Source organism: Vibrio gallicus (assembly GCF_024346875.1).
Lineage (GTDB): Bacteria > Pseudomonadota > Gammaproteobacteria > Enterobacterales > Vibrionaceae > Vibrio > Vibrio gallicus.
The window spans coordinates 865,073-980,415 of record NZ_AP024871.1 but is presented as its reverse complement, the minus strand read 5'-3'; the positions used below and the strand labels follow the sequence as shown (position 1 = coordinate 980,415).

At 44.6% G+C, this 115,343-nt stretch carries 80 protein-coding genes (2 of these 80 running past the window's edge); 43 read left to right on the top strand and 37 right to left on the bottom strand.

Features of this window, described 5'->3' with window-relative positions:
- The 3 genes from OCU28_RS04480 to OCU28_RS04470 all read left to right on the top strand — a co-directional run.
- Positions 1-1,005 carry the 3' portion of a DUF3360 domain-containing protein gene (locus tag OCU28_RS04480; protein WP_261817143.1) on the top strand. Its footprint begins 531 nt before the window's first position, so only the last 1,005 of its 1,536 coding nucleotides appear in the window; its start codon lies off the left edge, out of view; the stop codon is at positions 1,003-1,005.
- A gap of 313 nt (positions 1,006-1,318) precedes the next feature.
- Positions 1,319-3,595 carry a formate C-acetyltransferase gene (pflB, locus tag OCU28_RS04475; RefSeq protein WP_261817142.1) on the top strand — a complete coding sequence of 759 codons (2,277 nt, stop codon included), beginning with the start codon at positions 1,319-1,321 and terminating at the stop codon, positions 3,593-3,595.
- Positions 3,596-3,717: 122 nt separating this feature from the next.
- A complete protein-coding gene (locus OCU28_RS04470; RefSeq protein WP_261817141.1) occupies positions 3,718-4,719 on the top strand; it encodes a lipid A deacylase LpxR family protein in 1,002 nt (333 codons plus the stop codon).
- A gap of 53 nt (positions 4,720-4,772) precedes the next feature.
- Here the strand turns inward: OCU28_RS04470 and dbpA are convergent, their stop codons facing one another.
- On the bottom strand, positions 4,773-6,152 hold the full coding sequence (gene dbpA / locus OCU28_RS04465) for an ATP-dependent RNA helicase DbpA (protein ID WP_261817140.1): 1,380 nt from the start codon (positions 6,150-6,152) through the stop codon (positions 4,773-4,775).
- 271 nt (positions 6,153-6,423) lie between these two features.
- Here dbpA and pflA point away from each other — a divergent pair, with 271 nt between their 5' ends.
- Positions 6,424-7,158 (top strand): pyruvate formate lyase 1-activating protein, encoded by a 735-nt coding sequence (gene pflA / locus OCU28_RS04460; RefSeq protein WP_261817139.1) that lies wholly within the window; start codon positions 6,424-6,426, stop codon positions 7,156-7,158.
- A 70-nt stretch (positions 7,159-7,228) separates the two neighbouring features.
- Positions 7,229-7,729, top strand: coding sequence for a YfbU family protein (locus OCU28_RS04455; protein WP_261817138.1), 501 nt, complete (start codon positions 7,229-7,231; stop codon positions 7,727-7,729).
- A 77-nt stretch (positions 7,730-7,806) separates the two neighbouring features.
- Here the strand turns inward: OCU28_RS04455 and OCU28_RS04450 are convergent, their stop codons facing one another.
- Positions 7,807-8,514: a MipA/OmpV family protein gene (locus tag OCU28_RS04450; RefSeq protein ID WP_390623808.1), complete on the bottom strand. Its 708-nt coding sequence runs from the start codon at positions 8,512-8,514 to the stop codon at positions 7,807-7,809.
- Between the two features lie 238 nt (positions 8,515-8,752).
- Here OCU28_RS04450 and OCU28_RS04445 point away from each other — a divergent pair, with 238 nt between their 5' ends.
- The 17 genes from OCU28_RS04445 (at position 8,753) to hypD (ending at position 27,800) form a co-directional block, all read left to right on the top strand.
- Entirely contained in the window at positions 8,753-10,687 is a 1,935-nt protein-coding gene (locus OCU28_RS04445) for a PrkA family serine protein kinase (RefSeq protein WP_261817136.1), read from the top strand.
- Between the two features lie 107 nt (positions 10,688-10,794).
- Positions 10,795-12,066: a YeaH/YhbH family protein gene (locus OCU28_RS04440; protein WP_261817135.1), complete on the top strand. Its 1,272-nt coding sequence runs from the start codon at positions 10,795-10,797 to the stop codon at positions 12,064-12,066.
- A gap of 10 nt (positions 12,067-12,076) precedes the next feature.
- Positions 12,077-13,603, top strand: a complete 1,527-nt coding sequence (locus OCU28_RS04435; RefSeq protein WP_261817134.1) for a SpoVR family protein — start codon at positions 12,077-12,079, stop codon at positions 13,601-13,603.
- Between the two features lie 200 nt (positions 13,604-13,803).
- Positions 13,804-14,307, top strand: coding sequence for a hypothetical protein (locus OCU28_RS04430; RefSeq protein ID WP_261817133.1), 504 nt, complete (start codon positions 13,804-13,806; stop codon positions 14,305-14,307).
- 149 nt (positions 14,308-14,456) lie between these two features.
- The gene (gene hypE, locus OCU28_RS04425; protein ID WP_261817132.1) at positions 14,457-15,473 is read left to right on the top strand and encodes a hydrogenase expression/formation protein HypE; all 1,017 of its coding nucleotides are present in this window, start codon (positions 14,457-14,459) and stop codon (positions 15,471-15,473) included.
- Between the two features lie 199 nt (positions 15,474-15,672).
- Positions 15,673-16,818 carry a hydrogenase small subunit gene (locus OCU28_RS04420; protein ID WP_261817131.1) on the top strand — a complete coding sequence of 382 codons (1,146 nt, stop codon included), beginning with the start codon at positions 15,673-15,675 and terminating at the stop codon, positions 16,816-16,818.
- Entirely contained in the window at positions 16,818-18,521 is a 1,704-nt protein-coding gene (locus OCU28_RS04415) for a nickel-dependent hydrogenase large subunit (RefSeq protein WP_261817130.1), read from the top strand. Before OCU28_RS04420 ends, OCU28_RS04415 begins: the two co-directional genes overlap by 1 nt.
- 13 nt (positions 18,522-18,534) lie before the next feature.
- Positions 18,535-19,239 (top strand): Ni/Fe-hydrogenase, b-type cytochrome subunit, encoded by a 705-nt coding sequence (cybH, locus tag OCU28_RS04410; RefSeq protein ID WP_261817129.1) that lies wholly within the window; start codon positions 18,535-18,537, stop codon positions 19,237-19,239.
- A complete protein-coding gene (locus OCU28_RS04405; protein WP_261817128.1) occupies positions 19,236-19,760 on the top strand; it encodes a HyaD/HybD family hydrogenase maturation endopeptidase in 525 nt (174 codons plus the stop codon). The genes cybH and OCU28_RS04405 overlap by 4 nt, the downstream gene beginning before the upstream one ends.
- A gap of 32 nt (positions 19,761-19,792) precedes the next feature.
- Positions 19,793-21,526, top strand: coding sequence for a hypothetical protein (locus OCU28_RS04400; RefSeq protein WP_261817127.1), 1,734 nt, complete (start codon positions 19,793-19,795; stop codon positions 21,524-21,526).
- A 15-nt stretch (positions 21,527-21,541) separates the two neighbouring features.
- Entirely contained in the window at positions 21,542-21,784 is a 243-nt protein-coding gene (locus OCU28_RS04395) for a HypC/HybG/HupF family hydrogenase formation chaperone (RefSeq protein ID WP_261817126.1), read from the top strand.
- 2 nt (positions 21,785-21,786) lie between these two features.
- Positions 21,787-24,150 (top strand): carbamoyltransferase HypF, encoded by a 2,364-nt coding sequence (gene hypF, locus OCU28_RS04390; RefSeq protein WP_261817125.1) that lies wholly within the window; start codon positions 21,787-21,789, stop codon positions 24,148-24,150.
- Positions 24,150-25,073 carry a hypothetical protein gene (locus tag OCU28_RS04385; RefSeq protein ID WP_261817124.1) on the top strand — a complete coding sequence of 308 codons (924 nt, stop codon included), beginning with the start codon at positions 24,150-24,152 and terminating at the stop codon, positions 25,071-25,073. The genes hypF and OCU28_RS04385 overlap by 1 nt, the downstream gene beginning before the upstream one ends.
- Before the next feature lie 3 nt (positions 25,074-25,076).
- Positions 25,077-25,412, top strand: a complete 336-nt coding sequence (gene hypA, locus OCU28_RS04380; protein WP_261817123.1) for a hydrogenase maturation nickel metallochaperone HypA — start codon at positions 25,077-25,079, stop codon at positions 25,410-25,412.
- Between the two features lies 1 nt (position 25,413).
- Positions 25,414-26,445, top strand: coding sequence for a hydrogenase nickel incorporation protein HypB (hypB, locus tag OCU28_RS04375; RefSeq protein WP_261817122.1), 1,032 nt, complete (start codon positions 25,414-25,416; stop codon positions 26,443-26,445).
- 1 nt (position 26,446) lies between these two features.
- A complete protein-coding gene (locus tag OCU28_RS04370) occupies positions 26,447-26,695 on the top strand; it encodes a HypC/HybG/HupF family hydrogenase formation chaperone (RefSeq protein WP_261817121.1) in 249 nt (82 codons plus the stop codon).
- Positions 26,682-27,800 (top strand): hydrogenase formation protein HypD, encoded by a 1,119-nt coding sequence (gene hypD, locus OCU28_RS04365; RefSeq protein ID WP_261817120.1) that lies wholly within the window; start codon positions 26,682-26,684, stop codon positions 27,798-27,800. Before OCU28_RS04370 ends, hypD begins: the two co-directional genes overlap by 14 nt.
- Before the next feature lie 82 nt (positions 27,801-27,882).
- On the opposite strand, the gene OCU28_RS04360 is transcribed toward hypD, so the two are convergent.
- Positions 27,883-28,449 carry a HupE/UreJ family protein gene (locus tag OCU28_RS04360; protein ID WP_261817119.1) on the bottom strand — a complete coding sequence of 189 codons (567 nt, stop codon included), beginning with the start codon at positions 28,447-28,449 and terminating at the stop codon, positions 27,883-27,885.
- 147 nt (positions 28,450-28,596) lie between these two features.
- Between OCU28_RS04360 and OCU28_RS04355 the strand changes: the two genes are divergently transcribed.
- On the top strand, positions 28,597-29,256 hold the full coding sequence (locus OCU28_RS04355; RefSeq protein ID WP_261817118.1) for a nitroreductase family protein: 660 nt from the start codon (positions 28,597-28,599) through the stop codon (positions 29,254-29,256).
- 57 nt (positions 29,257-29,313) lie between these two features.
- Here OCU28_RS04355 and kdsB read toward each other — a convergent pair whose 3' ends face one another.
- The 5 genes from kdsB to OCU28_RS04330 are packed head-to-tail and all read right to left on the bottom strand — an operon-like array spanning position 29,314 to position 35,269.
- Positions 29,314-30,069, bottom strand: a complete 756-nt coding sequence (gene kdsB, locus OCU28_RS04350) for a 3-deoxy-manno-octulosonate cytidylyltransferase (protein ID WP_261817117.1) — start codon at positions 30,067-30,069, stop codon at positions 29,314-29,316.
- A 2-nt stretch (positions 30,070-30,071) separates the two neighbouring features.
- Positions 30,072-30,251 (bottom strand): Trm112 family protein, encoded by a 180-nt coding sequence (locus tag OCU28_RS04345; RefSeq protein ID WP_261817116.1) that lies wholly within the window; start codon positions 30,249-30,251, stop codon positions 30,072-30,074.
- Positions 30,241-31,239 (bottom strand): tetraacyldisaccharide 4'-kinase, encoded by a 999-nt coding sequence (gene lpxK, locus OCU28_RS04340; RefSeq protein WP_261817115.1) that lies wholly within the window; start codon positions 31,237-31,239, stop codon positions 30,241-30,243. The genes OCU28_RS04345 and lpxK overlap by 11 nt, the downstream gene beginning before the upstream one ends.
- Before the next feature lie 5 nt (positions 31,240-31,244).
- Positions 31,245-32,993 carry a lipid A ABC transporter ATP-binding protein/permease MsbA gene (gene msbA, locus OCU28_RS04335; protein WP_261817114.1) on the bottom strand — a complete coding sequence of 583 codons (1,749 nt, stop codon included), beginning with the start codon at positions 32,991-32,993 and terminating at the stop codon, positions 31,245-31,247.
- A gap of 32 nt (positions 32,994-33,025) precedes the next feature.
- Positions 33,026-35,269, bottom strand: a complete 2,244-nt coding sequence (locus OCU28_RS04330) for a DNA internalization-related competence protein ComEC/Rec2 (protein ID WP_261817113.1) — start codon at positions 35,267-35,269, stop codon at positions 33,026-33,028.
- Between the two features lie 8 nt (positions 35,270-35,277).
- Between OCU28_RS04330 and OCU28_RS04325 the strand changes: the two genes are divergently transcribed.
- Positions 35,278-35,802: a DUF2062 domain-containing protein gene (locus OCU28_RS04325; RefSeq protein ID WP_261817112.1), complete on the top strand. Its 525-nt coding sequence runs from the start codon at positions 35,278-35,280 to the stop codon at positions 35,800-35,802.
- Between the two features lie 66 nt (positions 35,803-35,868).
- On the opposite strand, the gene lolE is transcribed toward OCU28_RS04325, so the two are convergent.
- The 3 genes from lolE to lolC are packed head-to-tail and all read right to left on the bottom strand — an operon-like array spanning position 35,869 to position 39,003.
- Positions 35,869-37,113, bottom strand: coding sequence for a lipoprotein-releasing ABC transporter permease subunit LolE (lolE, locus tag OCU28_RS04320; protein ID WP_261817111.1), 1,245 nt, complete (start codon positions 37,111-37,113; stop codon positions 35,869-35,871).
- Complete coding sequence (lolD, locus tag OCU28_RS04315; RefSeq protein WP_261817110.1) at positions 37,110-37,802, bottom strand: lipoprotein-releasing ABC transporter ATP-binding protein LolD; 693 nt, start codon at positions 37,800-37,802, stop codon at positions 37,110-37,112. The genes lolE and lolD overlap by 4 nt, the downstream gene beginning before the upstream one ends.
- Positions 37,795-39,003, bottom strand: coding sequence for a lipoprotein-releasing ABC transporter permease subunit LolC (gene lolC, locus OCU28_RS04310; RefSeq protein WP_261817109.1), 1,209 nt, complete (start codon positions 39,001-39,003; stop codon positions 37,795-37,797). The genes lolD and lolC overlap by 8 nt, the downstream gene beginning before the upstream one ends.
- Positions 39,004-39,297: 294 nt before the next feature.
- On the opposite strand from lolC, the gene mfd reads away from it, so the two are divergent.
- The 3 genes from mfd to OCU28_RS04295 all read left to right on the top strand — a co-directional run bounded on the left by mfd (position 39,298) and on the right by OCU28_RS04295 (position 44,870).
- Positions 39,298-42,753 (top strand): transcription-repair coupling factor, encoded by a 3,456-nt coding sequence (mfd, locus tag OCU28_RS04305; protein WP_261817108.1) that lies wholly within the window; start codon positions 39,298-39,300, stop codon positions 42,751-42,753.
- A gap of 75 nt (positions 42,754-42,828) precedes the next feature.
- Positions 42,829-43,620 carry a peptidoglycan binding protein CsiV gene (locus OCU28_RS04300; protein ID WP_261817107.1) on the top strand — a complete coding sequence of 264 codons (792 nt, stop codon included), beginning with the start codon at positions 42,829-42,831 and terminating at the stop codon, positions 43,618-43,620.
- A gap of 284 nt (positions 43,621-43,904) precedes the next feature.
- Positions 43,905-44,870, top strand: a complete 966-nt coding sequence (locus tag OCU28_RS04295; RefSeq protein ID WP_261817106.1) for an ATP-grasp domain-containing protein — start codon at positions 43,905-43,907, stop codon at positions 44,868-44,870.
- Between the two features lie 232 nt (positions 44,871-45,102).
- Here OCU28_RS04295 and OCU28_RS04290 read toward each other — a convergent pair whose 3' ends face one another.
- The 6 genes from OCU28_RS04290 to hinT all read right to left on the bottom strand — a co-directional run bounded on the left by OCU28_RS04290 (position 45,103) and on the right by hinT (position 50,180).
- On the bottom strand, positions 45,103-46,392 hold the full coding sequence (locus tag OCU28_RS04290; protein WP_261817105.1) for an NAD(P)/FAD-dependent oxidoreductase: 1,290 nt from the start codon (positions 46,390-46,392) through the stop codon (positions 45,103-45,105).
- Between the two features lie 294 nt (positions 46,393-46,686).
- Positions 46,687-47,226, bottom strand: coding sequence for an alpha/beta hydrolase YcfP (gene ycfP, locus OCU28_RS04285; RefSeq protein ID WP_261817104.1), 540 nt, complete (start codon positions 47,224-47,226; stop codon positions 46,687-46,689).
- A 214-nt stretch (positions 47,227-47,440) separates the two neighbouring features.
- Complete coding sequence (gene lpoB / locus OCU28_RS04280; protein ID WP_261817427.1) at positions 47,441-48,031, bottom strand: penicillin-binding protein activator LpoB; 591 nt, start codon at positions 48,029-48,031, stop codon at positions 47,441-47,443.
- A gap of 9 nt (positions 48,032-48,040) precedes the next feature.
- Positions 48,041-48,430: a YcfL family protein gene (locus OCU28_RS04275; protein ID WP_261817103.1), complete on the bottom strand. Its 390-nt coding sequence runs from the start codon at positions 48,428-48,430 to the stop codon at positions 48,041-48,043.
- Complete coding sequence (locus OCU28_RS04270) at positions 48,430-49,830, bottom strand: COG3014 family protein (RefSeq protein WP_261817102.1); 1,401 nt, start codon at positions 49,828-49,830, stop codon at positions 48,430-48,432. The genes OCU28_RS04275 and OCU28_RS04270 overlap by 1 nt, the downstream gene beginning before the upstream one ends.
- Complete coding sequence (hinT, locus tag OCU28_RS04265; RefSeq protein WP_261817101.1) at positions 49,830-50,180, bottom strand: purine nucleoside phosphoramidase; 351 nt, start codon at positions 50,178-50,180, stop codon at positions 49,830-49,832. Before hinT ends, OCU28_RS04270 begins: the two co-directional genes overlap by 1 nt.
- A gap of 310 nt (positions 50,181-50,490) precedes the next feature.
- On the opposite strand from hinT, the gene OCU28_RS04260 reads away from it, so the two are divergent.
- Complete coding sequence (locus OCU28_RS04260) at positions 50,491-51,657, top strand: DUF1887 family protein (RefSeq protein ID WP_261817100.1); 1,167 nt, start codon at positions 50,491-50,493, stop codon at positions 51,655-51,657.
- A 60-nt stretch (positions 51,658-51,717) separates the two neighbouring features.
- Here the strand turns inward: OCU28_RS04260 and udp are convergent, their stop codons facing one another.
- Both udp and OCU28_RS04250 read right to left on the bottom strand, forming a co-directional pair.
- Positions 51,718-52,488: a uridine phosphorylase gene (gene udp / locus OCU28_RS04255; RefSeq protein WP_261817099.1), complete on the bottom strand. Its 771-nt coding sequence runs from the start codon at positions 52,486-52,488 to the stop codon at positions 51,718-51,720.
- Positions 52,489-52,661: 173 nt separating this feature from the next.
- Positions 52,662-53,078: a CBS domain-containing protein gene (locus OCU28_RS04250; protein ID WP_261817098.1), complete on the bottom strand. Its 417-nt coding sequence runs from the start codon at positions 53,076-53,078 to the stop codon at positions 52,662-52,664.
- A gap of 214 nt (positions 53,079-53,292) precedes the next feature.
- Here OCU28_RS04250 and OCU28_RS04245 point away from each other — a divergent pair, with 214 nt between their 5' ends.
- From OCU28_RS04245 to OCU28_RS04235, 3 genes are all read left to right on the top strand, one after another.
- Complete coding sequence (locus tag OCU28_RS04245) at positions 53,293-54,414, top strand: HlyD family secretion protein (RefSeq protein WP_261817097.1); 1,122 nt, start codon at positions 53,293-53,295, stop codon at positions 54,412-54,414.
- A complete protein-coding gene (locus OCU28_RS04240; RefSeq protein WP_261817096.1) occupies positions 54,404-55,459 on the top strand; it encodes a DUF2955 domain-containing protein in 1,056 nt (351 codons plus the stop codon). Before OCU28_RS04245 ends, OCU28_RS04240 begins: the two co-directional genes overlap by 11 nt.
- Before the next feature lie 129 nt (positions 55,460-55,588).
- Positions 55,589-56,542 (top strand): transposase, encoded by a 954-nt coding sequence (locus tag OCU28_RS04235; protein WP_261817095.1) that lies wholly within the window; start codon positions 55,589-55,591, stop codon positions 56,540-56,542.
- Between the two features lie 136 nt (positions 56,543-56,678).
- Here the strand turns inward: OCU28_RS04235 and OCU28_RS04230 are convergent, their stop codons facing one another.
- Positions 56,679-58,109, bottom strand: coding sequence for a M48 family metalloprotease (locus OCU28_RS04230; protein WP_261817094.1), 1,431 nt, complete (start codon positions 58,107-58,109; stop codon positions 56,679-56,681).
- Between the two features lie 203 nt (positions 58,110-58,312).
- Between OCU28_RS04230 and OCU28_RS04225 the strand changes: the two genes are divergently transcribed.
- Positions 58,313-59,203 (top strand): 1,4-dihydroxy-2-naphthoyl-CoA synthase, encoded by an 891-nt coding sequence (locus OCU28_RS04225; RefSeq protein WP_261817093.1) that lies wholly within the window; start codon positions 58,313-58,315, stop codon positions 59,201-59,203.
- A gap of 214 nt (positions 59,204-59,417) precedes the next feature.
- Positions 59,418-60,602 carry a multidrug effflux MFS transporter gene (locus tag OCU28_RS04220; RefSeq protein WP_261817092.1) on the top strand — a complete coding sequence of 395 codons (1,185 nt, stop codon included), beginning with the start codon at positions 59,418-59,420 and terminating at the stop codon, positions 60,600-60,602.
- 101 nt (positions 60,603-60,703) lie between these two features.
- Here OCU28_RS04220 and OCU28_RS04215 read toward each other — a convergent pair whose 3' ends face one another.
- Positions 60,704-61,588: a LysR substrate-binding domain-containing protein gene (locus OCU28_RS04215; RefSeq protein WP_261817091.1), complete on the bottom strand. Its 885-nt coding sequence runs from the start codon at positions 61,586-61,588 to the stop codon at positions 60,704-60,706.
- A gap of 186 nt (positions 61,589-61,774) precedes the next feature.
- Here OCU28_RS04215 and metE point away from each other — a divergent pair, with 186 nt between their 5' ends.
- From metE to OCU28_RS04195, 4 genes are all read left to right on the top strand, one after another.
- The gene (gene metE / locus OCU28_RS04210) at positions 61,775-64,039 is read left to right on the top strand and encodes a 5-methyltetrahydropteroyltriglutamate--homocysteine S-methyltransferase (RefSeq protein WP_261817090.1); all 2,265 of its coding nucleotides are present in this window, start codon (positions 61,775-61,777) and stop codon (positions 64,037-64,039) included.
- A gap of 270 nt (positions 64,040-64,309) precedes the next feature.
- Positions 64,310-64,828 (top strand): TadE/TadG family type IV pilus assembly protein, encoded by a 519-nt coding sequence (locus OCU28_RS04205; protein WP_261817089.1) that lies wholly within the window; start codon positions 64,310-64,312, stop codon positions 64,826-64,828.
- 10 nt (positions 64,829-64,838) lie between these two features.
- Positions 64,839-65,429, top strand: coding sequence for a TadE/TadG family type IV pilus assembly protein (locus OCU28_RS04200; protein WP_261817088.1), 591 nt, complete (start codon positions 64,839-64,841; stop codon positions 65,427-65,429).
- Positions 65,430-65,439: 10 nt separating this feature from the next.
- Positions 65,440-66,810 carry a vWA domain-containing protein gene (locus tag OCU28_RS04195; RefSeq protein ID WP_261817087.1) on the top strand — a complete coding sequence of 457 codons (1,371 nt, stop codon included), beginning with the start codon at positions 65,440-65,442 and terminating at the stop codon, positions 66,808-66,810.
- 28 nt (positions 66,811-66,838) lie between these two features.
- Here OCU28_RS04195 and OCU28_RS04190 read toward each other — a convergent pair whose 3' ends face one another.
- The 10 genes from OCU28_RS04190 to OCU28_RS04145 all read right to left on the bottom strand — a co-directional run bounded on the left by OCU28_RS04190 (position 66,839) and on the right by OCU28_RS04145 (position 102,503).
- A complete protein-coding gene (locus OCU28_RS04190; protein WP_261817086.1) occupies positions 66,839-66,976 on the bottom strand; it encodes a hypothetical protein in 138 nt (45 codons plus the stop codon).
- 127 nt (positions 66,977-67,103) lie between these two features.
- Positions 67,104-68,321, bottom strand: a complete 1,218-nt coding sequence (locus tag OCU28_RS04185) for a DEAD/DEAH box helicase (protein ID WP_261817085.1) — start codon at positions 68,319-68,321, stop codon at positions 67,104-67,106.
- A gap of 203 nt (positions 68,322-68,524) precedes the next feature.
- Positions 68,525-69,151, bottom strand: coding sequence for an FABP family protein (locus OCU28_RS04180; protein WP_261817084.1), 627 nt, complete (start codon positions 69,149-69,151; stop codon positions 68,525-68,527).
- A gap of 345 nt (positions 69,152-69,496) precedes the next feature.
- Positions 69,497-70,252: an efflux RND transporter periplasmic adaptor subunit gene (locus tag OCU28_RS04175; protein WP_261817083.1), complete on the bottom strand. Its 756-nt coding sequence runs from the start codon at positions 70,250-70,252 to the stop codon at positions 69,497-69,499.
- Between the two features lie 4 nt (positions 70,253-70,256).
- Entirely contained in the window at positions 70,257-72,254 is a 1,998-nt protein-coding gene (locus OCU28_RS04170; protein WP_261817082.1) for a preprotein translocase subunit SecA, read from the bottom strand.
- Positions 72,247-74,388, bottom strand: a complete 2,142-nt coding sequence (locus OCU28_RS04165; protein WP_261817081.1) for an efflux RND transporter periplasmic adaptor subunit — start codon at positions 74,386-74,388, stop codon at positions 72,247-72,249. The genes OCU28_RS04170 and OCU28_RS04165 overlap by 8 nt, the downstream gene beginning before the upstream one ends.
- Positions 74,389-74,392: 4 nt before the next feature.
- The gene (locus OCU28_RS04160) at positions 74,393-76,231 is read right to left on the bottom strand and encodes an HlyD family efflux transporter periplasmic adaptor subunit (protein ID WP_261817080.1); all 1,839 of its coding nucleotides are present in this window, start codon (positions 76,229-76,231) and stop codon (positions 74,393-74,395) included.
- A 130-nt stretch (positions 76,232-76,361) separates the two neighbouring features.
- Entirely contained in the window at positions 76,362-100,097 is a 23,736-nt protein-coding gene (locus tag OCU28_RS04155; protein ID WP_261817079.1) for an LEPR-XLL domain-containing protein, read from the bottom strand.
- A 146-nt stretch (positions 100,098-100,243) separates the two neighbouring features.
- The gene (locus OCU28_RS04150) at positions 100,244-100,996 is read right to left on the bottom strand and encodes a SapC family protein (protein ID WP_261817078.1); all 753 of its coding nucleotides are present in this window, start codon (positions 100,994-100,996) and stop codon (positions 100,244-100,246) included.
- A gap of 112 nt (positions 100,997-101,108) precedes the next feature.
- A complete protein-coding gene (locus OCU28_RS04145) occupies positions 101,109-102,503 on the bottom strand; it encodes a TolC family outer membrane protein (protein ID WP_261817077.1) in 1,395 nt (464 codons plus the stop codon).
- A gap of 389 nt (positions 102,504-102,892) precedes the next feature.
- Here OCU28_RS04145 and OCU28_RS04140 point away from each other — a divergent pair, with 389 nt between their 5' ends.
- Both OCU28_RS04140 and OCU28_RS04135 read left to right on the top strand, forming a co-directional pair.
- Positions 102,893-103,195 (top strand): PTS fructose transporter subunit IIB, encoded by a 303-nt coding sequence (locus OCU28_RS04140; RefSeq protein WP_261817076.1) that lies wholly within the window; start codon positions 102,893-102,895, stop codon positions 103,193-103,195.
- A 15-nt stretch (positions 103,196-103,210) separates the two neighbouring features.
- A complete protein-coding gene (locus OCU28_RS04135; protein WP_261817075.1) occupies positions 103,211-103,993 on the top strand; it encodes a PTS sugar transporter subunit IIA in 783 nt (260 codons plus the stop codon).
- Here OCU28_RS04135 and OCU28_RS04130 read toward each other — a convergent pair.
- Positions 103,985-104,845, bottom strand: coding sequence for a helix-turn-helix transcriptional regulator (locus OCU28_RS04130; RefSeq protein ID WP_261817074.1), 861 nt, complete (start codon positions 104,843-104,845; stop codon positions 103,985-103,987). The genes OCU28_RS04135 and OCU28_RS04130 overlap by 9 nt on opposite strands.
- Positions 104,846-105,101: 256 nt before the next feature.
- On the opposite strand from OCU28_RS04130, the gene OCU28_RS04125 reads away from it, so the two are divergent.
- Complete coding sequence (locus OCU28_RS04125; protein WP_261817073.1) at positions 105,102-106,997, top strand: PTS fructose transporter subunit IIABC; 1,896 nt, start codon at positions 105,102-105,104, stop codon at positions 106,995-106,997.
- Between the two features lie 71 nt (positions 106,998-107,068).
- Positions 107,069-108,268, top strand: coding sequence for a mannose-6-phosphate isomerase, class I (gene manA, locus OCU28_RS04120; RefSeq protein ID WP_261817072.1), 1,200 nt, complete (start codon positions 107,069-107,071; stop codon positions 108,266-108,268).
- Between the two features lie 86 nt (positions 108,269-108,354).
- Here the strand turns inward: manA and OCU28_RS04115 are convergent, their stop codons facing one another.
- The gene (locus OCU28_RS04115) at positions 108,355-110,802 is read right to left on the bottom strand and encodes a molybdopterin guanine dinucleotide-containing S/N-oxide reductase (protein ID WP_261817071.1); all 2,448 of its coding nucleotides are present in this window, start codon (positions 110,800-110,802) and stop codon (positions 108,355-108,357) included.
- A 38-nt stretch (positions 110,803-110,840) separates the two neighbouring features.
- On the bottom strand, positions 110,841-111,935 hold the full coding sequence (locus tag OCU28_RS04110; protein ID WP_261817070.1) for a NapC/NirT family cytochrome c: 1,095 nt from the start codon (positions 111,933-111,935) through the stop codon (positions 110,841-110,843).
- Positions 111,936-112,351: 416 nt separating this feature from the next.
- Here OCU28_RS04110 and OCU28_RS04105 point away from each other — a divergent pair, with 416 nt between their 5' ends.
- Complete coding sequence (locus OCU28_RS04105; protein WP_261817069.1) at positions 112,352-112,888, top strand: DUF3332 domain-containing protein; 537 nt, start codon at positions 112,352-112,354, stop codon at positions 112,886-112,888.
- A gap of 62 nt (positions 112,889-112,950) precedes the next feature.
- Here the strand turns inward: OCU28_RS04105 and OCU28_RS04100 are convergent, their stop codons facing one another.
- From OCU28_RS04100 to OCU28_RS04090, 3 genes are all read right to left on the bottom strand, one after another.
- Positions 112,951-113,169, bottom strand: coding sequence for a VF530 family protein (locus OCU28_RS04100; protein ID WP_261817068.1), 219 nt, complete (start codon positions 113,167-113,169; stop codon positions 112,951-112,953).
- 107 nt (positions 113,170-113,276) lie between these two features.
- Positions 113,277-114,002, bottom strand: a complete 726-nt coding sequence (locus OCU28_RS04095) for an SDR family NAD(P)-dependent oxidoreductase (protein ID WP_261817067.1) — start codon at positions 114,000-114,002, stop codon at positions 113,277-113,279.
- Between the two features lie 103 nt (positions 114,003-114,105).
- The gene (locus OCU28_RS04090; protein ID WP_261817066.1) at positions 114,106-114,768 is read right to left on the bottom strand and encodes a CatB-related O-acetyltransferase; all 663 of its coding nucleotides are present in this window, start codon (positions 114,766-114,768) and stop codon (positions 114,106-114,108) included.
- Between the two features lie 246 nt (positions 114,769-115,014).
- Here OCU28_RS04090 and pflB (OCU28_RS04085) point away from each other — a divergent pair, with 246 nt between their 5' ends.
- Positions 115,015-115,343, top strand: the start of a protein-coding gene (gene pflB, locus OCU28_RS04085; protein ID WP_261817065.1) for a formate C-acetyltransferase. It continues 1,969 nt past the right edge of the window; 329 of the gene's 2,298 nt are visible here — the first part of the coding sequence; the start codon lies at positions 115,015-115,017; its stop codon lies beyond the right edge, outside the window.

Below are 115,343 nucleotides of genomic sequence, written 5' to 3'. Positions count from 1 at the left end.
GAGGGGACCGCTGGTGGATTGCTTATCTTCCTTGGGTTTACCGGGACAATGAGCCAGATTGGTTCTATACAGTCTTGGGCAAGCGGTCTACAAAGTGCTGACGTTGTTGCCGGCAGTATGGGTTATGTTGGCCTCGTTGTATTAGGTCTTAACATTGCCATATATGCCTACCTTGCGAAAATAGGGATGCGTTGGTTAGCGATCCCAGTTTGTGCCATTGCAGGGCTGTTAATTGCTCTAGCCTTAGGTGCTGGATTCGACCTTTCCTTTGAAACCCAAATGGGAATTCCAAATCTAAACCCTGTATATTGGTGGGGAAGCACAGAGCAAGGTTGGCAACTTGGCCTACCTAACCTGTCACAGTTTATTGCATCACTTCCTTTTGCAATTCTTGCCGTAGCCATGTGGTCTCCTGATTTCCTAGGTCACCGTATATTCCAAGAACTCAACTATCCAAAGAAAACTGAAAAAGTTTTGATGGATGTTGATGACACCATGACCATGTGTTCTATCCGCCAGATGGTTGGTACTGCGGTTGGTGGTGGTAACATCACTTCTTCTTGGGGTACTTACATGATTCCCGCGGCGATTGCGAAGCGCCCTATTCCAGGTGGCGCGATTCTGCTTGGCGTCCTTTGTATCATCGTTGCGATTTTAGGCTTCCCTATGGATATCGCAGTATGGCCTCCAGTAATGCGTATCGCACTGCTAGTAGGTGTATTCCTTCCTCTATTAGAGGCTGGTATGCAGATGGTAAAAGAAACTAAGGACTCACAAGCTGCCGGTATCTGTATCTTTGCGGCAGTTGTTGCCAACCCAGTTCTCGCGTGGGCATTAACCATGTTCTTAGATAATAATGGCCTTATTGGCGATAAAGAGCGCGCAGCACGCCTCTCTTTTGTCGATAAAATCGTTATTCCTGTTGGGGTGTTCGTTATATGTCTAGTCGCTATGTTAGCGGTCGGCATGCTTGAGCCTCAATATGGCATCAAAGCTTTCTTATAAAGGTTGCAGGGTAGTGTGAATGCACTACCCTTTTCTTAGCAAGAGACAAAATTATGGGTGGTGTGAAATATCTAGATTCAGTTTTGACTACATAGTTTGCAAAAAAATGCTTTTATTGATTTAGTTTAATATTTATAATTATTTTTGAGTTAGGGCGGAAGGCACTACGTAGTAACAATACGAATGAGTTATCAGGATTTGTAATTTACTCATATTGTTATTAATTATTAGTGTGCGGTGTCAATCTGACACTCTTACATCATTGGATATAAGAAAATGCACGTTTTTTTTCTACTAAAAAGGTAGGTACATCATGGCAGAGCAATTTGCTAAAGCTTGGGAAAATTTTGCTGCGGGCGAGTGGCAAAATGAAGTAAACGTTCGTGATTTCATTCAGAAAAACTACACGCCATATGAAGGCGATGAGTCTTTCCTAGTAACTGAAGGTACTGAAGCAACTGACGCGCTTTGGGCTAAAGTTATGGTAGGTATCAAACAAGAGAACAGCACCCACGCCCCTGTTGATTTCGATACTTCAGTTATCTCTACCATCACATCTCATGCTGCTGGTTACATCGAAAAAGACCTTGAAACTATCGTTGGTCTTCAAACTGATGCGCCACTTAAGCGTGCAATCATTCCTAACGGTGGTATCCGTATGGTTGAGGGTTCTGCTAAAGCTTACGGTCGCGTACTTGATCCTGAAGTTAAGAAAATCTACACAGAATACCGTAAAACGCACAATGCTGGCGTATTCGATATCTACACTCCAGAAATCCTAAAATGTCGTAAATCTGGCGTTCTAACAGGTCTTCCTGATGCATATGGCCGTGGTCGTATCATTGGTGACTACCGTCGTATCGCTCTTTACGGGATTGACTTCCTAATTAAAGACAAACTAGCTCAATTCACTTCTCTACAAGAAAGATTTGAAAACGGCGAAGACCTACACATGACTATGCAACTTCGTGAAGAAATTGCAGAGCAACATCGTGCTCTAGGTCAAATCAAAGCTATGGCAGCTTCTTACGGCTTAGACATTTCTAAACCTGCAGAAACTGCTCAAGAAGCTATCCAATGGACTTACTTCGGTTACCTAGCTGCTGTTAAATCTCAAAACGGCGCGGCTATGTCACTTGGTCGTACTTCTTCTTTCCTTGATATCTTCATCGAACGTGATATTGCTGCTGGCAAAATCACTGAAGTTCAAGCTCAAGAAATGATTGACCACTTCGTAATGAAGCTACGTATGGTTCGTTTCCTACGTACTCCTGAATACGATGAACTATTCTCTGGTGACCCAATCTGGGCTACAGAGTCAATGGGTGGTATGGGTCTTGACGGACGTACACTAGTTACTCGTTCTAACTTCCGTTTCCTAAACAGCCTATACACTATGGGTCCTTCTCCAGAGCCGAACATCACTGTTCTTTGGTCTGAAGCACTACCTGAAGGTTTCAAAAAGTTCTGTGCTAAAGTATCTATCGATACTTCTTCTATCCAGTACGAAAATGATGACCTAATGCGTCCTGACCTTGAGTCTGATGACTACGCTATCGCTTGTTGTGTATCTCCAATGGTTGTTGGTAAGCAAATGCAGTTCTTCGGAGCTCGTGCTAACCTTGCTAAAACTATGCTTTACACTATCAACGGTGGTGTGGATGAGAAACTTAAGATCCAAGTTGGCCCTAACATGCCTAAGATCGAAGACGCAGTTCTAGACTACGACGATCTAATGCAACGTATGGATCACTTCATGGATTGGCTAGCTAAGCAATACGTAACTGCTCTAAACAGCATCCACTTCATGCACGACAAATACAGCTATGAAGCGTCTCTAATGGCTCTTCATGACCGTGACGTTAAGCGTACAATGGCTTGTGGTATTGCTGGTCTATCTGTTGCAGCTGACTCACTATCTGCAATCAAATACGCAACTGTTAAACCAGTTCGCGACGAAAATGGCATCGCTGTCGATTTCGAAATCGAGGGTGACTATCCTAAGTTCGGTAACAACGACCCACGTGTTGATGATATTGCTTGTGACCTTGTTTCTACATTCATGAACAAGATCCGTAAACTTAACACGTATCGTAATGCTATCCCTACTCAGTCTATCCTTACTATCACTTCAAACGTGGTTTATGGTAAGAAAACGGGTAACACTCCTGACGGTCGTCGTGCTGGTGCTCCATTTGCTCCAGGTGCAAACCCAATGCACGGACGTGATGAGAAAGGTGCTGTAGCGTCTCTAACTTCAGTTGGTAAACTACCATTTGCTGATGCACAAGACGGTATCTCTTATACTTTCTCTATCGTACCTAACGCTCTAGGTAAAGACGAAGATAGCCAACGTGCTAACCTTGCTGGTCTTATGGATGGTTACTTCCACCATGAAACTTCAGTAGAAGGTGGTCAACACCTTAACGTTAACGTTCTAAACCGTGAAACTCTTGAAGATGCAGTTAAGCATCCTGAGAACTACCCACAGCTAACTATCCGTGTATCGGGTTACGCAGTGCGTTTTAACTCTCTAACTCAAGAGCAACAACAAGACGTTATCGCTCGTACTTTCACTGAGTCTCTATAAGTCAAAATTTGACCTAGACTGAAAGTTACAAATTAAACCCCGCACTAGCGGGGTTTTTTTTTACCTTTATGTGGCATACTCAAGTCAATGGATTAAGACATGAAGTATGAGCATGGAGCAATATGTCACCTTACCCACAACCGCTAGCGCGCCCCCTTTTTATCCTCTCCCTTTTATTTACAGCGCCTACATTCGCCCAAAATAGCTCTATCTATTTCGGGATAGATAACGACAGCATAGTTACTACGGATCAAGACTATACCAATGGTGTATTTATAAGCTACACCAACGATTTTGATATCAGCCACGACAGTATATTCAACGCCTTACCAGGTACAGATTTTGATGCTTCACCCAATGGCGATACCCTACATCGGTTTAATATTGAACTTGGACAGAAGATGTGGACGCCAAAGGATATAGAGAATCCCGATCCCGTACCAGGCGAGCGCCCCTATGCTGGCCTTCTCTACCTATCATCGACTCTATATGCCATCAAACCTGACAGTATCAATTCTTATAGCCTAATGTTTGGCACTATGGGACCGAACTCCTACGCCGAGCAAGGACAGAAATTTGTACACAGTATTATTAAATCGGATGATCCCCAAGGTTGGGACAACCAAATAAGCAATCAGGTGGTTTTGAATTTAAACTATCAACGAAACGATAAGTGGTATGAAAGCTCTGTAAGTGGCAGCACAACTCATGAACTAAGTACTCAGGGTAGAATCATGGCAGGGAATTTCAGAAGTGAGTTAGCAGGAGGCGCAATGTGGCGTTGGGGGAGCAACTTGGGCTCCAGTTTTGGCAGTGCTAAGGTTAATAACGAATCCTCCATCGACCCAGGTTTGATCATTCGCAGCAAAAGCGGATGGTATCTGTACAGTGGTCTCGAAGGGCGATTTAGATTCAATGATATAACTATCGAGGGTGACAGGCCAGATGACGGAATTACCGCCTCTGAGGTCGAGCACCTACAAGCGACCGTTACCGCCGGTGTGTTGGGGTATTACCGAGGTTGGGGGGCGAGCCTCGCTGTTTCAACCAAAACCCGTGATTACCGAGAAGATCCGCGCTCGTTTCATACCAACGGCTCTCTTGCCCTATTTTGGTTATTCTAAAAAAAATCCCGGTAGTGTGTAGCTACCGGGATTAAATATCTTATATTCGTCTTTTACTTCATCAAGCGCGCTCTAAAATTGCGCCCTTTCATCTTACCGTTTTCAAGTTTTTTAAGGGCGGCAGAGGCAATGGAGCGATCGACTGCCACATATGAGCGCATATCGAATAGGTTGATTTTGCCCACCAATTTACCATCAACACCGTTTTGTCCAGTAAGCGCTCCTAAGATATCCCCTGCACGTACTTTTTGCTTTTTACCACCAGCAATATCAATCGTAACCATTTTAGGTCTAAGTGGTGATTTGTCTTGGGCTTGTGGCAATGGCTCTGCATCAATCGCAATATCCATATACTCATCAATCATAGCGACGCGATAATGTTCTTTGTCGCTAAACAAGCTGCAAGCCACGCCTTTACTGCCAGCTCGCCCAGTGCGACCGATACGGTGAACGTGGACTTCTGGGTCACGTGAAAGCTGATAGTTAATTACTGCATCTAGGTTTTCAACATCAAGGCCACGCGCTGCAACATCGGTTGCCACTAAGATAGAGACACTTTTATTAGAGAACTGCACTAAGGTTTGATTTCGGTCTCGTTGTTCTAGGTCACCATGGATATCAATCACGCTAAAGCCGCGATAATGAAGCTCATCCGCCACATCTTTTACTTCACGCTTGGTATTGCAAAAAATAACCGCTGACTCCGGTTGATGCACCAAAAGCAGAGTCTCCAGTGCATTCATACGATCATCATCATTACCGACTTTGTGGAAGTGCTGTACAATGCTGCTTTTATCATGAGTAGACGCCACCTTCACATGCTGTGGGTTTTGCATGATACGCGCGGCAACCTCTTTGATCTTATCTGGGAAAGTCGCACTAAACAGCAAGGTTTGACGCTCAGAAGGCGCTTCACTAATGATGGCGTCCAACGCGTCTTGGAACCCCATATCTAGCATACGGTCTGCTTCATCCAGCACTAAGGTGTTTAGCTCACTGAGGTTAATACGACCTCTTTCAAGGTGATCTAAGATACGCCCCGGCGTGCCTACTAAAATATGTGAACCATGTTCAAGAGAGCCTATCTGCGGCCCCATTGGCATGCCACCACACAAGGTTAATACCTTAATATTATGGATAGCACGTGCCAGCTTACGGATCTCTTTAGCCACCTGATCAGCCAACTCTCGCGTTGGACACAACACCAGAGATTGAACTCGAAAGCGCTTAACATTCAAATTGCTAAGCAGTGACAAACCAAATGCGGCTGTTTTACCAGAGCCGGTCTTGCCCTGACCTATCACATCCTTACCTTCCAGCATCATAGGTAAACTTTGTGCTTGAATAGGCGTCATTTGTGCATACCCTAAGGTTGCAAGGTTGTCTAGTAAAGGCTGAGACAGTGATAGTTGCTTAAATTGAGAATCGCTCAAGAGAAGTCCTTGTGTTGGGAAACCGATAACGGGGCGACAAAATTATAGATTAATCGCACCAATTGCAAATTAATCTGACTAAATCATCAACAGTTCCTAATTATGAAGCAATTTGCAGGATATTTCCTACTTAAAATCTGGCTATAAAAACCCAAGAATATAAAGCGCTTAACCTAGGTTTCGCCTCTTATTTGTAATACACTGAAGCTATCCAAATCGCAAAGTCTGATCCAAGGCCTGCGACAAACGTTTAATCAGTTTGAGAGCTAATATGAAAGGTAAAATCCATTCCTTTGAATCATGCGGTACCGTTGACGGGCCAGGAATTCGTTTTATTGTATTCTTACAAGGCTGCTTAATGCGTTGCATGTATTGCCACAATAGAGACACATGGGATCCACACGGCGGAAAAGAAGTCACGGTAGATGAGCTGGTTAAAGAAGCACAATCATACCGTCACTTTATGAATGCTTCCGGTGGTGGTATCACCTGCTCAGGTGGTGAGGCTCTAATGCAACCAGAATTCGTTCGTGACTTTTTCCGCGCCGCACAAGCTGAAGGCATTCATACCTGCCTTGATACCAATGGCTATGTACGTCGCCATACTGAAGTCATTGACGAAATTCTTGAGGCTACTGACCTTGTGATGCTCGATCTAAAACATATGAAAGACGAGATTCATCACGACTTCATCGGAGTTTCAAACCGTCGCACCCTAGACTTTGCTCGTTATCTACAAAAAATCGGTCAAAAAACCTGGATTCGTCACGTTATAGTTCCAGGCTATACCGATGATGAAGAAGAGATTCATATGCTAGGTGAGTTCATTAAAGATATGGACAACATCGAGAAAGTTGAGCTACTTCCTTACCATAGATTAGGTGAGCACAAATGGGAAGCTATGGGCTTTGATTACCCACTACACGACGTTGAACCACCATCAAAAGAAACTATGGATAAGATCGCTGGAATTCTTAGCCAATACAACAACAATGTAAAATATTAAGGCATTAAGCCTATAGATTTAGCCTTCACTTTTTGAAGGCTTTTTATTGTGACTCGAGGGAAATACTACTATGGAAATGACTAACGCACAGCGTTTGATCCTTTCAAACCAATACTATCTAATGTCAAAACTCTCTCCAGAGGATAAAGACAAATATGAGCGTCTACAAAAAATCGTTGAACGCGGCTATGGCTTACAAATGCGAGAGCTGGACAAAGATTTTGGTCATATAAGCGAATCCGATTGTCGTGAAATTATCGACATTATGGAGATGTATCATGCGATGCAAGAGTCTTACAAGATGCTTGATGCGAACAATCAAAGCCAAGTCGATAAGCGTCGTCTGATGTTTTTGGGCTTTGATATTGCAACCGAAGCACATATTGTTAACTACGTTCGCTTTATTACCGACACTGAAGGGCTTTACCCTCAATTTGATAAAGCAGACCATCACTTTAACAGCCAAGTGCCAATGCTTGATAAATATCGTCGCATGCTTACTACGTGGCGCAACTGTCCTCGCCAGTATCATTTGTCTGCCAGTGAAATCACTCAGGTATTCAACGCCTAACCATCTCTGCTAATATTAGAATTCACACCCCAGTAATTTACACCATTACTGGGGTGTTTTTTATCCAGAAACTTTATCTAAAAAGCGTATACCACGCCAATGTTTGCCGCAGTCGAGTGGGTACTACCAAGTAATGGACTGTGTTCTAGATCCCCTTGTAATTGGGTATAGCGCACCCCAGCTACGAAGCGAATATTATCGGTTATGCTATACAGACCTCTCAAGCCAACAAACACTTGAGTGTCTCCCGCTGGGGCAAAGCTATCGACGTTTAGACGGTCTGCCTCACTATCCGAGATACCATATAGGTAATTGTTAAGCTTCGAAGAGTTCCACGCCAAACCCAGCGCAGGGGTTAGCATCCATCGCTCTCCTCGAAACGGGATGCGATATACGGTTTCTGCGTATGCGCCATCACTACGGCCAAGCATGTCACCAGCAAGTGTTAACTCAAACATACCTAAGGAACGGTTCATATACTGGTATGACACCCCACCCAATGCAGTACTTTTTCTTTTGTCCACTTGCCTAACAAAGGCATCGTCAGAGTCTGATGGTTTTAAGGTTCGCGGGTCATAGGCTAATTTGAACACAATGTTATGTGGCGAGCGTTGCTTCCAAATTCGATAACCAGCTGAGAATCCGCGAAAATAAACATGCTCTCCCTCATAACCTATAACAGGGATTACGACTCGATTTGACGGTGTTCCTTTATACACAGCAGGTGAATATGATGCACCGACACCTACAGACCAACCAGCGGATGCACCACCCGAGACCAACATGGTGCTCACTGCAATACTTGTTAACAATTTCACCCAACATCCCTTTCGTTCTACGCGCATCCAATAGCGCCTATTGTTATTGCTGATTATATACATAATTTGGGTCTAACAAGGTAGTTAGTTTGAGAAAAAAGTTATTATATTTCAAGCAAATCTGTGCATTTCTGACTAGGATTATATTAGGGGGAGAACGCTATCTTTCATCTGGTCTTGTAACATTTTAAAGGGGATTTTTGTTATGAGTATTTTCGACCATTTCCAATCTAGATACGAGGCTTCCAAGGAAGAAGAGTTATCTATTCAGGAGTTTCTATCACTGTGTAGAGAAGACAAAACCGCATACGCTAACTCTGCGGAGCGTCTTCTTCATGCTATTGGGGAACCGACACTTATCGACACGGCTCAAGACCCACATCTAAGCCGTATTTTTTCAAATCGCGTTATCGCAAGGTATGACACATTCAAAGATTTCTATGGCATGGAAGAAGCGATAGAACAGATAGTATCCTATCTCAAACACGCCGCCCAAGGTCTAGAAGAGAAAAAACAAATTCTATATCTTCTAGGTCCAGTTGGCGGTGGTAAATCATCTATTGCAGAAAAGCTGAAAGCTTTAATGCAACAAATGCCTATCTATATTCTGAGTGCCAACGGTGAGCGAAGCCCGGTGAATGATCACCCATTTTGCTTATTCGACCCAAGCGAAGATGCAGAACTACTGCGCAGTGAGTATGGCATAGAGTCACGCTACTTACGCTCCATCATGTCCCCTTGGGCTGCAAAACGTCTGCATGAATTTGGTGGTGACATCACCAAATTTAAGGTGGTCAAGGTTCGCCCTTCTATCTTGGATCAAGTGGGCATTGCAAAAACCGAACCTGGTGATGAAAACAACCAGGACATTTCAACGTTAGTCGGCAAAGTCGATATTCGTAAACTTGAGCACTACTCACAAGACGATCCTGACGCATATAGCTACTCCGGTGCATTATGTAAAGCCAACCAAGGGCTTATGGAATTCGTTGAGATGTTTAAGGCGCCGATTAAGGTATTGCACCCGCTTTTAACTGCGACTCAAGAAGGCAACTTCAACGGTACTGAAGGGTTATCTGCGCTGCCATTTGACGGTATGATTCTCGCTCACTCCAACGAATCCGAGTGGCAGACCTTTAGAAACAACAAGAACAATGAGGCGTTTTTAGACCGCGTATACATAGTAAAAGTACCGTATTGTTTACGTGTTTCTGAAGAGGTCAAAATCTACAAGAAGCTACTTGAAAACAGTGAGCTTTGTAACGCCCCTTGTGCTCCTAGCACCCTGGACATGCTAGCGCAGTTCTCTATCTTGTCGCGTTTAAAAGATCCAGAAAACTCATCTTTGTATAGCAAGATGCGAGTCTATGATGGCGAAACCCTCAAAGACACAGACCCAAAAGCCAAGAGCCATCAAGAATACAAAGACTTCGCTGGCGTTGATGAAGGCATGTCTGGGCTTTCTACCCGTTTCTCATTTAAGATCCTTTCGCGGGTATTTAACTTTGACCAAACTGAGGTAGCAGCAAACCCTGTACACCTATTCTATGTGATCGAACAGCAGGTAGAGCGCGAGCAATTCCCGCAAGAAACCGCTGAGCGCTATCTAGAGTTCTTAAAAGGCTATTTAGTACCTCGCTATGTCGAGTTTATCGGTAAAGAAGTACAAACCGCCTATCTTGAGTCTTATTCTGAATATGGGCAGAACATCTTCGACCGCTATGTCACCTATGCCGATTTCTGGATCCAAGACCAAGAGTATCGCGATCCTGAAACCGGACAACTGTTTGATCGCTCATCGCTCAACAATGAGCTAGAAAAAATCGAGAAAACAGCTGGTATTAGTAACCCGAAAGATTTCCGAAATGAAATCGTAAACTTTGTACTACGCGCTCGCGCCAATAATAGCGGGCAAAATCCAAATTGGACCAGCTATGAGAAACTGCGCACAGTGATTGAGAAGAAGATGTTCTCAAATACTGAAGAGTTACTGCCTGTCATCTCATTTAATGCGAAAACATCCACCGAAGACCAACGTAAACACGATGATTTCGTGGCTCGTATGATGGAAAAAGGCTATACCGAGAAACAGGTTCGCTTACTTTCTGAATGGTATTTACGCGTGCGTAAATCCTCATAAAGCCAGTTAGATATCGGTAAGACAGTGCCCTTTAAAGTAAAGGGCACTCACCTAACCCATATTATCGAACAGGGAGTTCCCACTGTTTATCGAATTAGAGGTGGTACATGGCTCAGTTTATTGACAGAAGACTGAACGGTAAGAATAAGAGTACGGTTAATCGACAACGCTTTATTCGCCGACATAAACAAAAAATCAAAGAAGCGGTTTCCGATGCCGTAAATCGTCGTTCTATTACTGATACTGAGAACGGTGAAGATATTACGATCCCAAAACAAGACATCTCCGAACCGATGTTTCATCAAGGGCAAGGGGGAGATCGGGGTCGTGTACATCCTGGAAATGACCAATTTACTCGCGGTGATCGTGTCGAAAGACCGCCTAGTGGTAAAGGCGGTAGCGGTTCCGGAGAGGGCGATGCAAGTCCTGACGGTGAAGGTGAAGACGACTTCATGTTTCAGATAAGCAAAGAAGAGTATCTGGATATCCTATTTGAAGACCTAGCTCTACCCAATCTACAAAAAAAGCAGGTAAATCGAATCACAGAGTGGAAGACCCATCGCTCTGGTTATCAATCTGCGGGTATTCCTGCCAATATATCGGTAGTTCGCTCCTTGCAACAATCTTTGGCAAGACGAACCGCGCTAACCGCAGGTAAAAAACGTCGATTACGGGATCTTGAAAGCGAGCTTGACTCTCTAAAAATCCAAGAGCCGGCACAACCCTTTCAAGAAAAAGAAATAAAGCAGCAGATCGATGAACTGCGTAGCAAGATCAAAAACATCCCTTTTATTGATACCTTCGATCTGAGATTCAAGAATTACGAAAAACGCCCTATACCTTCCAGCCAAGCAGTCATGTTCTGTTTGATGGATGTGTCAGGCTCTATGGACCAAGCAACCAAGGATATTGCTAAGCGTTTCTACGTACTGCTATACCTATTTTTGAACCGTACCTACGAAAACGTTGAGGTGGTATTTATCCGTCACCATACTCAAGCCAAAGAAGTCGACGAACACGAGTTCTTTTATTCACAAGAGACTGGCGGAACTATAGTTTCCAGCGCTCTCAATCTAATGAATGATATCGTCAAACAGCGTTACCCTACCGCACAATGGAACATCTATGCGGCGCAAGCGTCAGATGGCGATAACTGGGCTGATGACTCACCACGTTGTAGTGCGCTTTTAAAGGACGCTTTATTGCCGCAATGTCAGTTCTATTCCTATATAGAAATAACCCGTCGTAGCCATCAAACCTTATGGCATGAGTACGAAAAAGTCAGTTCACAATTCGACAATTTTGCATTGAAGAACATTCGTACTCAAGACGACATCTTTCCTGTATTTAGAGAACTGTTTAAAAAAGAGATCGCTTAAGGAAGGTATTATGACCAAGGATGTTAAAACTAAACCGCTCTGCGATGGGCCCGATTGGACATTTGGGTTACTTGAGGAGTACCACCAGCAGATTAAGCGTGTCGCACAGCACTACAAACTAGATACCTATCCCAACCAAATAGAAGTGATTACCGCCGAACAGATGATGGATGCCTACTCCAGTATCGGTATGCCTATCAACTACAATCATTGGTCATTTGGTAAGAAATTCATTCAAACTGAGCAGAACTACAAGCACGGTCAGATGGGTCTTGCCTACGAGATAGTGATCAATTCTAATCCTTGTATCGCCTATCTAATGGAAGAAAATACCGTCACCATGCAGGCACTCGTTATTGCGCATGCAAGTTACGGACACAACTCATTTTTCAAAGGCAATTATCTGTTCAAAACCTGGACCGACGCCGGTTCAATTATCGACTACCTACTGTTTGCCAAAAATTATATCTCCAACTGCGAAGAGAAGTACGGCGTTGAAGAGGTAGAAAAACTACTCGATTCGTGTCACGCGTTGATGAATTATGGGGTAGACAGATATAAGCGCCCTGAAAAAATCTCCATTGCCGAAGAGACACATAGGCAAGAAGAGCGCGAAAAATATCTGCAATCACAGGTCAACGAATTATGGCGAACCGTACCTAAGAGTGTGCGTGAAGAGCATCAAGAACAGATCCGATTCCCCAATGAACCTCAGGAAAACATCCTCTATTTCATAGAAAAGCATGCCCCGCTATTAGAGTCATGGCAGCGCGAAACCGTGCGTATCGTACGCAAGGTAAGCCAATATTTTTATCCGCAAAAACAGACCCAAGTAATGAATGAAGGCTGGGCCACATTTTGGCACTACACCATTTTAAACCATCTATATGATGAGGGCTTAGTCACTGATCGCTTCATGCTTGAGTTTTTACACAGCCACACCAGTGTTGTAGCACAACCTGCTTACAATAGTCCCTACTTCAACGGCATCAACCCCTACGCTCTAGGTTTTGCTATGTTCCAAGACATACGTAGAATTTGTGAGCATCCCACCGATGAAGACCGAGAATGGTTTCCTGATTTAGCCGGTAGTGACTGGCTTGAATCGGTACATTTTGCAATGCAAAACTTCAAGGATGAGAGCTTTATTAGCCAATATCTGTCGCCTAAGTTAATTCGTGATTTTCGATTATTTTCCATTCGCGATGACGATAGAAAGAATTATATCGAAGTGGACGCTATTCATGATGAAGTCGGCTACCAACAAATACGAGAATCCCTCGCGGCGCAATACAACCTAAGCAACCTAGAGCCCAATATTCAGGTGTGGAACGTTGATGTCAAAGGGAATCGTTCACTCACTTTGCAACATGTGCCTCATCAGCGAATTCCACTGGCCGATAATCACGAAGATGTTCTAAAGCACCTATATAGGTTATGGGGTTTTGATGTAATTTTGGAAGAGGTGAAGGAATCAGGGCACCGAGATATTCTTGCGACTTGCCCTGTTCGAAACAACTATAGTCAGCACATCTAATAACCTTCGTGAAGCAACTTTGCCCTAATAACCCGACATCCGGTTATTAGGGCATTTTTTTATATCTAAGCTTTCACCTAAAATATCCCTTGTCGCAGGTGTTATCCTCAAATGACATAGCTAAATAGCATTTCGACAATAGCCCCTTGAGTCGAAAAGGTCTCAAAGGCAACCGCTCTCTATGAGCTATCGGGTGAAAGATGAAACTTCTCGCAGACAAGACTGGCGAACAATTTTTGCAGATCCTAGAGCAAAACAATGATGATGTCATAGTGCAATTTATTTCCAATGAAGGTATGGAGAAGGGTGTCCCTTTCAAAGACACGCTTAAGGGATTGTCTCTTGCGGGTTGGAGCCTACGTACTACCTCGACCGTTATTGGTTTATCACGATTTAAGCAAGGTATCTGCCAAGACGCCCATGTCAGCTTTGCTTTGCATCAACTCTTTCCACTCGGGCGCATGGTTCAACTCCCCAACGGGGATAAAGTCAAGGTTGCCAGCTATGCAAATACCCACAGTGATGGCTATTACATGTATGTAAAAGCCAGTAATAGCCAACACATTCAACGGCTAAAAATTACCCCTGATTGGGTATTGTTGCCAGACGAAAAACTCCTCAGACTCCCCTACTTTCCAAAACCTCGTACAGAGAAGGAATGGCATAAAATCAACGAATTTGACCGTTGGGCCGGCGGATTTTAATACATAACCGCGTGCATTAAAAAAGTCGCTTTTGGTTAAATTGTCAGCATTCCATTAAATGAATCTATAATTACATTTACAGTTGTTGCGCCCACCCGCGTAATTTGATTTTATCGCGCATTCGCTCAAAAAAGTGTTCACTAAATACTATGTCTCAGTTAATAACCTTAGAACACGGAAGTGGTGGTCAAAAGATGCAGTCTCTTATCAAAGAGATGTTTCTACACCACTTTAATAATGAACAGCTAAATAACCTAGAAGATCAGGCTCGTATCCCGTTAGATGCATTAGCGCAACAAGGCGACCGCCTTGCATTTGCCACTGACAGTTTTGTGATTGACCCAATTTTTTTCCCAGGTGGCAATATTGGGAAACTCGCAGTCTGCGGCACGGTCAATGACCTTGCTGTAGGTGGCGCAATTCCTAAGTACCTTAGCGTCGGTTTTGTTCTTGAAGAAGGTTTACCTATGACCGACCTTGAGCAAATCGTAATCGCTATGGCGCAAACGGCAAAAGAGGCAGGGGTTAGCATAGTCACGGGTGACACCAAAGTTGTCGCTAGAGGGGCATGTGACAAGATTTTTATTAATACTGCTGGTATTGGCGTCATACCGAGCCAATGCAATGTCGCTACGACTGAGATCCAAAACGGTGACAAGATTATCGTCACCGGTACCTTAGGCGATCACGCCGTCGCTATTTTACAAGCACGTAATGAATTAGCCTTATCTGGCTCAATTGTGAGCGACTGCGCACCATTGAATTTATTAACCCAACCGCTATTGCAACACCCAGGTGTACACGCGATGCGCGATGCCACTCGTGGTGGAGTAGCTGCGGTATGTAATGAGATAGCAGACCAATCCAAGCTTGGAATGATCATCAACGAAGCCTCCTTGCCTCTTCATCCAGAAGTGACTGCGGTTTCGGAAATACTCGGCCTTGACCCGCTGTTAATGGCCAACGAAGGGAAAGCGGTAATTTTTGTAGACGCTAAGCAGGCTGAGTCTCTGCTGGCGACTATCAAAAGCCTCCCCTTTGGACAAGACGCAACCATAATCGGTAACGTTGTTAACTCTGTTGATGGTGTCTTTATCGAGAGTTTATATGGCGCACAAAAAAAACTATTTATGCCCACCGGTGAACAGCTTCCTCGCATATGTTAGCCGTGTAGCACTAATTGGAGAATCACAACAATGAAAAAATTACTTGCTGTCGTAGCATGTTTACCAATGACGGCCTTTGCACATAACACCGGCTTTATTCATAGCCATGTTAACGGTCCGCTCAGCGCATCATCAATTGCATTAGCATTAGTGCTTTTTTGCGTTTTATATAAAAAACTATAATTGTCGGAGCAACACCATGTTCAATTATCAAGCATTGATGGACATCTGTAAAAACAGATTAGATAAGCTATCTGCTATGCCAGCGATGAAGACGACCCCTTTGGTAGAAAACATCGACCAATCGGGCATTAATCGTCGTGAATTTATGAAATGGTCATCGATGACTGCCGCCGCGCTTGCATTGCCTATGGAATTTGCTCCTATGGTCGCCAAAGCAGCGGAACTCTCTGACCGTATTCCTTTGGTATGGCTGCACCTCGCTGAATGTACAGGGTGTTCTGAGTCTCTGGTTCGCGCCGATACCCCTACCCTAGATACGCTGATCTTTGACCACTTATCTCTTGAATACCATGAGACATTAATGGCAGCTGCCGGCTGGCAAGCTGAAGAAAACCTTGAGCATGCACTAAGTGCTTACCACGGCCAGTACCTACTGGCTGTTGAAGGTGCAGTACCTACGGCAAATAATGGCACATTTTTAACCGTCGGAGCCAAAGGCAAAACTGGGATGAAAATCCTAGAAGAAGCTGCAGACGGCGCGGCGGCTATTGTTGCAGTTGGTACCTGTGCTTCTTTTGGTGGCGTACAAGCTGCCGCTCCCAACCCAACGGGCGCTAAAGGTATTCACAAGGTAATTGATAAACCAGTGGTGAACCTTGGGGGTTGTCCTCCAAGTGAGCGAAATATCGTTGGCACACTGATGTACTTCATTATGTTTGGCAAACTGCCACCTCTTGATATCTACAACCGCCCACGTTGGGCATACGGTGCACGAGTTCACGACAACTGTGAGCGTCGTGGTCACTTTGATGCTGGTGAATTTGTAGAAGAGTTTGGTGATGAAGGCGCTAAACAAGGCTACTGCTTATTTAAGGTTGGCTGTAAGGGTCCTTATACCTACAACAACTGTCCAACTCAGCGTTTCAACGGTGGCACCAGTTGGCCTGTTCTCGCAGGGCATGGTTGTATTGGCTGCTCTGAACCAAACTTTTGGGATGCAATGTCGGAATTTGAAAAACCTCTAGGACGTCGAGACTTTACATCAAGCCTTGATAAGACCTCAGATTATATTGGTACCGCTGTATTAGGTATTGCTGCTGTGGGCATCACTGTCCATGCTGTAGCAAGTATTTTTGGTAAAAAACTGGACGAGGAAGCGTAATGAGCAAGCGTGTCGTTATAGATCCGATCACTCGTATCGAAGGTCACCTACGCATTGAAGTAGAAGTTGATGAAAACAATGTGGTACAGAAGGCCTACTCTTCTTCGTCATTATGGCGTGGTATTGAAGTTATCCTAAAAGACCGCTCGGTATTTGACGTTGGCTTATTAGTACAGCGTATTTGTGGGGTGTGCACCTATTCGCACTATCGTTGTGGTACTGAAGCGGTAGAGAAAGCATTGGGGGTAGAGATCCCTAAAAATGCCAAGTTCATTCGCAGCTTGATCCATGCATCTTTAAATATTCACGACCATATCGTCCACTTTTACCACCTGCATGCCCTGGATTGGGTAGATGTCGTTGCCGCTCTTTCAGCAAGCCCTGAAAAAGCCGCTCAGGTTGCATTGCAGTATACTGATGTACCTATTGCCGCTGGCGCGGGTGATTTACGAGCCGCTCAACAAAAAGTTCAAAAACTGGTTGATACCGGTAAGCTTGGTCCATTTGCCAATGCGTATTGGGGAAACAAAACCTACAGATTCACCCCAGAGCAGAACTTAATTGCCTTGTCTCACTACCTAAAGGCTCTAGATGTTCAGCGTATCGCCGCGGAGCTAATGGCTATCTTTGGCGGTAAGAGCCCACACCCTCAATCATTGGTTGTCGGCGGGATTACCTCAGTTAGAGACATGCTAAACCCGGCACGTTTACAAGAGTGGAAGACTAAGCTAGCAACGGTACAAGACTTTATCGAACGCGCTTACTACCCTGATATCTTGATGGCAGCCGAAGCGTACAAAGCCGAGCCTTCAGTACTGGGCAAGGTCGGTGTTCCAAACTTCTTAACTACCCAAGAATTCTTCACTAAAGGCGAGACTCACTTGCTGCACAGCGGTGTAATTAAGAACGGCGACATCAGTCAGGTATTCGACCTTGACCCTAGCCTTATTAAGGAAGACGTGACCCACTCTTGGTACAAAGGTGATGAACCACTGCACCCATTTGATGGTCAAACTGAACCGGAATATACCGGGATGAAGGATCGCGAAACCGTATACGGTAAGCTACCGACCCTAGACCAAGACGGTAAATACAGCTGGGTTAAATCACCTCGCTATGATGGTCAACCGTTTGAGGTAGGACCGTTAGCATCTATGGTGGTGAACTACGCTAAAGGCAATCAAGTTGTTGTCGATGAAGTAAATGACTTCTTAAAAACAACCGGATTACCGGTAGAAGCACTATTTACCACCTTAGGCCGTACGGCGGCACGTATGCTGCAAACACGTATCGTAACCAACGCAGCATTCGAAACCTTACAAGCGCTAATCGATAATATTTTAGTCGATGACGAAACCTATCGTAAACCTGATATGAGCAAGGTTCCAAGCGAAAGTGAGGGCTACTCTATGATTGAGGCGCCACGCGGTATGCTCAGTCACTGGATCCGTGTTAAAGACGGAAAGGTTGCCAATTATCAAGCGGTTGTTCCATCGACATGGAACTCAGGCCCTGTTGATGCAAATGGCAATATTGGTCCATACGAAGCGGATTTAATTGGCTTGAAACTTGAAGATCCTAAGAAACCTTTAGAGGTTATTCGTGTCATTCACTCGTTTGACCCATGTATGGCATGTGCTGTACACGTTATGGATTTCGAAGGCAATGAACTCAGCCAGTTTGAAGTGAAACCCGCGGTATAATTAGGATATTCATATGGCTAACAACAAAGCACGTTACGCTCGTGAAGTAACCTTTAGTGCTGCAATTCGAATCTGCCACTGGTTAAGACTGGTGGCTATCGGAATGCTGGCTATTACTGGTTTCTACATCTCATGGCCGTTTTTGGTATCAATGGGAACGAGTGACCATCTAGTCCAGGGCTGGGTTCGTTTTACACATCAAATATTTGGCTTCCTTTTGGTTGCCATTACTATGATTAGAACCTATTTATTCTTCTTTAGTAGAAGCGATATTGAGCGCCGTTCATTTAAAGATATTTTCAAGATCAAGGCTTGGATATCGGTAATGAAGGCTTATACATATCAAGGGCCAAAGGAAAAAAATGGCGCTTACAATGTATTGCAGTTTATGACCTATTTCTTTTTGACTTTGGTCATTATGCTGATGTGTGCAACCGGACTTATCTTATATGCAAACGTATATCACGATAACCTTGGTGGCGCTATCTTGCCTATCGCAAACTGGGTTGTAGGTATGCTTGAGGATGTTGGTGGATTAGCCTTCATTCGCACCCTGCATCACGAAGTCACCTGGGTTTTCTTGGTGTTTATCATTGTTCATATTTATATGGTGATCTTCACTGCGGTTCGTTTTAAGGTGAGCTCAGTTGACCCTATGATTTCAGGGTTAGATTACTATCACCCCGATCATCACGATCACGGGGATTTCAATAAGTGAGCAATCTCTTAATCTTAGGGATTGGTAACATTCTTTACGCCGATGAAGGTATCGGCGTAAGGTTTGCAAAACTGATCGAACAAAAATATCAGCTCAATAGCAGCCTATATAACATCGATATTATTGATGGAGGCACCCTTGCCCATGGGCTTATTCCTTTGCTAAGTAGATATGAACAGGTCGTGGTCATCGATACGATTAACTCATCAGAAAAGGAGACCGGTAAGGTTTACTTCTTTGATTTTGATGCGGTTCCAAGCCATATTGACTTTCAAGGTAGTGCCCACGAAGTTGAAATGTTAGCTACCCTAAATATGATGGATATCGTCGGCGATCGCCCTAAAACTTACGTACTTGGCGTCAGCCCCACTGTACTTGAATCTATGAGTTTTGAATTATCGGACCAAGTCCAAGCCGCAGTTCCAATCATGGAGCAGGCGCTTGTTACACACTTGCAGCAGCAGCAAGTTGAGGTAATAAAACTCAACGACCTATCCATTACAGATATCCCTGCGCTATAAGCCCATTTTATCTTGACCGCAAAAGGTTTGGCATGATTATTCGATTCAGCTTTTTTACCACTAAACAGATTGATTTGTACGCTAGGCGATGCAACGAATTACTGCAACGCAAGTTAGTGCATGCCATTTATCATGATAGTAATGGCTATCATGTTGAAGCCAATGGCGACCAAGATGAGATCACCGAACTGGCTAATATTATAGGGCAAAGCTTTCCGTTGTCTTGCTCTATAACCGGCACAGACATCAGCGCAGTGCCGTCATTCAAAGGTAGCAGTAAATTACTGACCACTAGTGAGTCTGTGGATTACGTGCACTATTGTGAGCAGTGTAAAGATGATTTTACTCACCTCTGCCCTGTGTGTGAAAGCGCGATAATTAACGCTATCACAGTCAATGAACAGGCCGTAATACCTTCAGATACCCAGCAGCTATTGCAATCGACTGAGGTCTTGGTTGAGCAAAAACCACTGACGCTTCAATCTCTCTACGGCAGTCACATTGTCAATGAAACTTGGCTTCCACTTACAGATATTGAACCGCACCAACAACGTATGGTTTTTACTAGCATTGAAGCATTGCAAAACGCCTGCTTTGTCACCGAGCGCGATCTGCAACTATTACTCAGTATTGAAAAGCCGAGTCTACGCTTAGCCATTAAGCCCGACTTCAAACAAAAATATCAATTACCGCTTGATACTTACATCGTTTCATTACCGGCACACAAACTGGCGTACACAATTGCAACCTATTGTGCAGGTCAGGATATCCACGCATTTGTATTAGACGGTGACGACACCAGTCCTCATATCCTTAAATTTGGGACTGACATCCTATATTTTGATAACGCCCCGCAGCCTGAGTCCTTAATTACCCATCAGCCTATACACACCTCAGTCGCAGCACTAGGTTTAAACGCACAGTGGAAAAAAGGCACGCTCAGCATTAAGCGCGACAATAATCCGCACCCTTTGTCTAAACCCGAGATGAGTGCTGCGTACGCTCTAGAAAACCTTCTCCAGCGCGATCGTTTTCCAAAGAAATGCGCCGTGCTTTATCTTGATAACCGATACCCTTCTGGGCTATTACACCGCATAGATAATAAGAAAACCTATGACTATCAATGGCTGTTCGAAGCGCCGCAGTACAGTAAAGAGATCATCCTTAGGGATTTACTTAACCAAATAACAGAATTAGACCCCACTAGTACGCAACTGGTGGCTCGGTTCATAGAGGCTAATGGTCAACGTATTGCAAACGCTCCTACCGCAAATGGCAGCCTAAGCGATATGTTGGGATTACTCGCTATTATCCTTGGTCTAAGTGATAACGGTGCGACCTTAGTGCAAGCCAGTAACAGTGCTGTAGCAACGGTTATCTCGAACAAGTTTGAGAACTTACCTCGCGTTGAATTCGAGCTCATAACCAAAGGTGATACCTTAGAAATCGATTGGGTTAAAGCATTTCAATCAGTACTGAGTTATTACGTAGCCATGCCAGATGATAACAAAGTCATCGTTGCTGGCTTCTTAGACAGTCTTGCTGACTATCTATGTGCATGGATTGAACGATTTGATCAACACCTTGGCTTTGAAAAGCTCACCTTAGCTGGTAACGAATTCGATAATCCAATCTTTTTAGAGTTGTTGCGCTTACGCTTATCTAAAAACGTCCAGCTTACTCACAGCTACGATTCAGACTTAACTGCAATGAATCTAGTATTCGGTTCAATGTTTGTCGCAAACGACGCCCAACTCACTCGCTAGGCATAAGAATATAGTATGTGTTTTTCTATTCCTTCTAAGATCACCAAGCTTGATCTCACCAACCAAACTGCTCTGGTTGATACCTTAGGTACAACTCGAGAAGTTGATATCCACCTTATTACTGACCCTTTAGCTTTGGGTGATTATGTACTGATCCAATCAGGCCGAGCGGTGCAAACTATGCAAGAAGACGCGGCATTAGAAAGCCTTGAGCTTTATCAGATTATCTTCGACAAAATGCAGAGCGGAGAGATCTAAACATGCCAGAAACTGGTGTTCTTATTCGAATCAAAGGCCAAGTACAAGGGGTCGGTTTCCGGCCATTTGTCTGGCAATTAGCACATCAGTTTCGACTATTGGGTGAGGTATACAATGACGCAAACGGGGTCGGCATTAAGCTAAAACCAGACAGCAAGATTGAGCAGTTTATCGACGCGATTTCGCAATATGCTCCTAAACTTTCTGTCATAGATTCCATAACCCAAAGTAATATCGAGATTAAATCCTATACCGACTTTGTTATATCTCAATCTAATGCCGGCATTATGGATACCAGCATTGCACCCGATGCTGCTACCTGTGAACACTGCTTACAAGAAATCCATGATTCTAAGGATTCGCGCCATGGCTATGAATTTACCAATTGCATCCATTGTGGGCCACGCTATTCCATCATAAAAGCCATACCATACGATAGAGCGAACACCTCTATGGCCTCCTTTGAATTGTGCAATACATGCCAACTCGAATATCAAGACCCAAGGGATCGACGCTTCCATGCGCAACCTACCGCTTGCCCTACCTGTGGGCCAAGTATCACGGTTCAAGATAACCAAGGTAAGCCGGTCTCACAGGCAGGCGGGCAGCCTCTCGATTGGTGTGCAAAGCAACTACTCTGCGGTAAGACAGTTGCAATTAAAGGTGTAGGTGGATTTCATCTAGCGGTTGATGCAACCAATGCTTGCGCAGTCACTACCTTGCGCCACAGAAAACACCGTCCACATAAGCCGTTTGCGTTGATGGTTAAAGATATTGATGCTGTCCGCGCTATCGCCTACGTTAACCAAGAAGAGCAGCGTCAATTGCTTAGCGCCGCCGCGCCAATTGTATTGCTTAAACCAAAACCCAATTCTCTCGTGGCAGAGAACGTGAGTTTTGCCATGCCATATATCGGCATTATGCTGCCTAGCAATCCTCTACAGCACCTATTATTGGAACTGTGCGATAGGCCTCTGGTTATGACATCGGCTAACAAAAGTGGCTTTCCAATGCCAATCGATAACCTGCAAGCCTTGGCACAACTTGGGCAACTGTGTGATTTGTTTTTAACCCATAATCGTGACATTGTACGTCGCCTCGACGACAGTATCGTACAGGTCATTGATGGCAAAGCCAGTATCATGCGCCGTGCTCGTGGTTATGTCCCTCAAATGTTAGACCTACCTGCCGGGTTTGAACACTGCGATGGCGTCTTAGCCTTAGGCTCGGATCTCAAGCAAGCTACATGCATTACAAAGCGCGGACGAGCCCTGATGATGCCCCACCTCGGTGATGCATCTAATCCTATGATAGTGGATGAGATAAAGACAACTATCCAAGATACGCAGAGCCTATTTGCTCATCAAACCACACTCGGGGCTTATGATTGCCACACTGGCTATATCACTCATCAGTATGCCAACGCTCTATTTACTCATGTAGCGCAAGCGAGCGTAAACCATCATCACGCCCATATCGCAGCCTGCTTAGCGGATAATCAGATCTCTCGTTATCACAACCCCATGCTCGCTGTGACCCTTGACGGCTTAGGTTGGAACGATGATATACATGACAATTGCTCACATAACCTATTTGGTGGGGAGCTATTTATTGCCAATTATGCCACCTGTCAGCGAATTACAGGCTTACCCGCAGTCCCGTTAATTGGTGGTGACAAGGCATCAATCCAGCCGTGGCGAAATCTATTAGCCCAGCTCGAAACCCATGTTCCAACATGGCAAACCCACCATGGTACTCAGGTGCCAAACAGCGCCTTACAGCAATTATCATGCAAGCCACTACCACTGTTGCGCCAAGCGATGAAAAATAACATCAACAGCCCTATAGCCAGCAGCACTGGACGCCTTTTTGATGCCGTAGCTGCGTTAGTTAGCGATGTATTTGAACAGCAAAGCTTTGAAGGCCAAGCCGCAATGACATTAGAGGGGCTGGCATGGCAAGGGTTTAATATGGCACATCTTGAGCTTACTGATTTGCAACACAGCGACCCTAATCCCTCTATTGAGCTTATGTGGCAGCACTTATTACTAAAATATGGGCAGCAATCAAACGCACACATAGCGCTATTTTTCCATCGATACTTGGCGCACATAGTTTTGTGTTGGTTGCACGATGCAAAGCCACTGGCATCCACCAACCAAGTGGTGTTAAGTGGTGGTGTCATGCAAAACAGCCTGCTACTAATGCTGTTAAAACATGGCCTAACTAAACAAAACCAAATCCCATTAATACACAGCACTATCCCTGCTAACGACGGCGGTATTAGTGTTGGCCAAGCATTGATTGCTTGGCATCGCAGGCAGTTACCAGCTTCAGGTCAGTTACACACGGGAGCAACCAATTAATGCCGGGTATCATTCTAAAGCTACACATAGAGCACGATATAATTCGCGACTGCTTCGCCCAATTTAATTACCCCAACGTAAATGCAGTGTTATTAAATCAAGATGCCGCTACGGTAAACAAGCGCCTCAATTTAATCTACAAGCAGTGTGGACAAGCGCATAATAGCGCCTTTTTTCACACCCAAGGTATCAGTGCAAATCAAGCTCAACAACAAGCACAAAATCAAGCACTGGCGTTGGAACGCATGTTAGAAATTAGCTGGCAACTGTGGCGAATATTTCAACTGTTATTTACCGCGCAACCCTCACAACAAGCGCTGTTCACGCAATTTCGCCAACAACTGATGGCGTATAAAGCGCGGCTAGCCCATGATATATGGCTTGCCAATAGCCAAGCCGTACCAATAACAATTGATGAGCCAATAACGACAGTCGATTTTAAAAGCGCCCTGTTTAAGCCGATTATTGAGTACATACACCAGCAGCATTGGGCGAAGCAGTTATATACTGAGCAATCCGTCTTGCAGCAATATGAATCAGGCCCAAGCGTGCGTATGCAGCAGATTACTCCCACAATTGTAGATCGTATCCAAGCGATGTGGCAGGAGCTAGTTGATGCACAAATCGACGTTATTCAGCCACAGCATTATCACTCTAACCAGCGTTTTGACGGTACGGTTGATGCGGCAAGGGGGCAGCTTAGCCATCACGTCACTTGGCACAATAGTGCGGTTAAACAATATACAATACAGGTACCCACATCGGGTATCGTTGATAGCCTAAGCCGCAGTTTATTAGGCATAAATCTTAAACAATTAGCCGACTATCCACTCGCGTTGTCGGTATGGATACTCACCCACTTTCCCTGTATGGAAGTGAGTATTGAATTTGACTCAACCAACAGCGACAAGGGTAATGAATAGACTATGCATGAAATGTCGATAGCACAGAATATCGTCCAGATAGCCTTAGACCATATTCAACCGCAAGAGCAAATCAGTGAGGTTGTAATTAGTGTTGGAGAATTATCTGGTATCGAAATCGATGCCTTGCAGTTTGGCTTTAGCGCGGTAACTAACAATACCCCCGCACAAGATGCAGTATTAACTATAGAAACAGTCCCAGGCAGTATATTTTGTATGACTTGCTTGGCCCAATTTGACTACCATTCTCGCACCGACCCTTGCCCTAAGTGCAAAGGACATCAATATGTGGTTATTGACGGTAGCGAAATGAAAGTAAAACATATAGAGGTAAATTAACATGTGTACAGTATGCGGATGCGGAACAGATACGGTGGAAGGCCATCATCACGATCACGATCATGAACATCATTCACATGATCACCATCATACCGCTGGGAGTGCACACACTCAGCCTCAACAGCCTGTAACCGTTGTACATCATCACTATCATAATAGCGGTGATGTACATTTACATATCTATAATTCACCTAACCCCGCCCAATCACCTGTCAGCGATACTCATGGGCATGGGCATGGGCATGGGCATGGGCATGGGCATGACAATCATAGCCATGATGACCACTCCCACCATCAGCACACACATGAGCATCAACCTGAATTACACAATGACGCCCTTGATTACGGTGCTGGCAAGGCACATCTGCACGTGCCTGGCCTTTCTCAGCAGCGAATCATTGAAATAGAGCAAGATATACTGGGTAAAAATAATCATATTGCGCAGCACAATCGCAGCCACTTTACCGCAGACGAACTCACCGTATTAAATCTAGTTTCAAGTCCAGGCTCTGGTAAAACCACCCTTCTAACTGAAACTATTAAGCGTATGCAAACCCAGCATCAAATTGCGGTTATCGAAGGCGATCAGCAGACAGCAAGTGATGCTGAGCGTATTCGAGCGACTGGTGTGAAAGCTATCCAAGTCAACACAGGTAAAGGCTGCCACCTCGACGCAAGTATGGTAGACAAGGCGTATCACCAATTGGAGTTGTCCAAGGGAGCTATACTGTTTATAGAGAATGTAGGCAATCTAGTTTGCCCTGCGGACTTTGATTTAGGGGAACAAGCCAAAGTAGCGATTCTCTCGGTCACAGAAGGTGAAGAAAAGCCGCTCAAATACCCAAATATGTTTGCAGCTGCCAAGGTAATGCTGATCAATAAGACCGACCTATTACCTTATGTGAATTTTGACCTTAACCAGTGCATCGCCAATGCACGCAAGGTAAATCCAGAGATCGAGGTGATCTGCTTATCTGCTAGTACAGGGGAAGGCATGGATCGCTGGATAAACTGGATTTTGGGAGACAAATAATATGTGTTTAGGTGTACCTGCACAGATAGTTGCAATCTCGGATCCAGAACAACAGCTAGTCACAGTGTCAATTAATGGACTTAAACGCGAGGTGAACGCGGCATGTGTTTGGCTTGAAAATAGCGAATCATTGATAGAGCAATGGGTATTAGTCCACGTAGGGTTCGCGCTGGCGATTATCAGTGAGCAAGAAGCGACCGAGACTCTGGAGTTAATAGAACAAATGGGTGAACACAGTGAAATTCATTAGTGAATACCGCCAACCAGAAAAGGTAATGGCGCTGGTTGAATCTATCAACAATAAACTTGAGCAGCTGTCACCTAGCAAACCTCTGCAAATCATGGAGGTGTGTGGTGGTCATACCCATACTATCTTCCGCTTTGGTTTAGATAAGCTTCTCAATGATAGCATTGAATTTGTGCATGGCCCTGGCTGTCCTGTGTGTGTATTGCCGCGCCAACGCATTAATGAAGCGATTGAGATTGCTGAACAAGATAACGTTATTTTCTGTAGTTATGGCGATGCAATGCGCGTTCCTGGCCAAGATGGTAATCTATTAGCGGCTAAGGCTCGTGGCGCGGATATTCGTATCGTCTACTCGCCGCTAGATGCGTTAGCGTTAGCCAAGCAAAATCCAGACAAAGACGTGGTATTTTTTGCAATTGGCTTTGAAACGACGACCCCACCCACAGCCCTGACTCTTCAGCAAGCTGCGCGTCAGAACGTAACTAACTTTTCAGTACTTTGTCATCATATATTACTTGAGCCAGCTCTACGCTCGGTATTAGATGATGAAAACGTTCGCTTAAATGGACTAGTAGCTCCGGGACATGTATCAATTATTACAGGTCAAAAGCACTATCAGTTCTGTAATGATGAGTATCAACTACCCGTCGCCACAGCCGGATTTGAACCGCTTGATTTCCTGATGGCAATCGAATCCATTGTCGACCAAGTGAGCAATGAGCAAGTGGATGTAGTTAACTGCTACCAACGTGCCGTTTCCGATAGTGGTAACCAATTGGCACAGCTGGCAATTAACGATGTATTCACTATTGCGCAGTCTAGTGATTGGCGAGGTCTCGGCAATATCGATGAGTCAGGGCTTAAGCTGAAACCGGCTTATCAAAAATTTGATGCCTCTACGAGATATAACCTAAACCCAAATCGAATTGCAGAACCAGAAGGGTGTCGCTGCGCCAACGTGATAAAAGGACTAGCAAAGCCTACCGATTGCCCATTATTTGGCAAAGAGTGCACACCTGCCAATCCGGTTGGGGCGCTCATGGTATCCAATGAAGGCGCTTGCTCGGCTTACTACCAATATAATGTTCAAGTAAAGCCGCACCAATAATCTGCTCTATCATACTGAATAATTAAAAATGGCGAGTTGTAATCAATTCGCCATTTTTGATCGGTGATAGATAGGGCCGTCTTCAAATCAAAAAGATGCCATATACGGCTATCGCAACAAACCCCGCTTTAACACCACGTTGAACGTATGGATTCGAAGTGGGAATAAAGCCAAGCATAACGCCACAAATATGAATAATTACCGAAGCCAACAAAAAGCCTTGTTGGAAGTCCCATGGATTATGTAATACACCAATCTCACTGCCATGGGCATACCCATGTGCGATTGCAAATACCATAATCGGCCACACGATGTAGCCTATTCGTAGCTTCATAGTCGGTACTAATAAAATACCAAAGAACACTAAAGAAAGCCCAATTAGAGACTCAAAATAAGCAAAAGGTATCCCCTGCTTTCCGAGAATAAAGCCAATCGTCATTACACCGATAAACAGCCCAGGCACAGCCCAAATTGCACGCCCCCCCAACCTAGAACTGGTGATCCCAACGCACAGCATGGCAAATAAATGGTCTAACCCCAAAAAGGGATGCAAGAATCCCGCACTAAACCCACTACTTGCATCTAAATGCCCAGAATGAGCAAATACCGGTGAGCTTACAAAACAAATTAAAAACAGTAACCTATACATCTAACACACCTTTATGCTTAAAGGACACACACCTCAAATTATTGTTTTATAACTATTGGCTAGCAGAGCCTAAAGAATACCGATATCCCTACAATAGGGCTACTACACTTAATCATATTCAAAGCATTTACATCCTAGGAAACGCATATGTCACATCAAATCATTGAAGACCTAACTAGCCGATATACCACTAAAAAATATGATAGAAATCGCCGTATCCCACCGCAAGATATCGCCATAATCAAAGAAGCCATTCGCTTGTCAGCCTCTTCGATAAACTCCCAGCCGTGGCGATTTATCTTGATTGAAAGCGAGGCTGGTAAAGCACGCTTAGATGCCACATTCAAAAATAAATATCAGCCAAATCAACACCACGCCACCGATGCCTCGCATATCATTTTGTTCGCACACAACCCTATATACAAAAAAGAGGACTACAAAAAAGTACTCGATATCAATGTAGCTTTAGGTCGCTTGAAACCTGAAGTGTACGATGATGTGCTCAATGGCGCATTTCATTTTGCCGCACTTCATAGTGATGAAAATGGCTGTAATGCCAGTTGGACCAAAGCACAAACCTATATCGCACTTGGCAATGCACTACACGTTGTTGCGCGTATGGGCATTGATGCAACGCCGATGGAAGGTATCGATTCTGAGCTGATTGCTGAAGAGTTTGCCGATGAACTAGGTGGCTATGTGTGCGATGTGGCACTCGCTATGGGCTATCATTCACAACAGTTAGACCGAAACTTTGGCCAGCCAAAATCAAGATTAGCCATGGAAGATGTGTTTAAGGTCGTTTAAGAACAACAAATGCAGTGGTATCTAATACCGCTGCATTTGTTAAATTTTGACGTGAGTTTAGTTACTGCTGGCGAAGATGCGTCTTACTTCATCAAGGTCTTGCTGAGTATCCACACCAGCGGCAGGCGCTACCTTAGCTCGCTCTACATGGATTTTCTCTCCATACCACAGTACACGTAATTGCTCGAGTGATTCAATACGCTCAAGTGCAGAGGGTTGCCAATTGATATAGGTATTGATAAACCCAGCACGGTAGGCATAAATACCAATATGGCGCATTAAAGGTTGGCGGAGTGTGTTCTTATCTGCGGCAAACTGGTCGCGATCCCACGGGATAGTAGCGCGACTAAAGTACATTGCATAACCTTGTTCATCTGCAATCACCTTCACCGCATTCGGGTTAAATGCCTCTTCTGCACTCTCAATATCTACCCCTAGTGTCGCCATCGGCGCATCACTTTGGGCAAGATTATTCGCGACTTGAGTAATGATCTGAGGTGGGATTAATGGCTCATCCCCTTGAACATTCACCACGATATGTTCATCGCTGATACCCATCTTTTGCACCACTTCTGCAAGGCGCTCAGTCCCTGATTCATGGCGACTTGACGTCATGCATACCACACCGCCAAAACGCTTAACCTCTTGGGCTACGCGCTCATCATCGGTTGCAACTACCACTGAGTCCGCACCCGCTTGCAGTGCTTGCTGGTATACACGCTCAATCATGGTTTTACCACAGATATCAGCTAACGGCTTTCCCGGTAGACGTGATGATTGATAGCGAGCAGGAATGATTACCGTAAAAGACATACTTAACGACCTTCGTCTATTGTCATAATGCGAGCTTCAGGCTCCAATAACACAGGAATGCCTTCTTTTATTGGATAAGCTAAGCGATCAAACTTGCATACAAGTTCTTGTTTTTCTTTATCAAATGCCAGCTTACCTTTACATACTGGACAAGCTACGATTTCTAGCAGTCTATGATCCATATTCCTTTAAAACCTCATTAATCTTATCTAAAACGGTTGTCGTATTGCGTGATGATATATTGGCTGAAACCGGTAAATACCACCAGTTCGAATGTGCAAAATCACGACATTTAACCGCATCTTTTTCTGTCATAATTAAGGCATCACTAGCTGTCATTAGTGGCTGAATATCGTCGGCTGTCAGAGCCTTGTGATCGGTAAAGCCTTTGCAAGTGATAACATGGGCTTGCATCTGTTCGAGGGTATTGAAGAATCTCGGTGGATGTCCGATTGCCGCGATTGCCGTTAACCTTCCAAGCTCAGACACCACTTTTTGCTCACCAGTGACTAGGTTAATAGCAAGATCAGGAGCAAGGCTCATGGCAAATTCGCCTGACTGCGCCGTCCCACCATTGGTAATCAAAAAATCGACCTCAGACAAGCGTTGAGTAGACTCGCGCAGTGGACCTAGAGGTATCAGATTCTGATTACCAAAGCGGCGCACCCCATCGATCACAATAAATTCAATATCTCGAGCCAAAGCATAGTGTTGTAACCCATCATCACACACTACAACATCTACCCCATGTTCCAATAATGCTTTAACGGCTTGCGCTCGCACAGGATCAACCATAACCGTGGCCCCTGTGCGCTGAGCAATAAGTTTAGGCTCATCACCACAATGCTCTGCAGGCGTTTGATTGCCCACTAATAGCGGGTAGCTTGGGGCCGTGGCCCCATAACCTCGCGAAACAACGCCCACCTTTAAGCCTTGTTGCTGTAATAGCTCAACTAGCCATATCACCACCGGAGTTTTGCCATTACCACCCGCGGTAATATTACCTACCACAATCACAGGCACCGGTGCTTTATACACCTCACGTTTGCCTGCCATAAACTGCTGTTTGCGGCGGCGGCTAGCGGCGGCAAATAATAAGCTTAATGGCCACAATAGTGGCCAAAATAGAAAACGTAGCGGATGGCGACTAAACCACAAAAAATGAACCACGTTTATTAGCCACCGAACTGGATGCGATGAAGTTGTGCATAAGCTTCATCTTTCTCGATAAGCTGTGCGTGCGTACCGCGCTCAACAATCTCACCCTCATCAACCACTAAGATCTCATCAGCACTCTCGATGGTAGACAAGCGGTGTGCAATAACCAGCACCGTTTTATCTTTTTGCAGCTCATCTAATGCCGATTGAATAGCGCGCTCTGATTCAGTATCTAAAGCCGAGGTTGCCTCATCGAGTATCAGTACTGGTGCGTCTCTTAACAGTGCTCGTGCAATCGCGATACGCTGACGCTGGCCACCGGATAAGCTTGCACCATTCTCACCTATCATGGTATCCAACCCATCAGGCATGCGCTCGGTAAACTCTAAGGCGTGTGCCAATTTAGCCGCATGCTCAATCTGTTCGCGGCTATATTCACCCTCAGCAGCATAGGCAATATTATTGGCTATAGTGTCGTTAAACAGATGCACGTTTTGCGAAACCAGAGCAAATTGACTGCGAAGATTCTCAAGACGATAATCACGAATATCGTGTCCATCAAGGTCTATTTCACCATCGTCTACATCATAAAAACGGGTAAATAGATTAGCGATGGTACTCTTACCGGAGCCAGAACGTCCGACTAAGGCCAAGGTTTTACCCTCAGGAATGGTAAAGCTAACGTTACGTAATGCAGGCTTTTCTTTACCTTGGTAGCTAAAGGTTACATCCTTCACTGATACATTACCCGTTGCACGCTTAACTTCACGCTTACCTGTATCCGTCTCAGTATCAAGGTCCATGAGACTAAACAAGGTGTGCGCTGCTGCCATACCGCGTTGGAAATCCGAGGTCACATTGGTAAGTGATTTTAGAGGACGCATTAAGCCAAACATCGCTGAGAAAATCACAGTAAACGTACCAGGCGTTAAATCAGCACGAATCTGATCAATACTGGCAAGATAAAGCACAGCTACCAATGCAAATGAAGCGATAAGCTGCACGATAGGGTTTGCAGCAGCTTGCGCGGAAACCATCTTCATACTCTGCTGACGCATGCGGTTAGAAACGTCATCAAAACGCTCTCGTTCTACCTGCTGGCCACCATAGCTTAATACAACTTTATGTCCCTTTAGCATCTGCTCGGCAGATGAGGTCACTTGCCCCATCATGGTTTGCATGTTCTTACTAATCTTTCTAAATCGCTTAGAAACCTTACGAATAGCAAATGCCACAAATGGCGCAACAACCAGTAACACCAATGACAGCTGCCAGCTATTCCAAAACATAAGGGTCAAAAGACCAATAATATAAGCACCTTCACGAACCAAGCTAACCAATGCTTTACTGGTTGCACTGGCTACCTGCTCACTATCGTAGGTAATACGTGATAGCAACCCACCGGTAGATTCACGGTCAAAGAAAGGAACGGGCATGTGCATAAAGTGGTTAAACACTGCGCGACGCATTAGCATCACCACATTGCCTGAAACCCAACTCAACCCGTAGGTGGAGATGAATCCACTTATCCCCCTTATGATAATCATCGCAAGGATGATCCAAGGCAGGGTTTTTAAGAAATTAGATTCAACATCACCAAAGCCTTCATCAAGTAATGGCTTTAATAGGGAAATCATATAGGTATCTGCTGCCGCGTTTATCACTAATGCGATAGCCGCCACAATCAACCCTAATTTATACAGACGTATGTATTTCCACAAACGCTTGAAAGTTTGCCAGGTAGATTCGTCTGAGAAATTTGACATAGAAATTGCTTTATTTTTTATTCAGTTACTAATCATTCTACTCCCTTACGCAAAATCTGCCTATACCAAGCTTCATATTGTCTTCCCCGATAAGTGCGAATGCTCATATTTTGGTGGAAAAAACGCACTTCAACACGCCCATACTGTGCAGTATCTAACCAATTACTTCCTGATTTTAGATACCTTTGTTTAATTTTAGGTGCCGGAAATTGCCATTTGCCTGCTGCTGATGCTGATGCAATTGCAACCTTTGGCTTGATGCGCTCAATAAATCGCCAACTTGAAGAGGTGACACTACCGTGATGTGGCACCAAAACCACATCAACAGCGGATAACTGTTTCTGTAATTGATACTCAACCAACAGATTAATATCTCCCGTCAACAACACCGTATGCTGCCCATCGCTGATTTCGATAACACAGGAGTGTGGGTTATAAGCTCGATAAACGGTTATTGGCGGCCACAGAATCCTCACCGTTAACCCCTCCCACCACCAATGCATTCCTCGTAGACATGGTAAATAGCCTGATTGTTGTTGCGAAGAAAATCTCATTGGCGGGGCAAGGGAATCTGAAATAATCGTTGCCCCACCACTGTGGTCATTATCCCAATGGCTGACAAACATGCCTTCGAGATCTAACGATTCGTAGTTCAGTACCGGCATGACCACCTGCTTTGCCATACTGCCCGTCGACCAGCTTGCACCGGTATCATATAGTAAAGCCTTGCCATTTCGATGAACAAGTACCGCTAAACCGTGTCCCACATCCAGTACATCTAACTTCCAACTCAGCGGCGCCTGATAGCTTGATGCAGTCAGTAGTAAACAGAGCAATAGCCAATGGCGATAATATAGAATTAAACCACCTAATATGGCTATCAAAACAGTAGCCGTAATAAATTTAGGCGCATCAATCCACAACTCAGGGCTTACCCACGCTAAAGATTGAGCGAGTCCGGAGAGTAATTGGTCAACTCCGCTTAATATCATTCTCGCCCAGTTCTCGTTTAAACCCATAGTTATAAACGACAAGAACAGCGCTGGTACCACGATCAACGAAACCAAAGGAATGAAGACCAAGTTGTACACAAAGGACACCACAGAGAACCCGCCTAGGATCCCTATTGACAATGGGATTAACGCTACCGATAACAACAATTGAAGGGCGATGGCTCGTAGCACCAAATAAGGCACCAGTACACAGACTCGAGTAACAACAAACAAGGTCGCAACGGCTCCAACGCTCAACCACAAGCTGTTATCTAAAGCAGAGTTTGGAGACAAGGCTAAAATAACCGCCACAATCAAATATAATAGATGCCATCTGGGCAATCGTAGTTGCGCGTAGCAGGTAATACTCCAGATAGCGCACATCAACAGCGCTCGTTGCGTTGGAACGCTAAAACCCGCTAACCATGCATAAAATAGAGCCGTTCCCATCGCCAATATGAAAGGAAGCCAGATTGCCCGCCCATAACAGATACGAACAGCGCACCCTATTCCCCACCCAATCCCAAATGCCATTCCTATATGTAGCCCCGATATTGCAATCAGGTGTGCAAGTCCGCTATAACGCAGTTGCTCCCATAAGTCGCTATTGATTTCGCTTCGTTCGCCAAACATCAACGCCAGCATCAAGGGTTGCTGTTTAAATTCACGACTTAATTGATAGAATTTTTCAAACACCCGTCCGCGCAGGTTGGCTTTACCGACCCGTGCGACTACCTCTATAACTTCTGCGGTTGCGAGTAACTCGCGGCTTGCAAAATGCTTCTCTAAGTCGAATCCCACACCATTTTGTAATCCCCGTACAGGTTTTAGCTTGACCCGAACTTTCCATATTTCACCGAGTTTGAACGGTATATGCTGGTCATTTGCAGAGGATAGTTGATGGGTATCATGCTTTACTCGTAGCATAAGCCTCCCTTTCACCGGAGACCCGCAGTGATTGACTCCACTAAATGATACTGGTGATGTTGCAAAATAAAGATTCGCTTTAAAGGTACTTTCAATCTCAACATCTATGGTAATATCTGAACCACAATTGAATAAGGTGTTGGTTTGTCTCACAAATTGAGAAACGTGTACTAGACTAACCACTGTTGCCAACAAAACGGCATGCCCCATCGGTATTTCGAAGCGGCGGCAACACACTAGCGCTAGAACAAGCAACGGAATTAGCCATATAGCATCAGGAAAGATGTGCCCATTCATTGTCACGACAATAGTCGTAGAAAACACAATCAAGTTTCGTTTAGCTAATAAGAGAGCCATATTCCCTTATGCCTAGAAAATTTATTCAACGCTTTATGCCTGACCATGAAGTCATCAAACGTCAAAAAGCGCTTCGAATATTCGGGAATGTACTGTACAACCCAAACCTATGGGTTTTGAACCGTCGCTCCGCCTCAGGTGCATTTGCTGTTGGTCTATTTATGTGCTTTGTTCCTCTGCCTAGTCAGATGATCATGGCCGCTGGACTGGCCATACTATTTGGTGTAAACCTACCGTTATCAGTAGCGCTAGTATGGATAAGCAATCCGATAACCATGCCGATTATGTTCTATTTTGCGTACAAGATAGGCTCGTTGTTGATGCATGTACCGCCACAGAGCTTCCATTTCGAGCTATCATGGGATTACCTCGTATCACAGATGTCGACTATCGGCCCTCCGTTTCTACTAGGATGTGCTATCTGTGCTGCTGTATGCTCAATTACTGGTTACTTTGGCATCCGCGCGTTGTGGCGCTATTCAGTAGTTCGCAGCTGGCAAAAACGGAAACTCAAGCTCAACCCGTTCTCATAACACTAGCTACAAAAAAAGCGCTACTCATGGAGTTAGCGCTTTTTTAATACTTTATTCAGTCTTAGTTTATTTCGAACTCAACACCATAGCTGGGTTCAGCCTTGCCGCTTTTCGTGCGGGAAACCAAGTTGCAATCAAGCTTAGCAATATCGCGGTTCCCGAGACCAAAAGTACATCACTGCTATGCACCTCAGAAGGCAGGAAATCTATAAAATAGATATCTCCGGATAAGAAATGGTGCCCAATCAGCGCCTCTACACCTTTGATTAACACCGTAAGATTTGACGCAACAACCAGCCCCAATATGCTGCCAATTATTGCACCCAATACCCCAGAAAAGACCCCTTGCCACATAAATATTGCTTTAATTAGTGAGTCTTGCGCCCCCATAGTACGCAAAATTGCCACCTCAGCTGCGCGATCTTTTACTGCCATCATTAAGGTCGACACAATATTAAAGCTAGCCACCCCAATCACTAGCACCATGACTAGGTACATTATGGTTCTCACTGTCTGGATATCGCGGTAGATATAACCAAAATCCTGCTGCCAAGTATTGATATACACATACAAGGGTAACGTATTTCCCAAGCTGCGCATTAACGGCTGCGCATTAAATACATCGGTCGTTTTAACTGAGATCCCGTTTACTGTATCTCCCATAGCTAAATACCCTTGTGCATCAGCAAGGGGGACTAGTGCTAAGGAATGGTCGAGTTGACCGCCTAGAGAGAAGATCCCAGATATCTTCACTCGTACCCTCTTAGGTGCTTGGGTACGACCATTTTGTGGAGGACTTGGGATCATAATCGAGATGGCATCACCAACTTTCACTCCAAGCTGATTCGCCACCCCTTGCCCAAGGATCATATTCCGATCGCCTGCTTTAAAGGAGTGCCAAGCATCTCCTTTAACAAAGCGATACAGATCAGAAACCCCCTGCTCTAAACTAGGGTCAATCCCTTGTACCTGAACCGCTTTCAGATGGGTGCCTTTTTCGGCTAACGCGGTAAACTTCACAAACGGCGCCGCGGCGACAGCCTGGGGTTTATTTTGGATATATTTAACCAACGCCTGCCAATCCTCTATTGGCTTGTTGACTGCGGTAAAGTTCCCATGGGGAACCACAGCTAACACCCTATTTTGCAGCTCCCTTTCAAAGCCATTCATCGCGGACAAACCCACAATAATGACCGCAACCCCAACCATAATGCCAAGGGTTGAAGAAAGTGAAATAAAGGAGACCATTTTATTGCGTTGTTTGGCACGACTAAAGCGCGCTCCAATAAATAGAGAGAGCGATGAAATCACGAAGCGCCCTCTTCACTTTTTAACAACAGACCATCTTGCATATGCATTTTTCTGTCCATTTTACTCGCCAATTCACTATCGTGAGTAACCACTAAAAAAGCAGTGCCTGATTTTTGATTAAGCTCGCGCATAAGATCATAAATATCTAACGCAGTACTGTGGTCTAGGTTACCTGTTGGCTCATCAGCAAGTACCAAAGCCGGTTCATTAACCAAGGCTCTAGCGATGGCAACCCGCTGTCTCTCTCCGCCAGACAGCTCCGAGGGTCTATGCTCAAGGCGGTGTTCTAGCCCTACTTTTTTCAGAAGCTCAATCGCTTTTTGCTTAGCCAGCTGTGGTTTTGTGCCACCAATAAGTAAAGGCATTGCAACGTTTTCAACCGCAGAAAAATCCGCTAAAAGATGGTGAAATTGATACACAAAACCGAGATATTGATTACGCAGTTTTGCCTGCTGATTTGCGCTTAGTTTATCTAGAGGTTGTTGCTGAAATTGCACCCCACCAGCACTTGACTCATCAAGAGCACCTAAAATATGCAATAGCGTGCTTTTGCCTGAACCGGAGCTGCCCACGATAGAAACTAGTTCTCCCGCTTTAATATCAAAGCTCACCCCTTTCAGGACTTCGGTATCCACACTGCCTTCACGATAAACCTTGGTTAGGTTTTGACAGCTTAATAAGTTACTCATATCTCAATGCCTCGGCAGGTTTAACGGATGCTGCCCGATAAGATGGAAAAAGGGTTGCAAGAACGCTGAGAGCGACTGCAAGACCTACTACTATTGCAACCTGAGAAGGCTCGACCATAACCGGTAGTTGCCCACCATAAGCATATAGAGACGCTCCAAATGCCTGTAAGATCGAATTTAGATTGCTCGCTAATAACATTCCGAGTAGCCCGCCACATACCGCGCCAATCACACCACTACTTGCACCTTGCACCACAAATACCGCCATGACCTGTTCTTGACTCATACCTTGCGTTTTTAGAATCGCCACTTCAGATTGTTTCTCCATAACCACCATGATTAATGCTGATATAATATTAAATGCCGCTACACCTACGATAAGCCCGAGCATCAAGCCCATCATATTTTTCTCCATTTTAACCGCCTGAAATAGCTCGCCCCTTTGCGCTCGCCAATCTTGCCATTGCCATCCTTGAGGTAGCTGAGTTTTAGCTAAGCTAGAAACCATAAATGGGTCATCTAGATATAGTCGCCACCCACTGACGGTATGCTTTGGCAAACGAAGTAAACGTGCCGCATCCTCTATATTGGTTACCATCAGTTGGGCATCAATATCAGAGCCGGTATTAAAGATACCTGCGATAGTAAAATTACGCTGACTCGGGATACGACCAATTGGTGAATACTGACTTGCATTAGTCACTAACAAACGAACCTTATCGCCTTGAGTTACCTTTAATTGACGAGCTAGCGTATGCCCAATCAATATCCGATATTTGCCCGCTTGCAGGGCATCAACGCTACCTGAGAGCATAAACTCTCGTAGCGGTTCATCGGGCGCACCGTTAATACCTACCATCTGTCCTGCCATAAGGTGGGAAGGGCTTTGCAGCACCGCTTCACCTTCGACAATAGGCACGATTTCATTTATATGGCCCAATTTGGAGATAAAATCAGGAGGGGTCGCGGACTCAGGTGTTCGCCCACTTTCCATGCCGATAATCGCTTGTGGTAGCACGCCGAGTATTCGACCTTTAAGTTGCCCTTCAAAGCCATTCATTACTGATAAAACAGTAACCAAAGACAGCACCCCAATCGTAATTCCCGCAGTGGACATATACGAAACAAATTGGCTAAACCTATCACCAGAGCGGCCCTGTAGGTACCTTAAGCCAATAAACAAAGAAACGGGTCGAAACATATATATATCCATAATGTGTGGTGCTTCCGCAGCCAAAGGGCTAGCTTGACCCATTACTGTAACGACTATCTGCAATTCACTTCAAGTAATGCTTGGTTTTTATTGAGGTATGCAGAATTTTAAGGGTATTTTTTAAAGCCATAGCCCGATCTGAACCCAATATTGACTGCCAGAAAGCAAGATTGACCTAATTTTTGAGCGGTTGCATCGTATTTATCCGTTACTGGTTGATATGTAAGCGTGGTTTACGATAATGATAATCTACTTAGGGCGTGTAGGAACCACACACAAATTATGGACAAGCAAACCTTGCTCTCTCTTCCCGTTGCCAATGCGGCCGGAGACAAGAAACAGATCGGCAATCTTCATGGTGCATCTTTAGCTATCGCGATTTCAGAGCTAGAACGTGCCCATCAAGGGCCAGTACTGCTCATTGTTAATGATCCGCAAACAGCATTAAAGCTGCAATCAGAGGTTGAGCAATTTAGCCAAGCTCCGGTCACACTATTTCCTGATTGGGAAACCTTGCCCTATGATAACTTCTCTCCTCATCAAGAGATAATATCTGACCGTATCGCGGCTCTATATCAAATGCCTACTCTAGACAGTGGCATAGTGTTGGTTCCTGTCAGCACCCTTTTGCAACGCCAGTCGCCACGAGAGTTCTTACTTCAGCACACCTTAATGGTGAAGGCCGGTGACTTATTCTCATTAGATAAACTGCGCCTACAGCTTGAGAAGTCTGGATACCGCAATGTAGACCAAGTATTTGGACCGGGTGAATATGCAAGTCGTGGGTCAATACTCGATCTTTTCCCTATGGGTAGTCAAGACCCGTATCGGGTTGACTTCTTTGATGATGAAATTGATACCATCCGCACCTTCGATCCGGAAAACCAAAGAACCATAGAAGAAATCGACCAAATTCGATTACTTCCCGCGCACGAGTTCCCAACTGACGAAGAGGCCATCGAAGATTTTCGTATTCGATGGCGTCAACGCTTTGATGCACGACGCGAGCCTGAATCAGTCTACATGCAGGTTTCTAAGGGAGTCTGGCCGGCCGGTATCGAATATTGGCAACCGCTATTTTTCGATAATACCGAAACCTTATTTGACTATATGCCAGACAGCACCCTAATGCTCAGTGTTGGGGATACTGAAGCGGCAATTGATACCTTCCTAACCGACGTCGAGTATCGTTTTGAACAGCGTAAAGTTGATCCCTTAAGACCACTTCTAGAACCAAAATCTCTATGGCAGGCCAAAGATGAGCTTTTTTCCCATTTAAAAAAATGGCCTCAAATAAAACTGGGAAAAGAGTCCATAGGTAACCGTGGCGGTAAGTGCGACCTCAGCATTGAACCCTTGCCGGATATGGCCTCGAAACAGCAAACTAAAGAGCCAATGAGCGCGCTACGCCAATTTAGTGAAAGCTACGCAGGTAAAGTTATTTTTTCAGTTGAGTCTGAAGGTCGCAGAGAGGCGCTACTAGAACTACTTAAACCGGTCAAGATCAAACCTAAGGTATATCAATCCCTCAAGCAAGCTCTTGATAGCGATGATAAATTCGCTCTCATTCTTGGTTCATCTGAGCACGGCTTTTTACATCAATCCCCTGATTTTGTCATGGTATGTGAGAGCGACTTATTGGGTGACCGCGTTATCCAACGCCGTAAAAAAGATAAGCGAGCGGTTAACAGCGATACCATTATTAGGCACCTAGCCGAGCTCAAGCCCGGTCAACCGGTTGTACACTTAGACCATGGCGTAGGTCGCTATCTGGGACTGCAAACCCTCGAAGCAGGCGGAATAAAAACCGAATATGTCACCCTTGAATATCAAAATGAAGCCAAGCTGTATGTCCCGGTAGCGTCGCTTAATCTTATCAGTCGTTACTCTGGTGGTGCCGAAGACAAAGCACCGATCAACCGACTTGGCAGTGAATCATGGGGTAAAGCAAGACGCAAAGCGGCGGAGAAAGTGCGCGATGTCGCCGCTGAACTACTGGACGTATACGCAAAACGCGAACTCAAGCCTGGCTATAAGTTTACCCTTGACCGTGATGCCTATGCTCAATTTAAAGCCGGCTTTCCGTTTGAAGAAACCGACGATCAGAACCAAGCTATCAATGCGGTTTTATCTGACATGTGCCAAGCCAAAGCTATGGATCGCTTGGTATGTGGCGATGTAGGCTTTGGTAAAACAGAGGTTGCTATGCGCGCAGCCTTCCTTTGCAGCGATAACGCCAAACAAGTCGCAGTTTTGGTACCCACTACGCTACTGGCGCAACAACACTTTGAGAACTTTCGCGACCGCTTCGCTAACCTCCCAGTACGAGTCGAGGTTTTGTCTCGCTTTAAAAGCGCCAAGGAACAAAAACAGATCCTTAGTGACGTCGCAGAGGGCAAGGTTGATATCATAGTCGGCACCCATAAACTGCTTCAAGATGACATCAAATTTGCGGATCTTGGACTGCTTATTGTCGATGAAGAACACAGGTTTGGGGTAAGACAAAAAGAGAAGATGAAGGCAATGCGCTCAGATGTCGATATCTTGACCTTAACCGCCACCCCTATTCCAAGAACTCTGAATATGGCAATGAGTGGCATGCGCGATCTTTCCATTATCGCCACCCCACCAGCTAGGCGTTTAGCCATCAAAACCTTTGTCCGCCAAAGCGACGATGCTGTAATTCGCGAAGCGGTGCTGCGTGAAATTATGCGTGGTGGACAGGTTTACTTCCTACACAATCAGGTTGAAACCATTCAAAAAGTCGCCGATGATCTTACTAAGCTCATTCCAGAAGCGAGAGTAACCACCGCACACGGACAAATGCGCGAGCGGGAACTGGAAACGGTAATGAATGACTTCTACCACCAAAGATTCAATCTGCTGGTGTGTACTACCATTATTGAAACGGGTATCGATGTACCGACTGCCAATACCATTATTATGAATCGAGCGGATAATCTTGGTCTGGCTCAGATGCATCAATTACGTGGCCGTGTAGGACGCTCACATCACCAAGCTTATGCCTATATGCTGACCCCACACCCTAAAGCAATAAGCAAAGATGCCGCTAAACGCCTCGAGGCTATCGCATCTTTAGAGGACTTAGGCGCAGGGTTCACGCTAGCGACCCACGACCTTGAGATCCGTGGCGCAGGTGAATTACTGGGGGATGAACAAAGTGGTCAAATCCATTCGGTTGGCTTTACTCTATATATGGAGATGTTAGAGCAAGCCGTAGCGGCGCTAAAAGAAGGCAAAGAGCCATCACTAGATGACCTATTACGCGAGCAAACCGAGGTAGAGTTACGTATTCCAGCCCTACTCCCTGAAGATTTCATTCCAGACATAAACACCCGTCTATCGCTATACAAGCGTATTGCTAGCGTAGCGAACCATAATCAACTAACCGAGTTGAAAGTAGAGCTTATAGATAGATTCGGTCCTCTACCTGATGCAACTCAGAACCTATTGCAGGTTGCGAAGATAAGACTGGCTGCGGCAACGATTAAGATCGATAAGGTTGAAGCACATGAAAAAGGCGGCTACCTAGAGTTTTATCCCGATGCTGACATTAACCCAATGTATTTGGTTAAACTGTTACAATCAGAACCCCAGAAATATGCCATGGATGGGCCGACTAAAATCAAGTTTATCCAGCCACTCGCAGACAGGCGGGAGCGGATTAATTTTGTTGTCGACCTCATTGATCGCTTCGCTCAAAACCGAGCCGCTTAAATCAATTCTGCGAGTTCGTGAAAAACTGATACAATTCATTAAGATAAACGGCAATAAACAAGCTATGGAGCCAAAATGAAGAAATTTATCCCACTACTACTATCGCTAGTACTGCTACCTAGTCTAGCTATGGCAAAAGGGAGACAATTTGATGTTGAAGTACTGATCTTCAAGCGCGTGGTTGACGCCGAGAAAACTCAAGAATCTTGGCCTGAGACTCCACCGAAGATCGATATGACCGGTGTAGAACCGTTTAGCAACCACGCCTATCGCCAAAAGAAAGGCGCGCAAATGCTATCGTACAGCCACTATAAGTTGCTGAAAGAACGCGATAAGCTCAAGCAACATGCTGGATTTGAGGTACTGTTGCATAAGGCATGGCGCCAAGGTGATAACGGACGCGCTAGTGCTCCTAAATTCCATATCCAAGCTGGGCATGACTTCTCAAAAGAGTTTCATCCAGATGGCACCAAAATTGGTAGTGAAAAGAGCGGCAAAGCCCTTGATGGCTCATCGGTTGTAAAACCACTTTATGAGCTAGACGGAAAGCTTCAAGTCTACGTGCAACACTACCTATTTGCTGAAACCGCTCTAAATCTGCGTGAACCAAGCGTAAAAAGCGTAACCTTTAAAGAAGTCAAACCTGACGAACTTAAGGATAGCGAAAACTTTGCAGTACTTGCTGATACAAGCAGCAATACCGTCCAATCGGGTAACCTAGAAGACGTATCTCCGAAAAAAGAGGTCGTTACTTATCTCAAGGATTATCGCATGCAGCAGAAGCGTCGTATGCGCAGTGGTGAAACCCATTACCTAGACAACCCATTGATGGGCATGATAATTCAAGTGCGTCGAGTACAAAATTAAGCTCCCCCAATACCCACTAGGCTGCCTAACAAGGCAGCCTTTTTTATATCCCCATATCACCAAAAGAACACCAAAAGCACCAAAAGGGACACACACCTCTGTAGTGGCTCCATTCAAAACTCAACGGGACACACACTTCTATATAAACCTAACTCACACCATAGACACTAAAGCTATAAATTAGGCTGATCTCATATACTAAATCACATATTGCTACTGGCTTTTACATACAAATTTGGCAATCTATTCAATCAAGGATTGGTAACTAAATTTAAGGAAAGCGTATGAAGCCCATCTATATTCTGCACGAAAACGAAGAATGGATCGTCCCACTCCAGCACGCCTTTGAAAAACTCAATGTGCCAGCCAAAGCATGGTTTGTGAATCAAGCCCATATCGAGTTTGACTCTATCCCGGAAGATGCTATCTACTATAATCGAATGAGCGCTTCCTCCCATACCCGCGGTCATCGCTACGCACCCGAACTCACACGCGTTATCGATAAATGGCTTAGCTTACACAATGTTACCGTGGTCAATGGTAATGGTGTGATTGACCTTGAAGTATGTAAAATTTCTCAATATGCAGCACTGCAAAAAGCAGGCATTGCTACACCTAGAACGCAAGCTGTCGTTGGTAGTGAGCTCATCGTATCTGCCGCTGAAAAATTTAATACTTGGCCGCTGATTATCAAACCCAATCGAGGTGGTAAAGGTCTCGGAGTTGAGAAGTTTAATTCAATCAATGAGTTAAAGATCGCACTTCGAAGGCTAAAGGAAGATGCCCCACTCGACGGGATCTGGTTACTTCAGGAATATATCCAATCAGAGCAGCCCTACATTATTCGCTGTGAATATGTAGGTGGAAAATTTCTATATGCGGTTAAAGTCTCAACTGAAGGTGGGTTTGAGCTTTGCCCGGCAGATGGGTGCGCTATTGAAAATACGTTCTGCCCTGCATTTGAACACGAGCAACCATCACAGAATCACACAGCCGAAAAATTTGAAGTTACAACGCAACTAGATAGCTATCCTCTAATCAAACAGCATGAGCGCTTTTTGTCCGACAATCATATCGATATTGCAGGAATTGAGGTTATTTGTGACGCAAGCGGCAAGTGGTACTCTTATGATGTGAACACCAATACTAATTACAATTCAAAGGCAGAAACCCGAGCTGGGTTACCTAAGTCAGGGATGGAAGCCATTGCCGATTATCTCGTCCAACTAGCGGAAAAAACTAATCTCTAAATATCTAGATGGGACAGGCACCTCAGTAGTTAACACTTAATCAGGTGCCTGTCCTGAGATGTTGATTACACCGCTTGCAACAAATTAAACGGGACACACACCTTAATTATGGTGTGTGTCCCGTTTTGTTTTTGGTATTTATTGTTTCGCTAGGAAGTGGATTAGGGTACAAAAAACCTCAATAATTAAGATGTAATTATTGAGGTTTTTTCAAACTGGTAACTGGAAAGAGTTAGTGAAGCTTAAGGTTTGGACGCAATACACGGTTAATTCGACCCACTAACATCATAAGTGCTGTTTTAAAGGTGCCATGAAGTGCCATTTGATGCATTCGATACAATGATATATACGCTACGCGAGCAATACGCCCCTCGATCATCATAGACCCCTTAGTCAAGTTCCCCATTAAACTGCCTACGGTAGAGAATCGGCTTAACGATACTAATGAGCCACGGTCATTGTAAGTATAATTTGTAAGCGGTTTATTGTTCATCATCGCCATAATATTTTTATAGGCATGGCTTGCCATCTGGTGGGCTGCTTGCGCCCTTGGCGGAACAAATTTACCATCTTTTTGCGTACACTGAGCTAGGTCACCAATGACAAATATCTGCTCATCACGAGTCGTTTGCAGGGTCTCTTTTACTACTAACTGATTAATACGATTCGTCTCAAGTCCAGCTATATCCTTAATAAAATCAGGAGCTTTAATACCAGCTGCCCAAACCATTATTTGGGCTGGGATTTTATCACCATCTTTAGTTGTTAGGCCGTCTGGTTCCGCTTGAGTCACCATAGTCGCAGTGCGTACATTTACACCTATTTTGGTTAACTCTTGATGAGCAGATGACGAAATACGTGTAGGTAAGGCAGGTAAGATACGCTCGCCCGCTTCTACCAAGTTAACATTTAGTTTGCTTGAATCGAGGTCACCAAAGCCGTAGTTGCGCAGCTCTTTAATCGCATTATGTAGCTCTGCCGATAGCTCAACACCTGTAGCACCCGCACCTACAATGGCGATATCAACCGACTCTTGCCCCGAGTTTGCGTGTAGTTTGAGGAACTGATTATTCATCTCTTCACGGAAGCGATGCGCCTGCTCAGGACTATCTAAGAATATACAGTTTTCACGAACACCAGGGGTATTAAAATCATTAGACGTAGAACCAATCGCCATCACAAGGAAGTCATACTCAAGTTCACGCACTGGAATTAAGAGTTCACCTGAAGTATCTTTCAGCTCATCAAGAACAATTACTTTTCGTTCACGATCGATGTCAGAAAGGCTACCCATCTGAAAATCGAAACCATGATTTTTGGCATGAGCGCGATAACTCAATGCATCAACACCAGCATCAAGTGAACCCGTAGCGACTTCATGCAGTAAAGGCTTCCATAAATGGCTCGCCTTACGATCCACTAAGGTTACTGAGTTTTTAGAATCACGTCTAAACTTTCGCCCTAATTTTGTTGCCAACTCTAATCCGCCAGCGCCGCCGCCAACAATTATGATTCGTGCCATGTGAACACTCCTTGATACTGCAATTTAATTAAAAGATTCATACCTAAGTGAGTTCACTTATTGCTTTCAAAATTACTTAGGTATAAAGCCCTGAAACCATCATTCTGCTTTTAAACTTTTTTTGATCTAAATCAATTTTTGTTTAATTGGCATTATATCTAAAAGTATCGTGCGAGCAATATCTATATTAAATAAACCTTACTTTAATTAATGAATTAGTATTTAAAAGTGTTAAACACGCACAAAAAAGCCGCTAAAAAGCGGCTTTTGTCATACGATATTGACTAAGGAATTCTATGCTTCCTTAAATGACTTCATCGTTTGCAAATGGTGGGAAATTTTCTTGAACTTGTGGGTTTCGTTCTCATCCCAAATGATTTTATAGTAATCTTGCAGCTCAGAAGCCGTGATTTTATTATCATGAACCTCATCTTGCTCTGACAGAATCACTAGGCAGTGTTCCTTGTTTTTGATGCGATACTGCTCAACACACTTAGTTGCTATGTCATCATACTCTTCAGGGCGATCAATACGTCCTAACATAGTGCGCTCTGGGTGAAGGTTTGGATTGAAAATGACCTGTTTAATACCACACAAAAAGCCGATTCGCTCTGCCCAAAATCCACCTAACCCTACTCCACAAATTATAGGGTTTGCATCTTCTGAAGACTCTATAGTCTTGTGCACCTCTTTCAGAAGGTGGGCCATATCATGCTTAGGATGAAGTGTGCTGTAGTTGATAAAGCGAACATCATCGTCAATAAACTGCAGTTGCAGTACTTTTTCGTGGTTCCCTGGGCTGGTTGAGTCAAAACCGTGAAGATAAATAATCATGAAGCCGTCCTTGTTTACGACACTATTTAAGTCGCTTTAGCCTGCGATACTATTAAATTTAACACGAAATGAAGGCAGGGAAAGTAGTCACATAAAATTTATTGTAAAAGCTCTGCTAAAGCAGCAAAGTAAAGGATAAAAGGTTGATCTTGGTCTGATTTTATTGATAACTCTCAATAAAAAAGGCCAGTGATACTGGCCTTTTATTAATCGATTATAAACCCAATAAGCTCTTCGACTGCTGTTTGCGAATCTCTGTCTCATCGGCCCATTCAATTAAACCTGTTTTCAAGTCCATCAAACGCATGGTCATTTTATAATAGACGTCTTTATCACTGCCTGCTTCTTTGACAATACTAGACAGGTTGCCATAAAGCATATATTGCGCACCAACCATTTGACCGAACTGGATAGCGCTTGATTGATCAACTAGTTCATCGTTATTTTGGAACTTGAGTTGCTTACGCACTGACTCTACGCGGTCCATATCCACAAAACGGAACTTTCCAGAATTGAGCATTTTTGTTGAGACTGAGTCTGTAATAGATTCGGTATCAATATGCTCACTCGTTTTATTTTTAATGCGCTCTACAAACACAATCGGACGTTGATCCTTAGTGATTGCAGCCACTGAACCTGAGTTCAGCATGCTATCTACCATCTCAGCAGCAATTTTTTGCAAGTCTGTTGAACCAAAGTCAACGGTAGTCGTTTCTACTGCTTGCGCATCACCGTAGTTAACCTTATTTGAACAGCCGCCAAGAATGACCGCTAGACCCAACAGTGCAATGACACTTTTCTTCATCATATTTCCTTAATTGTCTGCTTCTCGAACTTGAACCCTAAATTGGGTTCCTTCTGGATTAATTGAAATCTCGGATAGGGTTCGTGTTTCGAATCCCCTTACAACGTCTTGGCGCCAAGCTGAGGGTTTGGTATTTACCTCCAACCCGTTATCGTCATACCAATAAAAACGATATTGAATACGAAGATCTGCCTTATAGTTGCTACTTACAGTCACGATACCACGTGTACGACCATCTTTTTCGACCGTCGAAATATCATCGATAAGTAAGCGGCTGCCCAGCACGTTATCACCAAACAAAACCTTCTGCGATTTGCCATCAACTCGCAGCCCGGCTGTATTAGTTGCACAACCTGCGACGCTCAATATTGCAATCAATACAAAGATCCATTTTTTCATTAAATTGCCCCTAACAATTTATGCCAAATAGTGACGTTATTTCCCTGACGTGATAGCCACACTAGAGTTGTTTGCCCACTACGTACAGGGAACTCATAGCGAGTTCCTGCTACAAAAAGCTTATGTTGCCCTTCATTTAGTGTAGCACCAGAGCTATACACCGTAGCGGGTAATGATTGCCAGCTTCGGGTATCAGGCTGCTCAGTTAGGGTGTTAAATACGTTAAACACCACATTCGCAATATCATTTCCTGAGGCCGTCTGCTTACGCACCTGATCTTTTGTAACAGTGCGCAGCGCCTGTCTCAATAAAATCTTTGGCATCTGCTCGGAAAGTTGGTTGCTCGCCATAAGGTTCACATCAACCAGCTCATCAGCAACTATACCGTTACCATCTAGTTGCAACGCACCAAATCTCTGGGTGGCGTTGTCATCATAGTAAGGCAAAGCGATAGAATAAAAACCTACATCGCCACGACTGTCATAGATAGGTAAAGTAAGGCTCCAATCACTCATTGCCTTCACCACACCACGCTCATCTAATATAATGACCCGCCCTTCCCCTTTAGGAAGTGGCTTATATGCGCCATACTGCTTATTCAGTAGTGCTAGATCTTGTCGCATGCCAAGTTCAGTTGCTACCCTTAAGGTACCATCAATAACTTGTTTATTGTGCGGCGCAACGGCCAGTGCACGGCGGTAGTCAACATAAGCACCATTCGGGTCGCCTTGCGTCTCATAAAGAAGAGCTGATAAATAAAGCAGATAACCATTCTGTATTGCTTTTAGTTTATCTCCGGCATCCGGGTAGCGCGAAAGAACACTACCCAAGTTTGGGCTCAACCCGTTCTTCTTCATATCTGCTTGGGCAGATTCCAAATCAGATTCTCGTTTCTTACGAGCTCGCTCTTGAACTTGATTAGCACGGCGCATTTCAACCAGTGCACCCTCTAAACTATTCTTTTGAATGTAGTTTAAGCCTAGATATAGATGTAAAAATCCGAGTTCATAGTCTGCTGGTTCGTAATTGGTGAGGTTGTCGTTTACAGCTAATGCTCCAACGCTGGTTGCGGTTTCGCTAATCGAAATCACTGCCTGATTTTGCCATTCTTGCACCGCCTTATCGCTACCTTCAAAAGCAGATAGGCTCTGCGGATAAGAAGCTGCAAGAAAATCAACGCGACCCCGCTCTAGGTTATCTAAAATGTCACCCGCTCGCTCTTCAGGCAACAGCTGTTGCGCTTTTAGATAATATCCAGACTCTAGCGATTGATACACGTCATGATTCTGTGCGGTATAATGGCTAAATAAATTTCCAGCTGACAGCGACGCACAGGCACTCAATAGTGCGCTACAAACTACAATTGAAGCTGTGCGATACATGCGTTTTCTATCTTTCATTAACCAACCAGCATCGGTCCTAGCGGCTTACCACCCACTAAATGCATATGTATATGGTAAACCTCTTGCCCGCCATAAGAATTGCAATTTACTATCAACCGATAGCCATCGGTTGCAATGCCTTCATCTTTTGCAATCTTGGCGGCAACCGTAAACATACGTCCTAATGCTCGCTCGTCCTCTTCCGTCGCATCATTAACCGTGGCAATAACATGGTTAGGCACAATCAAAATATGCAAAGGGGCGCGGGGATTAATATCCTGAAATGCAGTAACGAGTTCGTCTTGATAAATCAAATCTGATTTGATCTCTTGGCGTATGATTTTACTAAATATTGTTTCTTCAGCCATGCTATATCTCATCTCAATTTTGACAATGATACAAGAGTGCACCATGGTTAAGGAAATTGCAATTACATCAAAGATGTAGGGGTAAGTAGTAAGCATATTAAGTCTTAACCAAAAATGGTCACTTAGATTTATTATCCTCATCAATACTTGCAATTTCATGCAAAAAGCTCAATCTTTTGCATGTTCCCTAAACATTGGCACCTAGTGTTCATTTAGGGACAGCGCACGCTCGATTTCAATTTAAAGTGCTATGTCAGCACTTGATTTTCTCACTTTTATAACGTGCGCCTCAACTAAAGAGGTACAGGCTATGCCCGTTCAAATTGGTATCATAGATCAAGACCCAATACGCTTGGTTACTCCCCTTCTAGATGATAGAGCGGTCAGTCGTCATATGATTTTCATTGGCGATATTAATCAACACCCTATGTTTGAGAAATTAGCTGTGGTATTGAAAAAACGAGGGATTGTTAGTGAATTTTTCGAGATTCCAAACGTTTCTAATACTGCCTTAATTAAAGCTCGTGTATTAGAGCTGGCAAAACGACTCAAAGAAAATGGTGACCCTGTAAAATTTAACGCAAGTTGTGGGTTGCGACACCGGTTACTATCTGTGTATGAAATAGTGCGCAGCTTCGATTGGCCAATATTCGTGGTTGAACCAAACACAGACAGACAAAGTTGGCTCTACCCTGAAGGCCTAATTGATGCTCAGGTTCAAGACCATATTCGTATTAGCGACTACCTCACTATATTTGGCGCGCAGGCCGAGTTTCCTATCGAAGAGGAAATGATCCATATTGATGAAGTGCTATTGACGGTATGTGAAAAATGGGCAAGCCATGCTCTAGAGTTGGGGCCTGGTCTTGCTACCCTCAATTTTTTAGCTACCACCTGTCGCAAAGAGCACAAGCTTGATGTTGAGCTAAGTATCAAGCAACAAGGGTATAGAGAACTCAATATCTTGTTAGATGACTTAGTAGGCGCTGAACTCGCTGATTATAAAGACGGGGTATTAACATTCCATTCTGAAAAAGCACGACGCTTCTCAAATGGTGAATGGTTGGAATCATTAGTGCATGCCCATGTACGGAAGATACAAGCTGAGCTTTCAACCTTACAAGATTGCTCACTCAACGTTCAAGTTAGCCGCAAGATTGGAGATAAAGAGGTTCGTAATGAGCTTGATGTCGCAACCGTAGTCAACAACAAGTTGCACATTATCGAGTGTAAAACTAAGGGGATGCGTGATGATGGCGATGATACCCTTTATAAATTGGAATCGTTACGTGACCTTTTAGGTGGACTGCAAGCTCGCGCAATGCTGGTTAGCTTTAGACCACTTCGCCACAATGATATTACCCGTGCAACGGATTTAGGGCTCGCACTTATTGGGCCTGATGAACTAAAAGACCTCAATCATTACCTAAAAAATTGGTTTCTAGCCGCAGGTGGTACTGAAGACCTGCCTTATTAAATAAAATCCCCTTCCAAACTGTATATAATCAAGGTTTTGGGAGGGGACTTAGATTCACAGCTATTGCGTAAGCACTTTTCTTGCCGCTTCCACTACCGTTTTAATAGATAAAGACTCTATCTCTTTCATCTTCGCTGAATCAGGGATCTCTTGCTGCGTACGATTTATAATAACCCCCGCAACACAACCTGCTTTCAATCCGGAGCTTGCACACATGGTTAGTAACGTGGCTGACTCCATTTCAAAGTTGAGTACGCCCATCTCTTGCCATTCTTGCATAGAGCCTTGAAAACGTCGGACTACGCGCCCTGTCGAGGTGTCGTAACGTTCTTGACCGGGATAAAAAGTGTCACTAGACGCTGTGACACCGGTATGGACCACAGCCCCCTGCTCAACTGCAGATTCCTTCATTGCTAATGCAATGTTGAAATCCGATACTGCTGGAAACTCCATTGGTGCAAAATGCAGGCTTGCGCCATCTAGGCGTACCGACGCTGTAGTAACTATCATATCTCCTACATTAACATCGGCTTGAATTGCGCCTGTTGTACCGACACGTAAAAAAGTAGTCACCCCCAATTGGGCCAGTTCTTCAACTGCAATCGATGTTGATGGACCACCAATTCCCGTCGAACACACTACTACCTTGTGCTTATCGATTTGTGCAAGATATAAGGTATATTCGCGATGACTGGCAAGAAATTGAGGATTATCCATGGTATCAGCAATGCGCTGAACTCGCTCTGGGTCTCCGGGTATAATTGCCAGAGTTGCACCTTGTAAATCTGCTTGATTTACGCCTAAGTGAAATACATTTTGTTGGGCACTCATAGTCGCCTTACCTATTGATCATTTAATTAATTATAAGTTAGATAATTCTGTAGCTTAGCAAAGTGAGCATGCTCACAACACATAGGGAAACTTACTCACCATTTTCACACTTAATCGTTTGCTGTCACAAAAACGCCACCGCAAAAGCGATGGCGTATTAGATAGTGCAACGATTAAACCGGATGCTGGAAACAGGCATCAATAGATTCACCTAAAGCGCGTAGTACATCACTTCGAGTAATAATCCCAACCAATCGACCATCATCTACCACTGGGTACACCTTAGGTTTACCGACTTTCATCATCTCAACTAACTCAATAATAGACATATCAGGTGCGACACTAAGTACCTCTTTATACATTACATCCGCGACAATATGGGTATCTTGGCAGTGATAGCTCACTTTAACGAGCTTTTCGAGTAAGTCCTGTTCAGATAGGAAACCCACCACCTGCTCGCTTTCATCAATAACAGGCCCGCTGATTTTATCGCTCTGCATGACTTTGTTAAGCGCTGCTGACAATGACATATTAGGTGTAAAGGTTACCGCTTGGTGGGACATATAGTCTTTGACTTTCAATGATTGCATCAGGGACTCCTTTCCAAAACTTATCTATACCACTTAAGTGTCGACTAAATTTCCGAAATTACTAGAGTTAGTTGGAATTTAGTTTGCATACTGCTGATCTAACAACTGCAGCAATCAAGAATTAAAGGTGGGTTTTAAAGTATTGAATTTATTAGCATAACGTTTAATACTAGAGTGAACTTGATTTCATATACTTTAAACGGAATTAAATAATATGAGCGAAGATAAGCACCCGCAACACCACGATGAGCAAGATGCGCAACCGGAAGCCCCACTGAAAGACCCCGTGAAGGTAATGACTCGCAATGTTTTTATTGCGGTTGCGATTATTTTTGTTTGGTACTTATTCGCCGATAGACATACACCATGGACCGATCAAGCAAGAGTTAAGGCCTATGTTATTCCTATTGTATCTCAAGTGTCCGGTAAATTAGTCGACGTCAATGTTACCCAAGATCAAGGCATAAAGCGCGGTGATACGCTGTTTACTATCGACCCTTCCGACTACCTTTTGGCTATCGAAACAGCTGAAACAGAACTGGAACTTGCAGGGCAAGAAATTGGGGCTGGAACTGCCAATGTTGCCACAGCTCAAGCCCAATTGGTAGAAGCACAAACAAACCTAGAACATATTAATGCCCAGAGTGCGCGTGTTTTTGAGCTTGAACAGAAAAAACTATTCTCTAAATCTGAGGGCGATAAAGCTAGAGCAGCAATCAAACAAGCGAGAGCGCAAGTGCGCAGTGCGCAAGCAAACCTAGAAAAAGCAAAACAGCAGCTAGGTGCTGAAGGTGAAGCCAACCCACGGGTACGCTCTGCTATGGCGAAACTACGCAAAGCACAATTAGACCTAAACCGCACTCAAGTACTAGCACCCACTAATGGAGGGGTTACAAACTTACAGGTAGATGTTGGCTATTATGCCCATTCTGGCGCACCTGTAATGACGTTTGTTGATGCCGATGATATCTGGATTGAGGTATACCTAAAAGAAAATAACCTTGCCAATCTAAAGGTTGGAGATGATGCAGATATCGCTCTTGATGTCATGCCCGGTAAAATCTTCAAGGGCAAGGTTCGCAGTATCGGTTTTGCGGTAAAGAGCGGCTCAAGCAATCAAGTCGGCGGCTTAGTATCAGTGAAAACGTCTTCTGGTTGGTTACGTGATCCGCAACGTTTTCCTGTAATTGTAGCATTTGAAGAAGATATTCCATCAGGCCTTCGTCGCGTAGGTGGACAAGCTGATGTGCAGTTTTATACCGGAAATAACATTATTCTAAACTCTATTTCAAAGGTTTATATTCGACTGCAAAGCTGGATCTCTTATGTTTACTAGAGCACCTAATTGGTGGGAGAGACTCACCCAAGATGCCAATAATATTCGTCAAGTTAGGTTTGCACTAGGTGTGTCGACCTCAGCGACTATAGCCTATACGGTCAACTGGCCGTTGGCATTTTTATTCCCGATATTCACCTGTTTACTGCTCTCTTTGCCACTGCCTCGACTGACCCCAAAACAGCTTATAAATAACCTGTGGATTACGATAAAGGGCTTTCTATACGGCCTTATATTCTCAGTCGCCCTAGTCAAGTTTCCGGTGTTATTTTTATTACTCCTGTTCCCGGCTCTATTTTATGTTTACTACTACATCAACCGTGGTGGATCATTCTGGCAAACCTTAATGAGCATGCTATCATTGCTTATTCTACCGATGTTAACATACACCTCAGAAGGGCTAGCTATTGGGTTTTCGCTAGGTTTCGTTGTGTCAGCATGGATGGCAATCCTCTACACCTTTGTCATGCATACTATTGTGCCCGATCCCGAGAAAGTCGCTCTTCCTGAAAAACCTGCAATACAAAGAACCTATATTCCTATCGCAGCACAGTTAGCCTTGAAAAGTACCTTGGTCGCCTATCCTATCGCAGCATTTTGTATCACCTTTGCGCGCTTAGATCTGCTTTTAACCATGATTTTCGCAGCTATTTTCACACTAAAACCAGAACTAAGTGCCGGCAAAGAAGCGGGTCGAAACTCTCTTATTTCGACGGTAATAGGTGGATGCGCAGCCTTTATTTTCTATTGGGCGATTGTAGCCGTACCTATGTTCTCCTTTTTCATCATTCTATATTTCGCTATTACCTTATATGTCAGTACTTATATATTTTCAGGCCACCCGCTAGCAAAATACTTCGGCTCCGCTATGACATGCATCATCATATTAATCAACGGTAACCTCGGCGCTGATTCTGAATTTCTCAGTGCGCTAATCTCTCGTATAGGCTTCATTTCATTAGCCATTCTTTACATAGTGGCCGCCTTAAAAGTACTCGACCGCTTCTTCTTCCCCCCAAAGGACACACACCTCACTCCCCCCTAACAGGACACACACTTCAAAGTATTATAAAAAGTATGAATTTAGCCCTAATTTAGAATAAATATGCAGTAATTCGGTCAAAAATGAGCTATCAATAATTGGTCAACTCTACCTCAAGAATGGGAATTAGTAATGACTACGGCTCGGAGTCAACTTATATCTGTAGAAGCTACACCTTATTACCACTGTGTATCTCGTTGCGTAAGAAGGGGATATTTATGTGGTTATAATAAAGAAATGAATATTAGTTATGAGCACCGTCGAGACTGGATCGAGCAAAAAATAGAGTCACTAAGTTATGCTTTTTGCATTGATATCTGTGCTTACGCAATCATGAGTAACCACTATCATTTAGTGTTACATATCAATCAAGATAAAGCCCTTGCACTTTCTCCAATCGAAGTTGCTAAAAGGTGGGAGTTAAATCATAAACTACCACCGTTAATTTCACGGTGGGTTAAGGGAGAAATATTACATCATATCGAAGAACGAAAATGCCTCTCAATAATAGACATTTGGAGGAAGAGATTGTGGGATCTAAGTTGGTTTATGAAGGAACTCAATTACGATATTGCTTGTAGAGCCAATAAGGAAGATGAATGTACTGGTCATTTCTGGGAAAGCCGATTTAAAAGCCAAGCATTGCTAGATGAAAAAGCCCTGGCAGCTGCAATGGCTTATGTTGATCTTAATCCAGTACGCTCCGGCATTGCTAATTCACCCGAAGAATCTGAGTTCACATCGATAAAGAATCGTATTAACACATACAACCAAACTAAAAAAACTACTTGGTTATATTCCCTACGAGACGCTTCAACTAGTAACAGCAACACCCTCCCCTTCGATACTCTAGACTACATTGAATTCGTAGATTGGACAGCTCGGCAAATTCGGTCAGGGAAATACTCTATAAGTAATAACTTACCGCCTATACTCCAACGCCTTGGTTTTGCCACTGATAAATGGTTGCAAGCAACGACTCATTTAGAAAAACCTCACTTAACAGCAGTTGGGAGCTCATCGGTTATTTTACATGCAACCAAAGCCCTCGGAAAAACTAAGATGTTTACCTATTGTCTTGATTAGGTGATATTCACGGCACACAAAAATTATTATGGTGATAGCCTACATCGCCTTGCGGCTAAACAAAATCTAAGCTACTGAAGGGTACGCACCTCAAGTACCTACCCCTCTGATAAATATTTTATATCAATATGGAAGGCTACTTATATGGCCTCTCCACCACTATTTTGACCTCTTTTTGAGCCTCAATAGACTGTCCTTTATCGATATCATTCATTACTTCGGTCAATTCAACAGATTCGCTAGATCGATTTAATTTTAATAGTGATTCAAGTGCCTGTCCCTTTTTAAGAGAGACAATTTTAAGCTGATGCTTGGTAATAGAAGCAAGTTGTTCATCCGTTAGTGGCCTGAAACTGGTAACACTTTTATGGACTGTCCCTTTTTTGTCTTCACTTGCAATGGCAATAATTTGATAAGTGTTTGTTCCTAGGTTTACCCAGCCGCGAGTTAGGTAGCTCTTATGCTTGTCCCGAGTTGCTTCGAGGGTGACACTGTAATATGGCTTACCCCAGGATAGTTGCTGTTCTTCAATAGGCAGTTCAGTACCATACTGCTTCTTAACCTCACTCTGGAAACGAAGTGCGTACTCCTTTGCTGTAAATTCGTTCGAGGCACTACCTAAGATAACAGCAGCATCTTGCTTCTCATCAACCGCCCCAACAGCTGTTGGTTGATTTCCTAATTGCCAACCTTCGGGAAAGTCGATAGCAAACTTTAACTCTGGATGGAGAAATGTGTGTCCTTGGAAGAGACCTTTGGATGGGTTTTCGCCCATTAGCATACCGTCTAAATACGGGATAAACTGAGGGTGAATTGGAGCTAATTCAGCGACTGTTAGCGTTTTAGCCTCATCAGAAACCGTCGCTACGCGATCAGGCGTATACGGGTGGCTATCAAAATAACTCTTCTCGGTATTTTGTTTGGTTTGGATCTCTACTGTTCTGTGTAAACGAATCAGTATCGAATTCATGGCCATTGGGTCATAACCTGCTTTTGCAGCCAGTGCGATCCCTTTTCTATCGGCTTCCGTCTCATGGCTTCGACTATATCCTGCCATCAAAAGCTGATTTCCTGCGTGAATCGGCGAATTGATAAAGTTACCCAAATCTTCATTTATCACTCCGCCGATAATATCACCAGGCAATTCTACTAGCCCAGGCAACACCCCAGATCGCATTTGCTTAACCGAGTGCCTTTCAGTCACGTGAATAATTTCATGGCCTATTACACACGCGAGTTCATCCTCGCTATTAACCAAACTTAATAACCCTCGAGAGACAAATATATAGCCACCAGGTAATGCGAATGCATTTGGTACTGGGTCATCAACAACCTTGAAATGAAATTCAAACTCTGGGTTTTCTATATGGCTAACCAGACGGTCACCAATTTGTTGTACATATTGGTCAAGCTCGCCCTGGGTGTACACTCCCATTTGCTGCTCTACAATCTGAGCATTTTGAGCACCTACTTCACGGTCATAATCGGTGCTCACTGCACAAGAAATTAGCGAGAATGAAGCACCAACAATCAGCACCGGTTTATAGATATTAAGAGGGCTTAGCATATTTGTTACGTCCTTGATAAAAATGCGCTATTAAAATCATCTTACCTCACCCTTTAGGTTAAGCACACAATTTCATACCACTCTATTGAATTCAGCCATTTTTAGATAAAATTACAAGAAAAACTATACAAATCATGAGCTCAGGTTGACTCAACCGAACTAAATTCCTAGCCTTACAGCAACAATTTCAATAGGAAATCCAAATGACCTCCATCTTTAATCCTCAACTTTGGAAAGCTGTACCTGGCTTCGAATTCGAAGACATCACCTATCACAGGCACATTGAACAAGGGACAGTCCGCATTGCGTTTGATCGCCCAGATTGCCTTAATGCCTTTCGCCCTAAAACTGTGGATGAACTTTTCACAGCCTTAGACCATGCTCGCCAGTGGTCTGATGTTGGGTGTGTCCTGTTAACTGGGAATGGACCGTCTAAAAAGGGACAATGGTCATTTTCGTCAGGTGGTGACCAACGTATCCGTGGCAAAGATGGCTACAAATATGAAGGCGAAGGCGAGAACGTTGCCGATGTCGCACGTATGGGGCGCCTGCATATTCTTGAGGTTCAAAGGCTAATCCGCTTTATGCCGAAAGTCGTTATCGCCGTTGTTCCTGGTTGGGCCGTTGGTGGTGGTCACAGCTTACATGTCGTTTGCGACCTTACTCTAGCCTCGAAAGAACACGCCGTATTTAAACAAACGGACCCAGATGTTGCCTCGTTCGACTCAGGTTATGGCTCTGCATATCTAGCTAAAATGATTGGTCAAAAACGCGCTCGTGAAATCTTCTTCTGTGGCTTTGATTACTCTGCACAAGAAGCATTTGATATGGGTATGGTCAACAAGGTTGTAGACCACGTCGAACTTGAAAACGAGGCCCTGCGTTGGGGTAAAGAGATAAACAGCAAATCCCCAACTGCAATGCGTATGCTCAAGTATGGCTTTAACCTGCCTGATGATGGATTGGTTGGGCAACAGCTATTTGCAGGTGAAGCTACGCGTCTAGCCTACGGCACCGATGAAGCCCAAGAGGGACGCGATGCATTTCTAGAGAAACGTCCAAAAGAGTTTGGTAAGTTTCCTTGGCATTACTAGATACTCTCCAATATTGCTATTAGTTAACCCCTAACAGCAATATGTGGGCTGAAAAAGCGGCAACGAATATAGATAACTCTTTGAGACGTTGCCGCTCTCCACTCATGCGTTACACAATAAAAAATGCAGATTATCTTCATATACGCAAACCACATCGCTAAGCATTAGCTTTTCATGCATAATATCCCTCTGACCAGTTTTTTAAGCACTTTAATTGAAAACAAATACCTTTCGTAAACGCCCTATTTTATTGGCTTGTTTGATCATAAGTATAGGTCAACTCAGTATGGGATTAGTGTTCCCATCCTTGCCATGGATTGCCAAAGATTTTTCGATCTCTCTTGACCAAGCACAGCTACTCGTCAGTGTTTATTTGCTCGGTTTTGGACCGTCACAATTCCTCTATGGCCCAATTTCTGATGCCCTTGGCCGAAAAAAAGTGCTGCTTAGCGGCTTATTGATCGCCATCTTAGGATTAATCGCTATTTTAATAGCTCGTGATTCATTCCCTGCGATGGTATTTGGTCGCTTCTTACAAGGACTCGGCACCGGGTGCTGCGCTGTACTTGCGCGTGCATCAACAAGAGATAGCTATAGTGGCTCAGAGCTTCCTACAGCCCTTTCTTATATCGCGATGGCGGCCTCAATCACACCGCTTCTCGCCCCAGTAATTGGTGGCTTTATTAACCATTATTTTGGTTGGGGAATGGTGTTTATTTCTCTACTTTGCTACGTATCAGTAGCCTGGATTGGGCTTGCACTCAAATTTGAAGAGACTATGCATAATAAAAAGCCCTTGCTCTCTCCAAAAGCAATGGCTAAGCAATACAAAGAACTCATTACCACAAGATACTTCATCAGCTTTTCTAGCATCTCATGGCTGAACTTTAGCCTAATTATCACGACTATTTCTCTGATGCCATTTGTGATGCAGAATCAGATAGGCATGTCCTCTGACCAATATGCGCTGTGGGCACTAATTCCGGCTATTGGCATGTTTATAGGCACATCGCTGAGCAATAAACTCCGCAAAAAAATTGGTATCGAGCGTACCCTCAAAATTGCCCCAATATTACACATATGCTCAGCTCTATGGCTAATATGTTGCCCGGTTCAACCGTTATGGTTAATGCTTGGACAACTGCTTCTAGTGCTAGGGAACGGTTTAGCTATGCCATGTGCTCAAGCTCAGGTGATGCAACCGTATCAATCCCGTGCAGGCGCAGCGGCAGCGCTACAAGGAGGAGGTCAAATGGTCGTATCTTCATTAGTGAGCATGGCTTTAATGCAGTTGGGGCTAAGCCATATCTGGCAACTCGGAATAGTAATTGGGGTATTTGCTATAATTACACGCCTTAATATAATCCGCGGCTTTAACAGCCCTGTACCGCAACACTAGCTTCCCTCTTTAATTTGAGGTCCTTATAGCGTAGCGTTAAGATCCGAAGTTACGTATCGTATGCAGAGCACAATGCGCAGCTATCAACCGCGCGTATATCATCAGCTTTTGTGTTGCTGTTTTACACGTTCGATAAAATCAGTGATATGAGATTGCTCTTTATCTGCCACCCTTACCGCAGCATAAGAATGACGCTGAATCCCTTTTTTACCTACCCTACAGGTGGCAATCAAGGACTGATTCTCAAAGGTGCGCACCGCCCAATCAGGCAATGCTGCCACACCAAATCCACCAGAAACCATTTGCAATAACGTCGCCGTATTATCCACTCGCTTCCATTTCTTTGGTTCACAGTACGCAGGCCGCAGAAACAAGTTATAAACATCCATACGCTGTTTTTCTACGGGATAAGTTAATAGCGTTTGCAGCTCTAGATCACTCGGTTCGATATAATCACGGCCAGCAAACTCATGCTCTTTGGCAAAGACCATCTGCAGCTCGTAATTAAACAGTGGCCAAAAGTGTAGATCACTACGCAATTCAACATCAGAGGTAATCATAAGATCGATTTCACCTGCCAACAATCGCTCAAGAGGCTGCTGATGAAAGCCAGATTCAAGGTCAACATTCAAGCTTGGGTAGTCACCTTGAAACGCTTTCACTGTTGGCAGTAACCATTGAAAGCATGAATGACAATCAATAGCCAAAGTAAAGCTATCTACCGTTGATGGTTGTCGCAGAGAAAGTTCAACTTCATGAATTCTAGGCAGCACTTCATGCGCTAACTCAACCAACTGCTGACCCTCTCGGGTAAAGCGCAGTGGCTTAGTTTTGCGATAAAATAATGGCGCACCAATACGTACCTCTAGCTCCTTCACCTGATGAGAAACCGCTGATTGGGTAATATGCAAACTTTCCGCGCAAGCACTCAAAGTGCCAAACTGCTTGAGTGCACGCATCGTACGTAGGTGCTTTAGCTCAATCATACCTGTCCTTAAATATTCAATCTAAATACATTTAGTCACATAAACGTCTAGACGTCCATAATAATCTTTGTGTCCACTCTATTTCACATGAAAATAGCTCATATTCGTTATGAATAGGTTGCAATTGTTAAGTGGCCACGGTTCAACGCAAGATAGTTACACACCCGCAATTAAGAGTATGGATACATGACACAAGCACATATTTTAGGCTACCCAAGAATTGGCACGCAGCGTGAACTTAAATTCGCTTTAGAAGCATACTGGAACGGCAAGGGCACACTAGACTCGTTACTAGAAATGGGCAAAAGCCTACGACATCAGAACTGGCAAACACAAATTGACGCAGGGCTCGACTACATCACCGTCGGCGACTTTGCATGGTATGACCATGTACTCGGAACCAGTCTACTACTCGGTCATCTTCCACAACGTCATCGCAAACATGGCGTTAGCCATGACACTCTGTTCAAGATTGCACGCGGCAATACCGAGTGTGAATGTGGGCATGCACAAGACATGACTAAGTGGTTCAACACCAACTACCATTATCTTGTGCCTGAGTTTTCTAAATCTGACACCTTTGAAATAAGCTGGCAGCAGCTATTTGATGAGGTTACAGAGGCGAAGCAGTTAAACCGTAAAATTAAGGTCAATCTTCTTGGGCCTGTTAGCTACCTTTACCTTGGAAAATCGATTGATGAAGGCTTTGAACAATTATCACTTCTGCCGCAGCTTCTCGAAACCTACCAGCAGATACTCCAACGCTTAGCAGACCTTGATGTAGAGTGGGTGCAGATTGATGAACCTATCCTTGCCCTGCAGCTACCTAGCAACTGGCTTGAGGCATTCGAAACCGCTTATAACGCCCTACAAGGGCATGCCAAGCTACTACTTACCACCTATTTCGACTCTATTGAACAGTCATTCTCTACCATACAAAAATTACCTATTGACGGTATTCACCTCGATCTCACGACTGGCCCCTCACAGCTAGAAACTATTGCATCAAGTATCCCGTCACAATGGGTATTATCACTGGGTGTGATAAACGGACGTAATGTGTGGCGCTCTGATCTCAGTCATTGGTTTCACACCCTTGCCCCGATTGCTAAAGCACGTAAGCAAAACCTATGGATAGGCTCTTCTTGTTCGCTGCTACATACCCCTGTTGATCTCGAATCGGAGAAAAAGATAGCCAACCCTCAGTGGTTCGCCTTTGCAAAACAAAAGGTTGAAGAAGTTGCTACCCTGAGCTTGGCATTGAATGGCGATAAATCAGCCATAGATTGGTGTGCGCAACACAGCAAACCTATCCACGAGCGTAAACACAATTATGGGGTTATTGATAACAAGGTTCAGCACCGTCTACAACTTCTAACCGCTGCCAGTAGTGAGCGCGCACTGCCCTTTTCACAGCGCATTCGAGCTCAACAACAAAAGCTTAACCTTCCGTTATTGCCAACCACAACCATAGGTTCATTTCCACAAACGGGAGATATCCGCAACGTACGGGCGCAATTTAAACGTGGTGAGGTGGATCAACTTCAATATCAAGCCCACCTAAAACACCAGATCAAAGCCTGTGTGCAAAAACAGGAACAACTTGGACTCGATGTACTGGTACATGGCGAAGCAGAGCGCAATGACATGGTAGAATACTTCACCGAGCATCTAAATGGCTTTCAAACTACTGAGTTTGGATGGGTTCAAAGCTATGGTTCACGCTGCGTTAAACCTGCAATCGTCGTATCAGACATTAGCCGCCCACACCCGATAACTGTCGAATGGTCTAGCTATGCACAATCTCTAACTAACAAACCGATGAAGGGCATGCTCACAGGACCGGTAACTATTCTTGGTTGGACCTTCCCGAGAGAAGACATCACTCGTGAACAAATCGCGAAACAGATAGCGTTAGCACTACAAGATGAGGTGTCCGATCTCCAAAATGCGGGCATCAATATCATCCAAATAGACGAACCTGCGATACGCGAAGGTTTGCCATTAAAGCGTACCGACTATAAAGCATACTTGGATTGGGCTGTTGAGGCATTTAAGATCTCAGCTGCCTCCGCGCGACCAGAAACTCAAATTCACACCCATATGTGTTATAGCGAATTCAATGAGATTATTGATGCGGTAGCTCAACTCGATGCAGATGTAATTACCATCGAAACGGCTCGCTCACAAATGGCACTTCTACAAGCCTTTGAGTCATTTGATTACCCTAATGATATTGGGCCTGGCGTGTATGATATTCACTCCCCTGCAATTCCAAGTATCCACCAAATCGAACAATTGATAACAGCGGCAACTCAGCTTATTCCGCTAGAAAGATTGTGGATCAACCCTGATTGCGGACTTAAGACTAGAGCGTGGGAAGAAACCCAAATTGCACTACATAATATGGTTACCGCAACTAAAAACCTAAGAGTGAGCCTCACCAAGTAATCATGCTATCAACCATAAAGCGACGCTAGATTTTCTCGCTTTGTGGTTGACACACAATACAAATGACACTCATTCGTAAAAGATCACATTTAGGTAACACTCACATTTTACAGGCGCATAAATAACCGCATGATTTTTAAAAACATTCACAAACGCACTATAATTGTGCGTTTTTTAACCTTTGACAGGCATAGTATCCACTTATATACCTAATATATCCTCTTTAAATGAGGTGTAAATTGGCTATGTAAAAAATAAAGGCTGGGTGCAATGGATGCTTTAGCTAATAAAAAAACGGCAAGAATACAACCGCGACCTCCGCGACGATTTGGCTTTAGGTCGATTCGTGGTGCCTCATTGATAGAGTTCTCTATTGTCGCAACCTTATTGTTTAGTCTTCTATTCACTATCATAGATTTTGCTCTATATGGCTATGTAAAGCTGACCATGCAGCACGCAGTTCGTGAAGGTGCTAGATACGCAGTTACTGGACGGGCTGACCTTGACCCAGATGAAGACAACGACGGTCAAGAAAGAGCGCTCGCTATCTTAGAGAAAATATCTCAAGAATCTGACGGACTATTAACTAAGGTAGTTAAGCTTAATGGCGTTCGCGCTGAAGATTCCAATGGTAATGACGTGACTGCAACCTTTGGCGGAGCAGGCGAAACCGTTGCCATCCATATTGATTGCGAATGGCCAACTTTTAGTCCCATTATCTATCCAATTCTTAGTGACGGTAAGTATCAATTCACCGTCAGTACCGCAATGAAAAACGAAGCATTTTAGTGGTGATGCCATGATAAACAACACACCTCAACAATCCACATTCAAGCAACCTATACTCAAGCAATCCGGCCTCGCTTCAGTAGAAATGGTAATAATTACCCCTATCCTATTGATCATCATGATGGGGGTGTTTGAGATAACTCAGATAATACAAGCCAACAACATCATTATTAGCGTAAGCCGAGAAGGGGCAAACCTGATCTCACGTAACAGTACCCAAACCCCAGAGCAGGTAATGGATATTGTAGCTTCAACCTCAAACCCTCTGAACCTAGCTAACGACGGTACGATATACATCAGCCTAGTAGTAGGCAGAGGAGATGACTCAAGTGGAAACCCACAGCTCCCCTATATAAACAATCAATATCGCTGGCAAGATGGTAACTACTCCACCAGCAATACCACTTGGGATTCGTGTTCTACTTGGGTTGATGGTGAGTGCCAGCTTCCGACTAGCAACAAACCCGAGTTAGCAAACTTCCCACTGGCATTGGATGAAGGAGAATCCGTTTATGTGGTGGAGGTTATCTATAAATATTCGCCTATCTCGACCTATATCTTTGATAGCGACTTTTCGATACGAGAGCTAACATACTTGTAAGGAACCTGATATGGATATGCGCAACAACACCCCCTGGAAAGCAAAAGGACTTGCAACCATACTTACGGTTATCGCACTTCCGTTTATCTTAATTATTGCAGGTCTTGCTATCGACTCAGGTCGAGCTTATAGCATGCAAGCCAAGCTGTTTGCTGCGGTCGATGCCGCTGGTATCGCTGCTGCTAGAGCAGTCTCTGGTGGAGAGCTCGCCGCTAGCGCCGCAGCAAGTAAATACTTTAATGTCAACATATCACCAGGGCTAAAGAGCAGTAACCCACAGATCACTAACATTAGTTATAGCTACGATACCGATGGCAATATCTCGATTGACCTAACCGCGAGCGCTGATATGCCAACCTCGTTTATACGCTTGTTGGGGTATGACACCTGGGGAGTAGGTGCAAAAGCACAAACCGTAAGGCGCCCTGTCGATATCGTGTTGGTGGTAGACAATAGTAGTTCATTGTTGGGGTACGGCACATCAGGCGGCGCCAATGTTTCTAGTCAGGTTATCGCTCAATCAAAGGCATTCTTGAAAAATTTCAATCCTTCTTTTGATCGCGTTTCGGTAGTTAAGTACGCCAATGGCGCAGAGGTGCCAGTTCCTTTTTTATCATCACGAGGACATACAGCATCTGCAGTAGAAAGCGCGATTAATGCGTTTTCGTTTATCTCCAGTAGCGGGGGGAGCAATGTCTATCACTACACCAATACTTCTGAGGGGCTCTATCGTGCCCTATCACAATTTAGCCCCACAGACCCTAATGCCGCAAGCTTAAAGGTTATCGTATTTTTCACCGATGGCACACCGACTGCATTCTCAGCTGATTTCAATTTCGACGGCACCTCTACCAATGGTGCAATATACGCCACCGGCAGTAACGGTAACGGGCTATGGAGCACCGACAAAATATCACAAAAGCTTTCTGGCTATGACGAAGGCAGTAATATCAGAAACAAAATTTCTATATTAAATGGTGACCAAACCGAGGGAGGCTTTGGTCTATTCGACGGTCGTAGAACCGTGCTCCCGTTTAGCCAAGGCTCTTCAGGCTCTGCGCTGTGGGATAATATACAACAGATATCGCGCAACCTCCCTGAGCAAATGGCGCAACAGGCTCGTTCAAATGATATCTATGTATTTACCTTAGGGCTCGGCTCGGCTCTGACTGAACAATCAGGAAAAACAGGCTGGCAAGAGAGGGGGGAATACCTTTTATATCGAATGGCTAACGATCCCGCGATGCAAGACAATAGTGATCTGGCGAGTGATTTTGATGCCACACAAAAACAAGGCGTATATTGCTATGCTGTTGATGAAGATGCACTTGGCCCTTGTTTTGACAAGATGTTAGACGTTATCGTCCGCCTTACCCTTTAAAATGAAACGGCCTCAATCGAGGCCGTTTTTAGTTTTGGGTAATTGACATCACCATTGATAAACTCATAGCAGTAAAAATCGCGATAAACAGAAAGAATTTAGCTAGGCTTCCTTTGCCATGCTTGTCTTTGCGGCCTTGAGGGCGGTTATGATGTTGGTTGTTCATTTATCTACTCCTTGTAATGAACTGCACCTTTATAGAATAGCGACCTCTAGCAACACAAACCGTGATATATCCTTTTTTTCTTTCGTTAAAGCAGTGATTTGCGTAACATTTCCATTACAAACAATTATCACTTCTTACCCTTGAATTGACTGGCACGCGTTTTTTGATTGGTCCGTCGATTTGCTTGTTTATCACGTTTTGGTCGCTTATTTTCTCCGGTAGACGGTTTATCTGTTACCGGGAATTCTTGCAATTGATTGAGCTCAAGCGCTCGCTTAGTAAGCTGGCGAATAGCCTCAAGGTGGGCAGTTTCACCATGGCAAACTAAGGACAGTGCTAAACCTGCTTTGCCCGCTCTTGCCGTGCGCCCTACCCGATGGACATAAACCGATGGGTCACTTGGAAGCTCATAATTAATGACCACCGGCAGCGCATCCACATGAATACCACGCGCCAGTACATCCGTTGCTATAAGTACCTTCACCTTACCTTGCTTAAATGCAAGCAAAACCTGTTCACGTTGAGCTTGGTCTTTATTACCATGTAAAGCTTCACACTCAATGCCAGCTTTGTTAAGTTTTTTACACAATGCATCTGCGTTATCACGTGCACCGATAAAAACCAGAACTTGTGGCCATTTTTGTTCTGAGATCTGCTTGATCAGCACATTGGTTTTACTGCCCTTATTAACTAGATACAGCTTCTCTTCAATGTGCTCAACAACGCTATTTATTTTATTAGCGGTTACTTTTAGTGGATTATTAAGAAACTTAGTCACCTTAGCTTGTAGTGTCTCGGGTAACGTGGCTGAAAACATTAAAGTTTGTTGCCTATTAACTAAATCATTAATAATGCACTGTACATCCGGCCAAAAACCCATATCTAACAGGCGATCGACCTCATCTAGCACCAGCATATCTATGCGCTTAGTATCAATAAGCTGTTTGCGGATCATATCCAACAAACGCCCCGGAGTTGCCACAATAATCTCAGGACAGTCCCCTAGTCGTTGCACTTGTTGCTCAACATCTTCTCCACCACAAATCACTGTAATCGAGTGACCTAATTCAGCGGCTATTGGTTGCAATGCATCAACTACTTGTTTAGCTAATTCACGAGTAGGAACAAGTACGAGCGCTTGCTGCAAGCCAGTCGCATGCACTCTCTCTATTATCCCTAAGCCATAGGCTAGTGTTTTGCCACTGCCTGTTTGAGCCAATGCCAATACGTCTCTTTGTGTAACGATAGCGGGAATGGCTAAGGATTGAATTTGTGTTTCACTTGCAAAGCTATTGGGGATCGCGTTTACAAGTTCAGTGCTTAAATTGAGTTCAGAGAAAGCCATCTGGGGTACGAAGTCGCTGGAGTATGTGCGGATGATAGGGCGAAAGTTAATAGAAATCTATCATAGCACTTAGAAAAACGAAAATAGGCAGCAGCGACTGCGTATTGCCTATCTATCAATCTATTAATAATAGCTAAGGGCTTGTATATGTGCTCGTAACCTTAAGCGTGATGATTCACAGCAAACCACTCACATTTTGATAGTTATTTAACTCGCTTGAGGGTTGACGTGTCAGTGTGTGCAAACGCTTTTCCATAGATATTCAATGCGGTATTCTGTGAGTAAATCAAGGTATCTCCTTCAACCTTAAGATTCATTGAAAAGTCGGTTGTGGTCGCGTTGTTTAGCATAAAGTTAGACTCAGCAATTCCGCGTTGTGATACCTTGAAGTTCATATCTGCACCCGCTACGCCTTCTGCAGTAATACAGGTCGCACGTGGCACACAAAATGAGTTATATACAATCTGATTATCACGGTCATAGATCAAATAACCACGCTGGTCATGGAATTTGGTGTCGTCAATTTTACGAAACACTTCTTGCTTATAATAAAGTGCAACTAAGGTTTGCTCACTCGCATTCACGGCGTCAGCGGCAACCTCAAAGGTCATTTTTTCATAAAATGGCGTAATCGCCGGAGCACCCTCTCCTTGAGGTGTACCTGTTTGAGCAGGAGAAATATCTACTCCACCCGATGCATTAGATTCCCAATGTCCGACAAGTTGGGCCAATGGGCCGAAATCCAAACCATCAATAACCGTGTGGTCATGATCTGCTATAGCTGAAAAAGGAAGGGTTGCGGCTAGTGCGATAAGTAACGTTTTTTTCATTTTTAGTTCCATCATTATGATTATTGTGGATACATGATGATGGAATTAAACATAACCCAAGTTGTTCTAAATCAATTACTTACGCTCAAAACAAACAGAAAATGAAACAGAATGTTTCTGATAACGATTTTCATTACCATTTTTTTGATCGGGTGCACATTTTCTTCTTGCAAATTCAAATGATACTCATTATCATTTAATGCGAACGGTAAGAAATCTTGCACTATCGAGCTCTGACTGTTTGCTTCCAGTTAAGTAGGCGCACATGCGCACCGCTTTTGAGCACCCTACATGGGTGCTTTTTTTTATATTTTCCACAACCAATCTCAAATAAGATAGGCAGTGTTAACTATTATTAAATTCTACCCGACAGCGAACCCCTGCCGACAAAATACCCTCATCATTATTTAATACAACCGTCACGGCAAAGGTATTGCTCGCAGCATCAATAATAGGGTCGATAATTTTAACCTTGCCTTGAAACGCTACCTCAGAGCCTAATGTATACAAGGTGATGCTTTCATTTTTGTTTATCGAGCCATACAGCTCAGCTGGCAACACCACTTCTGCATGCATAGGGTTGAGCGTTGCAATCCGAAGAAATGGCAGTTCATCAACAAACTCCCCAGGGTCTTTAATGCGCTCTATCACGACCCCAGTAATCGGACTTCGAGTTTGACGCTGACTTAAGCGTACCCTAGCTTCTTTTAGTTGGAATTCAGCCAAACGTTGCTCAGTCAACATCTCATCTTGCTCATTGTCCGATATCAGGTTTTTTCGATAGAGATCTGCATTTCTTTTTACCTTACGTGATGCAAACTCTAGCCGTGCTTTTACCGTATTTAACGCAGCAACCTCTAAGCTTGAGTTCAGTTTCATCACCACCTGACCTTTTTTTACCTTATCACCCCGATTAACCCTGAGCTCTTTGATGATACCTTGCACCTCACTACTTAGCTCGACATCAAAACTAGGCTCAAGTAAGCAACTCAGCGGGGAAAATGCCAAATCTGAAACCGTTTTTGTTTCATTTGCCGTGGCCACGGGAGCGGCGATAAAAGCCGCTATAGCTAACATCCATGTTTTATATCTGCTTTTCATCTAGTCACACCTGTTTTTGAGAAAATGACAACACTTCCTGTTGCTGTTCATCATGCTTGAGCAACTGCTTACGACGCAGTTGTTGTTGTCGCTCTATTCGCTTTTGACAACGCCGGATTCCCATAAACAATAGTTTATTTTTCAATTGTTTGGGTAGCAAAAGCCGTGATATGAAATTTAAAGTCGTAATCCAAACACCACTAACTAGATCGGCATTTAGAGAAAGGATGAACTCCACACTTCCCTGATCTCCCTGTCTAGCACAGCGCCCCTCAAGCTGCCTGTCCACTCGAGATGAGTCATGCAAGCCGGTAATAATGACATGCAATCCCCCTTGAGATTCAACCTCACCACCCAGCTTAATATCGGTTCCTCGCCCCGCCATACTGGTGGCTATCGTTACACTGCGCGGCAAACCAGCAAGTGCAACAATGTTAGCTTCCGCTTCATCTTGGCGGGCATTTAATACTTGATGAGCTATCCGTTGCTTGACTAATAGCTCCGACAAAACTTCAGAATCAGCCAGCGATTGAGTACCAACTAATATGGGTCTGTCCCCTGAGTTTTGCATCATTACGATGCGAGCAACAACCGCCTGCCATTTCTGGTGATCTGTTTGATAAACTGTTGCCCCGAGCTGCGCTCGTTGGCTCTGCTTGTGAGTGGGGACATCGACTACCGGCAGTTCATACACCCTCCAAAACTCACTTTTTACTTCTTTGGCGGTGCCGGTCATTCCAGAAAGATGATGATAGAAGCGAAAGAAATTTTGAAAGCTGATGCTGGCCAGTGTGATACGTGGATCGCTTAGCTCGCACCCTTCTTTGATTTCAATCAGTTGGTGCAGACCTTGTTCCCAGGTTCGGTCAGGCATACGTCGCCCGGTGTGTTCATCAATAATGACCACTTTTCCCTCATCCACTAGGTAGTGTTGATCTCGCAAGAACAAAAGACGTGCAGTTAAGGCCTGCTTGATAAGCTCTAGACGGCGAATTCGCCCATGCCACAACGGCCCAAGATCCATGGTCAGGGTTTCTATCTGCGATTCACCTGCGGCAGTAAACTCTATTTGTTTCGACGGTTGCGAAATCGTAAACGCTTGCCCTTCAGATAATTGATTACTGATATCAAAAGCCTGAACATACATATTACTTTGTTCAGGCTGAGGAGTGCTTTCTCCTGATATAACCAAAGGGGTGGTCGCTTCATCCATAAACACACCATCGGCTTCATCGACTACCGCAAAATGTAAGCCGCGCAGCATCAACTTATCTAATAACCGATGCTGAGGAGCAAGCAGGGTTCGAAGTGCATGTAATTGCAATGCATTGTCGTATTGTCCAAGTTGGATACTGTCTTTTAAATAATCAAACGCCAGTTCGTTATTGGTACAATACACAATGTCTCGGGCATATTGCTGTTGCCTCTGTGTAAGGTCTAAACCTTGCACCACAATACCAACACTTAATCCAAGCCGTTTATACACCGGCATCATTAGCGTGGCATCACGTTGAGTAAGGTAGTCATTTACTGTAACTACGTGCGTCGGAATGCCCGCCAACGCGGCACCTGCTACCGGTAAAGTTGCGGTGAGGGTTTTGCCTTCACCGGTCTGCATCTGTCCTACATTACCGTGCAATATCGATAACCCGCCCAAGATTTGACTATCGAAATGCCACATCCCCAGCTCTCTTCCTGCAACTTCACGTATCAGGGCAAATACTTCAACTGTCAAAGCAGTTGTCATCCCTTGACGCAATAGCTGCTGTTTAAGTTCAGTGATCTGTTGGTTTAGTTCTATTTCAGATAAGCCTCGATAAGAGCTCTCTTTGCTCTTGATCCGCCACAATAAGGGTTTGTATAGCCATATCGAGCCGCGAATAGGTCGACTACAGTAAGCCGTAATTGCTCGCCACCAGCGATCCATACGTTCCAATTTATCTAGATGACGTTGTGGACGCTCAACCACACAACTTGGTCGTCGTTGAGGTCGACTATACATCAAACTGTCTCAGTAGTACGCGCCTTATGGAGCGTAGCCAACGGTAGGCTATAGGCTCTGGATCATGCTCGAATAACACGTGAACCCTTTCATCAAAGCGTTTTATCGGTGCGCTTGAGCTATCTAACTCAATTCTGAAATAGCTTTGGTAACTAGTAAGATCCATACTTCGATTAGGATCGAGTGCAATTAATCCCCCGCCATCGGTACTAAGAACGGCACTGGGTAGCGTTCGACTTGATGATGGCACCTGACGCACTATCGAACTGGAGAATGACTCATCAGGCTCAGATGCCAATTTAATATTGACTCTATTGGTGTTGTTTCGAACGCGATCTATATCATCTTCAGAGATCATTGCAGTTAGAGGCAATGATGAAAAATCCACTACATAGCCGAGCACTTCCCCACGGTTAAAAAAGCGTCCAACTTCTAAAAACCGTTGTTCAAACACAAACGCGCCACTAACCGGGCTGATTATTTCAAGGTTTTGTTTACGCAGTCGGATATCTTGGTATTCCTGCTCTAAGTAGCGATACTCTTGCAGTAAAATGTCCGATTCGGTGCGATTATTGACACTCGCCTCATAACGCAACCTTGCTTCGTTTAGCTGTGATTTAAGTACCACTGCACGCGCTGATAACTCCGGTGATTGCAAGGTAACAATAGGCTCTCCAGTCTCGACACTGGCACCACTTTCAATGAATACATTCTCAACAAAGCCACCGCTTATTGCTCGAATATATGATTTTTGAGGTACATAAATCACCCCTTGCGCATAGGTGTTAAAAGGGACAGGCACGTAAAATAGCAGCCCTAAGACTACGCACACTAGGAGCAATGAAGCTCCATAGATAGATATACTCTTTGTTCGCATAAGGGGATCTTGCCTTGGTTTTATCATCACTTTTAGGACCGGCATAACCAAGCTGGTCATCACAGACCAGATAGCTAGAATTACACCTATAAAGAAATACTTACTCGCTACAAACAGTGATATTGCTACCATCACAAATAGACGGTAGATATATGAGGCAACGGAGTAGGCCACAAGCCATATCGATTCAGAAACGCTGTGAGCATTGGTTCTCACTTGTGCTATTCGAAATAGATAGCGCTTAACCAAATACCCCACTTGAGCATTACCTCGTGAGGCAAGATTAGGAATTTCTAAGAAGTCAGCAAGCACATAATAGGCATCAAATCTAAGCAATGGATTACCATTAAATAGCAGCGTTGATATCCCGCCAATCAACATCACATTGTAAGCAAGTGCTCGCACCAATCCCGGTTCAACCACTACCCACACTATCATCGCTATCGCCGCCATAAATAACTCAGCGAATACGCCAACAGCGCCCACTATCATGCGCTGATGCTTATTGCTAAACGATGAGGCAGCAGAGGCATCTACATAGGGAACGGGGATGAATATAAGGAGCATAATCCCCATTTCGTGCACTTCTCCTCCCCAGCGCTTGACGGCCCAACCATGCCCTAATTCGTGCGCTAGCTTAATCACTGGGTACACTAATGCCATAAGCAATAGATTTTCCACACCCAATACTTGGTCACTGAGATTATTAGTCAACGCATTCCAATGAATAAGCGCAAGCCCTCCCCCAGTCATTACAACCATCAGCCAGATAAACGCACCAGCGCGAGAGAAAATGAGTCTGGCAATCCACTGGGTAGCATTTAGGAAGTTTTCGGGATCAAGCAAAGGAATACGCACACTCAAAGGTGACTTGAGTTGTTGGAAAAGTTTCTTGCGCTGCTCTGTCTGATGACGGCGATGCAGATGCTTAATGCTTGGCAAAACATTGGTTTGCACAACATTAGCCTTATTAAGCTGCCCGACTAGATTGATCACTTCATCTTGAGTGGGCAACTCTTCCTTTAATTCAGTACAGGCAATTTCCCAGATTTGCTGTAGGGTACGCTCGCCATTCATCAAGCCAATCAAGCGATAAGCTTGTGGTGTAAAGCGTTGAAACTGCCCTGTCACATGGTCTTGCAGTACATACCACACCTTGTCTCTATAGATGTGCCGATGAATATCGGCATGCTTACGTACTCGAACCTTGAGCTGTGCAACCTTGTACCATGACGAGCTAAACAGAGTCTGTGACATTCACTCACCCCCACCAAGACCATGCTCTTAGTCGCATCCACTCAGTGAGTTCTCGGGTCCATATATTGAACAGTAAACGCTCATCAATGAGCACCTTACCAACCCCTTCCATACCCGGCTGCAATTGGCTAGAAAGCTGTGCAAGCTGCGCCTCTACCACAAAATAACTCGCGCCTTCTACAGCCTCAGTAACTGGAGTAATCTTGGTTACCTCAAACTCAAAGCCGCGCTCGGGAAGTGCCGATAGATATAGAGTTCCAGTCTGTCCACGTTTCAGGTCAGAGATACGACTCTCTTGAACCTGTAATTTAATACGATAACTGTTTAATGGCGCGACCTCTAACAACAGATCGCCCTTGGTCACAGCACTGCCAAGGCGCTGACTCAGATCGCCGCTCACGATCAACCCGTTATAGGGAGCCAGTAATTTCCCTCTTTGTATTTGGCTTTCAACCAGTGCTAATTGCGCCTCTACTTGTCGCTCTTGAGCGCTCAGTATATTTATCTTGGCTCGGTCTCTGGTTGCCAATGCTTCAAGACGCTGGCGCACAAGCTTGCTCTCTTCGCTGAGCCACTTCAGCCTCTCTAAGCGCAGGTCTCTGTCGTCCATTAATACCAAAGGTTGACCCTTATTCACGCGATCTCCTGCTCTAACTAAGGCTTGATTAATATAGCCATCAAAAGGGGCAACGATGGCACGCTGCACTGCACTCTCTATCTCGGCATTCGCCGATAGCTTGTATTGACCATCTACGGTCGCTAATAGGTAGATAGAACACAGGGCCGTAATAACAATCAGCTTTCGACCTAGATAACGAGGACCAAATAATCTTCCGACTTGGCTAATCAAGCCATCAATACATTTCACATACCAAGGACGGTCATTGATTCTTTTATCATCCAAGGTCGGTAAAATCAGGCTCGCTATACCTTGGCATAGCTGTGATTGCTCTACGCTCCACATCTGTTCTGGTTGCCCTTCGACAACCACAGCGCCGTAGATCTCGCCTCGTAAATAAAGGGGGATAGACATAATACCAATCCCGCCCTGACTTTCTGAAAGCGCTCGGTGAGCTAGGCTAATTGCATCACTTTTCTGTTCAGACTCGGGATAGCAGATGCTTTTTCCCTGATCGATGCATTCATCCATAACCCGCTCAATTAAGCGTACATGGTTCATCTTTTTACCAAATTGAGCACTATGAGAGAGATGTTTCAGGTGGGTGCGTTTACGCTTATATTCTCCTAGGCTAACTCTGTCACAATGAAACAACACCGCCAGTTCAGTTACTAAGCGTACCGAAGATGCACCAAAGCTAGGTTCAGATAAAACTCTAGATAGAATTTCGACCCTAGTCGCATATGATTGCTGTTCAAGAATGGCTCTTTGAGTGCGTTGTCGTTGGTCTAGGGTTTCAATGCCAACCGCGCTCCACTGCACCAATGTCAATGCCTGAGTCAGTTCTAACTGAGAGCGAACCTTTATAGAGAATGCCGCAAAAGCAATTAACTGCTGGTCGTCGTCAACGATAGGATAAAACAGACCAAATAATTCACCATCATTCGATTGAGCATCCAAACGCGTGACTTGAGGTTGGGTTTTATCACTGTGCTTAATCGCCATATCGCTTAGCAACGAGAAGCTATCATGGCTAGATTGCAAACTTGCAACAGGGATGAGCTCCCCATCAATAGGAAGGTAAACGAGTGCCGATTGAAGTCCTGAGATTAGCACTTGATGCTTAGCTAGCCAGGCATGGTAATAGTCAGCATGAGATACGTGCTCATTTGAGACACGTTCGGAGCCTACCTTTTCAGGTGCAACTCCGAGTTGTTCAGTCATATCCTTCATCCTTGTGCACACAAGCTGATCACTTTCCTGTGATCATTGCTATAGGGTCATAAGCAGGTGCGCCTATGGCGCACAACCTATTGATAAACTTAGTATTGGATAGTAACTGTGTCTAGGTTTACTATCGGTCTCGTTTCACCCTTGTCACCGAACTTGATTTCTCCGCCTTCATAACCATCCAACCACCGACACCAGCAATGCTTGCAACTGCAGCCTCAACATCAATATGCTGCTCTAAGATATGCAGCTCAGAGGTCGCTGGTACTGCACTATCTAATTTAGCTTGTGGTTGCGACTCAATTGATAATGTAACTAGCACGGCATTGTCATCAATATTGCTCGATTCAAGTGACACCTCGGTTTGCGCCTCATCTACCTGAGCTTCACTCTCCTCAACCTCGATCTCTTGTTCAACCGGCAGCTGATCCTCACTTTCCGGTATCGATTGTGCTGGCACACTACCTCCGCCGCCTGAACCTGTGCGATGGAATATACCCCCTAGTTTGATGAAGGCGAGTTCTGCCTCTTCACTAAACTCAGCTACAAATCCAGCCTCACTCACTTGTTGCTGTTGAGCTATCTGCCTAAATTCAGAATCGGAATAGACTTGCTCTGCATAGCGGCTAAATAGACTGGTTTGTAGAATACGAATGAAGTCTAGCTGACCGTTAGCAAGGGAAATAATCAACTCAGGTACTTCCTCGCCATTGACTTCGCTAAAGGTAAATTGACCATACTCACCGAGCAATACATCTTCATTGAAGTTAGCAAAGAAGAAGTCGGTACCATAATGCCCCTGCATTCGGTCTTGACCTTCACCACCAATCAAGGTGTCATTACCGCCAGTAAACAAGTCAATTGCTTCAAATACAACCGTGCCATTCGAGCGGCTAACACGCGAGCCATCACCACCGAGTAGGTCACTGCCTGCTCCGCCATCGATAACATCGGCGCCATAACCACCAAAGATGATATCTCGGTCTTGACCACCATAAAGTGTATCATTGCCACCTATGGTAGTATCACCAGTGCTGACTACGCTATAGCGACCGTCACTTGCGTTCTCTATTCGTCCATCATCACCGATAATAATGGTTTCTCCGGCACTGTTACGCACCGTATCATTACCAACACCGGCAATTGCATGGTCTTGTCCCGCTCCGAGATTAATAACATCATCGCCTCCGGTTTGGTTTTCGGTATCCGTGCTGACAATAAGGCGGCGAACACCGTCTACATAGTCAACCTCACCGTTATCACCAACCACGATATCGTTATCATCACCGGTAGATATGTTGTCTCCACTATTGCCACCAAGAACCAAATTAACACCGTTTCCAGCATTAATGGTATCGGCTCCACCTTGGTCAAAGGCGGTGGTTTTGGCTTGTAACAATACCCCTTGGTCATCAAACACAAACTGCCCATTGTCACCAATAATGCCATCTACACCATTGGCTGTAGCAATCACATCGGCACCGTTACCACCAATAACAAGGTTATCGCCCTCGCCTAGGGTAATGTTATCGTTACCACCTAAATCCTGTTCCGTGGTTTTCGCCAGTGTGAGAATACCGGCTGCGTTGTAAATGAACATGCCATTATCGGCAATAAGCTGCGTATCACCAGATAGTGAGTCCACAGTGTCTGCGCCTAAACCGGCGATCAGTACATCATCTCCGCGACCCAATTGAATATTGTCATCACCAGCGCTGCGGCCATCAGTATCCGTGGTTTCAATGGTGCGAATTACGCCATCGACCAAGGTGATATGGCCATTATCACCCACTACCACATCTGAACCGCTGCCAACAACAATGTGATCTGCGCCATAACCACCAACAACGAGGTTATCTCCATTGCCCGCATCAATAACATCATCACCGCCAAGCTCAATAGAGGTTGAATTGATATCAACAGCTACACCTGCGTTATCGAATTTCAGTTCGCCATTGTCTCCCAAAATCATGTCATTACCATTAGCTGTGGTTATCTCATCAGACCCACTACCACCAATAACCACATGCTGTCCTTGACCAAGGATGACATCATCATTACCACCTAGATGTGGTTCACTGCTACTCGCATCAACTAGAATCCCTTGCTCGTTATAGATAAGAACGCCATTGTCAGCAATCACATGGCTATCGCCTGAATCAGAAGTGACACTATCACTACCCAGACCTGCAATAACGCGGTCAAAGCCGCTTCCTAGTTGAATGGTATCCTCGCCTGCGGTTGCATCTTGGGTGTCAGTGCTGCGCATCACGCGCACCACACCACCTATTAGCTCTATCTGGCCGTTGTCACCAATCACCACATCTTGGCCACTAACTGTAGTAATGACATCATCGCCCTTACCACCGATGACCAGATTATCACCAGCGCCCAAGTGCACTTGATCATCGCCGCCTTGCTCAATTTCCGTAGATAGAGCACCGACCAATTGACCCTGCGCGTTATAGGTAAGCATGCCATTATCCGCCAGTAACTGAGTATCTCCGGACTCAGAGATCACGCTATCACTAATAAAGCGGCTACTAAACTCAACCCCTTCAGGGGTTTCATTGAACTCCTCAATTAGGCTATCTAAGCCCGCGATGACTCGGTCAGAACCAGATCCTACACTGATAGTGTCTGCGCCAGTGGTAGTGATATCTGTATCACGGCTGGCGATGCTACGTACAATGCCATCTACCAATACTACATCCCCGTTATCCCCAATAACCACATCATTACCAGCAGCTGTCGTTATCTGATCTCGTCCCTGCCCACCAATCACGATATTATCGCCATCACCAAGGTTGACAGTGTCATCACCGCCCAGTGCGGGATCTTCAGAGCGAACACTAAGCAGTGTTCCATTCACGCTATAGGTCAAAATACCGTTGTCTGCGATAATATGACTATCACCAGCATCAGAGGTTATCGTATCGCTTCCAAGACCACCTAATGCAGTATCAAGTCCCGCACCTAAATGGATTTCATCGTTGCCAAAGGCGTGTTCATCACCAAGTTGCGTACGTAACACAATGTGCTCATCACCCAACTCAACTTCACCAAAGTCCCCCAGCACCCAATCATTGCCTGCGCCCGATTCGATATAATCATTTCCAGCTCCGCCTAAGATGATGTCATTATCTTGACCAGCATAGATCTCATCATCGCCACCTTGGTTGGTATCGGTAGTTGCAATTAACCTGATAACACCAGCATCAAGGGTTACTTGCCCCATATCGCCGATAATAAGGTCATTATCAACGCCAGAAACTGGCGAGTTAGCTGACATGTTGGCACCATAAATATCATCGCTACCTTGGCCACCAATTAAGATATCGTCGCCTTGATTCCCGATTACGATGTCATTACCACCGCTAACAAAACCAAGATTTGTCACCTCGGTTACATCCGCTAGCGAGGTTGAAAGGATACGATTAACACCAGACAGCTGGTTTATGCTTCCTTGGTCTGCAATCACGATATCGTCGCCCAAACCAGCATCGATAGTATCGTTAGCTACCGCCAATAGATCCGCAGTTTCAGGGTTATCACCGGCATCGCTCAGATTTACCACACTCAAGATCTGAGTACTTAGGTCTAGGCGAGTGGACACATCAACATTAAAGCCTGCATCCCCATAGATATGGTCTGCACCATCAAGACCAAATATATAGTCGCTTCCCGAACCACCAGCAATATGGTCTCCATGCTCACTACCTGTCAGCGTATCGTTACCTTGTCCGCCATATAGGGTCACCGAACCGCCCGCACCTGAAGCATCTAAGATATCGTTACCAGGGTTATTAAACTCACGCGCTTTATCGGTTTTCTGGTCTGATGTTGCATTATATGCAAAGCCATTTTGGCCGGTATCACCAAACAAGATAAGTACGCCATCTGCATTACTGCCCGTTACGGATAGGGTGTCACTTCCACCACCACCGTGTACAACAGTGATAACATCAGCAGCCGTATCCTCGATGACTAGGTTGTCATTACCTTGTCCAAGCAGTAGCTCCACAACCTCAATATCACTATATTCAATCCCAGCCCCCATTCCCAAGCCAGTAAGGCTAATGTCACTAAGGACACCACTGTCATTTTCTAAGCTGCCATCATTGAAGATATTTAGCAGGTCAGTTTGTAGCACTTCTTTAACTTCAATATTCTTAACCGGAAGCTCACTGTCGCTTTCACTTGGCAGTGTAACTGCAATGCTTAATGCTCGTGCTTTACCTTGTGGAACGCCTCCCTCCACAATAAGCTTGCCTTGGATTCCAGTTAAGGTATGAGGTTGTAGTGGTGGGTTCTGTACCGGTTGCCCTGATTGCTGTTGATAGTCAGGATTTACCGCCAGTGTAATGCTAATCGCCTGATCCCAGTTGCTGGCATCAAAGGTGACTGTATTGCTGGCCGCATTAAAGCGAGGATCGGCGCTACTAAATAGCGTTTGTCCGTCATTTAGCAGATTCACAGTTACGGTAGAACTCGGAGCTCGACTTAACACTAAGCTATAATCATCGCCCTGAGTTTGGCTGACTAAGGTCGAGCCATCGGTTTGAGTAACAATAACTGCACCGCTATCGTTGTCACTCACAAACAGCACCTGCTGAGTGTCATCAACCTGATTATATTCAGATTGAACCACGTTACTGCTAACCGAAAGATTGACGCTACCCTGATAGAGGTTTTCGACTGCGTTGTCATCTAGTGCAGTAACGCTAAAACTCTTCACTATATTCCAGTTATCGCGGTCAAAGGTCAGCTCTGTATCGCTAAACCCAAGTTGAGCACTGACTCCAGCGCCAAACACCTCTGATAATGATACCGTGACCACTTCCCCAACCTGTGGTTGAGTGGAAAGACGAACATCAAATACAGCGCCACTTCCTCCTTCTGTTATCTGCTCTCCACCTTGAGGAACAACGATAAGATCGGATTGGTCATTATCAAACACGGTAACTTCAACATTAGCAATATCAAGATTATCAAAGTCAGGGTTATCACTGCTTACACTATGGCTTATCACATAATCGCGACTGCCTTCCATCGCACTATCATCAATGGCTTTAACATAAATAGAGGTAGTGTCTTGCCAATTAACGCCAGCCTCATAGGTGACAACCAAGGATTCATAAAAATTAATGCCATCGGTTGATACAAGTATACTCGCCGCCTGACCATTGCTATTGTCTTTATCACTGGTAGAGGCTCTCGCGGCTGATACGGTCACATAAGCGATTGTCGCAACATTGGGTTCTGCAACGCTTAACGATAGGTTGTACATATCCTCCATGCCATCTTCACCAACCGTAACCGATTGATTATCAATAGCTATAGCACCGTTTTCTTGGCTAGCCACATTTAGAGATACGCCATCTACAAAAATGCCGTTATACGCTTCATCGTCACTAAATACACTGTGGTTTATAAAACTGCTACGCCCTTCAACTGAGTATGAAACAATCGGTTTCGTGACATCACTTGCCACATTAAATACATCGGCGCCAAGCCCACCTATAATGGTTGTTTCAACCTCAGCATTAGTACTTAAGACATAGAAGGTATCATCGCCTTCAAGTCCATCAACCTCTGCAAATTCAATACCTAGGTAGCTAATATTCAAGCCAGCACCAAAGATTCCATCCTCGGTGATCATAAAGTTATCATCACCCTCGGTACCTAGCACCACCACCTTATCGTTACCTGCGCCACCGTCTATTTTCAGTGCCGCATTGATACTATATTCAATGGTATCTGCCCCTTCACCCCCAAACAGTTCAACATCGACGCTGTTGTTGGTAAGGCCACTGTCTTTAAGTAGGAAGGCACGTACAACAAAGCTATCATCACCCGCTTCACCATAAAGCTTGGTTACCGCCTTGTTAGAGTAAACCTTAATGCTGTCCTCACCATCGCCGCCATAGATAACCATCGGCAAGCTATTACCATTACTCAAAAAGCCTAATGTGGTTTCGTTGGTTTCAATCTCATCACCCACAGCAACCGTGCCAAGAGAGGCCAAGCGGTCACTACCAAATAACTGACCAACCTGGAAGGTATCGTTATCCGCACCACCATCAAGGGTAAAAATAGTACTGGTATCGTCACTGTAGAAGCTATCTTCACCATCTAAGCCGTTCACAATAAAGCGGGCATTAACATTGCTATCGTAATTGATGCGTTCAATCGCCGCCGTATAACCATCACTGCCATCTTGATTTAGCGCAGCCACAAAATTTGCGCGAATCAAGAAGTGATCCGCAGTGACCAGTCCATTGAATGTGACACTATCTGCACCATTATTAGGCGCACCAGAATCTTCAATATCGATAACGTAATCTTTATCTCCACCACTGCGATTGATGATATAGCTATCGCTACCACCCTCACCATCTAACACCAATCTATCTGCACGAGTATTGAGTTGGTTGATAGTAATTTCATCATCTCCAGCCCCCGTATTGATATAGGTGTCACCTTGTAACGTTTGGGTATCCACCAGCACGGTATCCTTGCCTGAACCCATATTGAGCACAATATTTTCAGCAACTAACGCGCCCTGAATAACAACGTTATCTTGGTCGTCTCCACCAGTGAGGTTGATATCTTGTCCAGCCATCATTGAACCTTGGATATCTGCCACACCGCCAGTAGCATCTTGGTCTCCAGTCTCTCCTGCATCTATCTGAATGTTGATATCTAGCGCGGCATCTAACACAGCGCCCGTTTGCAAGGTAAAGCCATCACCAGAGTTGATATTGATACTGCTGCTGGTTACTAAGCTCACACCAGAGGCGATAGTGATGTCATCAAATCCGGAATTATCGGTCGAGATAAGATTAATATCTCCCACAGCGTTTACACTCTGGTCAACAGTCAAGGGACTGCGAGTGATCATATTGATCTCTCCACCAGCCTTAAAACCGCTAGAGATCCCAGTGACCACACCCCCTACATTTAGTGCGCCGGTATTTTCGATATAGGTACTACCCGTAGTAGATTGACCTTGGATATTTCCAACTTCGGTTGCAAGCGCATTATCTGCGCTACCAATATCTAAAGAAGCAAATAAATAGGTCTTACCTGAAATGATATTATTGCCATTCGCATTGTCGTTTAGAATGCGTCCGGCAGGAGCTGCGATAAAGGCAATCGCCGCCGCGCCAGTTTGAATAGTATCGAGATATAGATCACCTCGAGTCTCGGTGATATGAGTGTTGTTAGCACTGGATATTGTAAGGTTTTCACCCTCGGCTGAGCCCGAATCTATTTCAAGGTCATTACCTGCTTGACCAATAGTATCTAGACGGGACGTCAATGAAATACTTGCGCCGACAATATCAGCTATCTCACTTACGTCATCCGTTACCGCATCCACAATGGCTAAATGAGCCGCCAGTGCAACATCCCCCTGCGCTGACTCCACATGGTCGACATCAAGATTACCGTCGGTTTCATTGATACCGATGTCGGCATCTGCATAGGCAGTTAATAAGCCACCTGTTAAATTGATATCAAGTAGATTACCAAGCTCACCTATACCACCAGCTTGCGCACTTAACACCACATCTTGCGCACGGATATTCTCATAATCATGGTCAAAGCTATCGACAATCGAGCCATTTAGAGCAATTAAATCAACCTTACCGCCGCTTGAGTAAATGGTGGCAATATTAAGGTTAGAGTTTATCTCGGTAATATAGATATCTTGCTCAGCACGAGCAGTCAGGGTTGCATCAGCATCAAGGTCGATATTAAAACGGTTGATAGAGCTACCAATAGCCCCAGAGCCTGCCTCAAGAATTAAGGTGCTACCTGCCACAACGGAAGCAGAGCTGCCGACGCCATCTAATAGCGATTGTTTCGATTTAATGCGTACATTATCACCAGAAACAGAGCCAATGGTCATCGATTGCTCCGAGCCAAGGTACACATTTCCGCTAGCTGTCGCATTAATAATACCCGCAACTAACACATCGATATCTTCACGCTGGTCAATCACAATTTTATTCACGCTCGCAGTACGATAATCACTCGAGCTAATAGCCGTTACTGAAGATGCCAAGCTTGGGTCGACTTCCGATAAATCGATTACTTGACTCGCAATGCGGCTAACTTGATAGGTCTCGCTGCCTAAAGAAATATAGCTGCCTTGAACCAAACCAATACTTTGCCATGTCTCGCCATTGCTGTTAATCAAGGTAGTCAGTTGTGGCGCTGTGCTAATTGCCGCCACATCTAAGGTCACAGCAACCTCTACCGACAGAGCGTTTGAGGTTAAGGTCAATGTAGTCGCACTTACCGAAGCAATCTCATAGAAGCTTCCTTCATCATTGGCATTGGCACTATCGCCTGCAATGCGTATCTGCATGCCAGCCACAAAACCATCGGCTAACCAACTGCCAGTGGCACGAACCAAGGCATCGCCACTGTCCGCCTCAACCACATCGACAAGCACATTTTGGGTGCGCTCAGCAAATAAGAAGTAAACATCGTTTCGTTCAGCTGCTGCTAATTGGACACGTTCATCGGCGCTGTAATCACCATCGAGATCAATCTCAACTGAGCCAACCGCACTGCCCACATCATCTTGAGTAACCACGGTAATATTGCCAGCAGATGAAAGATTTGCCTCTTCAACAGTCGCTTGGGTATTGGTAATAGGTTTAAGCAAGCTACCACTGATAAGGTTGGTTAGCTCATCTTCTGTCCATACATGCACACTGGCAGTAAGTTCAGTGCGCTTAGTTTCGGTGATTTGATAGCTGTAGTCAGCGTCATATGCCTGAGTACCATAGCTATTATGTAGGGCATGATATTCCGCTGTGCGCTTGTTTACTAAGGTTTGAATCGCATCATCGATAAAGCTATCAAGCTCGCTATCGGCCAAGCCATTTTCAGCGCCAATAACCGCATACACTTCTCTATAATACGCTTCTTCATCGACAGAAAGATTTACCTCTACGCCTTGGGTGTAATCACCATCAAACTGCCCATTCCTAATATTCCAATAGGTGCTGTATTCCATCTCACGAGAAGAAATATAGGCATTTATTATGTTGTCGATTTTCTGTTGCGATGCGTCGCTACCACCGATTAAGCCAAGGTTTTCCCAAAGACCTGTGCTCAATTCTTCATAGCTACGCTCATCTCGAGCAGTCGAGTTATTAGCATCAATCAACGAGCCATTAGCCACGGTAATCGTGATATCACCCGCGTTACTGGTGATCTCTTTAACTAACAAGTGACCATCAATCTCACTTAGATAAATATCGTTATTTGCCAACACAGTTACCGAATCACGGTTTCTCTCACCGCTATCAATCACTAGCGCGTGGGATGCACTACCCACCTGTGCTTCAGAGTTAATATAGATGGTGCCACCACGTACAACTCCAGTTGATCCAGACTTGCCTTCAACACCACCAACAGCAGATAGGTAAACCTTACCTCCGGTATCACGCGCTGACTGATAGTTACTTGCTGAAGTGATATTGTTCACCACAAGCAAGCCATCCGTCTCAACCAAGTTAATTAACCCGCCATAGGTGCGAGCAGTAATTGCCCCTCCGCCTAGGTTGGTGAGATTGGTCCGCAGTGCATTATTAGCCGCATCGATACTGCCATCAGCATTGGTTTGGGCAACGCCACCTATGCTCTGTGCAGTTAGATTAATGTTTTCACCACCGACAATACCCGTAGACTTAGTCACTATCTCGGCATTAGTCATGATGGTTGTCGTACCGTAGGTATTGCTGATTGCACCTTGTACGATAACATCACCACCACGATTAGACGTGATATCAATAGCGCCAGCTTCAAGGCCAGTAAAGGTAATGGCAACCCCATAGTCAGCTCGAATAGAGTGGGTTGATTCGTAGCGAACCTTGCTCTCTTCTACAAACTTGGCATAGTAGGTTTTTTTACCCCACCAAGTACTCTCCGTCCATTTGCGCACTAATGAGGTTTCATTTTCTAAAACAATCGCTTCATCCAGTTCACTGAATTTATACGTTTCACCACCTTCATCAAACTCAAAATAGGCGCCCTCACCACGCAAGGTTGGAGAGCCCACCACCTCAGGCTCACCGTCAAAGCTGACATCTTTCGGGTCTTTAGCAAAGGCATCAATTCCTAGCCATGAAGATGTCCCCTCGGTGGTATAGCGGCGTTCAAAGGTTTCTTGCCCCATAGTCCAGGAATAACGCCAGCCTTGTTTAGGGTTATAGGTCATGTCATCAGACCCGCCCACAGCCACACCGTTGGTTGAAACCGTCACACCATTTTCATCCTTGGTATAGATGGTCTCTATTGGGTTATCCGACGTGCCTTTGGCTTTATCGCGAATAATTAAGGTACCCTTACCGCGTTGTGAGGCATCCAGTCCCATGATGGTGATATCTAAATCGGTATTGTTAACGACATCTATCTTCGCATATCCCCCTAGTAGCTCGATTTCGGAGTTACTATTGGTATTTAAGATATGCCCTTCAAGCTCGATATAACCCCCACTAACGCGCATATCACCCACGACAAGTTGGTCGTTGGTCGCGTCATAAAATACCGAGAAGTCCTCACTTCCCACATCAAGGCGAACATAACCTGTCACACCGCTATTACGCAGTTCAGTAATGGTATTCTCAAGGGATTTATCAATATTTAGGGTAAAGCTCTCTTTACCACTTTGAATTTTGCCATTGATATTGATGTATTCTGCGGTAATGGAGATATTGTCCGCATAGATACTAGGCCCAGTTATACTGCGATTAACTAAGTCGCTTATCGCAGTAGCAGACGCTTGTTTAAGTCCATCATCATCAATCACTGCATTCCATTTTGCGTATTCAGACCCATCCACAGAATAGGTTGAACCCGGTGGTAGGCTGATCACGGTAGAGCCGCCAGTCATAACCACTTGATCTTTAACATCAATATCGGCATAGATGTTAATATCACCTTTACCTAGAGTGCTCGATCCTGCGCCGCTTAAGCTCTTAAGTTCTAACTTACCGCTACGGTTAGCAATATCACCGTTTAAGGTGATAGATGGCCAGCTCAATACCGAGTTATTGTCGGAAACATCAACCCTATTGTTTAGCTCTATCAGTGCTAGATCTAGGTCAACATCGTTGGTAATTGATATGATAGGGTCGTTATCATCCCCAGTATCTTGACGTTCCCCATTTAAGAATACCCCTCCATTTTGTTGTGGAATGGTAATATCGTTCACCACCAATGAGGCTAAGGTGTGGTTCAAAATAGTAACGGATGCATCGCCTGGAGATAATACGCTACCGGTATCTTCATACTCTCCTGAGCGGATATCAATGCGACCTGCTTCGGCATGGATATCATTTATGGTAATAACCGGAACATTGAGAGAAATAGCATAGTATTCGCCATCACTATCAACATCCATCAAGCCCTTTTCAACCATCACGGTACGCAAACGATTAATCTCTGACTTATAAAAAGCCTCGATATCAGAGTCACTAGACTTACCATCATTGAAAATAGACAGCTGTTCCTCGGCATATTCAAGGTCATCAAATAGGCTAGAATCTAATGCTTCAATTGAAGTAGAAAAACTAATGCCTTCGCTCTGGATAACCTGATTAACGCTACCATTGTCATTCAAGCTTATAAATTCAATCGCTTGGTTTCTGCGAATACCCGTTTCCAATGTACCTGCATTATTGACTGTGCCTGTAGTGCCGATAGTGACATTACCACCAAGATCAGCCGTTCCACCAATTGCGGTAGCCCAGTTTATGGTCTTGGTTTGCGCATCCATATCTGCAAAACCAAAGCGCTCTGCATGCAGGTTCATCTGCCGCGCTGTCTTAACATGCGCACCAGATGCAATTGTAATGTTGTTGGTTTGTGATAGCGTAGCGAAAGCGCCAGCATCATCAATTGGAATTACGCTATCAGAGAAGCTATCAATTAGCGCATGAACCTTATAATCATCGCGGTTAAAATCTGTATCAGTCCCGGTCGAAATGTTCACATCACCATAAGCGGTAATGTCTGCCCCAAGGTCAATCAATACCGTATTCACTGGGGTGATATTAACCGTGGCGTTGGTTACTGAAACCGAAATTGCACCACTTGAATCCGCTTCCACATTGCCAACGGCTGTGCCCTGACCACGTGCTGAGATCTGCAATTCTCCCTCAGAGAGAAGCACAGCATTCTCACCAATACGTACATTGGCCAACAGTTCATCATCTGTGATCTTAACCGTAGCCCCTGTACCAGCTAGTGCACCGGTGGCATTCAATACCACCTTATCGGTAATATCGATATCATTTAATGCATTTAGTGCGATACCGTCAGACTCGCCAAGCCCCCATGCTGTTAGGCTGGCATCATTACCCACATCAATATTAGTCGCCATATCAAGTACAGTTCGACTGTCAGCTCCCGCCGCGCTCGCTAGCCCAATAGCGACAACATCAATCCTTCCGTTTTGATTTTTCTGGGCGCGGTTAATTGCATCAATATTAATATCGGATGCGCTGATAACTAGGTTATCGCTATCACTTATGCCATCACCAACAATCACGGCCACATCAGCGGTAACGTCGTGATCAATTTCAGCGCCAGAGCCCGACAGCAAACCACCTGAAGCCACCACAACCTTGGCATCAAACTTGGCTATGTGTTCAGCCTTAATATCCAATACCCCATCACCTGAGGTCGCGCCTAAGGTAATGCTAGATTCATCATCCAAAGTGACTTTGGTGTTACTCGTTGATTTGGTATCAGCACCTACGCCTGCTCCCGCAAGCGCCCCGCCACTACCAGCAACCGCAAATACATAGTTATCCTCGGTGGCATTCGCCACCATGGTGAGATCACCACCGCGATAATCCGTGGCACTAACAGTCAATAAGGTATCTACATCGGTTTCACTATCTGCAAACACCACACCCGCAGCAATAAAGCCTGCTGAAATACCATATGCTTCAGATTCTTGCTTGGCATTGGCTAATGCTTTTACCGTACCTTCACCCGCCGCCGTGATATCAGAGTCAGACATAGTGACGCTAATATCTCCGGTGATATTGGTCTCTACAAATACCCCTGCACCACTAAAACCAAGCCCAAGCGCTACTGATGTTGCAATCCCCATGGTATAAATATCATCGGTCGAGCTTGCGGTTAGAGTAAAGTCGCCACTGCTGACTAAGGTTGAGTTATCAATATCACTATTAAGGTCAATATCGACCTCATTGATTACTCGGGTTGCACCAATAGAAATTGCCGCACCCGCAGCAAATGTCCCAGCAACCGTAGCGACAGCGGCGGTTGCATCTACATCAGACGTACTACTGGAAGTCACTGAAATTTCAGAGGCGGCAACCATAGCGCTGTCTTTGATGTAGCTATCAATATCTGACACGATATAGTTTTCAACCCGCACGGCAGCCCCAGACACACTTACCCCGCCTGCGCCACCGACCACCGCCATACTCCCCGCACCTACACCGGCGTTAACGGTCATATTTTGGTTTGCATCTAACAGTAACTCACCGGATGCATGCACACTGCTGTTGTCAATATAGCTGTTGACTATCAAGCGATCGCTATCAGAACCAATTTCATTAACCGCTATCGCAGCCCCAAGTGAAGCTCCAAACCCACCTCCAGCGCCACCTGCGCCCGCAACCGATACAGCGGCAACGGTTGAGGTAATCGAAGAAGTATTGTCAGCTGTCACGTGTACCTGGCCGACTTTATCGTTGGATGCGCCAATGGTGCTGTCAGAGATATAAGCGGTTGTTTCACCAAATACAGCATTCTTAGTTTCTGCACCGGCGCCACTTAGAGCAACGCCACCACCAATACCACCTGCCACGGCAACAGATGCCGCCACTGAGGTAGCCGAAATAGTATTGTTGGTATTAGCTGACAGGCTAATATCACCTGAGTTGAGCTCTCCTACACCCACAATATAACTGGATGTGTTAGCGTCGACCGTATTTTTAGCCAGTGCAACCCCAACAGCAAGTGACACCCCACCACCAGCACCGAAAGCGGCAGCTAATGAGGCCGCGCCAGCATCAGCGGTTATCTTGGTGGTATTATCCGCATCTAAAGTAAGGCTTGCGCTATTGATCACTTTGCTTGAAGCCGAGCTGTTATCTATGTAGCTCTCTACATCCGCATAAATATCATTTTCAGTACTTACTCCCGCACCAGCACCTGATAGGCCACCACCGGCACCGCCAGATGCCGCCATACTGCCCGCACCCACGCCAGAGAAAATAGTCATGTCACCATCGGCGTCGACATTAACCGCACCTGTGGTCGTAATACCACTGTTTTTCACATACGCGCGCACGCCTTGGCGAGAGCTACTACTACCAATATTATTGGAGGCAAGCGCGGCACCAATCGCCACACCAATACCACCTCCAGCGCCACCGGCTCCAGATACCGCTACCGCAACCACAGTGGCATCGATATCAGAGGTATCAGAGGCAGTAATATCTATCTTACTGGCGCTATTTATTTGTGCGCTTTCGATAAACGATGTGGTTTGCCCAAACACGCTGTTTACCGCTTGCGCACCCGCACCACTTATTGCAACGCCGCCACCTGCGCCTGCGGCAAACGATGCAGTCGCCGCTACTGAGGTCGCATCAATATCATTGGTGGCACTCGCGGCAACGCGAATGGCACCTGTACTATCAACAGAACTCCCCCCTTTGATGTAGGCGGAGGTATCTACATCCACTAGGTTTTCTGCAATCGATATACCTATGGTTAATGTGCCACCGCCACCAGCACCACCGGCAATACCAAGTGAAGCTGAGCCTAGCTGTGCTGTAATCGTCGACTGACTCGTGGCATCCACTGCAATACTCAGCGCATCAATAGTCGCACTACTTGCATTAGAATTATCAATATAGCTATCAACCATCGCGTATACATCATTGGTCGTTACTACCCCAGAACCGGCCGCAGCAAGACCACCACCAGCACCGCCAGCAACTGCCATGCCACCTGCGCCTACACCTGCAAAAATTGTCATTTGAGCATTTGCGGTAACCGCCAGAGCGCCAGAGGCATCAAGGCTAGAGTCTTGAATGTACGATGACACTTTAAGGGCGTTATCGGATGTGCCTATTTCATTTTCAGATACGGACGCACCAATTGATACCCCAACGCCACCGCCGGAGCCACCCCCTCCAGATACCGATACTGATGCCACTGTTGCAGTTATGTCTGAGATATTCTCAGCATCAATACTCACCGCGCCAGCACTTTGTATATCCGCACCATCAAGATAAGCCAGTGTATCGCCATTGATGCTATTCATAGAGTTGGCACCGGCGCCCGATACCGCAATTCCACCACCAGCACCAAAGGCTACCCCTAGCGAAGCGGCGATAGATAACGAGTCAATGGTATTATCGGTAGTCGCATCAATGTCGATTGCGCCAGTTCCTAGAACCACATCTGCACCCGCCACAAAGGCACGGGTATTGTTATCTACCTCATTGCGTGCAAGCGCGACTCCAACGGTAATTGCAACCGCACCACCAGAGCCAAATCCAGCGGCTATCGTTGCCGCTGCCGCATCCGCGTCAATATCTGAGACATTACTCGCATTGAGAGTAAGCGATGCTGCTTTTAATGTTTGTCCCCCCGCCGAGCTGTTGTCGACATAGGCATCAACATCTGCATATATTTGGTTAAGCGCCCCGACCCCAGAACCTGAAGCTGCAATCCCTGCACCACTACCACCTGCGGCGATAGCCATAGAACCTGCACCGACCCCTGCATCAATATCTAGATCAGCAGTTGAGGTAATCGAAATATTTGCAGTGGTATCAATATCGGAATCAATCACATTGGCGATAACACCAAGACGATCACCAGAGTTACCAATACTATTTTCAGTCTCTGCCCCACCTATCGATACACCCAAGCCGCCGTTAGTACCACCGGCGCCGGCAATCGAAACCGCGGCAATTTCAGCTTTGATCTTAGCGGTATTGCTTGCACTTACAGTTACATTACCTGAGCTGTAAACTTGGCTATTTGCCAACGATGCCTTGGTAGTGCCAGTAATTGAATTTACCGCATTCGCACCCGCGCCACTGGCAGTGATAGTGCCTGAACCCCAGCCAAGGGCAAAAGAGGTAGCCACTGAGGTTGCGGTAATTGTCGCGTTAGTGGTCGAAATAACTGAAACGTCACCCGTTCGATCATCCGATGCCCCGAGATCTACATTATCAATCAATGCAATGGTGTCATTATCAATATCGTTGCTTGCCAACGCCACACCGATACTCAAGCTGACCGCCCCAGAAGAAGCAGAGAAGGTTCCTGCAATGGATGCCCCAACTACTGCACTGGTAATGTTGCTCGTATCTTTTGCTTCTACCGATATAGAGTCGGCTTTAATGATGTGATTAGCTTCTATAGCTGTAATGCCAGAGGTGGTATCTATCATAACTGAGTTATCAGTGGTCGCTCCAACCCCTGATAACGCGCCAGCCACCCCATCATTAGAGTTGGCAAGCGCAACCGATGCGGCCACCACCACCGAGGTAATCTCTTGTTTGCTTTGTGCAAACGTATCAACCGCCCCGCTAAGATCGACACTGGAATCGCTAATAATGGCGCTAATTGCGTTAGCCTTGCCGTTGTCATCACCAATATAGTTCTCTGCTAGCGCTACACCGATCCCGCCAGACACTCCTGTGCCAGTGGTTGCTCCAGCCCAAGCAATCGAAGCCGAGATTACGGTTGCACTAATATCGCCATCGGCGTCAGCACGAACATACAGACCGTTATCTGCTGTAGATTTAACGCCACCACTAGCAAATTGGTCGATACTCGAACCATCGACTTGAGCAATGGTATCGCCATACACCTCATTTTGTACTGAAGCACCACTACCTGATAGGGTAATCGTGGTTTTACCACCGCTTTGCAGTCCGATAGATGGGGCAACTACCACCCCAATAATATCGGTTTCGTTATGTGCTTTTACATCCATTCGCGAGGTGGCTAAATCCTCACCTGGCAAGGTAATCAAGCTGTCTTCCACTCGCGAGCGGGTATTCATCCGCACCTTGTTATAGCTTACTGCAGCCGCAACCGATAACCCGACTTTGGTATCAAAATTAGGCGAGGTTTCTTTACTTACACCCGCACCAATCGCAACCGATAAGATGTCCGCTTCACTATTAGCTTGATGACGTACCGCGCCAGTTGCAACATCCATATCTACATTGCTAATCAGGGCGTCAATGTCACTATCAATATTATTTTCCGCATAGGTAACCGCAACCGTACCGCTGCCTGCGTATGCCACCCCAAGTGCAACCGCATAGATTTCTGAACCATCTTTTGCCTCAATATCGAGTGCAAAACCATTACTATTTTTGCCATTGATAGAGGCCGAAGTGATATCGGTGAGGAAGGCATCAATATCGTTGGTAACGTTATTGATTGATACATTCCCAGTGATTGCAATGCTGCTACTATTAGAACTTGGTGGCGTATCTGCTACCCCTGACAAGGCTGCCGACACTGAAGCTGTGACCACCGTAGTGTTGTTATTCGCATCAATATCTAGGCTGTCTAGGGTTAAGAGGTTAATTCCAGAAATGCCGGCATCAATATCTACATCCACATCATTGCGCAGACCAATACCTGCTGCTGCCAACGCGAATTTTTGCGCCTCAGAGCTGGAATAAGCAATAGGGAAAGCAAAGACTCCTGCATTATCGGTCGCATTTAGAGTAAGAGCATCCGCATTAAGACTGTTTAGATTGTATATCGCCGCTGAGGTCGTATGGTCTACGATATTAAAGATGAAGGCACCAGATACCGAGATACCATAAGAGCTATTGTTGGTTTTTGGCGTATCACCACCTGATGGCGCCACCTTACCCGTTGCCCAAGCGGCACTAATTGCCGACCCTATTACAAAACCATCACTACTTGCGGCAACCTTCACATCACCATTAACATCCACGTTGCCGCTGCGAGTAATGGCATCACGGCTACCAATCTCAGCCTTGGTAACCTTATCAATAATGTTTACTATCGAAGAGGCGCCAACCCCAATCGCACCGCCTGAAGCACCACCACCGGCAAAGGTAATAATATCGACGCGATTATCTGCGGTAACGCTTAAACGCTCAGCCCCATCAGGGTTACTGATACGCGTACCCACCATCAGATCAACCCCAGATTCAACCTGCGCATGGGCATTGCTATCGATGATATTATTAATAAATAACCCAGATATCCCTAGGGTACCTTTACCATAACCCGCTGAATAACCTAAGTTAATCGCAAATACATTTGAGTCTGCATCTAGCTTTAGGTTGTCAGCATAAACTTGCGCACCATCTTCAATAATCGCGGTACTGTTCACCGTTACGCTATTGATATATACACTGACACCTGCACCATTTAGCGATTCAGATTGACCCGATTTTTCATAAATGGTTTTCAGAATTGGAATATTGGAGTTGGTCGCGGTTAATAACCCCACATAATCGACCTGCTGATTAATGGTATTGGATGTCACTGCAACATCTCTGTCACTCACCAGTAAGGTGCCAAGGAAGCCCTCGACAATATCGTAATAACCCTTATCTACGCCTTCATCATAGGTATTTTCCAGTGCTGTTCTCTGGTTGAGTTGTACACTACCCAAAACCTTTGCATTGGCGTTTTGTTCAACATTGAGGTAACCAAAGTTAAGCCCAATCGAAACCTTAGCGCCGGCGGCTTCAGCCTTAACGGTGTTATCAATAAGATAAAGGTCAGAGTCACCACCAAGTAATTGACTTGGTAGGCTAGTCACCTTGTCACCAAGCAGTTGCCATTGTGTCGGATCACTAAAATCAGCTTGTGATAAACGCAGCGTCACAGGGTCACTACCTATGTATTTATACACGGCTCCCAAATAACCAATATCAGGCTGTTTAGACTCACTGTCTTGCTGCCACTGATAATCTTTATAGTGAAAGCCCACCAAATCATCAGGCTCGATACTATAATCTGTATCTATTTGATCTGGCTGAATAAAATCAGGTTTTACATACTTAAAGGTGGTATCTGGACTGATTAAACCGGTTAGGTTTTGGGTTTGTGAATCAAGGGTGAATTTATCCAGAACATCTAATTTGGTATTGCCTTGCAGTATGGCATTGGCGTTATTGTCCATATCAGCAATCATTACTGATACAGCGCCGCCAAATGGAACTTGCTTAAACTCGCTCTTGGTGCCTGTAGAGCCCGCCAGCTGTGACATCTGTGAGACCGAACTTGAGGTTGAGGCAACACTGGTAAGCTGTCTACTATCAACAGAAGCGGTCTGCTCTAAAGAACCACCTACCTGAATATCACTGCTTTTATCGGCAAGTCCAATCAAGGCATTGGCATTATTGGTATCATCGGCATAACCAAAGGCAATGCCTAAGGTAAATTTGGTCGGCTTTAAGCGATCAGATGGCGCAACACGCTTGGTTATCCAATTTGGTAATCCCACCTTAGATAGTTTATCAGCCGCCTTCTGTTTGTATTTGTCTTTGAAGTTATCAACGATGCTTGGCACGCGGTCAACTATTGCTTCGACTTCGGTTCCCCAAACGCCATCCACACGACCTTGGTTGTGCTCGGCGTTAACATCCACATTACCAGCAATAATAATATCACCCGCTAATGTCGCATTGGTGTCGCCATGCTCTATATGTACCGCAACACTGGCGGCAAGTTTACCTTTATCGCCGGCATCACTAAGTGAGCCAACATAGGTGAAATCTGAGGTGTAGGCTGATACATCAAGGTTACCCTGCCCAATAATATTTGCTGTTTCTGATACTAAGGTGGTGGAATCACTCTCTAAGATCCCTACCGCGACACTGGCAGCAAAGCCCTTAAATCCATAATACGGTTCAGCGGCTACCTTCAAGTAGTTCTCAACCTTAGATGAAATGACAACGTCGCCTTGTGCGACAATCGTACCATTCATTTCGATATTCGCATCCGAGCGGATACTACCTATTGCTACCGAGAATAAGATGCCTAACGGCTCAGAGGTGACACGCGCAATGGAGCGCGATTCAATGGTGACGTTATCACCCGTGATAGTTGCATTTTCATCGATAGTGATAGTGGTATCGACTTTAGAGCGCGAGTAGCCGAAGAACAGAGCAAAATTCTCAAGCTCAGCCTTGAAATCTTTGATACTCAGTTCATCAGACTCTAGGGAATCACCACCATAATTGACTGGGCTATCGGGATTGGTTTCAGCAAAGGCGACAATCGCTATATCTCGCCCTTCGATGCTAACAGCACCAATAGAGATACTGGCACCTACATCGTCATAATTATAAAAGCCTAGGCCTTTTATCTTATTGCGAGAGTCCGAAGCGAATATATCAATATCTCCATTTTGGCCGATAGAAAGCCCTTTAGCCGAGATATTTACGCCATCTTCAATCACAATATGGCGTGCATAGAACCCAATATCACCAGCGCTGTCACTAAGGTCGTTGGTGACAACATTTGCCTTAACCGTGATAGTGCCACCGGCCTCAAACTTAATCGACTGACCGACAATAGATACGTTACTGTCGATGGTAAGATTGCCTTCTGATTCACTTACCAATGCAAAGTTATCACCACTAATATTGGCAAAGTCGAAATCACTGACATCAAAGACACCACTGCCACCATAAAATACAATGTCATTACTGGCCGCTAAATCAGCCACAGTAACATTCACAATATCGGTAACCGTACGTGAATCTAAGTCAATTCTAAATTCATTGGTTCCTAAACCACCTTTGAGCTCAGAATTAGTTTGAGCGGCATCTAAGCTCACATCAATGGTGGCAGTAGAGGCATCAAGTATAGTTGCGCCAGTGGTGGCACTTAACATCGCATGTTCAATATCTTCTATAGACACACTTTTGTCAGTTTGAGTATCCCCCTTCCAAGCCAAGGAGCTATCGGTTACATCCAGTTGGGTATGGGTGCTAGTGGTTGCCCCAGAAACCGTATCATAACCGGTCAACCCCTTAACTGAGGTGTCATCATCATCAACTGTAAAAAAGTCAATGCCCATAGAGCCAACAAAGGTATCACTGCCTCCATTACCTCGCTGAGTGGTCAATTGTGCAGATGCAACTAAACCAAGGCTGACACCAGTAACAACTGAATTGGTCACCGAGCTGCCATCAAGACCAAGCACGTTAAGAAGTGAAGCGTCACTACCCGCAACACCAAAAGAAGAGATACCTGAAATCGAAAGTTGCGCAGAGCCTTGCTCAAACGACGCAAACATAGCGCCACTTTCACGACTGTCGGCTAAATTAATAAGCGCAATTAGGTCTTCCAATGTTTGAGCGGTTTGGGTATCAACTTCAACAACGGTAGTGTCGTCATCAAGAGCGAAGATAAGCGAAAACTCACTCAGATCAGTCCAGCCATCAATAAGGTTAATATCGGTTGATTCAGATAATCCATGGAAATCTGTGGCGTTAAAATCGTCATCGCCATCGGCGCCAATCAACTCTGCACTTTCAATGCCAAGCAGGCTGATAGTCGCCAGGTCTGTGATCAACTGGTCATTGTTTAATTCAAAGCTATGTGCCACGCCAGTATTGCTACTCATATCTGCAATTAGGGTATCTTCCCCTTCACCTGCATCCACAATGTCATCTGACTCACCTGTCACATAGATAAAGTCGTCACCCGCACCACTATCTACAATATTAATGCCTTGCGCGCCGCGAATAATATCGCTGCCTTGTAGCGTTGAAATAGTACTATTACCGGCAAAAGCAGATAGGTCGACATCATCAGCCCCAACGCTGCCTTCAAGGCCAATATAATCTGCTCCATCAAAGCCAACTAAGGTATCGAGTACTTTTGTCCCCGCTTGAGATATAAGTGCAGTAGCCCCATTACTGGCTGAGATAAGTCCAACCATCGGTTGTCCAGAATACAGCCCTCCGAATTCAATGCTCCAGCCATCACTTTCTGCGGTAACGATCAGCTGTCCATAGGCAAGGTCAAGGGCCTTTTCGATAGCGCGAGATATATCGCGCGCACGGGCATCCCATGCTAACTCATCGGTAACTAGGGTTTCACTATTAACATCAATGCTTAAGGTATAGCCTGAGCCGCTGGTTATCGTTGGTAGGGTGATATTGATAACATCATTAAATCCATGAGAAAGATCTAGCGAATAGTTTATTCCTGAGACTGCAATACTGGCTCGTCCAGCAAAGATTTCTTGTACGGTATCAACACCGCCACCTGCGGTAATAGTATCTGCCCCACCAAGCCCAATCAGTGTATCGCCAAATTCGGATGCATAGATGGTGTCACTTAACTCACTACCTTCAAGGGTGATATCGTAATCATTGGCTAGGCGTGCATCTAATGTATAACCATCAACATCATCATCGTTAGAAAGCGCCTTGATATAGATAGATTCAATATCTGACAAGGTATCTGACTCATTGTCATTTACCTTGATTATGTCGCCATCAATCACGAAATCTGCGGCGCGTGCGGCAATGAGCTCATCAGTGCCTCCGTTGCCATCGACACTATCATCGCCCGCTCCAGCAATAAATATATCATCTCCCAGACCGCCAATAAGCTCATCATCACCAGCGCCGCCAAATAGGTGAACATCTAGCTCTGAGGCGGAAAAATCAAAGTAATTATCACCACTGCCGCCTTCTGCGGCCAAAAGCGCAACATCAACAATGGATACTGTTTGGTCTACGGTCTCGGTAAAAGTGGTTCCATCCCAACTACCACCTTGATAGATATAATCAACGGCATCGTTATCACTATCAATGCCGAGCTTGATATCAATGCCACCAGCGCTTGATTCTTGAAACAACACGCTATCAAAGCCGCCAAACCCATCAACAGAGTCACCAAATCCAACGACAAAAAGGTTGTCATTTGTATCGCCAATAAAGGTATCTGCGTAATCTGAGCCAATCACCGTACTCATACCAGTCACACTGGCAAAACCTGTCACTAATTCTTGTTCAAGATCGACACTAACCCCAGAACTGGCGCTACTGTAGTCCAGATAATCACTACCACTACCGCCAAGCTCATCAAAACCACTAAAGCCAATGGTCGTACTAGATGCTGTGTCTAACAGGCCACCTACCGCATCTTCAAGGATTGATAGATCACCAGCCCCATCGCCTGTAATTTGCCAGTTATAGCTGTTATTTAGCGCCGCTAGTACATGAATAGAATCATCACTTTGGGTCGCTTCGATATATTCAGTATTTAAAAACTCTACCGAACCGTTATCACCAAGGTTGCCTTCATTTTCTCCATTAACCTGCCAGTTACTGGTTACTACCGAGCTACCTGTTGCAACGGTGTCTGCGCCCTCACCGCCGTCAAACTGGACAATAAAGTTGCTCTCTCCAAGGTCAAGGAAAGACTGATCAACCGTAAAACTGTCATCTTGGTCTGTGCCGGTGACCGTAATAACACTGGCTGCACCGATACTGTCGAGCTTACGCTCAGCAAGTAGTGCGCCATTGTCTTCATTATTGATAAGTTGGATATACTGCTCATTAGGCTCTTTTTCGACCACTTGCAAGGTAACATCGTTACCACTGGCAACCAGTGCTGCTAATGGATCAGCTGAAAGCAACAAACGAGGCTCTAACTGTTCAATAGCAAAGGTATTATGCTGGGCAGGTGTGAGCCCCAAGCGAGAAGACTGAATGGCATGATTGATTTCTGTCATCAAGCTTGACAGACGCGGCATCATAGTTGATTTATTCGATGCCTTTACAGCGCGCAGTTGTCTATCCATAACTCTAACCTTCCTAGGGCTCTGCGGCACCAGATAACCCTATTAATTTTGTGGCTTTTTGGACTACTAAAAAGCAAAAATGCACAGCCCTAAGGCTGTGCTATCCATTTATTGCACAAGGGAGCATCCACTCCACTAGGTTCTGTTTAATGAACATTTCCATGTTCATCAGCACTTGTTGCTTGGGTTGCACCCTGCAACATCTTGTTTAGATTACGCAGCGAATGCAGGTGAAGATAAATTAGCTCAAGGCCATCACTAGCAAACAATTGCGACAAATCCTCTTGCTGCAATGCCTTTAGCTTCTCTTTGTTAATGACCTTAAAACCAGTCAAGGTGCGCTCTTCTCCACTTGGCAGAGTAAACTTCGCCCCCATATCCTCAAATAAATCCAGTTCAACCAACTTGTCACAAAATGCACGCGTGCGTTGATAATGATTCTGATAATCTTGCAAAAAGCTCAATACTTTTTCTAGATATTGTGTCTGCTCACCTTCCGCATCAAATAGGCGCTCACCTCGGTTTTCTTGGTTGCAACCCGAATAAGACTCATCAATACACAGAGTCAGCGTTTTACCCTCATCAGTACTTGCAAATACAAATGGGTAACGCCTTACAAAAGCAGGTACATATTTGGCTACCCATTGCCCTTGGTCATTAACGTATAGATTCTCATCTTGCTTAATTCCCATGACCACCACAGGCAGTACTTGGTCTCCCTCACCAGCAAACACAATAGAATAGTCTTGCGCCGCATGAGGAAACTCAGCCGCCATTAAAGGCACAGAGTTTACTTTTTTAGCAAAATCGTAATTATTTTCAGCCTTAACAGACCACTCTTGATGACGCTTCTTATTTACAGCCTCTACCTGACCGTAGATTAATAGTTGTGTAGTCACATCGAACTCCTTTTCATCCTTAAATGACTTCTTGGTTAAGTAACATCGAAACATTGATGCAAAAATATCGGTATACATATCCAGCCTAAGCTTCAACCTAGGCCAATGACTCCTAGTAAATAACAACCTTAGACAACTCTAGGTCCTCGTCTAACACTCTCAAATCGGTGGATACCTCTTGGCCCTGTAATGTGTTGTTGATCTGATTGAGATCGAACTCAGTTAACGTGCCCACCGCACGCTTTAGGCGTAGATTGTTGTACAAGTAGTCATAGCGGGCAGCTGAATATTCGGTTTGAGCAATAAAAAGATCTCGCACCGCATCAAGCACGGTAACACTGGTTGTTACACCGGAATCAAACGACTGCTGCTTAAACTCTACCGCTGAACCATAGGCTTCTACGGATTTCTTCAGCGCCTCAACTTTGCTAATAGAACTGGTAACTCCGGTAAATGCAGCCCGCGTTTCACGAGAGGTTTTACGCCATGTATTTTCTAGTTCATTGCGAGACTTGTGATACAAACTCTCTTTTTCACGAACGCGCGAGGAAACTGAACCCCCAGCATAAATAGGCACCTTCAAGCGGATCATGACATCGGCGGTTTCAATCTCACTACCACCACCAAATAACGAACCATCCGTCTCAGAGCGATTGTAAGATGCGACAAGATCTAGCTCTGGATAGTGTCCGCCTTTTTGACTGCGGATATCATGACGAGCGGCTTCAAGGGTTTCTTGCTTTGCTAAAAGAGAAGGGTTATTTTTTTGCGCGTTGTTAATCCAAGTCTCAACCTCAAACGGATCCGGTCTTACTAGAGCAAGCTCTTCGCCTAAGGTCGCCATACTGGATGGTACTCTTCCGGTCAGTTCATATAAGCCTTGTAAGGCATCGCGCAAGGCGTTACCAATCTCAATTTGACGAGCCTGAGCTTGTAATAATCTCGCTTCCGAATCAATTACATCGGTCTTACGCGCCAGACCATTCTTTGCTTGAGTTTGAACCCGTTCAAAGTGTTTCTCTAGAGAGTTAACCTCAGCATCAATACCCAAATAAGTATCGCGCTTTTTAAGGACAGTAAAATAGGACTTTGCAACTCGTAGAATCAATTCTTGACGTACATCTTCAAGCTCCGCTGCAACCCGCTTTACTTCTTGTTTTGCCTGCGAGTAATACGCCCAGTTACTAAAGCTATAGATAGATTGGGTAAGGGAGAGGTTCAATTCATTGGTAGGGTAATTATCTGACCCTACATTGGTATACACCGGATTATCAGAATCGAGGATCTTCTGATAGGTTTGAGTATGGCTCAATTCTAGGTCAAGGGTCGGCAACAGCACCGATAGTGCTTGATCATATATTTCACTGTCAGCATCATGCTGCGCAATTCCAGCGCGATATATTGGATCATACTCTAATGCTTGCTGGTAGATATCGAGCAGGTTTTCCGCACTGACTACAGAAGTCACCGAACTCAATATAAGTGAGCTGAGGAGTTTCCTAACCATTATTCATCCCTTGTGATTAAGTTCGTTTATTCGTCCATGAAAAACATCACCTCAACGCATTAACTTCAGATACGTCGTACATCGTTAATACTGAAGTATATGCAAGATTGACAAAATCACACGAAATGAGAAAGATTTTCGTTATTAATTGGCACTTCGATATTTTGCACTGAAAAAGTAAGCCTGTAAGCGATAGGATAGTAAGGAAACTGATGCTTGTTTTGATCTGAGATTTGAGGACTATTGAGGCATTTTGCTTATAGTTATTAGTATCGCCCTACAAATTTAGTTTAATTACTAGATTTCTGTCATTATCGGAATAAAATAAAACCCAATCCTACTCCCAATATATCAACAACATATTGATAAGATAAAAGGCTTAACTATTGATGAAGGTAGTTGCAGTTACTGCTTGCCCTACGGGCATTGCACACACCTATATGGCAGCAGATGCTCTCAAAAAAGCAGCATCCAAGCACAACATTACGCTTAAGGTTGAAACCCAAGGTGCAATGGGAATTGAGAATACGTTAAATTCACACGATATCTCTCAAGCAGATAAGATATTAATAGTTTCTGATATTGAAATAGACCAAGCCGCTCGCTTCGAAGGCTGCAATTGGGTAAGAATTCCCATTGAAGAAGTGCTTTTAAATGTAGATAAAGTTTTAGCTACCCACTGTCGCAAGTAATCACTGACTTTTACATTGCACAGAGAATACACCCTAACCTTTATTGTGACCGACGAAGAGCGTAATCGTTTGATTGCGCCCGCTTTGACTCGCCTGTCACGCATCTTTCGTAGTCAATTTAGCCTGATCAACCTAACTCAAGGTAAAGCGTATCTATTAGAAAAATCTCTTACTATCTATCAAATAGCTATGCGTAATGGCGACTGCTGTCAATTAGTAGTACAAGGTATTGATGCAGAACTGGCTTGCTTTACCGTTAAAGAGTTATTTCAGATTGGTTATTCAGTAATAAAAGCCAGCCATAACCAGCCAATTCCGCCGCAAATTGCACGCCTTCATCCCGACTTACAAATTAACTGCGACTACAGGTTACATTTTCGGCGTGCTCACACCACGCTTAGCAAATTTGAAACCTTGCACACGCTGGCAGAATTGATATGTCCAAAACATCGTGACGACCTATTGCTCGCACTCATTAAACGAGAAGAGTGCTCCTCAACAGCTGTCGCGGCTGGACTTGCCCTACCACATGTCATGTTTGAAGGAGTAGATAGACTCAGCATAGCTATGCTTGGTATGAATAATGATAAAGGGATAGATTGGCAGTCTAACTTAGGTGATATCAGCACTGCTATTGCTGTTATCTTACCCGCAAGCCCCCATAGAACCGAGCTTATAGCCGCTACTAATCTCACTAGAAACCTATTACATAAGCGCTACGCTCACCGCTTAGCCTATACCTATGACCCTGTAGATAAACAAGCTCTGCTTATTTATGGGCTCAGTAAGCTAATTTGATATCTTGTATTGGCTTGGCGTTTTTCCAGTCTTCTTTTTAAACACTCGACAAAAATAATTTACTTCTTTATAGCCACAACGAAGTGCTACTTCGGCAAGTTTAAAGTTATATTTTTTAAGCATAAACTTAGCCCTATCCACACGAACCCAAGTAATGTAATCGGCTAGTGTCATATGACCCTGCTGACGAAATAAGCGCGATAAATGATTGGGAGATACGTTAAAGCGCATCGCAATGCTGTCACGGGTTATATTGAGATGAAAGTTCTCTTGAATATAGATACAGATCCCTTGATATAGGTCTTGTACTCGATTATGTGTTTCACTTTCAGGACGTTTAAGCAACATGCAACTGTACTCAAGCAAAGCCTTTAGCAAAAGTTTATCCATTGGTTTTTTAGGGGACTCTCGAGAAAGAGCATTTAATGCTTCTAGAATATTATCAATCGCAAACCCAGAACTGGTTTGTACACTATATTTTTGAATATCATAGAAGCTCTCTTCCCCTGCCCTTTTATGCACCATACTCAAGCCAAGTTGTCGCCGTCCAAACAACATACTGAGAACCGAGCAATCTGTGTCCCACGACGGCTTGTTCCAACAATTTGGTGGTACAAAAACCGCATCTCCCGGCAGTAGTATTTTTTCGGTAATATGGTGGTCATCTGTTTCAAGCTGATTATGATAGGTTCCAGCAAGAACCAACTCTAGTCTTGGGAAGTTAACCTGATAACTAAAAGCGGGCGGCGTATAGAAGTCCCCAGCGAACAGGATTTGTCCGAATGAAGATTCCTCATCTAATAAAGAGGTGATTTTTTGATGAAAAATCTGTTCCAACACCTGCGACTCCATAAATACAAATAAGCTAGTTCACATAGAGTACCCAAATCATTTACTTTCAGATAATGATTTCATTGCAAATATTAATTCCAAGATATCAAGAACATAGGAAACCAGTCTCATTAAAGTCTAAAAGTTGAGCTTCGTCACAATTAGATTCAAGTGATACATAAGTATAGTAAATGCGTTTTTTGTCCACTAGCTAACTTATCCAACTCATCACAAAATACCCACATACAAAATAATAAAAACATAAGAGGGTACATCCATGATCCATAAACTAATCAATGAACGATTGATTAAGCTTGATCTCCAAGCCACCTCCAAGCAAGAAGTCTTCGAAGAAATGGCTGACATCTTACTGAAAGAAGGACGAATCAACGATAAACAAAATTTCGTTCAAGATATCTGGGCTCGGGAAGAACTAGGAAACACAGGGTTCGAGGATGGTGTTGCCCTACCCCATGCTAAAAGCCCTGCCGTAATTGAACCAGCAGTAGTGATTGGTGTAAGTTCAACAGGTATTGATTACGGCGCTGAAGACGGATTACCATCTAAGCTATTTTTCATGATCGCATCACCTGATGGCGGTGCCAACCATCATATTGAAGTGCTAGCTCAGCTGTCATCTAAGCTCATCGAAGATGGTTTTATTGAACAGTTCATGCAGGCAAGCTCTCCAGTTGACGCTCTGGCCATTTTAACCCAACAAAGCCAACCTGTAGCTACGGCGTCTACTCAGGAAAACGGTTTTCTCATCGGGGTAACTGGCTGTCCTGCTGGCGTTGCGCATACTTACCTTGCTGCAGAAGCCCTAGAAAAAGGCGCTGCTGAGTTAGGATATAAAATAAAAGTTGAGACTAATGGCTCAATCGGTGTGAAAAACAGCCCTACCGCAGAAGAAATTCAACGAGCTGACGCTGTTGTAGTTGCTTGTGATAAACAAGTCGACATGGCACGATTTGCGGGTAAACGCGTAATCGAAACGGGAGTGAAAGCACCAATTAAAGATGCGAAAGGTTTGATTAAGCAAGCATTAGAAGCCGAGTCATATCAAGCCGACAGCGCTGCACCATCGACTACAGACAAGGTATCTCAAACCCGTTCAAACCTATACCGCTATCTAATGAATGGTGTATCACACATGATTCCATTTGTGGTAACAGGTGGTCTGCTGATTGCATTGTCTTTAGCTATTGGTGGCGAGCCTACTCCATCAGGTATGCAGATCCCAGAAGGTAGCTTGTGGAATCAAATCCTAAACGTAGGTGTAGTTGCCTTCCAATTGATGATTCCTATCCTTGCCGGTTACATTGCTTATGCTATTGCTGACCGTCCTGCATTAGCTCCAGGCTTAATTGGTGGCTGGATTGCAAACAACGGATCTTTCTATGGCGCAGATGCAGGTACTGGATTTATCGGTGCAATCATCGCCGGTCTCTTAGTTGGTTACTTTGTGAAGTGGGTAACCTCTATCAACTATCACAAATTTATTCAGCCATTAGTACCGATCATGATAGCGCCAATTACTGGTTCTCTCTTCATTGCTAGTATGTTTATCTTTGTCATTGGCGCACCGATCTCAGAGCTTATGAATGGCCTAACTGAACTACTCACTAGCCTTAGCACAGGCAACGTTGTGTTACTCGGTATCGTGCTTGGTGGTATGGCTGGGTTCGATATGGGTGGCCCATTTAACAAAGTAGCCTTCCTATTCTCAGTAGGCATGATCGCTAGCGGCCAAACACAATTCATGGGTGCAATGGCGTGTGCAATCCCTGTCGCTCCCTTAGGCATGGCACTTGCAACGGTAATTGGCCGTAAATTGGACATCTTTGAGGCTTCTGAGATTGAAGCAGGTAAAGCTGCAGGAGCAATGGGCCTAGTTGGTATATCAGAAGGTGCAATTCCATTTGCAGCTCAAGACCCAATGTCAGTGATTCCAGCTAACATTCTTGGTTCAATGGTTGCAGCGGTTATGGCATTTTCTTTCGGAGTAACCAATAGCGTTGCACACGGTGGTCCTATCGTTGCCCTACTTGGTGCAATGAATCTACCACTGCTTGCTATATTGAGCATGCTTGCAGGTACCGTTACCACAGCGATTGTATGTGTTACCTTGAAAAAAGTTCGTAAACAAAAACTGGTTACCGCTACTGCGTAATTAGACTGACATTTTAAATATTAAAAGCTCAAGTTTTCGCTCGAGCTTTTATTTGTATGTGAAAGGCAATTATGAAAACCATAAAGAAAACTTCATTTTTCCCAATGAAAAATCCTATTCAAAATTTTCAATGGGGTAGTAAAGACGCTCTCACTAAGCTGTTTGACACTCCTAACCCTAAGCATGAACCTCAAGCAGAACTGTGGATGGGTGCACACCCAAACGCCAGCTCAGCAGTCAATGTTGGTGCCAGCACCACATTGTTAAATCACCTAATTGCGCAAGATAAATCCGCTTTTCTATCTTCTGGGACCGCACAGAAATTTGGCGAGCTTCCATACTTATTTAAAGTATTAGCTGCAAATTCTGCATTATCAGTGCAAGTTCATCCAAATAAACAACAAGCCCAACAAGGTTATGCCAAAGAAAATGAGCTAGGTATTCCCCTTTTGGCTGCTAATCGTAACTACCGTGACGCAAACCATAAGCCAGAACTGGTATATGCACTAACCTCATTTCAAGCTATGAACGGATTTCGTCCTTACGCCGAAATTCAAAGCCTATTCGCCTCATTAACAATTGAGGTGTTACATGCACCCCTTGCGAAATTTAGTCAAGACTTAACCGCTGCAGGCCTAGAGCGCTTCTTTGTTCAGTTATTAAATCTAGCAGGCGAAGAAAAAATCAAAGCGATTAAACAATTGCTTGAATACACTCAAAATAATACCCAAGACCCACTATATAAACTGATTAGTGAATTAAAAGATCAATACCCTGGTGATATCGGCCTGTTCACCCCATTAATGCTTAACGTGCTGACGTTAGCGCCGGGAGAAGCGATGTTCTTACACGCTCAAACTCCTCATGCCTATCTAAAAGGCACTGCATTAGAGATCATGGCTAATTCTGATAATGTTCTACGTGCTGGGTTAACACCTAAGCATATGGATATTGATGAACTGGTTGATTGCACCAAATTTACTACAAGCCATGCAAGCGAGCTTCTAAACGAGCCAAGCCAAAGCAATGGTGTATCTTGCTATTCTATCCCAGTAGATGATTTTGAATTTAGCGTGTATCACAGCCCTGAGAACCAATCTGTACAATCAACTAGTGCCGACATCCTATTTGCAATTGAACAGTCATTGACCCTAACCCATGAATCTGGCGAAACATGCACTATCCAAAAAGGACAGTCGGTATTTGTTCCCGCTTATGTTGCACAATATAAAATCAGCAGTAAAGGACGAGTCGCTAAGGCGCACTACTAATCCAACGCCCTAAATAAAAAAAGGTCACCTGATATATGTCAGGTGACCTTTTTATTTCAAGCCTATATGCCTGTAATCTTAACTAACTAGCCATTTTTAGGTGGTACAAAGGCAGTAAGTTCAAGCTCAGGGCCTGTATATTTTTCTATACGACACAACGCAGAGTTTGCCGCGCAGCCATTGGCTAGGCGTGAAGTAGGAATATCCAAGGTCAACACGTTGGCCCCACCGTTCTTACAGATGCCGGTTTTCTTATCCAGATCCGGCCAGCCCCCTTCATGGATACATACTGAACCTTGCTTGATTCCGTCCGTCACCAATGCGCCAACTAAGACCTGTCCACGGTCATTATATGCTCGTACTAGGTCGCCCGTCTTAATGCCATATTCCTTAGCATCTTGGGTATTGATTGTGATTGGTTCACGGTTACCGATCGCGTATTCCTCACGAATTTTGGCGTAGTTGAACTGGCTGTGTAGACGATGCGCGGCGTGCGCTGTCATCAATTGCAATTCACCCTTCTTAGCACTACCAACATACTCTGTTGGCTCTAACCACGTTGGGTGTGCTGGGCAATCTTCCAGTTTATAGCCCTCGATGGTCTTAGAGTGGATCTCAATTTTACCACTTGGTGTACCTAATGGATTCATCACTGGATCTTTACGGAAATCACCATGACGTACAAACTGCGCAGCTTTCTTATTTAACTTCATTTCAATCAGTTCATTGTCATCCCAGAATTTGCCAAAGTTAGGCATACGAATACGCGCTGAGCGGCCCGCTTTTTGCGCAGCATCATAGAAGCCTTTTAGCCAGTCCATTTCAGACTTGCCTTCAGTAAACACATCTCGACCACCAGCTTTCAACATCTCAGACATATCCGCAAATACATCAAAATCATGACGTGCTTCACCTTGCGGTTCAACAACAGCCTTCATTGGAACTAGATGTTGGTTACTGTAGTCACCGGTCATAGTCATATCATTACGCTCAAAAGAGGTCGTAATTGGCAATACGATATCGGCATGTTTGGCGGCCGCAGTCCAATAAATTTCAGAGATAACCACCATCTCAGGCTTTTGCCAAGCCTTTATTAAACGGTTGGTATCTTGGTGATGAGTAAAGTTTGCACCACCTGCCCACCACACCATTTTGATATCAGGGAAGGTTAATTCTTTACCATTGTGGATATATTTCTTACCCGGATTTTCAATCGCTTCAACAAAGCGAGCAACTGGGAAGCTGTTAAGTGCCCCAGATACTGCCCAATCATTGCCTGCTGATGAACCGCCACCAATTGATGCTGAAATCGCCGGAAGGATAGCCGCGTCACGAGTTGGATTACCACCATTTGAGTAGTGATATGAAAGACCAAAACCACCACCTGGAAGGCCGATTTGACCTAGCATAGAAGCTAATGTCACCAACATCCAGTGGCGCTGTTCACCAAACTGTTGACGCTGTACGCCCCAACCAGACATAAGCATAGTGCGATTTTGAGCGAAGATATCGGCCAGTACTTCCATCTGTTTAGCTGGAACACCTGTAATTTGTTCAGCCCATGCTGGTGATTTCTCGACACCATCTTCTTTACCTAGAAGGTAAGCCTCAAACTTATCGTAGCCCGTAGTGTATTTGTCTAAGAACGCTTTGTCGTGCTTACCTTTTTTCACTAATGAATGGGCAATACCCATCATTAACGCAACATCTGTCATTGGGTGAGGGGCAATCCACTGAACTTTATCTTCAAAGAAATCAATAGTTTCAGAGCGCATTGGGTCAATGGCGATAATCGTCTTGCCTGATTTTTTCAATTGATGGAAGAACTCAAGACCAGAGCAATCTGTTGAACTCCACGCAATCTTCAAGGTATTAATTGGGTTCATGCCCCACAATACAACGACATCACTACTTTCGAGAATAACCGGGTGTGTCGTTTGCTGTTCGTATACCTCAATTGAGCCCATAACGTGCGGCATGATGACCTGAGATGCACCTGTAGAGTAATCACCGAGGTGACCAGAATAACCTCCAGCCATGCTCATATAACGTTGCAGCAAGGTCTGCGCCTTATGCAATACGCCACTTGAACGCCAGCCATAAGACCCTGCAAATACAGAATCAGCGCCATGCTCTTTACGAATACGCATGTGCTGTTCATGTGCAAGTTTATAAGCTTCATCCCATGACACGCGAACAAACTCGTCATCACCACGCTGACCCGTTGGTTTAGATGGGTTTTCTAAAAAGCCCTTACGAACCATTGGGTATTTGATGCGCGCTTTAGTATGAACCTGATCCGGCCCTAATGTTTGTAAGCTATTTGGCACAGTCTGTGCCAATGCATTTTTACTAGAGATCAGCTTGCCGTCTTTAACTTCAACCAGCATTGGTCCCATGCGCCCAGCAGTTAATACGCCAGAGCCTCGCTTTTTAGCTGCCATTGCTGACATTGGAGTCAGCGAGGTGATTGCCATAGCACCAGCAGCCAGTCCAGTTCCTTTCAAGAATCCACGGCGGGATATATTAGTCATAAAATGTTCCTTTAATTTCAAGCCTTTGTTCGGCCTTATTAATGTCCAGTCACGTCTTTCGCGTGGTTTTGGAAAAATTTAGTCAGTAACTCTAAGTCGTGTTTTGAGATGTCGGTGCGGTCTCCCATGCCCTTCGCTACCGGACCCCATGCATTCACCGTAAAGTGATGCGCATCGATTTTGGCATGGCATGTTGAGCAATAAACGGTATCCAATTCTTCAGCATACGACCAGATAGGCTCTAGAGAATCGACAACAGGGCTAGTAATCTCAGCGTTAAGTTGAGCACTACGCCACTCATTGCCATAGCGGTCTGCTTCAAAATCACCAACCACCAAAGCTTGTTGGCCTTTGTCAGTTAAGCTCGCAACGATAGCGCGCTGACCTTGGCCGATATAAAGCACTTGCTCAGCACCTTTCATCTGATACGCATCTAACGTAACTTGACGAGTGTCCCCTTGTGCAGAGTTAACCACCAGTTTTGCGGTTGGATTGATAGTGCCTAGGTCTTCAGCTTTAATGTAATCCACCGGATAAACCACCTTGGCATCGCTAGGTGTTTGCTCAGTAAACTCCATCAGATGATCGAAGGCTTCTGAGTCCATTTCCAACTCCGGAGCAAAGTGCGCCATACCTTTGTGGCAATCAATACAGGTTTGTGAGTGTTCACGCGCATAAGCGTGCTTCTTGGCTGCATCTTCTGATTGCGAGTACTCATCCATAGCATCGAAATCATGACAAGAGCGGCACGTTGCGGAATCGTTTTCTCGAAACTGCTTCCATACGGTTTCGGCCATCTCTAAGCGATGCGCCTCATATTTATCTACATCATCGATCTTGCCCGTAACGAATTCATGATAAATATCTTTCGAAGCGCATATTTTAGTAATGACATAATCAACAGGGTCAGATGGGATATGGCAATCCGCACATTCAGCTCTGATCCCTTTAGCGTTACTAAAGTGAACCGAGCCTTCATATTCTTCATAGGGGATCTGCATGGTATGGCACGATACACAGAACTCTGTACTTGAGGTGTAATGCATAATGGCGGCTGTTCCCCCTAAGGTTAACCACCCAACCCCAATACCAACCGCTGCAATCAATGCAACATAGCGCTTCTTAATAGACATAGTACTCGTCAAAACAAAATATAGTTGTGAGTGGAGTACAGGGGTAATAGATACCTAAATTGACCTAAATCATTTATTTAATTTAACATTTTATATATATGTCTGGTTCGTGAATGCAATCCCAGTTACCACTTAAGAGGTACCCTATTATCAATAAAGTGTGACTTGTACCACTGTTACTTAAGCAACAGTTTGATACAGCAGGTTACAAATATTCTCTTTATTGCTAACTCTGCCTTAGGCCCTAAATAGATAGTTTATGCCGTGGCACAAATAGGTAAGTAACCAAAACCCGGCTCACCTACACTAGCTTCATCACGTAATTACTCCCAATTAATAACAATAAATATTGGGGTTAATTGCGCGACATTATTTATTTAATTGGTGTTAGTGCAAATTCAAAGAAGGGTTTATAGATGAAAAAATTATGCTTGAAGGCGATAGGTTTTATTGCAGTTGCTGCGTCTCTATCTGGTTGTATTGGTAGCAACGCCGTGACCGGCCATGTAATGAAATTTAACCTTGAAGTAGTCGACAACCGCTATGCACGTGGCGGAGTTAACATGCTCCTTGCCCCTGTGTATGCATTAAGCGTGGGTGTCGATAGCTTGATATTCAACTCCCTTGAATTCTGGACTGGTACAAACCCATTAAACGGTAAGCCACATATCTTTGATAGCAAAGTAGAAACCATGTACAACATGAACGAATCTCTAGACCCATCACTGACAGATGCGCCTATTGAACCCATCTCACAGCGCCAGATAGAAAGCAGTACCTTTGAGTCTATTGATAATAATACCGTACAGATGAATATCACCTACAACAACGGTGATACGGCGGTCGTTACCGGTGTACGTGATGGCGAAAAGGTATCTTATTACTACGATGGTGAATTGGTATCAGAGACAACCATGGGGCAACTGCAAGACTTCGTAACTACCGACGTCTAATTGATACAACAAAGGGCTCATAATGAGCCCTTTGTTGATGCTAATCAGCAAAAATTCACAACCTAACAAAAGGTTTGAATATATAGTGCTTCTACTTTGTCTCGCGCCCACTGAGTGCGGCGTAGAAATTTCAATGACGACTTAATCGATGGGTCGTTGTCGAAGCAATTAACCTTAACCTCGGCATACATTCCCTTCCAGCCGTAGTGCTCCACTAGACGAGTAAGTATTTTTTCAAGGGTCAACCCGTGCAGGGGGTTGTTCTGCTGTTGCTGGCTCATAAAGCTCTTCTTGTGCAAGCGCCGAGACGCATTAATAATTACCACTAATTGTATCACAACCAAGGTTGATTACTGTGCTGTCAAAAACGGCGATTGGCATTATCAAGCTAAAAGCTTGCCGAGTCCGCTTCCCCGCCATCTATATGAATCACCTCACCCGCGATGTAACTAGCACGCGCCGATGAAACAAAAACGACACCATCTGCGATTTCTTGGGGTGTGGCTAGGCGCTTCATTGGTAAATTATTCACTTTCTCTTCAAATCGCTCTGGGGCTGCAATACGAAATTTGTCCCAACCGCCACCATCAAATAGAGTTGCTGCTGGAGCTACGATATTAAAGCGAATTTTGCCAGCATGAGTCTTGGATAAAGACTGCACATAGTGAGTAACTGCCGCTTTCATCGCGCCATAGGCATTACCGCCTCTTTCACTCACTGAAGCACTGGTCGAGCCGATGAATGTCACTGCTGGATTATCACCAGTTAGCGCGGGAAGTACGCAGTCAATATTACGTACTGTTGCCAATACATCGGTATTTATACACTGTTCCCAATCAGAAGAGAGCGCACTAACATTAGGCACAAACACATCAACTTGACCGATTTCGTCAATCCATGCCTTAAAGTCCTGCTCTTGAGTTACATCCAATTGTTTAGCATGCAGGTGCGAATATTGTGCAAGCTCTGCTAAAACAGTATCGATCTTAATTTGGTCACGACCACAAAAGTATACATGTGCCCCTTCTTCTAGAAAGGTCTTAACTATTGCCGCTCCAATACCTGAAGAACCGCCAGTAACAACAACCTTCTTTCCACTTAATCCCAAATTCATAGCTTTACCTCCCTTTAAAACCCCTATCCTCACAGAACTGACACCAATTAACCACAAGCACAACCTAACATTCTATTGTTTCATGCTTTAAGCAATCCTGCTGTTACTCATTTATAAGCCCTTGCTCAGTTGCAAACGCCAATAACTCAGTTGCACTCCCTTGCACTAGCAAAGGCATCGCCTTCTCAATTATTGCAATATCCCAGTCCCACCATGCCAAGCGCAGTAGTAGCTTTTGATACTGTTCATTGAAGCGCATTTTGACTACCTTTGCTGGGTTCCCTACCGCTACGCTATAAGCAGGAATATCCGTTGCCACGACTGACTTTGCACCTATGATAGCGCCGTGGCCAATGTTCACTCCTGGCATTATCGTAACCTCATAGCCAAGCCACACATCATTGCCAATAACCGTATCTGGGTACTTCTTAAATGGATATTCTTTTAGCGGCAACTGCTGTGACCAACGCTCTCCAAATACAGCAAAGGGAAAGGTGCTCACGCCTTTAGTGGCATGATTGGCATCCGGCATAATAAATTGGACACCATTGGCCAACGCACAAAATTTACCAATATGCAGTGAAGCTCCCGATATACCAAAGTTATACAGAACGTTATTCTCTAAAAAGCCGCTCGCATCACCAAATTCACTGTAATAGCTATAATCACCGGCAAAAACATTGTGGACATCGCTTTGTTCAATTAATGGTTTTAACAGCACTGTGTGTTTTAACCCCGCCATAGGGTGTAGCGTATCTGGATTCATCTGGTTCAATACTCCTTATTAATTACGTCCATTATTTCATAAATTAATCGCACGCAAAATCTACCGCATATGTCATTTAATCTACTGATAAAACTAGTGTTTATTATAATCATGCACAAAATGCATTAATTAAATAAAAACAATGCACTTTACTCATTAATCTATCGTTCTATCATAGACCGCAGTTTAAAGCGGAGCGCAAACATAAACGCTACCGCATAATTATCAATGTGTTAGAGGTTCAATATGACTATTCCTACTACAAATATGATAGCAGCGTGGAAAGGCTTTCAAGGGGGCGAATGGCAGACATCGGTTAATACCCGGGATTTCATTCAAAAGAACTACACCCCTTATGAAGGTGACGAATCCTTTCTGTCCGAAGCGAGTGAGTCTACCCAGCAATTGTGGGAGCAAGTGTTAGAAGGCATTAAACAAGAAAGCCGCACTCATGCACCTGTCGATTTTGATACCGATGTTGCATCCACCATCACCTCACACGACGCTGGATACATTGAAAAACGCCTAGAGAAAATAGTTGGCCTCCAAACCGATAAACCACTAAAGCGCGCTAT

Excerpts from the sequence above, each read along its gene's own strand:
- pflB (WP_261817142.1), top strand. The coding sequence starts at position 1,319 with ATGGCAGAGCAATTTGCTAAAGCTTGGGAAAATTTTGCTGCGGGCGAG.
- OCU28_RS04470 (WP_261817141.1), top strand. The coding sequence starts at position 3,718 with ATGTCACCTTACCCACAACCGCTAGCGCGCCCCCTTTTTATCCTCTCC.
- pflA (WP_261817139.1), top strand. The coding sequence starts at position 6,424 with ATGAAAGGTAAAATCCATTCCTTTGAATCATGCGGTACCGTTGACGGG.
- OCU28_RS04455 (WP_261817138.1), top strand. The coding sequence starts at position 7,229 with ATGGAAATGACTAACGCACAGCGTTTGATCCTTTCAAACCAATACTAT.
- OCU28_RS04450 (WP_390623808.1), bottom strand. The coding sequence starts at position 8,514 with ATGTTGGTCTCGGGTGGTGCATCCGCTGGTTGGTCTGTAGGTGTCGGT.
- OCU28_RS04445 (WP_261817136.1), top strand. The coding sequence starts at position 8,753 with ATGAGTATTTTCGACCATTTCCAATCTAGATACGAGGCTTCCAAGGAA.
- OCU28_RS04440 (WP_261817135.1), top strand. The coding sequence starts at position 10,795 with ATGGCTCAGTTTATTGACAGAAGACTGAACGGTAAGAATAAGAGTACG.
- OCU28_RS04435 (WP_261817134.1), top strand. The coding sequence starts at position 12,077 with ATGACCAAGGATGTTAAAACTAAACCGCTCTGCGATGGGCCCGATTGG.
- OCU28_RS04430 (WP_261817133.1), top strand. The coding sequence starts at position 13,804 with ATGAAACTTCTCGCAGACAAGACTGGCGAACAATTTTTGCAGATCCTA.
- hypE (WP_261817132.1), top strand. The coding sequence starts at position 14,457 with ATGTCTCAGTTAATAACCTTAGAACACGGAAGTGGTGGTCAAAAGATG.
- OCU28_RS04420 (WP_261817131.1), top strand. The coding sequence starts at position 15,673 with ATGTTCAATTATCAAGCATTGATGGACATCTGTAAAAACAGATTAGAT.
- OCU28_RS04415 (WP_261817130.1), top strand. The coding sequence starts at position 16,818 with ATGAGCAAGCGTGTCGTTATAGATCCGATCACTCGTATCGAAGGTCAC.
- cybH (WP_261817129.1), top strand. The coding sequence starts at position 18,535 with ATGGCTAACAACAAAGCACGTTACGCTCGTGAAGTAACCTTTAGTGCT.
- OCU28_RS04400 (WP_261817127.1), top strand. The coding sequence starts at position 19,793 with ATGATTATTCGATTCAGCTTTTTTACCACTAAACAGATTGATTTGTAC.
- OCU28_RS04395 (WP_261817126.1), top strand. The coding sequence starts at position 21,542 with ATGTGTTTTTCTATTCCTTCTAAGATCACCAAGCTTGATCTCACCAAC.
- hypF (WP_261817125.1), top strand. The coding sequence starts at position 21,787 with ATGCCAGAAACTGGTGTTCTTATTCGAATCAAAGGCCAAGTACAAGGG.
- OCU28_RS04385 (WP_261817124.1), top strand. The coding sequence starts at position 24,150 with ATGCCGGGTATCATTCTAAAGCTACACATAGAGCACGATATAATTCGC.
- hypA (WP_261817123.1), top strand. The coding sequence starts at position 25,077 with ATGCATGAAATGTCGATAGCACAGAATATCGTCCAGATAGCCTTAGAC.
- hypB (WP_261817122.1), top strand. The coding sequence starts at position 25,414 with ATGTGTACAGTATGCGGATGCGGAACAGATACGGTGGAAGGCCATCAT.
- OCU28_RS04370 (WP_261817121.1), top strand. The coding sequence starts at position 26,447 with ATGTGTTTAGGTGTACCTGCACAGATAGTTGCAATCTCGGATCCAGAA.
- OCU28_RS04360 (WP_261817119.1), bottom strand. The coding sequence starts at position 28,449 with ATGTATAGGTTACTGTTTTTAATTTGTTTTGTAAGCTCACCGGTATTT.
- OCU28_RS04355 (WP_261817118.1), top strand. The coding sequence starts at position 28,597 with ATGTCACATCAAATCATTGAAGACCTAACTAGCCGATATACCACTAAA.
- kdsB (WP_261817117.1), bottom strand. The coding sequence starts at position 30,069 with ATGTCTTTTACGGTAATCATTCCTGCTCGCTATCAATCATCACGTCTA.
- OCU28_RS04345 (WP_261817116.1), bottom strand. The coding sequence starts at position 30,251 with ATGGATCATAGACTGCTAGAAATCGTAGCTTGTCCAGTATGTAAAGGT.
- msbA (WP_261817114.1), bottom strand. The coding sequence starts at position 32,993 with ATGTCAAATTTCTCAGACGAATCTACCTGGCAAACTTTCAAGCGTTTG.
- OCU28_RS04330 (WP_261817113.1), bottom strand. The coding sequence starts at position 35,269 with ATGGCTCTCTTATTAGCTAAACGAAACTTGATTGTGTTTTCTACGACT.
- OCU28_RS04325 (WP_261817112.1), top strand. The coding sequence starts at position 35,278 with ATGCCTAGAAAATTTATTCAACGCTTTATGCCTGACCATGAAGTCATC.
- lolD (WP_261817110.1), bottom strand. The coding sequence starts at position 37,802 with ATGAGTAACTTATTAAGCTGTCAAAACCTAACCAAGGTTTATCGTGAA.
- lolC (WP_261817109.1), bottom strand. The coding sequence starts at position 39,003 with ATGTTTCGACCCGTTTCTTTGTTTATTGGCTTAAGGTACCTACAGGGC.
- mfd (WP_261817108.1), top strand. The coding sequence starts at position 39,298 with ATGGACAAGCAAACCTTGCTCTCTCTTCCCGTTGCCAATGCGGCCGGA.
- OCU28_RS04300 (WP_261817107.1), top strand. The coding sequence starts at position 42,829 with ATGAAGAAATTTATCCCACTACTACTATCGCTAGTACTGCTACCTAGT.
- OCU28_RS04295 (WP_261817106.1), top strand. The coding sequence starts at position 43,905 with ATGAAGCCCATCTATATTCTGCACGAAAACGAAGAATGGATCGTCCCA.
- OCU28_RS04290 (WP_261817105.1), bottom strand. The coding sequence starts at position 46,392 with ATGGCACGAATCATAATTGTTGGCGGCGGCGCTGGCGGATTAGAGTTG.
- ycfP (WP_261817104.1), bottom strand. The coding sequence starts at position 47,226 with ATGATTATTTATCTTCACGGTTTTGACTCAACCAGCCCAGGGAACCAC.
- lpoB (WP_261817427.1), bottom strand. The coding sequence starts at position 48,031 with ATGAAGAAAAGTGTCATTGCACTGTTGGGTCTAGCGGTCATTCTTGGC.
- OCU28_RS04275 (WP_261817103.1), bottom strand. The coding sequence starts at position 48,430 with ATGAAAAAATGGATCTTTGTATTGATTGCAATATTGAGCGTCGCAGGT.
- OCU28_RS04270 (WP_261817102.1), bottom strand. The coding sequence starts at position 49,830 with ATGAAAGATAGAAAACGCATGTATCGCACAGCTTCAATTGTAGTTTGT.
- hinT (WP_261817101.1), bottom strand. The coding sequence starts at position 50,180 with ATGGCTGAAGAAACAATATTTAGTAAAATCATACGCCAAGAGATCAAA.
- OCU28_RS04260 (WP_261817100.1), top strand. The coding sequence starts at position 50,491 with ATGCCCGTTCAAATTGGTATCATAGATCAAGACCCAATACGCTTGGTT.
- udp (WP_261817099.1), bottom strand. The coding sequence starts at position 52,488 with ATGAGTGCCCAACAAAATGTATTTCACTTAGGCGTAAATCAAGCAGAT.
- OCU28_RS04250 (WP_261817098.1), bottom strand. The coding sequence starts at position 53,078 with ATGCAATCATTGAAAGTCAAAGACTATATGTCCCACCAAGCGGTAACC.
- OCU28_RS04245 (WP_261817097.1), top strand. The coding sequence starts at position 53,293 with ATGAGCGAAGATAAGCACCCGCAACACCACGATGAGCAAGATGCGCAA.
- OCU28_RS04240 (WP_261817096.1), top strand. The coding sequence starts at position 54,404 with ATGTTTACTAGAGCACCTAATTGGTGGGAGAGACTCACCCAAGATGCC.
- OCU28_RS04235 (WP_261817095.1), top strand. The coding sequence starts at position 55,589 with ATGACTACGGCTCGGAGTCAACTTATATCTGTAGAAGCTACACCTTAT.
- OCU28_RS04230 (WP_261817094.1), bottom strand. The coding sequence starts at position 58,109 with ATGCTAAGCCCTCTTAATATCTATAAACCGGTGCTGATTGTTGGTGCT.
- OCU28_RS04225 (WP_261817093.1), top strand. The coding sequence starts at position 58,313 with ATGACCTCCATCTTTAATCCTCAACTTTGGAAAGCTGTACCTGGCTTC.
- OCU28_RS04215 (WP_261817091.1), bottom strand. The coding sequence starts at position 61,588 with ATGATTGAGCTAAAGCACCTACGTACGATGCGTGCACTCAAGCAGTTT.
- metE (WP_261817090.1), top strand. The coding sequence starts at position 61,775 with ATGACACAAGCACATATTTTAGGCTACCCAAGAATTGGCACGCAGCGT.
- OCU28_RS04205 (WP_261817089.1), top strand. The coding sequence starts at position 64,310 with ATGGATGCTTTAGCTAATAAAAAAACGGCAAGAATACAACCGCGACCT.
- OCU28_RS04200 (WP_261817088.1), top strand. The coding sequence starts at position 64,839 with ATGATAAACAACACACCTCAACAATCCACATTCAAGCAACCTATACTC.
- OCU28_RS04195 (WP_261817087.1), top strand. The coding sequence starts at position 65,440 with ATGGATATGCGCAACAACACCCCCTGGAAAGCAAAAGGACTTGCAACC.
- OCU28_RS04190 (WP_261817086.1), bottom strand. The coding sequence starts at position 66,976 with ATGAACAACCAACATCATAACCGCCCTCAAGGCCGCAAAGACAAGCAT.
- OCU28_RS04185 (WP_261817085.1), bottom strand. The coding sequence starts at position 68,321 with ATGGCTTTCTCTGAACTCAATTTAAGCACTGAACTTGTAAACGCGATC.
- OCU28_RS04180 (WP_261817084.1), bottom strand. The coding sequence starts at position 69,151 with ATGAAAAAAACGTTACTTATCGCACTAGCCGCAACCCTTCCTTTTTCA.
- OCU28_RS04175 (WP_261817083.1), bottom strand. The coding sequence starts at position 70,252 with ATGAAAAGCAGATATAAAACATGGATGTTAGCTATAGCGGCTTTTATC.
- OCU28_RS04170 (WP_261817082.1), bottom strand. The coding sequence starts at position 72,254 with ATGTATAGTCGACCTCAACGACGACCAAGTTGTGTGGTTGAGCGTCCA.
- OCU28_RS04165 (WP_261817081.1), bottom strand. The coding sequence starts at position 74,388 with ATGTCACAGACTCTGTTTAGCTCGTCATGGTACAAGGTTGCACAGCTC.
- OCU28_RS04160 (WP_261817080.1), bottom strand. The coding sequence starts at position 76,231 with ATGACTGAACAACTCGGAGTTGCACCTGAAAAGGTAGGCTCCGAACGT.
- OCU28_RS04155 (WP_261817079.1), bottom strand. The coding sequence starts at position 100,097 with ATGGATAGACAACTGCGCGCTGTAAAGGCATCGAATAAATCAACTATG.
- OCU28_RS04145 (WP_261817077.1), bottom strand. The coding sequence starts at position 102,503 with ATGGTTAGGAAACTCCTCAGCTCACTTATATTGAGTTCGGTGACTTCT.
- OCU28_RS04140 (WP_261817076.1), top strand. The coding sequence starts at position 102,893 with ATGAAGGTAGTTGCAGTTACTGCTTGCCCTACGGGCATTGCACACACC.
- OCU28_RS04130 (WP_261817074.1), bottom strand. The coding sequence starts at position 104,845 with ATGGAGTCGCAGGTGTTGGAACAGATTTTTCATCAAAAAATCACCTCT.
- OCU28_RS04125 (WP_261817073.1), top strand. The coding sequence starts at position 105,102 with ATGATCCATAAACTAATCAATGAACGATTGATTAAGCTTGATCTCCAA.
- manA (WP_261817072.1), top strand. The coding sequence starts at position 107,069 with ATGAAAACCATAAAGAAAACTTCATTTTTCCCAATGAAAAATCCTATT.
- OCU28_RS04115 (WP_261817071.1), bottom strand. The coding sequence starts at position 110,802 with ATGACTAATATATCCCGCCGTGGATTCTTGAAAGGAACTGGACTGGCT.
- OCU28_RS04110 (WP_261817070.1), bottom strand. The coding sequence starts at position 111,935 with ATGTCTATTAAGAAGCGCTATGTTGCATTGATTGCAGCGGTTGGTATT.
- OCU28_RS04105 (WP_261817069.1), top strand. The coding sequence starts at position 112,352 with ATGAAAAAATTATGCTTGAAGGCGATAGGTTTTATTGCAGTTGCTGCG.
- OCU28_RS04100 (WP_261817068.1), bottom strand. The coding sequence starts at position 113,169 with ATGAGCCAGCAACAGCAGAACAACCCCCTGCACGGGTTGACCCTTGAA.
- OCU28_RS04095 (WP_261817067.1), bottom strand. The coding sequence starts at position 114,002 with ATGAATTTGGGATTAAGTGGAAAGAAGGTTGTTGTTACTGGCGGTTCT.
- OCU28_RS04090 (WP_261817066.1), bottom strand. The coding sequence starts at position 114,768 with ATGAATCCAGATACGCTACACCCTATGGCGGGGTTAAAACACACAGTG.